This window comes from Burkholderia theae, assembly GCF_048565265.1.
GTDB classification, from domain to species: Bacteria; Pseudomonadota; Gammaproteobacteria; order Burkholderiales; family Burkholderiaceae; genus Burkholderia; species Burkholderia theae.
In genome coordinates this window covers 3,236,270-3,351,612 of record NZ_CP183462.1, presented here as the reverse complement: position 1 = coordinate 3,351,612, position 115,343 = coordinate 3,236,270, and the positions used below count along the sequence as shown (strand labels likewise).

General features: G+C 67.1%; 90 protein-coding genes and 2 pseudogenes (2 of these 92 running past the window's edge). 49 read left to right on the top strand and 43 right to left on the bottom strand.

Annotation, left to right across the window (positions count from 1 at the left end; genetic code table 11):
* From otnK to denD, 5 genes are all read left to right on the top strand, one after another.
* Window positions 1-669, top strand: partial view of a 3-oxo-tetronate kinase gene (otnK, locus tag ACN22W_RS32590; RefSeq protein WP_419688632.1) — the 3' portion only. 621 nt of this gene lie to the left of the window's left edge; only the last 669 of its 1,290 coding nucleotides appear in the window; the start codon falls outside the window, past its left edge; its stop codon occupies window positions 667-669.
* Complete coding sequence (locus tag ACN22W_RS32585) at window positions 666-1,304, top strand: aldolase (RefSeq protein ID WP_419688630.1); 639 nt, start codon at window positions 666-668, stop codon at window positions 1,302-1,304. The genes otnK and ACN22W_RS32585 overlap by 4 nt, the downstream gene beginning before the upstream one ends.
* A 112-nt stretch (window positions 1,305-1,416) precedes the next feature.
* Window positions 1,417-2,742, top strand: coding sequence for an MFS transporter (locus ACN22W_RS32580; protein ID WP_129515713.1), 1,326 nt, complete (start codon window positions 1,417-1,419; stop codon window positions 2,740-2,742).
* 75 nt (window positions 2,743-2,817) lie between these two features.
* Window positions 2,818-3,594, top strand: a complete 777-nt coding sequence (gene otnI, locus ACN22W_RS32575; RefSeq protein ID WP_419688628.1) for a 2-oxo-tetronate isomerase — start codon at window positions 2,818-2,820, stop codon at window positions 3,592-3,594.
* 28 nt (window positions 3,595-3,622) lie between these two features.
* A complete protein-coding gene (denD, locus tag ACN22W_RS32570; RefSeq protein ID WP_419688626.1) occupies window positions 3,623-4,594 on the top strand; it encodes a D-erythronate dehydrogenase in 972 nt (323 codons plus the stop codon).
* 21 nt (window positions 4,595-4,615) lie between these two features.
* Here denD and ACN22W_RS32565 read toward each other — a convergent pair whose 3' ends face one another.
* From ACN22W_RS32565 to ACN22W_RS32555, 3 genes are all read right to left on the bottom strand, one after another.
* Window positions 4,616-5,695 (bottom strand): lysylphosphatidylglycerol synthase domain-containing protein, encoded by a 1,080-nt coding sequence (locus ACN22W_RS32565; protein ID WP_419688624.1) that lies wholly within the window; start codon window positions 5,693-5,695, stop codon window positions 4,616-4,618.
* On the bottom strand, window positions 5,692-6,861 hold the full coding sequence (hpnI, locus tag ACN22W_RS32560; RefSeq protein WP_419688622.1) for a bacteriohopanetetrol glucosamine biosynthesis glycosyltransferase HpnI: 1,170 nt from the start codon (window positions 6,859-6,861) through the stop codon (window positions 5,692-5,694). The genes ACN22W_RS32565 and hpnI overlap by 4 nt, the downstream gene beginning before the upstream one ends.
* Window positions 6,862-6,922: 61 nt before the next feature.
* Window positions 6,923-7,273, bottom strand: a complete 351-nt coding sequence (locus ACN22W_RS32555) for a hypothetical protein (protein WP_129515718.1) — start codon at window positions 7,271-7,273, stop codon at window positions 6,923-6,925.
* Between the two features lie 276 nt (window positions 7,274-7,549).
* Here ACN22W_RS32555 and ACN22W_RS32550 point away from each other — a divergent pair, with 276 nt between their 5' ends.
* From ACN22W_RS32550 to ACN22W_RS32540, 3 genes are all read left to right on the top strand, one after another.
* The gene (locus ACN22W_RS32550; RefSeq protein ID WP_129515719.1) at window positions 7,550-8,209 is read left to right on the top strand and encodes a response regulator; all 660 of its coding nucleotides are present in this window, start codon (window positions 7,550-7,552) and stop codon (window positions 8,207-8,209) included.
* Window positions 8,206-9,672: an ATP-binding protein gene (locus ACN22W_RS32545; protein WP_419688620.1), complete on the top strand. Its 1,467-nt coding sequence runs from the start codon at window positions 8,206-8,208 to the stop codon at window positions 9,670-9,672. The genes ACN22W_RS32550 and ACN22W_RS32545 overlap by 4 nt, the downstream gene beginning before the upstream one ends.
* A gap of 69 nt (window positions 9,673-9,741) precedes the next feature.
* Entirely contained in the window at window positions 9,742-10,269 is a 528-nt protein-coding gene (locus ACN22W_RS32540) for a cytochrome b (RefSeq protein WP_129515721.1), read from the top strand.
* Between the two features lie 232 nt (window positions 10,270-10,501).
* On the opposite strand, the gene ACN22W_RS32535 is transcribed toward ACN22W_RS32540, so the two are convergent.
* Together ACN22W_RS32535 and ACN22W_RS32530 are read right to left on the bottom strand one after the other, a co-directional pair.
* A complete protein-coding gene (locus ACN22W_RS32535) occupies window positions 10,502-10,777 on the bottom strand; it encodes a DUF4148 domain-containing protein (protein WP_419688619.1) in 276 nt (91 codons plus the stop codon).
* 71 nt (window positions 10,778-10,848) lie between these two features.
* A complete protein-coding gene (locus ACN22W_RS32530; RefSeq protein ID WP_048242611.1) occupies window positions 10,849-11,193 on the bottom strand; it encodes a DUF4148 domain-containing protein in 345 nt (114 codons plus the stop codon).
* A gap of 216 nt (window positions 11,194-11,409) precedes the next feature.
* Here ACN22W_RS32530 and ACN22W_RS32525 point away from each other — a divergent pair, with 216 nt between their 5' ends.
* The 3 genes from ACN22W_RS32525 (at window position 11,410) to ACN22W_RS32515 (ending at window position 13,710) form a co-directional block, all read left to right on the top strand.
* Complete coding sequence (locus ACN22W_RS32525; protein ID WP_419688618.1) at window positions 11,410-12,099, top strand: aspartyl/asparaginyl beta-hydroxylase domain-containing protein; 690 nt, start codon at window positions 11,410-11,412, stop codon at window positions 12,097-12,099.
* A 117-nt stretch (window positions 12,100-12,216) separates the two neighbouring features.
* Entirely contained in the window at window positions 12,217-12,486 is a 270-nt protein-coding gene (locus ACN22W_RS32520; protein WP_419688617.1) for a MoaD/ThiS family protein, read from the top strand.
* A gap of 75 nt (window positions 12,487-12,561) precedes the next feature.
* Entirely contained in the window at window positions 12,562-13,710 is a 1,149-nt protein-coding gene (locus ACN22W_RS32515) for a WD40/YVTN/BNR-like repeat-containing protein (RefSeq protein WP_419688616.1), read from the top strand.
* Here ACN22W_RS32515 and ACN22W_RS32510 read toward each other — a convergent pair.
* Window positions 13,697-14,638, bottom strand: a complete 942-nt coding sequence (locus ACN22W_RS32510) for a LysR substrate-binding domain-containing protein (protein WP_419688614.1) — start codon at window positions 14,636-14,638, stop codon at window positions 13,697-13,699. The genes ACN22W_RS32515 and ACN22W_RS32510 overlap by 14 nt on opposite strands.
* A gap of 147 nt (window positions 14,639-14,785) precedes the next feature.
* Here ACN22W_RS32510 and ACN22W_RS32505 point away from each other — a divergent pair, with 147 nt between their 5' ends.
* Window positions 14,786-15,211 (top strand): PACE efflux transporter, encoded by a 426-nt coding sequence (locus ACN22W_RS32505; RefSeq protein ID WP_343493566.1) that lies wholly within the window; start codon window positions 14,786-14,788, stop codon window positions 15,209-15,211.
* A 121-nt stretch (window positions 15,212-15,332) separates the two neighbouring features.
* On the opposite strand, the gene ACN22W_RS32500 is transcribed toward ACN22W_RS32505, so the two are convergent.
* From ACN22W_RS32500 to ACN22W_RS32485, 4 genes and pseudogenes are all read right to left on the bottom strand, one after another.
* A complete protein-coding gene (locus ACN22W_RS32500) occupies window positions 15,333-16,280 on the bottom strand; it encodes a choline ABC transporter substrate-binding protein (protein WP_129515728.1) in 948 nt (315 codons plus the stop codon).
* Window positions 16,281-16,390: 110 nt separating this feature from the next.
* Window positions 16,391-17,389: a GlxA family transcriptional regulator gene (locus tag ACN22W_RS32495; RefSeq protein WP_048242618.1), complete on the bottom strand. Its 999-nt coding sequence runs from the start codon at window positions 17,387-17,389 to the stop codon at window positions 16,391-16,393.
* Window positions 17,390-17,780: 391 nt separating this feature from the next.
* Window positions 17,781-18,677 carry a choline ABC transporter permease subunit gene (gene choW / locus ACN22W_RS32490; protein ID WP_193099821.1) on the bottom strand — a complete coding sequence of 299 codons (897 nt, stop codon included), beginning with the start codon at window positions 18,675-18,677 and terminating at the stop codon, window positions 17,781-17,783.
* Window positions 18,670-19,958, bottom strand: a pseudogene (locus ACN22W_RS32485) (quaternary amine ABC transporter ATP-binding protein); the annotation flags it as partial. The pseudogene ACN22W_RS32485 and the gene choW, both read right to left, overlap by 8 nt.
* A gap of 534 nt (window positions 19,959-20,492) precedes the next feature.
* On the opposite strand from ACN22W_RS32485, the gene ACN22W_RS32480 reads away from it, so the two are divergent.
* The 3 genes from ACN22W_RS32480 to ACN22W_RS32470 all read left to right on the top strand — a co-directional run bounded on the left by ACN22W_RS32480 (window position 20,493) and on the right by ACN22W_RS32470 (window position 25,986).
* On the top strand, window positions 20,493-23,855 hold the full coding sequence (locus tag ACN22W_RS32480; protein WP_419688611.1) for a DUF2339 domain-containing protein: 3,363 nt from the start codon (window positions 20,493-20,495) through the stop codon (window positions 23,853-23,855).
* Window positions 23,852-25,210, top strand: coding sequence for a DUF3999 domain-containing protein (locus tag ACN22W_RS32475; RefSeq protein ID WP_419688609.1), 1,359 nt, complete (start codon window positions 23,852-23,854; stop codon window positions 25,208-25,210). Before ACN22W_RS32480 ends, ACN22W_RS32475 begins: the two co-directional genes overlap by 4 nt.
* Window positions 25,211-25,338: 128 nt before the next feature.
* Window positions 25,339-25,986: a lytic transglycosylase domain-containing protein gene (locus tag ACN22W_RS32470; RefSeq protein ID WP_419688607.1), complete on the top strand. Its 648-nt coding sequence runs from the start codon at window positions 25,339-25,341 to the stop codon at window positions 25,984-25,986.
* Between the two features lie 10 nt (window positions 25,987-25,996).
* Here ACN22W_RS32470 and ACN22W_RS32465 read toward each other — a convergent pair whose 3' ends face one another.
* The 3 genes from ACN22W_RS32465 to ACN22W_RS32455 form a co-directional block, all read right to left on the bottom strand.
* The gene (locus ACN22W_RS32465; RefSeq protein ID WP_419688605.1) at window positions 25,997-26,695 is read right to left on the bottom strand and encodes a response regulator; all 699 of its coding nucleotides are present in this window, start codon (window positions 26,693-26,695) and stop codon (window positions 25,997-25,999) included.
* 64 nt (window positions 26,696-26,759) lie between these two features.
* Window positions 26,760-28,817 carry a potassium-transporting ATPase subunit KdpB gene (gene kdpB, locus ACN22W_RS32460; RefSeq protein WP_419689863.1) on the bottom strand — a complete coding sequence of 686 codons (2,058 nt, stop codon included), beginning with the start codon at window positions 28,815-28,817 and terminating at the stop codon, window positions 26,760-26,762.
* Window positions 28,818-29,177: 360 nt separating this feature from the next.
* Entirely contained in the window at window positions 29,178-29,966 is a 789-nt protein-coding gene (locus ACN22W_RS32455; protein ID WP_343493571.1) for a GNAT family N-acetyltransferase, read from the bottom strand.
* Window positions 29,967-30,248: 282 nt separating this feature from the next.
* On the opposite strand from ACN22W_RS32455, the gene ACN22W_RS32450 reads away from it, so the two are divergent.
* Window positions 30,249-30,554, top strand: coding sequence for an NIPSNAP family protein (locus tag ACN22W_RS32450; RefSeq protein WP_193099815.1), 306 nt, complete (start codon window positions 30,249-30,251; stop codon window positions 30,552-30,554).
* A 433-nt stretch (window positions 30,555-30,987) separates the two neighbouring features.
* Window positions 30,988-32,484: a methyl-accepting chemotaxis protein gene (locus ACN22W_RS32445; RefSeq protein WP_419688602.1), complete on the top strand. Its 1,497-nt coding sequence runs from the start codon at window positions 30,988-30,990 to the stop codon at window positions 32,482-32,484.
* Window positions 32,485-32,548: 64 nt separating this feature from the next.
* Here the strand turns inward: ACN22W_RS32445 and ACN22W_RS32440 are convergent, their stop codons facing one another.
* Window positions 32,549-33,769, bottom strand: coding sequence for an ISL3 family transposase (locus tag ACN22W_RS32440; RefSeq protein ID WP_419684184.1), 1,221 nt, complete (start codon window positions 33,767-33,769; stop codon window positions 32,549-32,551).
* 347 nt (window positions 33,770-34,116) lie between these two features.
* Between ACN22W_RS32440 and ACN22W_RS32435 the strand changes: the two genes are divergently transcribed.
* From ACN22W_RS32435 to ACN22W_RS32390, 10 genes are all read left to right on the top strand, one after another.
* Window positions 34,117-34,770 carry an NADPH-dependent FMN reductase gene (locus ACN22W_RS32435; RefSeq protein WP_048251237.1) on the top strand — a complete coding sequence of 218 codons (654 nt, stop codon included), beginning with the start codon at window positions 34,117-34,119 and terminating at the stop codon, window positions 34,768-34,770.
* A 237-nt stretch (window positions 34,771-35,007) separates the two neighbouring features.
* Window positions 35,008-35,226 carry a hypothetical protein gene (locus tag ACN22W_RS32430; protein WP_048251238.1) on the top strand — a complete coding sequence of 73 codons (219 nt, stop codon included), beginning with the start codon at window positions 35,008-35,010 and terminating at the stop codon, window positions 35,224-35,226.
* Between the two features lie 95 nt (window positions 35,227-35,321).
* A complete protein-coding gene (locus tag ACN22W_RS32425) occupies window positions 35,322-36,224 on the top strand; it encodes an aminomethyltransferase (RefSeq protein ID WP_048251259.1) in 903 nt (300 codons plus the stop codon).
* A 1,031-nt stretch (window positions 36,225-37,255) separates the two neighbouring features.
* Complete coding sequence (locus tag ACN22W_RS32420) at window positions 37,256-46,117, top strand: YadA-like family protein (protein ID WP_419689862.1); 8,862 nt, start codon at window positions 37,256-37,258, stop codon at window positions 46,115-46,117.
* 124 nt (window positions 46,118-46,241) lie between these two features.
* On the top strand, window positions 46,242-46,904 hold the full coding sequence (locus ACN22W_RS32415; RefSeq protein WP_419688600.1) for an OmpA family protein: 663 nt from the start codon (window positions 46,242-46,244) through the stop codon (window positions 46,902-46,904).
* A 395-nt stretch (window positions 46,905-47,299) separates the two neighbouring features.
* Window positions 47,300-48,445 (top strand): DUF2827 domain-containing protein, encoded by a 1,146-nt coding sequence (locus tag ACN22W_RS32410; RefSeq protein WP_419688598.1) that lies wholly within the window; start codon window positions 47,300-47,302, stop codon window positions 48,443-48,445.
* A gap of 14 nt (window positions 48,446-48,459) precedes the next feature.
* Complete coding sequence (locus ACN22W_RS32405; RefSeq protein WP_193099810.1) at window positions 48,460-49,614, top strand: DUF2827 domain-containing protein; 1,155 nt, start codon at window positions 48,460-48,462, stop codon at window positions 49,612-49,614.
* Window positions 49,615-49,639: 25 nt separating this feature from the next.
* Window positions 49,640-50,107, top strand: coding sequence for a DUF4019 domain-containing protein (locus ACN22W_RS32400; protein ID WP_129515742.1), 468 nt, complete (start codon window positions 49,640-49,642; stop codon window positions 50,105-50,107).
* Window positions 50,108-50,138: 31 nt separating this feature from the next.
* Window positions 50,139-51,275 (top strand): DUF2827 family protein, encoded by a 1,137-nt coding sequence (locus ACN22W_RS32395; protein WP_419688597.1) that lies wholly within the window; start codon window positions 50,139-50,141, stop codon window positions 51,273-51,275.
* 23 nt (window positions 51,276-51,298) lie between these two features.
* Window positions 51,299-53,272, top strand: coding sequence for an FkbM family methyltransferase (locus ACN22W_RS32390; RefSeq protein ID WP_419688595.1), 1,974 nt, complete (start codon window positions 51,299-51,301; stop codon window positions 53,270-53,272).
* 81 nt (window positions 53,273-53,353) lie between these two features.
* Here the strand turns inward: ACN22W_RS32390 and ACN22W_RS32385 are convergent, their stop codons facing one another.
* Both ACN22W_RS32385 and ACN22W_RS32380 read right to left on the bottom strand, forming a co-directional pair.
* Window positions 53,354-53,770, bottom strand: a complete 417-nt coding sequence (locus ACN22W_RS32385) for a hypothetical protein (RefSeq protein ID WP_419688593.1) — start codon at window positions 53,768-53,770, stop codon at window positions 53,354-53,356.
* An 87-nt stretch (window positions 53,771-53,857) separates the two neighbouring features.
* Complete coding sequence (locus tag ACN22W_RS32380) at window positions 53,858-54,661, bottom strand: EAL domain-containing protein (protein ID WP_129515745.1); 804 nt, start codon at window positions 54,659-54,661, stop codon at window positions 53,858-53,860.
* A gap of 364 nt (window positions 54,662-55,025) precedes the next feature.
* On the opposite strand from ACN22W_RS32380, the gene ACN22W_RS32375 reads away from it, so the two are divergent.
* A complete protein-coding gene (locus ACN22W_RS32375; protein ID WP_419688591.1) occupies window positions 55,026-55,199 on the top strand; it encodes a hypothetical protein in 174 nt (57 codons plus the stop codon).
* A gap of 247 nt (window positions 55,200-55,446) precedes the next feature.
* Here the strand turns inward: ACN22W_RS32375 and ACN22W_RS32370 are convergent, their stop codons facing one another.
* Window positions 55,447-56,589 (bottom strand): DUF2827 domain-containing protein, encoded by a 1,143-nt coding sequence (locus ACN22W_RS32370; protein WP_419688590.1) that lies wholly within the window; start codon window positions 56,587-56,589, stop codon window positions 55,447-55,449.
* Window positions 56,590-56,885: 296 nt separating this feature from the next.
* Between ACN22W_RS32370 and ACN22W_RS32365 the strand changes: the two genes are divergently transcribed.
* Window positions 56,886-57,578 carry a class I SAM-dependent methyltransferase gene (locus ACN22W_RS32365; RefSeq protein ID WP_419688588.1) on the top strand — a complete coding sequence of 231 codons (693 nt, stop codon included), beginning with the start codon at window positions 56,886-56,888 and terminating at the stop codon, window positions 57,576-57,578.
* Entirely contained in the window at window positions 57,575-58,897 is a 1,323-nt protein-coding gene (locus ACN22W_RS32360) for a galactosyl transferase GMA12/MNN10 domain protein (RefSeq protein WP_419688586.1), read from the top strand. Before ACN22W_RS32365 ends, ACN22W_RS32360 begins: the two co-directional genes overlap by 4 nt.
* A gap of 76 nt (window positions 58,898-58,973) precedes the next feature.
* On the opposite strand, the gene ACN22W_RS32355 is transcribed toward ACN22W_RS32360, so the two are convergent.
* The 6 genes from ACN22W_RS32355 to ACN22W_RS32330 form a co-directional block, all read right to left on the bottom strand.
* Window positions 58,974-61,088 (bottom strand): phosphocholine-specific phospholipase C, encoded by a 2,115-nt coding sequence (locus tag ACN22W_RS32355; RefSeq protein WP_419688584.1) that lies wholly within the window; start codon window positions 61,086-61,088, stop codon window positions 58,974-58,976.
* 42 nt (window positions 61,089-61,130) lie between these two features.
* A complete protein-coding gene (locus ACN22W_RS32350; RefSeq protein WP_048246605.1) occupies window positions 61,131-61,334 on the bottom strand; it encodes a hypothetical protein in 204 nt (67 codons plus the stop codon).
* A gap of 327 nt (window positions 61,335-61,661) precedes the next feature.
* The gene (locus ACN22W_RS32345) at window positions 61,662-63,659 is read right to left on the bottom strand and encodes an acetyl/propionyl/methylcrotonyl-CoA carboxylase subunit alpha (protein WP_419688582.1); all 1,998 of its coding nucleotides are present in this window, start codon (window positions 63,657-63,659) and stop codon (window positions 61,662-61,664) included.
* Between the two features lie 39 nt (window positions 63,660-63,698).
* Window positions 63,699-64,484: an enoyl-CoA hydratase/isomerase family protein gene (locus tag ACN22W_RS32340; RefSeq protein WP_419688580.1), complete on the bottom strand. Its 786-nt coding sequence runs from the start codon at window positions 64,482-64,484 to the stop codon at window positions 63,699-63,701.
* Between the two features lie 17 nt (window positions 64,485-64,501).
* Window positions 64,502-66,109: a carboxyl transferase domain-containing protein gene (locus ACN22W_RS32335; protein ID WP_129515752.1), complete on the bottom strand. Its 1,608-nt coding sequence runs from the start codon at window positions 66,107-66,109 to the stop codon at window positions 64,502-64,504.
* Window positions 66,110-66,140: 31 nt separating this feature from the next.
* Window positions 66,141-67,322, bottom strand: coding sequence for an isovaleryl-CoA dehydrogenase (locus ACN22W_RS32330; protein ID WP_048246614.1), 1,182 nt, complete (start codon window positions 67,320-67,322; stop codon window positions 66,141-66,143).
* Between the two features lie 170 nt (window positions 67,323-67,492).
* Here ACN22W_RS32330 and ACN22W_RS32325 point away from each other — a divergent pair, with 170 nt between their 5' ends.
* Entirely contained in the window at window positions 67,493-68,239 is a 747-nt protein-coding gene (locus ACN22W_RS32325) for a TetR/AcrR family transcriptional regulator (RefSeq protein ID WP_129515753.1), read from the top strand.
* 39 nt (window positions 68,240-68,278) lie between these two features.
* Here ACN22W_RS32325 and ACN22W_RS32320 read toward each other — a convergent pair whose 3' ends face one another.
* Window positions 68,279-68,725 carry a hypothetical protein gene (locus ACN22W_RS32320; protein ID WP_419688578.1) on the bottom strand — a complete coding sequence of 149 codons (447 nt, stop codon included), beginning with the start codon at window positions 68,723-68,725 and terminating at the stop codon, window positions 68,279-68,281.
* A 414-nt stretch (window positions 68,726-69,139) separates the two neighbouring features.
* Here ACN22W_RS32320 and ACN22W_RS32315 point away from each other — a divergent pair, with 414 nt between their 5' ends.
* Window positions 69,140-71,317, top strand: coding sequence for a TonB-dependent siderophore receptor (locus ACN22W_RS32315; protein WP_419688576.1), 2,178 nt, complete (start codon window positions 69,140-69,142; stop codon window positions 71,315-71,317).
* A 45-nt stretch (window positions 71,318-71,362) separates the two neighbouring features.
* Here ACN22W_RS32315 and ACN22W_RS32310 read toward each other — a convergent pair whose 3' ends face one another.
* From ACN22W_RS32310 to ACN22W_RS32290, 5 genes are all read right to left on the bottom strand, one after another.
* Window positions 71,363-72,655: an MFS transporter gene (locus tag ACN22W_RS32310; RefSeq protein WP_419688575.1), complete on the bottom strand. Its 1,293-nt coding sequence runs from the start codon at window positions 72,653-72,655 to the stop codon at window positions 71,363-71,365.
* Window positions 72,656-72,775: 120 nt separating this feature from the next.
* Window positions 72,776-73,792, bottom strand: a complete 1,017-nt coding sequence (gene yiaK, locus ACN22W_RS32305; RefSeq protein WP_419688573.1) for a 3-dehydro-L-gulonate 2-dehydrogenase — start codon at window positions 73,790-73,792, stop codon at window positions 72,776-72,778.
* Between the two features lie 89 nt (window positions 73,793-73,881).
* On the bottom strand, window positions 73,882-74,925 hold the full coding sequence (locus ACN22W_RS32300) for a Zn-dependent oxidoreductase (protein WP_419688571.1): 1,044 nt from the start codon (window positions 74,923-74,925) through the stop codon (window positions 73,882-73,884).
* 29 nt (window positions 74,926-74,954) lie between these two features.
* Window positions 74,955-76,163 carry a D-mannonate dehydratase ManD gene (gene manD / locus ACN22W_RS32295; protein ID WP_419688569.1) on the bottom strand — a complete coding sequence of 403 codons (1,209 nt, stop codon included), beginning with the start codon at window positions 76,161-76,163 and terminating at the stop codon, window positions 74,955-74,957.
* 21 nt (window positions 76,164-76,184) lie between these two features.
* Complete coding sequence (locus tag ACN22W_RS32290) at window positions 76,185-76,913, bottom strand: GntR family transcriptional regulator (RefSeq protein WP_129515759.1); 729 nt, start codon at window positions 76,911-76,913, stop codon at window positions 76,185-76,187.
* A 158-nt stretch (window positions 76,914-77,071) separates the two neighbouring features.
* On the opposite strand from ACN22W_RS32290, the gene ACN22W_RS32285 reads away from it, so the two are divergent.
* The 5 genes and pseudogenes from ACN22W_RS32285 to ACN22W_RS32265 all read left to right on the top strand — a co-directional run bounded on the left by ACN22W_RS32285 (window position 77,072) and on the right by ACN22W_RS32265 (window position 82,124).
* On the top strand, window positions 77,072-78,538 hold the full coding sequence (locus ACN22W_RS32285) for a mannitol dehydrogenase family protein (RefSeq protein ID WP_419688567.1): 1,467 nt from the start codon (window positions 77,072-77,074) through the stop codon (window positions 78,536-78,538).
* A gap of 93 nt (window positions 78,539-78,631) precedes the next feature.
* Entirely contained in the window at window positions 78,632-79,906 is a 1,275-nt protein-coding gene (locus ACN22W_RS32280; protein ID WP_419688565.1) for an MFS transporter, read from the top strand.
* Between the two features lie 213 nt (window positions 79,907-80,119).
* Window positions 80,120-80,446, top strand: a pseudogene (locus tag ACN22W_RS32275) (molybdate ABC transporter substrate-binding protein); the annotation flags it as partial.
* 68 nt (window positions 80,447-80,514) lie between these two features.
* A complete protein-coding gene (locus ACN22W_RS32270) occupies window positions 80,515-81,201 on the top strand; it encodes a c-type cytochrome (RefSeq protein WP_419688563.1) in 687 nt (228 codons plus the stop codon).
* Window positions 81,198-82,124, top strand: coding sequence for a c-type cytochrome (locus tag ACN22W_RS32265; protein WP_419688561.1), 927 nt, complete (start codon window positions 81,198-81,200; stop codon window positions 82,122-82,124). Before ACN22W_RS32270 ends, ACN22W_RS32265 begins: the two co-directional genes overlap by 4 nt.
* Before the next feature lie 25 nt (window positions 82,125-82,149).
* On the opposite strand, the gene ACN22W_RS32260 is transcribed toward ACN22W_RS32265, so the two are convergent.
* The 3 genes from ACN22W_RS32260 to ACN22W_RS32250 all read right to left on the bottom strand — a co-directional run bounded on the left by ACN22W_RS32260 (window position 82,150) and on the right by ACN22W_RS32250 (window position 86,252).
* Window positions 82,150-84,075, bottom strand: a complete 1,926-nt coding sequence (locus ACN22W_RS32260; RefSeq protein WP_419688559.1) for an SMP-30/gluconolaconase/LRE-like region family protein — start codon at window positions 84,073-84,075, stop codon at window positions 82,150-82,152.
* Between the two features lie 469 nt (window positions 84,076-84,544).
* The gene (locus ACN22W_RS32255; protein ID WP_419688558.1) at window positions 84,545-84,976 is read right to left on the bottom strand and encodes a GFA family protein; all 432 of its coding nucleotides are present in this window, start codon (window positions 84,974-84,976) and stop codon (window positions 84,545-84,547) included.
* A gap of 82 nt (window positions 84,977-85,058) precedes the next feature.
* The gene (locus ACN22W_RS32250) at window positions 85,059-86,252 is read right to left on the bottom strand and encodes a porin (protein ID WP_129515768.1); all 1,194 of its coding nucleotides are present in this window, start codon (window positions 86,250-86,252) and stop codon (window positions 85,059-85,061) included.
* A 280-nt stretch (window positions 86,253-86,532) separates the two neighbouring features.
* Between ACN22W_RS32250 and ACN22W_RS32245 the strand changes: the two genes are divergently transcribed.
* The 4 genes from ACN22W_RS32245 to ACN22W_RS32230 all read left to right on the top strand — a co-directional run bounded on the left by ACN22W_RS32245 (window position 86,533) and on the right by ACN22W_RS32230 (window position 89,202).
* A complete protein-coding gene (locus ACN22W_RS32245; RefSeq protein ID WP_419688557.1) occupies window positions 86,533-87,165 on the top strand; it encodes a LysE family translocator in 633 nt (210 codons plus the stop codon).
* 12 nt (window positions 87,166-87,177) lie between these two features.
* The gene (locus ACN22W_RS32240; protein ID WP_419688555.1) at window positions 87,178-87,714 is read left to right on the top strand and encodes a GNAT family N-acetyltransferase; all 537 of its coding nucleotides are present in this window, start codon (window positions 87,178-87,180) and stop codon (window positions 87,712-87,714) included.
* Window positions 87,715-87,802: 88 nt separating this feature from the next.
* Window positions 87,803-88,537, top strand: a complete 735-nt coding sequence (locus tag ACN22W_RS32235) for a metallophosphoesterase family protein (protein WP_419688553.1) — start codon at window positions 87,803-87,805, stop codon at window positions 88,535-88,537.
* A 53-nt stretch (window positions 88,538-88,590) separates the two neighbouring features.
* Window positions 88,591-89,202, top strand: a complete 612-nt coding sequence (locus ACN22W_RS32230; protein WP_419688551.1) for an alpha/beta fold hydrolase — start codon at window positions 88,591-88,593, stop codon at window positions 89,200-89,202.
* 78 nt (window positions 89,203-89,280) lie between these two features.
* On the opposite strand, the gene ACN22W_RS32225 is transcribed toward ACN22W_RS32230, so the two are convergent.
* On the bottom strand, window positions 89,281-90,603 hold the full coding sequence (locus ACN22W_RS32225; protein WP_419688549.1) for an ATP-binding protein: 1,323 nt from the start codon (window positions 90,601-90,603) through the stop codon (window positions 89,281-89,283).
* Window positions 90,600-91,340 carry a response regulator gene (locus ACN22W_RS32220; protein ID WP_048246656.1) on the bottom strand — a complete coding sequence of 247 codons (741 nt, stop codon included), beginning with the start codon at window positions 91,338-91,340 and terminating at the stop codon, window positions 90,600-90,602. The genes ACN22W_RS32225 and ACN22W_RS32220 overlap by 4 nt, the downstream gene beginning before the upstream one ends.
* A 238-nt stretch (window positions 91,341-91,578) precedes the next feature.
* On the opposite strand from ACN22W_RS32220, the gene ACN22W_RS32215 reads away from it, so the two are divergent.
* The gene (locus tag ACN22W_RS32215; protein WP_419688547.1) at window positions 91,579-92,160 is read left to right on the top strand and encodes a thioredoxin family protein; all 582 of its coding nucleotides are present in this window, start codon (window positions 91,579-91,581) and stop codon (window positions 92,158-92,160) included.
* Between the two features lie 43 nt (window positions 92,161-92,203).
* On the opposite strand, the gene ACN22W_RS32210 is transcribed toward ACN22W_RS32215, so the two are convergent.
* The gene (locus ACN22W_RS32210; RefSeq protein ID WP_419688545.1) at window positions 92,204-92,848 is read right to left on the bottom strand and encodes an FMN-binding negative transcriptional regulator; all 645 of its coding nucleotides are present in this window, start codon (window positions 92,846-92,848) and stop codon (window positions 92,204-92,206) included.
* 123 nt (window positions 92,849-92,971) lie between these two features.
* Here ACN22W_RS32210 and ACN22W_RS32205 point away from each other — a divergent pair, with 123 nt between their 5' ends.
* On the top strand, window positions 92,972-94,480 hold the full coding sequence (locus ACN22W_RS32205; protein ID WP_419688544.1) for a PLP-dependent aminotransferase family protein: 1,509 nt from the start codon (window positions 92,972-92,974) through the stop codon (window positions 94,478-94,480).
* Window positions 94,481-94,604: 124 nt separating this feature from the next.
* Window positions 94,605-96,836 (top strand): penicillin-binding protein 1A, encoded by a 2,232-nt coding sequence (locus ACN22W_RS32200; RefSeq protein ID WP_419688542.1) that lies wholly within the window; start codon window positions 94,605-94,607, stop codon window positions 96,834-96,836.
* Between the two features lie 54 nt (window positions 96,837-96,890).
* Here ACN22W_RS32200 and ACN22W_RS32195 read toward each other — a convergent pair whose 3' ends face one another.
* Window positions 96,891-98,168, bottom strand: a complete 1,278-nt coding sequence (locus tag ACN22W_RS32195; protein ID WP_419688541.1) for a WG repeat-containing protein — start codon at window positions 98,166-98,168, stop codon at window positions 96,891-96,893.
* Window positions 98,169-98,453: 285 nt separating this feature from the next.
* Here ACN22W_RS32195 and ACN22W_RS32190 point away from each other — a divergent pair, with 285 nt between their 5' ends.
* Window positions 98,454-98,900: a nuclear transport factor 2 family protein gene (locus ACN22W_RS32190; protein ID WP_419688539.1), complete on the top strand. Its 447-nt coding sequence runs from the start codon at window positions 98,454-98,456 to the stop codon at window positions 98,898-98,900.
* Window positions 98,901-98,914: 14 nt separating this feature from the next.
* On the opposite strand, the gene add is transcribed toward ACN22W_RS32190, so the two are convergent.
* Complete coding sequence (gene add / locus ACN22W_RS32185; RefSeq protein ID WP_419688538.1) at window positions 98,915-100,015, bottom strand: adenosine deaminase; 1,101 nt, start codon at window positions 100,013-100,015, stop codon at window positions 98,915-98,917.
* Window positions 100,016-100,059: 44 nt separating this feature from the next.
* Complete coding sequence (locus ACN22W_RS32180) at window positions 100,060-101,409, bottom strand: NCS2 family permease (RefSeq protein WP_129515782.1); 1,350 nt, start codon at window positions 101,407-101,409, stop codon at window positions 100,060-100,062.
* A 94-nt stretch (window positions 101,410-101,503) separates the two neighbouring features.
* Between ACN22W_RS32180 and ACN22W_RS32175 the strand changes: the two genes are divergently transcribed.
* Window positions 101,504-102,415 carry a LysR family transcriptional regulator gene (locus ACN22W_RS32175; RefSeq protein ID WP_129515783.1) on the top strand — a complete coding sequence of 304 codons (912 nt, stop codon included), beginning with the start codon at window positions 101,504-101,506 and terminating at the stop codon, window positions 102,413-102,415.
* A 25-nt stretch (window positions 102,416-102,440) separates the two neighbouring features.
* Here the strand turns inward: ACN22W_RS32175 and ACN22W_RS32170 are convergent, their stop codons facing one another.
* From ACN22W_RS32170 to ACN22W_RS32155, 4 genes are all read right to left on the bottom strand, one after another.
* Window positions 102,441-103,493, bottom strand: a complete 1,053-nt coding sequence (locus tag ACN22W_RS32170) for a nucleoside hydrolase (RefSeq protein ID WP_419688536.1) — start codon at window positions 103,491-103,493, stop codon at window positions 102,441-102,443.
* A gap of 8 nt (window positions 103,494-103,501) precedes the next feature.
* Window positions 103,502-104,614: a porin gene (locus tag ACN22W_RS32165; protein ID WP_129515785.1), complete on the bottom strand. Its 1,113-nt coding sequence runs from the start codon at window positions 104,612-104,614 to the stop codon at window positions 103,502-103,504.
* A 162-nt stretch (window positions 104,615-104,776) separates the two neighbouring features.
* Window positions 104,777-106,114 carry a hypothetical protein gene (locus ACN22W_RS32160; RefSeq protein WP_419688534.1) on the bottom strand — a complete coding sequence of 446 codons (1,338 nt, stop codon included), beginning with the start codon at window positions 106,112-106,114 and terminating at the stop codon, window positions 104,777-104,779.
* Between the two features lie 397 nt (window positions 106,115-106,511).
* The gene (locus tag ACN22W_RS32155; RefSeq protein ID WP_419688532.1) at window positions 106,512-107,930 is read right to left on the bottom strand and encodes an MFS transporter; all 1,419 of its coding nucleotides are present in this window, start codon (window positions 107,928-107,930) and stop codon (window positions 106,512-106,514) included.
* Between the two features lie 470 nt (window positions 107,931-108,400).
* Here ACN22W_RS32155 and ACN22W_RS32150 point away from each other — a divergent pair, with 470 nt between their 5' ends.
* Complete coding sequence (locus ACN22W_RS32150; protein ID WP_419688531.1) at window positions 108,401-110,848, top strand: DUF3772 domain-containing protein; 2,448 nt, start codon at window positions 108,401-108,403, stop codon at window positions 110,846-110,848.
* Between the two features lie 105 nt (window positions 110,849-110,953).
* Here ACN22W_RS32150 and ACN22W_RS32145 read toward each other — a convergent pair whose 3' ends face one another.
* Window positions 110,954-112,468, bottom strand: coding sequence for an aldehyde dehydrogenase family protein (locus ACN22W_RS32145; protein ID WP_048246683.1), 1,515 nt, complete (start codon window positions 112,466-112,468; stop codon window positions 110,954-110,956).
* Window positions 112,469-113,103: 635 nt separating this feature from the next.
* Here ACN22W_RS32145 and ACN22W_RS32140 point away from each other — a divergent pair.
* Both ACN22W_RS32140 and ACN22W_RS32135 read left to right on the top strand, forming a co-directional pair.
* On the top strand, window positions 113,104-114,684 hold the full coding sequence (locus tag ACN22W_RS32140) for an amino acid permease (RefSeq protein WP_419688530.1): 1,581 nt from the start codon (window positions 113,104-113,106) through the stop codon (window positions 114,682-114,684).
* A gap of 135 nt (window positions 114,685-114,819) precedes the next feature.
* Window positions 114,820-115,343, top strand: partial view of an NAD(P)/FAD-dependent oxidoreductase gene (locus ACN22W_RS32135; RefSeq protein ID WP_419688529.1) — the start only. 745 nt of this gene lie beyond the right edge of the window; 524 of the gene's 1,269 nt are visible here — the first part of the coding sequence; its start codon is at window positions 114,820-114,822; its stop codon lies off the right edge, out of view.

Genomic DNA, 115,343 nt, shown 5'->3' with positions numbered 1-115,343 from the left:
TCGGACCGCGATCTCTACGTACTCGGCGAAGCATGCGCGGGCCTGCCGCTCGTCACCGGCGGCTCGGGCGTCGCGCTCGGCCTGTCCGCGAATTTCCGCCGCGCGGAATTGCTGCCCGAGCGCGACAACGCGGCCGCGCTGCCGCGCATCGACGGGCTATCGGCCGTGCTCGCCGGCAGCGCGTCGAAAGCGACCAACGCGCAGGTCGCCGCATGGCGCGCGACGCGGCCGAGCTTCCGTATCGATCCGCTCGCGGCATCGCGCGGCGAGCCGGTCGTCGATCAGGCGCTGGCCTTTGCGCGCTCGCACCTGCCGCAGCCCGTGCTGATCTACGCGACCGCGACGCCCGACGAAGTGAAGGCCGTGCAGCAAGCGCTCGGCGTCGAGGCGGCCGGCCATCTCGTCGAAAGCACGCTCGCGGCGATCGCACGCGGCCTGCGTGAACTCGGCGTACGCAAGTTCGTCGTCGCCGGCGGCGAAACGTCCGGCGCGGTCGTGCAGGCGCTCGACGTGAAGTCGCTGCAGATCGGCGCGCAGATCGATCCGGGCGTGCCGGCCACGCTCACCATCGACGCGCGGCCGCTCGGCCTCGCGCTGAAATCCGGCAACTTCGGCACGACGGACTTTTTCGACAAGGCGCTGCGCGCACTGGACGGAGCCGCACGATGAGCCACGAAGTGAAACTGCGCGAAGAAATCTGCGTCGTCGGCGCGAGCCTGTACGCGCGCGGCCACGCGGTCGGCAGCGCCGGCAACATCAGCGCGCGCCTGCCCGACGGCTGGCTGATCACGCCGACCGATGCGTGCCTCGGCCGGCTCGACCCGAACGACATCGCGAAGGTCGGTGTCGACGGCCAGCCCGTATCGGGCGGCAGGCCGTCGAAGACACTCGCGCTGCATCGCGGCATCTACGCGCGCAATGCCGACGCAAACGGCGTCGTCCACACGCATTCGACTCACCTCGTCGCGCTGACGCTCGCGGGCGTGTGGCGCGACACCGACGTGCTGCCGCCGATCACGCCGTACTACGTGATGAAGGTCGGCCACATTCCGCTGATCCGTTATCGCCGCCCCGGCGACCCCAACGTCGCGGCCGAAGTCGCGGCGCTCGCCGACCAGGTGCGCGGCGTGCTGCTCGACCGCCTCGGCCCGGTGATGTGGGGGCCGTCGGTGTCGCACGCGTCGTATGCGCTCGAGGAGCTCGAGGAAACGGCACGGCTGTGGCTGATGACGAACCCGAAGCCCGAACCGCTTTCCGACGCGGCGCTCGACGAATTGCGCGAGACCTTCGGCGTGCGCTGGTAACGCGTCGCATACCGATTCCCATGCCCGCCGTGTGCGCGGGCCCTTCCGTCAGCACACACAAACGATCCGGCGGCCTACGCGCCGCCGGCACACGACATCATTGGAGACGACGATGACTGCTCTCGACGCGGCCGCAAGCCGCTCGCCCGCCGCGCCCGCCCACTCGGCCGAACTCGACCGCACCTACAAGAAAGTGTTCTGGCGCATCGTGCCGTTCCTGATGCTCTGCTACGTGGTCGCGTATCTCGATCGCGTGAACGTCGGCTTCGCGAAGCTGCAGATGTCGCAGGATCTCGCGTTCAGCGAAACCGTGTTCGGACTCGGCGCGGGCATCTTCTTCCTGGGCTATTTCCTGTTCGAACTGCCGAGCAACCTGCTGATGCACCGCCTCGGCGCGCGTATCTGGATCGCGCGGATCATGATCACGTGGGGCCTGCTGTCCGCGTTGTTCGCGTTCGTGAAGACGCCGACGCAGTTCTACGTGCTGCGCTTCCTGCTCGGCCTAGCGGAAGCCGGTTTTTATCCCGGCGTGATCCTGTACCTCACGTACTGGTTCCCGTCGCATCGCCGCGCGAAGATCATCGCGGTGTTCATGTCCGCGATTCCCGTGTCGGGCATCTTCGGCAACCCGCTGTCGGGCTGGATCATGGAACGCTTCCACGGCGGCTCGGGTTTCCACGGCTGGCAATGGATGTTCATGATCGAGGCCGTGCCGGCCGTGCTCATCGGCATCGCGACGATCCTGTATCTCGACAACAGCATCCGCGGCGCAAAGTGGCTCGACGAGCGCGAGAAGCAGCTGCTCGAAGACGAAATCGCCGCGCAGCCGCAGGAACAGGGGAAGCACGGCCATTCGCTGAAGGCCGTGTTCTCGGACCCGCGCATGTGGTGGATGTCGCTGATCTACTTCGCGTTCGTCACCGGCCAGTACGGGCTCACGTTCTGGATGCCGACGCTCGTGAAATCGACCGGCATCACCGATACGCTGCAGATCGGCCTGCTGTCCGCGATTCCGTTCCTCGTCGCGATCGTCGTGATGAACCTGTTCGGCCACAGCGCGGACAAGCGCCGCGAACGCCGCTGGCATCTGATCGTGCCGGCGCTGATGGGCGCGGTCGGGTTTGCGGTCGCCGCGTCGTACTCGCACAATACGGCGGTGTCGATCGTGTTCCTGTCGCTCGCGGCGGGCGGCGTGCTGACCTGCGCACCGCTGTTCTGGTCGCTGCCGACCGCGTTCCTCGCGGGCTCCGCGGCCGCTGCAGGGATTGCCATCATCAACTCGGTCGGCAACCTCGCCGGTTTCGCGAGCCCGTACGTGATCGGCTACCTGAAGGACGTCACGCACAGCACGTCGTCCGGCATGTACGTGCTGGCGGCCATGCTCGTGATCGGCGCGATCGCCGTGTGGCTCACGCCCGCGAAACTCGTGAACCGCTGAGCCGCTGAACCACCTAGCCGCCATTCGACGCGGGGCGCCTGCCGCCCCGCCCCATTCATTCACAGGACCGCTGCCATGCCACGCTTCGCCGCCAACCTCTCGATGATGTACAACGAGCACGCGTTCCTCGAACGCTTCGCCGCTGCCGCCTACGACGGCTTCAAGGCCGTCGAGTACCTGTTCCCGTACGACTTCGCCGCCGAGGACATCCGCGCGCGCCTCGACACGCACAACCTCGAACAGGCGCTGTTCAACGCGCCGCCCGGCGACTGGGCCGCGGGCGAACGCGGCATCGCGGCGCTGCCGGGCCGCGAGGACGAGTTCCGCCGCGGCATCGACCAGGCCCTCGACTATGCGCGCGTGCTCGGCAACCGGAAGCTGCACGTGATGGCCGGCATGGTCGCGCCGGGTGCCGACCGCGCGCGCCATCGCGACACCTATCTGTCGAACCTGCGGCATGCGGCGCAGGCCGCCGCCGCGCACGGCGTCACGATCCTGATCGAACCGATCAACCAGCGCGACATGCCCGGTTATTTCCTGAGCCGCCAGGACGACGCGCAGGCGATCTGCGCGGAAGTCGGCGCGCCGAACCTGAAGGTGCAGTTCGACTGCTACCACTGCCAGATCGTCGAAGGCGATCTCGCGATGAAGCTCAAGCGCGATTTCGCGGGCATCGGCCACATCCAGATCGCGGGCGTGCCCGAGCGCCACGAGCCGGATCTCGGCGAACTCAACTACCCGTATCTGTTCGAGCTGATCGACACGCTCGGCTACGACGGCTGGATCGGCTGCGAATACCGTCCGAAGGCCGGCACATCGGCCGGCCTCGGCTGGCTCAAGCCGTACCTGTGATTCACGTATTCCCGTAAGGATGAAGAACATGAAAGTACTGATCACCGGCGGCGCCGGCTTTCTCGGCCAGCGTCTCGCGCGCAAGCTTCTCGAGCGCGGCGAACTGACCGGGCCCGACGGCCGGATCGCGAAGATCGACGAGCTGGTGCTGCTCGACGTCATCAAGGGCAGCGATTTCGGCGACGCACGCGTGACGTCGATCGTCGGCGACATCGCCGATCGCGCGGTGCTCGACAGCGCGGTCGACACGCAGACGGGTGCGATCTTCCACCTCGCGGCAATCGTCAGCGGGCAGGCCGAAGCCGATTTTGATCTCGGCATGCGGATCAACCTCGACGCATCGCGCACGCTGCTCGAAGTGTGCCGCGCGCGCGGCCACCAGCCGCGCGTCGTGTTCACGAGCTCCGTCGCGGTCTACGGCGGCACGCTGCCCGACGTCGTGCAGGACGATACCGCGCTGAACCCGCAATCGTCGTACGGCGCCGAGAAGGCGATCGCCGAACTGCTGCTGTGCGATTACGCGCGGCGCGGTTTCGTCGACGGCCGCGTGCTGCGTCTGCCGACGATCAGCGTGCGGCCCGGCCGCCCGAACGCGGCCGCGTCGTCGTTCGCGAGCGGCATCATTCGCGAGCCGCTGAACGGCGAGGAAAGCGTGTGCCCGGTGCCGGGGTCGACGCGGCTGTGGCTGCTGTCGCCGCGCGGCGCGATCGACGCGCTCGTCGCGGGCTGCGAGATCGACGGCGCGAAGCTCGGCAACAAGCGCGTGATCAACCTGCCCGGCCTGTCGGTGTCGGTCGACGAGATGATCGCGGCACTGCGCGAAGTGGCCGGCGACGACGTCGTGAAGCTGATTCGCCATGCGCCCGACGAGCGCGTCGAGAAGATCGTCGGCAGCTGGCCGGGCCGGTGGGACACGACGCGCGCGGAAGCGCTCGGCCTGAAGGGCGACACGTCGTTCGCGGACGTGATCCGCAGCCATATCGCCGACGAACAGCGCTGACTCCCGCGTCGCCGGGCCGCGTCAGCGCGGCCGGGCGGATTCCCCGATCCGCAGCGACGCGCGTTTCGTTTCGCCCGGCCGCTTCGCCGAACCGGCCGCCCACTGCCACGCCAGCAAGCCCGGCAGATAGAACAGCAGATCACGCACGCGGCGGGCGCCGGCCAGTGCGAGACAAGTCGGCGGGTCGAACCCGAGCAGCCCGCCGATCAGCACGAACCCGCCCTCCTGCACGCCCAGGCCACCCGGCATCAGGAATGCGATGCTGCTGACCAGCTGGATCAGCGCCTCGATCGCGAGCGCCTGTGCAAAGGTCGGATCGGCGCCGAGGAAATACAGCGCCAGCCAGATTTCCAGCGCATACCCGATGAACTGCAGCGTCTGCCAGATCGCGAGATAACGCACGACGATGCCGGTCTTTCTCCAGATCATCCGGATCGACTGATCGGTGCGCGCCGATTCGCCGACCAACGCCACCACCTTGCCGCTCGTGAGGCGGTTGAGTGCGCGCGTCGCGCGTTCGAACGGCCGCGCATGCTGCACCAGCGCGAACAGCAGCAGCACCGGCACCAGCGCGGCCATGCCGATGGCGAGGTTCGCGGCCACCCGCGCGGCATCGGACGACACGCGTTCGAGCACGTAGGCGATCGCGATCAGCGCGAACACCAGCTGGCTGATCAGCGTCAGTTGCATGTCGGCGACGAGGCTGGCCACGGCGGTCGCCGGGCGCACGCCCGCCTGCCGCAGCAGGCTGAACGACACGATCTCGCCGCCGATCCGTGCGACCGGCAACAGCCCGTTGATCGATTCGCGGATCCAGACGAGCTTCAGCATCGTCGCGAACGACGGGCGGCGCGGGCCGCGGATCAGCATCCGCCAGTCCCACGCATTCGCGAGCATCGGCAGGATGTGGGCCAGCGCGGCGAGCAGCAGCCCGGCACCGGCGATCTGCAAGCGGTGCAGGATCTCCAGCGGATGCTCGCGCCAGATCAGCCACACGGCGAGCGCCAGCCCGCCCAGCGCGGCCGCACGCCCTGCATGCCGCAGCCGTGCTTCGTGGCGGGCGGACTGTCGATCCGCGTCGGTGTCCGTTTCCGTCGTCATGATTCGCTCGCGGGCGACAGCAGGCCTTCCCGGTCGACGCGAAAGCGCGTGCCGCGCCACACGACATGCGACGAGAAGAAGCTCGACACGAAGACCAGGAACTGCAGCAGATCGACGAACGGCAACCAGGCCACGCCGCGCAGGCCGGCACCGGTCGCACGGCTCGTTTTCAGCATCAGCAGTGCGCGCGCGGCAAGCGCCGCGACCGTCAGCGCGCAAGCCGCGACCGTGCCGCCGGAGAACAGCAGCGCCAGCAGCGCGAGCGGCAGCGGGTGCATCAGCACCGAACCGGCATGGCCGAGCCGGTCCGCCGCGCGGATCGTGCAGCTCCAGCGCAATTCGTGTGCGTACAGCTTGGCGAAGGTCTCTTCGACACACGCATGCCCGACCACGAATGGCGGAATGACGACCTGCGCACCCGCCTGCCGCACCGCTTCGCCGAGCGCGTGATCCTCGGCCAGGTGATGGGCGAAACGCGTGAGCCCGCCGATGCGTTCGAGCGTCGCGCGCGTGAACGCAATCGTCTGGCCAAAGCAAGGACGCGCGCGCCCGAGAAAGAGCCCGGTGATCACGCCCGGCAGGAAATGGTAGTTCGTCATCGCGACGGCGACACCGGGCCAGAAGCCCGGCGATGCGATGCCGCGATACACGCTCGTCACGATGCCGACATCCGGCTGCTGTAGCGCGCCGACGACGGCGCGCAAATAATCGCGCTCGACCACCACATCGCTGTCGGCCAGACAGAGCACCGAATACTCCGCGTGTTCGAGCATGTTCACGAGATTGGCGATCTTGCGGTTCGGCCCGTACAGCCGCGCATCGGCGACGACCTTGATGTTCGCGTCCGGGTAGCGCGCCCGCAGCGCCTCGACGGCCGCGAGCGCCGCGTCGCCCGCATCGTGCACGCCGAACAGGTGCTGGACCGGCCCCGGATAATTCTGGACGAAGAAGCTTTCGAGATGGTGTACGAGATGCCATTCGTCGCCGTGCAGCGGCTTCGCGACGGTGACGCCCGGATATTCGCGCGGCTCCGCCGCCGCCCGGGAAAAGAACCTGCCGACCAGCACACTGGCCGTGACCGTGTATGCAATGCCCAGCAACACGCCCAATCCGCAGACGATCGACATTACCCCGGCCAGCGCGTGCAGCACATGCAGCAAAACCATGCTTCTCCCCAGTGGTGACCGGTACGGCCGTTATGCCCCGGACGGCCGCACACACGCGGGCTCACCCGTGCACGCTGCCGTATCGATTCCCGTTGAGCCGGATGTGAAGGACGACCAAGCGACGATACGCGCAATCAGATGACACGACTACCGTGCGGCGATCGATTCCTGTCATGCGCACGTATCCGCACGCGAGCGCGGCCCTGAACGCCGCATCGGCAAGCTTGCGGGCCGAAAGGATCGCGGTCGCGACCGCGACGACGGTCCATACGCGAAATGTCATCGTGGTGAAAAACGCTTCGGGTACGCGCAACGCGAGCAACGACACCAGCACGAAACATTGAATCAGCATGCCGGCCAGCGCGGCGATCAGCAGGTGGGCGCGCCATCGCTCGATCGTCGAAGGTGCCATCAAGAATGAACCTCCCGTGCAGGCGACCCGAATCGATCTGAAATCAAACTGAAGGGTCGCGGATTCGTGGGCCAGTGCGCGGTCCGTGACGGACGCGGCAAACCCGGATCGGGATCAGGGGGAGAAATGGTGTGGCCGATAGTAGCGGGAATGCCGGCAGCGAACCTTAAGCGTTCTTCAGAATCGCGCGATGCTCGAGACCGCTCAATTACAATCCGTTGCATGGCACGCACAGTGGGGCTCGTACAATCGCAGACACCTGTACGCGAATCGACCATGCGACTCCTCCTTGTTGAAGACGACGATCTGATCGGCAGCGGCCTCGAGATCAGCCTGAGCCAGGCCGGCTATCACGTCGACTGGCTGCGCGACGGCCACGCCGCCGCGGCCGCGCTCGCGTCGACCCGCTTCGCGCTCGTCGTGCTCGATCTCGGCCTGCCCGGGAAATCCGGCACGGAACTGCTGCGTGCGTTGCGCGACGCGGGCGACACGGTCCCCGTGCTGGTGCTGACCGCGCGCGGCACCGTCGCCGACCGCGTCCGCGGCCTCGACGATGGCGCCGACGACTATCTCGCGAAACCGTTCGAGCTGTCCGAGGTGCTGGCCCGCTGTCGCGCGCTCGTGCGACGCTCGCAGGGCCGCGCCGGCGACGAGATCGTCTGGCGCGACATCACGATCGACCTGACCACCCATACGGTGACACGCGATGCAGCACGCATCGCGCTCACGTCGCGGGAATGGGCCATCCTGGTTCAGCTCGTCAGCCACCCGGGCACGCCCCAGTCGCGCGCGCGTCTCGAGGACGGCCTGTACGGGTGGCAGGAAGGCATCGAAAGCAATGCGATCGAGGTCCATATTTCGAACCTGCGCAAAAAGCTCGGCGCGGAATTGATCCGCACCGTCCGGGGCATCGGTTACGTCGTCGACGCGCCATGATCTCGCGCTCGATACGCCGCCGCGTGTCGGCGATGGCGCTCGGCTGCGTCACCGTCGTCTGGCTCGTCGCCGTGTTCGGCGGCTTCCGGCACGCCACGCGCGAGATCGGCGAATGGGAAGACGCGCGCCTCGTCGAATATGCAGTGCTGCTCGTCGGTCTCTCGCCGGCCGACCTCGCTCGCCTCGCCCGCTTTCCGCCCGACGCACGCGTCGAACTCGCGCTCGGCGCTTCAGGATCGAGCCCCGCCAACAACGACGGCGACCGCCTGCCGCGCGACGTACTGTTCGAGGTGCGCGACGCGCAGAACCATGTCATCGCGTCGAGCCTGCCGGCCGACACCGCCGGCCTGCCCGATGCACGCGAACCGCGCGGCGCCCCCTGGACGATCGTCATCGGCGACGCGCAATGGCGCACGCACACGCTGCACGACAGCGCGTCGGGGCGCTGGATCCGCGTGATGGAAACGGTCAACACGCGCAGCGATCTGGCGACCGGCATCGCGCGCGGGATCGTCCTGCCGCTGATCGTCGCGCTCCCGGTGCTGGCGCTGCTCCTCTGGTACATGATCGGGCACAGTCTCGCGCCGTTGAAGACGCTGTCGACGCAGATCGGTGCGCGCGATGCGCGATCGCTCGAACCGCTCGACGTCGCCACCGTGCCGGACGAAGTGCGCACGCTGGTCGACGCGATCGACCGCCTGCTGGCAAGGCTGCGGCAATCGATCGTGCGCGAGCGTGCGTTCACGTCCGATGCGGCGCACGAACTCAAGACCCCGCTGGCCGCGATCAAGGTCCAGGCCCAGGTGGCGATCGCAACCGACGATCCGGCGCGCAAGCAGCTCGCGATGCAGCGCGTCGTGCAAGGCGTCGACCGCAGCGCGCGTCTCGCCGAACAGTTGCTGCTGCTCGCGCGGCTCGACGAATACGAACGCATTCCGACGCGCGCCGTCGTCGTTCGCGAACTCGTCGATGCCGCCATCGATCGCCATCTCGCGAAAGCGTCGGACAAGGCGATCGACCTCGTGGCCGGCAATGCATCCGAACGGGCGATCGATGCCGATCCGATCCTGCTCGGCATCCTGCTCGACAATCTCGTCGACAACGCCGTGAAGTACGGCCGCCCGGGCGGCCGCATCGAACTCGGCGTGCACGACGACGGCGCGCTGCAACGCATCGTCGTGCGCGACGACGGGCCGGGCGTCGCCCCCGGCGAGCACGAACGGCTCGGCGATCGCTTCTATCGCGGCAGCGGCGCGCAGTCGCCCGGCAGCGGGCTCGGGCTGTCGATCGTCAAGCGCATCGCGCAATACTTCGGCGGCACCGTGCAGTTCGAGCCGGGCATCGGCGGTCAGGGCCTGGGCGTCGTGATTGCGCTGCCGTCGGCGGACGCGGCCGGATCGCCGCCGCGCCATGCGCCGGCCGGCGAACACGGCGACCGCTCGCGTGCGATGCCGCGTGCTTAACGTTTCGTTAAGGATTCAGTCGTAGAATCCGCCGACACATACGATCCCCGCCGTTCGTCAGGAGACTTCATGCCCACGCCCGCCCGCTATGACGCAGTTGCACGCCTTCTTCACTGGCTGATCGTGGCGCTGGTCGTCGCGCAGTATGTGATCGGCTGGACGATGCCCGATGTGCATCGCGATACGCAACCGATCGGCCTGATCGCCGCGCACCTGATCGTGGGTACCGCGTTGCTCGCGGCGATGGCTTGCCGCGTGCTCTGGCGCATGACCCATCGCCCGCCCGCAAGCGACCTGGCGCCCGCGATGCGCGTGCTGTCGGGCGCGACGCATTTCGCGCTCTATGCGCTGCTGATCGCCGTGCCGCTGCTCGGCTGGATCAACGCATCGTCGCGCGCGTGGGCCGTGACGCTGTTCGGTGTCATCCCGTTGCCGGCGCTGTCGGCGGCCGGCTCCGGATTCGGTCACGCGATGGGCGACGTGCACGGCATCCTCGCGTGGGTGTTGTTCGCCGGCATCTGCCTGCACATCGCAGGCGCGCTGGCGCACCGCTTCGTGCTGCGCGATCAGGTCATGCAGCGCATGATGCCCTGGTGATCGCCTCGCCCGCGGCCCGGCGCGTCCTTGCGCGCAAGATGCGGGTTGTCCGGATTCGTCTTTATCGTTCGGCCGCGTCGAACGGCATGCGCCTCGCGCCCTGCGCCGCCACACGTCTGCGCCGAGCCACGCGGCGCTGCCCGCGGGGGCGCGACGCCGCATGCCTGCTCCGCACCCCGCCCGTCCGGCTGGAAACCGGATGCGCCGACACCACACCGGTACACATCGCCGTCTAGTTCCCGACCTGCGCCGGCGCACCGGCGCCGGCCGCCTTCGCGGCGAGTGCCGCCATCCTCGCCTGGTCCTGCGCGGCGACCTTCGCTTGCGCGGCCTGGATATCGGCCGGGTACTCGCCATCGTCTCCCTTCGACGGGTCATACCCGGCCGCTTCCAGACGCATCAGTTCCTCGCGAACCTGCGCGCGCGTCAGCGGCGCGGCCGATTGCGCGAAGGCCGACTGACCGACGATCATGCCGATCATCGTCAGTACTGCGATATATATTTTCATCATGAACTCCTTCAATGTTCCGTATCGATCAACCGTCGTGAATGCCTGACCTGCGAACGCAGGCGCTTGTATCAGCTACCGAAATAGATCGTGCAGAAGCTCGCCGGGCCGACGCATGCGGCCGGGCGCTGGCGCGGCGACATCGTTGCCGGCTTGCCCGCTTCGGATGAAACGGCCGGATCGCTGCCGACCGCCGTGCTGGACTGACGCTGCGGCATTTGTTGGGCCTGCTGCTGGAACAGCGGGCTCACGTCCGGATACGACGTGTCGGTCACGAAGCGCAGTCCGTTGTTTTCGGCGTCGATCAGTTCCTGCCTGACCTGTGCGCGCGTCAGTTCCTGTGCCGACGCTTGCGCCGCGACACCCGCGAGAGAAATCGCCGCTACCGTGGCGGCCACCAGCCAATGCTTGTTCATGGTTTGCTCCTTCAGAAGTCAACGAGACGACGTGCTACACCCGTATGACGACGGAGCGGGTTCGTTTATTCCCGCGCGGCGGGATTCAAATTGCTTGCGCCGGACATTCATCGAACTGTCATTCTTTCGTCAGCCGGCGTAATCTCACGTAACGCAGCGCCCATTACGCTTCGTGCAGACTGACGACACTTCATACGGATCGCCTTTCGATCGACCATGTCCGTCGTTTACGACTATGCAGCCGGCCTGCTGCGCACGCTGTACGACCGCCATATCGACGGCGGCTCGGTGCTCGACACGGCCGCCTTCCCCGACGCCGAGCGTTTCGTGCGCGCATGGCCGGCGATCCAGGCGGAAGCGCTCGCCGTCGCGCGCGACATGCCGCGCATTCCGCGCTTCCACGAGATCATGCGCGAGCAGTACGACATCTCGGCCAACGATGCGCGTGACTGGCGGATGTTCATCATGCAGGCGTACGGCCAGCCGTTCCCGCGCAACCTGTCGCGCTGCCCGACCGTCGCGTCGCTGGTTGCGGCGTCACCGGACGTGCTGTCCGCGTCGCTGTCGTTCCTCGCACCGGGCAAACACATTCCGCCGCATCGCGGGCCGTTTCGCGGCATCCTGCGTGGTTATCTCGTGCTGTCGATGCCGAAGCGCGCGGACGGCACGCCGGCCGCCGTGCTGAAGGTCGACGGCCGCGAATACCGGCTCGACGAAGGCCGCTTCCTGCTGTGGGACGACACGTTCATGCACGAGGTGTGGAACGACAGCGATGAAGTGCGGATCGTGCTGTTGCTCGATATCCGCCGGCGCGGGATGCCGCGCTTGCTCACGTGGCTGTCGAATGCGGTGATCGGCGTCGTACGGCTCGGGATCCGGATTCGGTGGCGGTCGATTCCGGTTTAGCGCACGACCGGCCGGCGCACCCTATCTCGCCGGGCGGCTCCGTCCCGCCTTTCGGCTCCCGCCGGATCGCCTAAACTACAGACCGTCCCCTCCGCGCGGCTCCTGCCAGCCACCGCCATGGCGCACCTTTTCTTCGCCGCCTCGATCCAGCGGCACGTCGCAACGCCCGAGCGCGACATCGACGCGCGAACGCTCGGCGAGGCGTTCGAAACCGTCTTCGGCGAACAGCCGCGGCTGCGCGGCTACATCGTCGACGACCAGGGTGCGCTGCGCAAGCACCTGTCGGTATTCATCGACGGCCACCCGATCCGCGACCGGCAACACCTGTCCGATGCGCTCGGCGACACCAGCCGGGTTTATGTCGTCCAGGCGTTGACGGGCGGATAAGAGGACTGATGCATGGACTCCGACCAGGCGCCCACGCACCAGAGCGCTAGGCCGGGCCACCAGGAGACATCCGACATGAACGATCGATTGCTCGTCGCCACCCGCAAGGGCCTGTTCATTCTGCAGCCCGACGGCAACGGCGGCTGGACGCTCGGCGAACCGCATTTCGCCGGCGAACCGGTCAGCATGACGCTCGCCGACCCGCGCGACGGAACGCTGTACGCGGCGCTCAACCTCGGCCATTTCGGTGTGAAGCTGCACCGCAGGCGCGCGGGAGCCGCCGACTGGGAAGAATGCGCCGTCCCCGTCTATCCGCCGCAGCCTGTCGACGAACCGCCCGCCGGCGCCAGCGTGAATGCCGGCACGGCCGACGCGGACGACGAGCCCTCCGGCCCGCCGCAGCCGCCGTGGACGCTTCAGCAGATCTGGTCGCTCGAAGCCGGCGGCGCCGACGAGCCGGGCGTACTGTGGGCCGGCACGATACCCGGCGGCCTGTTCCGCTCCGACGATCACGGCGACTCGTGGGTGCTCAACCGCCCGCTGTGGGACCGCCCGGAGCGCGCCGAATGGGGCGGCGGCGGGTACGACGCGCCGGGCATCCATTCGGTGATGGTCGATCCGCGCGACAGCCGGCACGTGACGATCGGCATCTCGTGCGGCGGCGTCTGGCAAACCGTCGACGGCGGCGCCACCTGGCGCGTCACCGCCGACGGCATGGAAGCCGATTACATGCCGCCCGAGCGGCGCGGCGAGCCCAACGCGCAGGATCCGCACCGCGTCGTGCAGTGCCCGGCCAACCCGGACGTACTGTGGACCCAGCATCACTGCGCGATCTTCCGTTCGACCGACGGCGCCGAGCACTGGCGGCGGATCGAAGCGCAGCCTTCGAGCTTCGGCTTCGCGGTCGCCGTGCATCCGAACGAACCGGACACGGCGTGGTTCGTGCCGGCCGTGAAGGATGCGTGCCGGATTCCGGTGAACGGCCGGTTCGTCGTCACACGCACGCGCGACGGTGGCCGCAGTTTCGAGAGCTTCTCGAACGGGTTGCCGGCCGCCCCCGCATACGACCTCGTGTATCGCCACGGGCTGGCCGTGGACGATTCCGGCACGCGTCTCGCGATGGCGTCGACGACCGGCGGGTTATGGACGTCCGGCGACGGCGGCGAAAACTGGCAGATGGTGTCGGCGCATTTGCCGCCGGTGTATTGCGTCAGGTTCGGGTGACGGTGCGGCGCTCGTCCGTCATCCGCGCCACCGCCTCACGCGTCTGCGCGATTTCCGCTTCGAGCCAATCAAGAAACCGCCTGACCTGCGGCTCGCGTTCCCGCCCGGGCCGGCACAGCGCGACGAAGCGCGCGCCGCCGAGCCGCACCGACGGCTCGACCGGCATCAGCGCGCCACGCTCGACATGCTCGGCAACCAGCACCGAGCTCAACAACGCGACGCCCTGTCCGTGCAACACGGCCTGCAACGCGTACTGCTCGTCGTCGTAATGCCGGAACACCGCGCGTTCGAGCCACGCTTCCCGGCCGGCCGCGCGGCACCACGACGCCCAGTCGATCGACATGGGCAGCGGCGTATCCCACACGGTCTCGATCAAATCGAGCCGCTCGTCCGTGCGATGCGCGTCGAAACCGGCGGCCGCATACGCGCCGAAATACTCATCGAGCAGCGCGATCTCGTGCAGGCCCGGGAACGTGCGCGACGTCGCGCGAATCGCGAGATCGATGCGCGCATCGCGTTCGAGATCGACGAGCGCATTGCCGGTCTCGACCTTGATGTTCAATTCCGGATCGACGCGGCGGAACCGGCCGAGCCGCGGAATCAGCCACATCGCGGCGAACGCAGGGGTGGTCGTCAGCACGAGCGTACGCTCGCCGGCCACCTCGGGCCGCACCGCGTCCAGCCCTCGGCTCAGCTCGAGCAGTGCATCGTGACTCGTGCGAAACAGCCGCTCGCCCGCGTCCGTGAGCCGCACGCCGCTCGCGCCGCGCTCGAACAGCAGCACGCCGAGCCGGCTTTCGAGCGACTTGATCTGGTGCGACACGGCGGCCGGCGTCACGGACAGTTCGTCCGCGGCGGCCTTGAACGTGCCGAGCCGCGCCGACGACTCGAATACACGCAATGCGGTCAGGGGAATTTTCGAGAACACGGGGCCTCGCGGGCCGGATGCGGCCGGGTTGAATTCGATTCAATCGGGGTGAGATTAGGTGAATTGAGGCGGGTGTGCAACGCGGGTAGCCTTGCGGGACGTCGCGGCACGGTGCCGCGGCGGTTGCCGAAGAACCGGAGAAACAACGTGCAAGGCCTACCGCGCAGGATCACGCAGGCGGTGCTCTACGAAGCGATCGCCATCTCCTGCATCTCGCCCGTGATCGCGGCGATCTTCAAGCAGGACCTCGTGTATTCGGGCGCGCTGTCGGCGACGATGTCGGCGATCGCGCTGCTGTGGAACATGATCTTCAACGCGCTGTTCGAGCGCTGGGAAGCGTCGCGCCGGCAGCCGGCGCGCACGCTCGGGCGGCGGATCCTGCACGCCACCGGTTTCGAAGGCGGGCTGATCTTCATGCTCGTGCCCGTCGTGGCGTGGTGGCTCGACATCTCGTGGTTCGACGCGTTCGTCGTCGATATCGGGCTGTTCGCGTTCTTCTTCTGCTACGCGTTCGTATTCCAGTGGGCGTTCGATCGCGTGTTCGACGTGCCGGCGGCGACGAAGGGATCGTGACGGTTGTATCCGCACGCAATCGCGCAAAAACGACGCGGCCCGCCCGCACGATGCGGGAGGGCCGCGTTACGTCAAACCAGCGCGCCGCCCGTTTCAGTCGGCACGCCGGTCAGGTCGACGCTCAATGCACGCCGAGATACGCCTTCACCGCCGGCAGACCCGGCTTGCCGTCGAGGGTCGTCACGCCCGCGAGCCATTTGTCGAGCGCCTGCGGGTTCGCCTTCAGGTACTCGGCCGCCGCCTTGTTCGGGTCTTCCTTGTTCATGATCGGCACCATCACGTGGTTTTCGATCGTCGTCGTGAACTGCAGGTTCGACACGAACTTCGCGACGTTCGGGCAGCGTGCCGCGTAGTCGGGCGGCGTCGCCGTCAGCACCTTCGCTTCGCCGTAGTTCGGACCGAACACGTCGTCGCCGCCGCTCAGGTAATCGATCTTCATCTGCACGTTCATCGGATGCGGTTCCCAGCCGAGGAACACGATCCACTGCTTGTCGCGGATCGCGCGGTTCACCTCGACCAGCATCCCGGCCTCGCTCGACTCGACCATCTTGAACTTGCCGAGGCCGAACTGATTGCCGTCGATCATCTTCTTGATCAGCAGGTTGCCGTCGTTGCCCGGCTCGATCCCGTAGATCTTGCCGTTGAGTTTGTCGGCGAACTTCTGGATGTCCGCGAACGACTTCAGGCCACCCTGGTACACGTAGTCGGGCACCGCGAGCGTGTATTTCGCGCCGGTCAGGTTCGGCGTCGACAGCACCTTGATCGTGCCGGCCTTCGTGAACGGCTGGATGATCGGGTCCATCGTCGGCGACCAGTAGCCGAGGAACACGTCGATCTGCTTGCTCTTGATCCCGGCGAACGTGATCGGCACCGATGCGATCGTCTTCGTCGGCGCATAGCCGAGGCCCTGCAGCATCGTCGATGCCAGGCCCGTGGTCGCCGCGATGTCGGACCAGCCGACATCCGCGAAGCGCACGTTCTTGCATACGGGCGGATCAGCCGCATAAACGGCCGACATCGGCGCGGATACCCCAATCCCGCACACCGCTGCGATCAATAGGCGCTTCATCTGTCTTCTCCTCAAAGTGATGTCGTTTGCTTGAATGCGGGATCGTTTATTGAAACCGCGCGCCGCGATCCCGGCGACGTCGCGGACCGAATGATTCATGGCGGCGCCGGTCAGCGCCCCGGCAACCTGCGCTCGTAGCTCGGCGCATGGCCGAACTGCGCGCGGTAGGCCTTGCTGAAATGACACGGCGAATGAAAACCGCAGACCGTCGTCACGCGTGCGATCGACGCATCGGTCGTGCGCAGCAGGTCGCGCGCGCGCTTCAGGCGCATCGTCAGGTAATAGTGGGTCGGCGACACGTTCAGGTACACCTTGAACATCCGCTGCAGGTGCCGCTGCGACAGCCGCACGAGCCGCGCGAGTTCCTCCAGCGACAGCGGCTCCTCGATGTTCGCCTCCATCAGCCGCACGACCTCGATCAGCTCCGCACGCGAGAAGCCGACGCGCGCATCGACCGGAATCGGCTGCGTGTCGGTCGAACTGCGGATGCGCTCCAGGATGAACTGCTCCGACACCTGCGCGGCAAGCTGCTGGCCGAACCGCATGCCGACGAGGTTCAGCATCAGGTCGAGCGGCGCGGTGCCACCCGTGCAGGTCAGCCGGTCGCGGTCGACGACGAACAGCTCGTCGGCGAAACCGACCTGCGGAAACTCCGAATGCAGCGCGGACAGGTTCTCCCAGTGCACGGTGCAGCGATAACCGTCGAGCAGCCCGCTCGACATCAGCGCGTACGCGCCCGTGCAGATGCCGCCCAGCGGCAGCCCGCGTTCGGCGAGCGCCGCGAGCGTGTCGCGCGCGCCCTCGTCGACCACGTCGCGGATGCGGATGCCGCCGCACACGATCATCACGTCGGGCAGGTTCGTGTAGTCGAGCGCCTGCGTGGGCCGCACCGCGATGCCGTTGCTGGCATGCGCCGGTGCGCCGTCGAGCGAGTAGATCGACCACCGGTAATGGTCGGCGCGCCCGACGTAGTTCGCCATCCGAAGCACCTCGACGGCGCTCGAGAACGCGATCATCGAGAAGTTCGGCAGCGTCAGGAAGCCGAAATGGGCGAGCGACGAAACCGGTGAAACGCAGGCGGCGGGCGCGACAGCGACGGCGGACGTCACATCGGTCTCCCAGGGTCTGTTTCCAGATGGAACGCGCATGCGTTGCCACGAGAACGGCCGCTCGCGAGGCGCGCGACGCCGCGAATACTGACGTATTCGCAAGGAGCGCAACGCGGCGAGCGGCCGTTCTCGTGGCAACCCCAAATTAAAAAATTCATGTCACGGGAATGCCCGAAATCGCCCGCATGGCGGCGTCGCTCGTCGCTTGTTTGGCTCGGCCAAACGGCGCTCCTCACTTCTTGCCCTGCGAGCGATTTCGGGCATTCGCATGTGCGTTCCATCTGGAAACAGACCCTCGACAGGTTGCAGGGAGCCAGCCCCGCGGCCAAAGCCGCGGAAGCCGTTATCGATTCAGGGTACGCGGCCGGCGCGTATGCCGGCCGTCAGTCGTTCAGGCCTGGGCGTGCGCGGGCTTCACGCGAAACAGCTGCTTGAGGCCCGAGAACAGCGGCGCTTTCACGGTGCCCGGCGCGCGGCCGAAGCTTTCGGTGATGCGGTCGAGAATGATCGCGAGCAGCACGACCGACAGACCGCTTTCGAAACCGAGGCCGATGTCGAGGCGCTGGATACTCGCAAGCACGTCGTTGCCGAGACCGCCCGCGCCGACCATCGACGCGATGATCACCATCGACAGCGCCATCATGATCGTCTGGTTCACGCCCTGCATGATCGACGGCAGCGCGTTCGGGAACTGCACCTTGTACAGCAACTGCCACGGCGTGCAGCCGAATGCCTGGCCGGCTTCGACGATCTCGCGGTTCACGTGGCGGATGCCGAGGCTCGTCAGGCGCACGGCAGGCGGCATCGCGAAGATCACCGTCGACAGGATCCCCGGCACGCGGCCGAGACCGAACAGCATCGCGGCCGGAATCAGGTAGACGAATGCGGGCATCGTCTGCATCAGGTCGAGGATCGGACGCACGGTCGCGGCGACCCACTTGCTCTTCGCGGCCCAGATGCCGAGCGGGATGCCGAGCACGAGGCTGATGATCGTCGACGACAGCGTGAGGCCGAGCGTGATGATCGTCTGGTCCCAGAAGCCCGTCGCGAAGATCAGCAGCAGCGACGCGGTGGTGAACAGCGCGAAGCGCCAGCCCACCCGCCACAGCCCGACGCCGATGAAGATCGCCATCATCATCCACATCGGGATCGCCTGCAGGCTGTGCTCGACGAATGCCGCGAGCCCCTCGATCGCTTGACCGATCGCGTCGAACGTCTTCGCGTCGTGGTCGAGCAGGTAATGAACGGACTGGTCGACCCAGGTACCGAGCGGAATCATTTCAGACATGGGAACCTCGCGAACGCGTGATGGCCTTCAGGATGAGCGCACGATCGACCGAGCCGCAGTAGCAGCCGTCATCGTCGACGACCGGCAGTGCATTCGGGCTCGCGACCACGCGCGCGACGACATGTTCGAGCGACGCGTCGCGCCGGATGCTCTCGATCGGCCGCACGGACGGCGTGGCCTCACCGATCGCGTCGCGCGTGACGAAGCCGCGGATCTTGCGCTCGGCGTCGAGCACGAACGCGTATTCGGCGCTGCCGTTCAGCGTCGCCGCGACGTTCGCGGCATCGCACTTCGACACGATCGGCACGGCACCCGTCTGCATCAGGTCGCCGGCCGTGAGGTAGCGGCTCGTATCGATGCCGTCGAAGAACGCGCGCACGTAGTCGTCGGCCGGGTTCGCGATGATGTCCTGCGGCGTACCGACCTGCACGAGCCGGCCGCCTTCCATGATCGCGATGCGGTTGCCGATGCGCAGCGCTTCCTCGAGATCGTGCGACACGAACATGATCGTGCGGCGCTGTTCCTTCTGCAGCTGCAACAGCACATCCTGCATTTCGCGGCGCTTCAGCGGATCGAGTGCGGAAAACGCCTCGTCCATGATCATCAGCGACGGGTTCACGGCCAGCGCGCGGGCGAGGCCGACGCGCTGCTGCATCCCGCCCGACAGCTCGGACGGCAGCTTCTGCGAAAACGGTGCGAGACCGACCTGCTCGAGCACCTCCATCGCGCGCCGTTCGCGTTCCTTCTTGCCGACGCCCGCGACCTCGAGGCCGAACGCGGCATTCGACACCACGGTGCGATGCGGCATCAGCGCGAACGACTGGAACACCATGCTCATGTCCTTGCGGCGCAGCGCGGTCAGCGCCGAGCGGCGCGCCGACGCGACGTCGAGCCCGTCGATCATCACCTTGCCGGCGCTCGGATCGACCAGCCGGTTCACGAGGCGGATCAGCGTGGACTTGCCGGAGCCCGACAGGCCCATCAGCACGAAAATTTCGCCTTCCTGCACATCGAAGGAGACGTTGTGCACACCGACGACCTGACCGGTGCGCTTGAGCACCTCGTCCTTCGTCGAGCCGGCGGCGAGCATGTCGAGCGCCTGCTGCGGGTTGCTTCCAAACACCTTGCACAGACCTTCGACTACGACCTTGGGGGCATCCATCGAAACCTTCTCCTCGTGTAGCGGGGACTCGAGCGAGTCATAGCGTGCCTACATAGTTGCCAGAAAAAACCCCGACCTGCCGACGAATTACGACAAACGCTTGCGCAAATACGACACGCCTCCCAGCCCCGCCCGGCGGGGCGCGGCACGCAGCGGCACCCGATTGCGGCGGCGCAATACGCGCACGGCCAACAACGACGGGCATCACGCGCCGGACTTGTGCGCAGCAGCGCGGCGCGCATCGCATGATGTTTTGCGCCAATTCGCGTCGGGCGCAGGTCGCTTTGCGACAATTTCACGTCCGATCCGCCGGTGTCGCGACTGTCGTCCGATCAATGCGCGCCGACCGGCCGTCTGCCGGTGCCTGTCGGCCGCCCGCAAAAAGCATGACCGTACAAAAAAAGCCGCGCCGAACGATCGTCATGCACGGAAATCAGCCACGTATCGCACCCTGTCCGCAACCCTGAAAATCCCGCATGGCCGCTGTGATACATTGCCGGCAAACACGCCGCTCGCGACGCTGCGCGGGTCTGTCGCACGACGGTCCGCCTGCGGCGCGCGCATGCCGGTTCGCCTGCCGGCCGTGCTGAAACCGCCTCGATCCGGTGCGATCCGCGATCGAAGGACGATAACGATAGTGAGGGAGCAAGGCGTTGAACTGGGCATTCGCCGTAATCGGTTTCATCGTGGGCGGCATCGCCGCATTGATCGGGGATTTCTCGGGCGCGAGCGGCTCGCTGCTCGGTGCCGCCGTCGGGTTCTGTATCGGCCACGCGCTGCAGCAACACAAGCTCAAGAACAAGCGCGCCGCATCCGCGATGCCCGCGACGCCGCAACAGCCGCCCGTACCGCTCGCCGATCGCGTCGCGCGCCTCGAGGCGACCGTCGAAACGCTCACGCGCGAACTCGATTCGCTGCGCGGCCAACTGGCCGGCACGAAGGCCGGTGCGGAGACGACCGGCATCGCGGTGCAAACGCCTTCGTCCAGCGCGGCCGGCACCGCATCCGCGCCCGTACCGCCACCCGCCTTCGCAACGCCACCGACACCGACACCGCCCGCGCAACCCGCAGTCGCACGCGCGGGCATGCCGGCATCCACATCGGTGCCGGTGCCTGCTGCAGCGCCCGCCGCCGTTCCGGCTGCGACCCACACAGCAGCGAACGCACCCGCAACTCCCGCCCGCCCCACCCCGCCCGCACCGCGCGAACCCGGCATCGCCGAGCGCGCGTTCGGCGCCGCGCGCGACTGGCTGCTCGGCGGCAACACGGTCGTGCGGGTCGGCATCATCGTGCTGTTCTTCGGCATCGCGTTCCTGCTCAAGTACGCGGCCGACAACAGCATGCTGCCGATCGAATTCCGCCTCGCGGGCACGGTGCTCGCCGCGGCCGCGCTGCTCGCGATCGGCTGGCGCGTGCGTGCGCGCCGCGCGGCGTACGGCCTCGTGCTGCAGGGCGGCGGCGTCGGCATCCTGTACCTGACGATCTTCGCCGCGACCAAGCTTTACGCGCTGCTGCCCGTCGGCGCCGCGTTTCCGCTGATGGTCGCGGTCTGCGCATTGAGCGCGTTCCTCGCGGTGCGGCAGAACGCGCTGCCGCTCGCGTTCATGGGCAGCGCGGGCGGCTTTCTCGCGCCGGTGCTGCTGTCGACCGGCCAGGGCAACCACGTCGCGCTGTTCAGCTACTACGCGCTGCTGAACGCGGGCATCTTCGCGATCGCGTGGTTCAAGGCCTGGCGTCCGCTGAACCTGCTCGGCTTCGTGTTCACGTTCACGATCGGCTCGGCGTGGGGCGTGACGGCCTATCGCCCCGCGCTGTTCGCGAGCACCGAGCCGTTCCTGATCCTGTTCTTCCTGATGTATGTCGGCATCGCGCTGCTGTATGCGGTGAAACGCGAGCTGGCGCTGCGGCATTACGTGGACGGCACGCTCGTGTTCGGCACGCCGATCGTCGCGACCGCGCTGCAGGCGTCGCTCGTGAAGGACATGCCGTTCGGGCTCGCGTGGAGCGCCGTCGCGCTGTCGGCGTTCTATGTCGTGGTCGCCGCGTCGCTCGCACGGCGCCGCGACCGCCTCGCGCTGTTGTTCGAAGCGATGCTCGCGCTCGCGGTGATCTTCGCGACGCTGGCGGTGCCGCTCGCGTTCTCGGGCCCGACGACCAGCGCCGCATGGGCGATCGAAGGCGCGGCCGTCGTCTGGCTCGGCGTGCGCCAGAAACGCCTGCTGCCGTTCTGCTTCGGCCTGCTGATGCAGGTCGCCGCGGCCGGCGCGTTCTTCACGAGCCTGCTCGGGCCCACCGACGTCAACGCACTGCCGGTGCTCAACAGCCCGTATATCGCGATGCTGCTGATCGCGCTCGCCGGCCTGTTCACCGGCTGGTGGCTGCACGGGCGCGGCGAAGCGCGAGCGTGGCACGCATGGATGCCCGAGATCGGCGCCGCGGCCGCGGCGTGGGGGCTGCTGTGGTGGGTCAGCGGCGGGCTGCACGAGATCCTCGTCTACGCGAGCCGTCACGTCGACCTGCATGCCGATCGTTTCGTCGTCGATACGACCGCGCTGTTCGCGGCCGGCACCGCGTGGCTCGCATACGTCGCGCGCCGCCGGCTGACATGGCCGCTCGCCGAATGGCCGGCGCTCGCGCTGACGCCGGTGCTGGCGCTGCTCGCGTTGCGCGCGTTCGATGCGCATGAAGCGCCGCTGTCGGGAATGGGCGCGTTCGCGTGGCCCGTCGCCGTCGGCGCGGGCCTTGCGCTGCTGTGGCGCCAGTCGCGCGGCGCGGCCAGAACCGATACCGCGACGGGCATCGTGCAATCCATCGCCGCCGGCGTGATCGCGCCGCTGCATACGCTGATGTTCTGGACCTTGTGCGTACTGCTGTCGCTCGAAGGTTTCTGGCGCCTGCGCGCATTCGTGCCCGAAGGCGCGTGGAGCTGGAGCGCGTGGGCCTACGGCTTCGGCGCGCTGCTCCTGCTGGTATCGGGCCCCGGCTCGCGGCTGCGCTGGCCCGTCGCGGCGTTCCCTCGCGCGTACCAGGTGTGGGGCGCGGCGCCACTCGCCGCGCTGCTGTGGCTGTGGAGCATCGCGAGCATCATCAGCGACGGCGACGCTTCGCCGCTCTTCTGGCTGCCGCTGCTCAATCCGCTCGACATCGCGCAATTCCTCGTGTTCGTTGCATTCGCCGCATGGCTGCGCCGCCTGAAAACGCTCGGCATCGCGTGGCATCCGCGCGTCGTCGACTATGCGGCGATCGCGACCGTGTTCCTGTGGTTCAACGCGCTGATGCTGCGCACGCTGCATCACCGTTTCCACCTGGCCTACGACATCGACACCGTGCTGTCGTCGTTCGGCATCCAGCAGGTATTCATGGTCGGCTGGAGCGTGTTCGCGTTCGCCGGGATGTGGCTGACGCGCCGCGACGGCATCGCCCGCGTCTGCGCGCTCGCGTCGCTGCCGCTGATCGTCGTGATGTGGGTGTGGACCTTCTACGCGAACTTCACGCAGGACGGCGGAAGCTGGGCGCGCGTGCCGCTCTTCAACCCGCTCGATCTCGTGCTCGTGGTGGTCTATGCGCTCGCCGCATCGTGGTTCGTGCGGGCGCGCAAGCTCGGCTGGTCGTTCGACACCTATCGCGTCGAACTGCTGAGCGCGGCCGGCGCGACCGTGTTCCTGTGGCTCAACGCGATCCTGCTGCGCACGCTGCATCACTGGGCCGGCGTGCCGTACGAATTCGGCGCGATGGCGGAATCGACGCTCGTGCAGGCTTCGGTATCCGTGTACTGGACGGTCTGCGCGCTCGCGACGACGATCTGGGCCACGCGCCGCGGGCTGCGTCCGCTGTGGTTCGTCGGCGCCGCGCTGCTCGCGCTCACGGTCGTCAAGCTGTTCCTGTTCGACCTGTCGCACGTGACCGGCATCGAACGCATCGTGTCGTTCATCGGCATCGGCGTGCTGCTGCTGTTGATCGGCTATTTCTCGCCGCTGCCGCCGAAGGCCGCGGCTCAACGGGACGACCGGCAATGAAGCGACTCGCCGCCCTGCTCGCACTGAGCCTGCTCGCGTCGTTCGCCGCGGCCGACGGTGCACCGGACGCCCAACCCGGCGCGCAGCGCTACTCGCTCGACCTCGACGGCAGCGCCGCGTACTACCAGCTCACCGTGCCGCAGCCCGTGTATGCGGCCAGCCGGCGCGACGATCTCGGCGACGTGCGCATCTTCAACGGCGCGGACGAGCCGGTGCCGTATTCGCTCGACGCGCCGGCTGCGGCCACGCCCGCCGTGCCACCGTCGCGCGCACCGGTGCACTGGTTCCCGCTGCCGCCGGTGCGCGCCAACAACGGCAACGCATCGCTCGGGGTGACGGTCGGCCCGGACGGCTCGCTGCGCGCGGCCGTCGCCACGCCGCCGCCCGCACGGCGCGGCGCGGATCTCGTCGACCTGTCACGTGCGGACGGCAGCCTCGACGCGCTGCTCGTGCACGTGGGCGACGACAGCTACCAGGGGCGCGTCGCCGTCGACGCGAGCGACGACCTGCGCAGCTGGCGGTCGCTCGGCAGCACGCAGTTGCTGAAGGTCGGCCACGGCGACGACATGCTGGTGCAGGAACGCATCGCACTCGAAGGCGCGACGCCGCGCTACCTGCGGCTGGACTGGCTCGACGGCGCGCCCGCGATCGCGTCGATCGACGTCGAGACGCATCCGCGCGACGCACGCGGAACCGACACCGCGTCCGTACCGCGCCAATGGCGCGACGCCGCACGCGTCCGGGTCGGCAGCGCGCCCGGCGAGTATCTGTTCGACACCGACGGCGCGTATCCGGTCGATCGCGTGCGGATCGACCTGCCGCAACCGAACACCGTCGCGCGCGCGACGCTGCAGAGCCGCGCCGACGCGCAGGCACCGTGGCGCGACGTCGCGAGCGCCGTGCTGTTCCGGCTGCAGGGCAAGGGCGGCGAGCAGCGCAACGCGCCGCTCGAGTTCGCGGCGGACACGGATCGCGCGTGGCGAATCGTCGTCGATATGCGCAACGGCGGGTTCGGCGGCGGCCAGCCGGCCGTTGCGATCGGCTGGCATCCGGCCGCGCTGACCTTCGTCGCGCGCGGCGCGCCGCCGTTCACGCTCGGCGTCGGCGACGCGTCGCTCGAGTCGTCGGCCGTGAGCCGCGACGCACTGCTGGTCGGCATGGCGCCCGAAGTGCGGCCCGCACGCGTGGGCGCGGTGCTGCCGGTCGCGGCGGTCGCGCCAGCGCCCGCCGTCGATACGGACGCGACACGCCGGTACGTGCTGTGGGGCGCGCTGGTCGTCGCGGTCGGCGTGCTCGGCACGATTGCATGGCGCCTCGCGAAAGGCGGCGGCGAGCCGCGCGACCGCGACGAGTGATGCCACGCGGGCACGTCGTTCGTCCGTCGGCCGTCTTTACGCGCCGTTTATCCGGCGCACTCGTTTCTTTCGACGGCCGCAACGCATAACTGCGTACAGTCGTTGCATCGGAACCACGATGCGACGACATGCAGGAAACCTATTCATCGCATGACCAGCCGGCGCCGCGTACACGCCCGGCGCTACCGCTCAAGCGGCTTCTGCTGCTCCTCCCGATCGCGCTGTCGCTGTCGGCCGCGCTTCCCGCGCAGGCCGACGACACCTCGGCGGCACCGGTCCCCGCCGCGAGCACGCCCGATACGTCGCTTCCCCCGACCCTCGACACGATCGTCACAACGCTGCGCAACCGCTTTCACATCGCGTATGCCGAAGCGCGCACGATCGCCCGCGCGGTGCAGACCGAATCGGATCGCTACGGACTCGCGCCGGCGCTGCTGCTCGCGATCATCGCGGTCGAATCGGGCTTCGATCGCCATGCGGTCAGCGTCGCCGGCGCGCGCGGGCTGATGCAGGTACTGCCCACCGCCCATCGCGACCTCGTCGCGCATGTCAGGGACCTGTCCGATCCGGCAACCAACGTGCGGATCGGCGCAGCCATCTTCCGCGGCTATCTCGACGATGCGGACGGCGACGTCGAAACCGCGCTCGTGCGCTACAACGGCGGCACGAAGCGTTATGCACAGCGCGTCGCGTTGCGCGTGCAACAATTCGATGCGCAGCTGCACCGTTCGACCGGCGCGGCGGCCGACGAACTGCGGACGGCTGCGAACCCCTGAGCGTACCGCGCTACGCGGCTCCCGCGAGCCGATAGCCGACGCCCATCTCCGTCACGATGTACTCGGGCCGCCGCGGATCGCACTCCAGCTTGCGCCGCAGGTGGCCGACATACACGCGCAGGTCATGCGCATCCTTGCCGTGCGCCGCGCCCCACACCTCGCTCAGCAGGCGGTCGTGCGTGAGCTGCCGCCCCGCATGATGCGCGAGTACGGCCAGCAACCGGTATTCGATCGGACTCAGATGCACGCGCGCCCCGCCGCGCAGCACCTGGCGCTCGCCGAGATCGACGGTCACGTCGCCGAAGCGCACGCGCATCGCATCGATGCGGCCGCCGCTCGCCTGCCGCCGCAGGTGCGCCCGAATCCGCGCGATCAGCTCGGCGGTGCCGAACGGCTTGGTCAGGTAGTCGTCCGCGCCCGCGTCGAGCGCGGCGACCTTGTCGCTTTCCGCGTTCAGCGCCGACAGCACGATCAGCGGCGCGGCCGAGCACGCGCGCAGCGCATGGATCAGTTCGGTGCCGCCGAGATCGGGCAGGTTCGTGTCCGCGACGATCAGGTCCGGACGGAGTGCGGTGACGGCCGCCACACCCGCCGCGCCGGTCCCGGCCTCGCAGACGTGCATGTGCTCGGCCTTCAGCGCGACACGGACGAAATGCCGGATGAACCTGTCTTCGTCGACGATCACGATGACGACGGTCGGTTCGCTCATGCGGCAGCGCCTCCGTCCGGAGTGTCATGCGGACTGTCGCGTCCGGCGCCGTGCACGTCCACGTTCAAGCCCATCCGCATGCAACCAGCACCATGTCGATCAGCTTGATGAACGGGAACGGCAACAGCACGCCGCCGAGGCCGTAGACCAGCAGGTTCCTGCGCAGCAGCGGCGCGGCGCCGAGCGGACGATAGCGCACGCCCTTCAGCGCGAGCGGAATCAACGCGACGATGATCAGCGCATTGAAGATCACCGCCGACAGGATCGCCGACGCCGGCGACGCAAGGTGCATCACGTCGAGCACGCGCAGTTGCGGGTAGGTCGTCGCGAACGCGGCCGGGATGATCGCGAAGTACTTCGCGATGTCGTTCGCGATCGAGAACGTCGTCAGCGAGCCGCGCGTCATCAGCATCTGCTTGCCGATCTCGACGATCTCGATCAGCTTCGTCGGGTTCGAGTCGAGGTCGACCATGTTGCCCGCTTCCTTCGCGGCCTGCGTGCCCGTGTTCATCGCCACCGCGACGTCGGCCTGCGCGAGCGCCGGTGCGTCGTTGGTACCGTCGCCCGTCATCGCGACCAGGCGGCCGGCCGCCTGGTGTTCGCGGATCGTCGCGAGCTTGGTTTCCGGCGTCGCTTCCGCGAGGAAATCGTCGACGCCCGCTTCCGCCGCGATCGCCGCCGCCGTCAGCCGGTTGTCGCCCGTCACCATCACGGTCTTGATACCCATCTTGCGCAGTTCCGCGAAGCGCTCCTTGATGCCGCCCTTCACGATGTCCTTCAGCTCGATCACGCCGAGCACGCGCGCGACGCCGTCGCGGCGCTCCGCGACCGCCAGCGGCGTGCTGCCGCGACGCGCGATGTCGGTCACGACCGCTTCGATCTCGCGCGTGACGCGGCCGCCATGGGACTCGACGTAGTGCACGATCGCGTCGGCCGCGCCCTTGCGGATCTCACGGCCGGGCAGATCGACACCGCTCATCCGCGTCTGCGCGCTGAACGACAGAAAGACGGCATGCAGCGCCTGCATGTCGCGCTCGCGCAAATTGAAGCGCTGCTTCGCGAGCACGACGATGCTGCGACCTTCCGGCGTTTCATCGGCGAGCGACGACAGTTGCGCGGCGTCGGCCAGCGCTTCCTCGGTCACGAACGGCGCGGGCACGAACGCCGATGCCTGGCGGTTGCCGAGCGTGATCGTGCCGGTCTTGTCGAGCAGCAGCACGTCGACGTCGCCGGCCGCCTCCACCGCGCGGCCCGACGTCGCGATCACGTTCGCCTGCATCATCCGGCTCATCCCGGCCACACCGATCGCGGACAACAAACCGCCGATCGTCGTCGGAATCAGGCACACGAGCAGCGCGACGAGCGCTGTGATCGTCACCACGTGGCCGGCCTTCATCGCTTCGACCGCAAACGTCGAGAACGGCAGCAGCGTCGCGGTTGCGAGCAGCATCACGATCGTCAGCGCGACGAGCAGGATCGTCAGCGCGATTTCGTTCGGTGTCTTCTTGCGCTTCGCGCCTTCGACCATCGCGATCATCCGGTCGAGGAACGCCTCGCCCGGATTGACGGCGACCCGCACGACGATCCAGTCGGACAACACGCGCGTGCCGCCCGTCACCGACGAGAAGTCGCCGCCCGATTCGCGGATCACCGGCGCGGATTCGCCGGTGATCGCCGATTCGTCGACGGACGCGACGCCTTCGATCACGTCGCCGTCAGCCGGAATCGTGTCGCCGGCTTCGATGAGCACGACGTCGCCCTTGCGCAGGTCGGTCGACGCCATCACCTCGACGGCGGCCTGCGCATGCGGCGCCGCGAGTTTTTTCGCGACCACATTGTGTTTCGCGCTGCGCAGCGACGCGGCCTGCGCCTTCGAGCGCCCTTCGGCGAGCGCTTCGGCGAAGTTCGCGAACAGCACGGTAAACCACAGCCACAGCGCGATCGCGACGATGAAACCGGCGGGCGCCTCGGCCTGGCCAAACAGTGCTGCGATCCACAGAAGCGTGATGAGGATGCTGCCGACGTACACGCAGAACATCACCGGGTTGCGGAACTGCGTGTGCGGCGTGAGTTTCCTGAACGAGTCCACGATCGCCGGGCGCACGAGCGCCGGATCGAACATCGAACGCACGGCCGTGCGCGCATGGCCGGGATGCTCCGGGCGCTGGCCGGTCACGGGTGCGAGAGACATGGCGGTTTTCCTTTTGCCGGCGCAGCGGCGCGGCGGCACCCGGCATCGGTCAGGCGAGCCGGCTGCCTTCACGCTTTCGCGCGTGCGGCTTCCGTTTCCACGCAACCATCTTATGAAGGTTCGCGTGAAGATCGCGGCAAAGGATCGCGTCGGAGCATAAAAAGCGCGTAAACGTCGGTTTCGCCGCGGCGCGGCGGGGGTGTCTCATGGGCCGTACACGAGCGGAAGCGCCACACTCCGCTCACGCGACGTTACGCGGTCAAAGCAGGAAAGCGAGCCCGGGCGCGGCGCTCAGCCGAACGTGTGGCGCCCATGCTGGCGCGGCCGCCACGGAGACGAACGGCAGCTCGCGGCGCCGGCTGCACGGCGCGCGGCCAATCCGGCGCCACGGCGCACACGCAGGTCGCGCCGCGCCACCGCGGCAATGCGCGACGGCAATGCAAACGCAAGACGCCGCACGGCCGCCATGCGCGCAGCCAGCCGCGACGCCGGCGACATCCGGCGCACGACGTGCGCGACAGGCCGCTTGCAAAGGATCGCGCTGTCGTAGCGCTTGCCGGCGAAGCGCATCACGTCGACGACGTCGAAACCCTGCGCACCGTAGAACGCCAGCAGATGCGAAGCGGGATGCGGCGTATCCAGCGCGAGCAGCGTATAGCCGCGCAACGCGGCCCACTGCTCGGCGAACGACAGCAGCAGCGCGCCGATCCCGCGGCTCTGGCAATCGGGATCGACAGCCACCTGGCGCACGCTCGCGACGCCTTCCCGGCGGTACAGCGAGCAGGCCGAAGACGGATCGGTGCCATACAGCGTGGCCGTGCCGATCACGCGCCCGCCGCACACGGCGACATAACACTCGCCCGCTTCCGCGCGGCGGCGCGTGACGTCTTCGTCCTGATCGACGCACGTGCAGTTGAGCCCCATCGCGCCGAGCCGTGCGAACGCACGATGCAGCATCGGCGTGAGTTGCGCATAGCTGTCGACTGCCGGATCGAAACGCCGTACGACCACCCGGTCGGCGCACACGGAAGGCGGCGCAGCGGGGAGACGTTCGGCCATCGCGTTCCAGGGTATCGACATCGCAGTGCTCCGTGATTGGGATGCTCGAAGTCTATGAGCGCGCCGACCGCCCTCGCAAGAAAAAATGTCGTAAAAGTTTGGGGGAATGCGTGCGGGAGAAACGGTGGCGACGGTGCATACGGCCGCTCCGCATACATCGTTGTGGACGCACGAAAGAGCGCCAATCGTTGTTCGCGCAAGCAATGAATCCCGCGAGTGCATCGAGGCCGGATCCGCTCGCCGTTGACACATGCGGCGACGCCATCCAGACTCGCTGCTCCTCCACCCGCACCGAGAGCGCTCATGGTCACCTGCTTCCTTCGCTACGTCGTCGATCCGTACAAGCTCGACCAGTTCGAAACCTACGGCAAGATGTGGATTCCGCTCGTCGAGCAATTCGGCGGCACGCATCACGGCTACTTCCTGCCATCCGAAGGTGCGAGCAATATCGCGCTCGCGATGTTCTCGTTCCCGAGCCTCGCCGAGTACGAGCGCTATCGCGAACGCTCGAAGGACGATCCGGCCTGCCAGGCCGCGTTCCGCTACGCGGAGGAAACGCGCTGCATCGTCAGCTACGAGCGCAGCTTCTTCCGGCCGGTGTTCGAGTAACGGCCCGGGCATCGCGCCCCTGCTCCCCACCGGAACAGAATAAAAGTACATCGCGGATTTTCGTGGGAACGCGACGCTGACCGTCGACGTTCGGCAAGTTGCGGTCACCTGCGCGTCCCTGCGGATTCAACCCGTCGCTGCCACACGTTGCGTCATCGACGGACACGGACGTTCACCATCACGATGGCGGCGTTGCACGCCGAACGTCGTTTTCATTCGTCACCATACGTCACGTCAACACCGCATCTCCCGATTCCCTCTGAGGAAATGGAGGGCACCCCCAAAGCGAATTAGCCTGACAAATCCCCACGCGTTAACGCTGAATATCGGTAGTAGACCGGACTCTAGTAACCAATGACGCGCACCGTTAACCGATTCATGTACAGAGTCGGTTTCTCTGCCAAAAATCCTTGGAGTCTCGCTACGACCTGCTATGACCATCAAGTTAAAACTTCAGATTTTGATGCTCGTCACGCTGATGGCCATCGGGGGCGGTATCGCTGTGACGTCGTTCGGATTCGGTTCCGTGAGCGATGCGGAGGCGGCCTCGCATCGCCGGGAGACGCAGGTGCGCGGCATAACGGAAATCAAGGCAAGCGCGCTTTCCACGGTCGAGCTTGACCCGGCGTCGGACGATACCAAGAAGATCTTTTCCGAAGCAGAACGAAACATCGGCAAATGGGCCGAGATCGTTGGCCCGCTGTTCGATTCCCAGGATCAACAAGCAAGGCTCAAGACGCTGCGCGCCCAATGGAATGCGTACGACCAGAAATCACGACAGCTGATCGAACTGGCCGCCCATGATCCCAAGGCGGCCAACGATCAGGTCGGTTCGCTCTACCACAACGACTTTCAGCCGCTCAGTGCGTCGATCGAGGCGACCATCACGGAAGTCGGAAATCGTGGCCAGCAAGCCGCGGAACTTGCCAACCGCGTCAGCACGAATGCGGTCAGGACGGTCATGACCGTATTGGTCGTTGCGATGGCGATTGTCGTCGGATGGATTCTCCTGCTGTCCCGTTCGATCCAGCGCGCGCTGGGCGGCATCCAGGGGACGTTGCAGCAAGCGAGTGAATCACTCGACCTGACAAGGCGTGCGTCCGTTCAGGGTAAAGACGAAATCAGCCAGACGGCTGCTGCCTTCAATCACCTGATGGGCCGGATCGCCGAGGTCATGGGCGCGGTGCGGGACTCCGCGGAATCGGTGAGCACGGCTTCGAAGCAGATTGCCGCAGGCAATGTCGACCTGTCGAGCCGCACCGAAGAGCAGGCCGCTTCGCTTCAGGAGACGGCTGCGAGCATGGAGGAGTTGACCGGCACGGTGCGACAGAACACGGAGAATGCCCGGCAGGCCAATGGGCTGGCGCAGTCATCCGCGACCATCGCGGTCAGGGGAGGCGACGCGGTGGGCGAGATGGTCGCGACCATGGGAGAAATCAACGCCAGCTCGGCGAAGATCGTCGACATCATCGGCGTGATCGACGGGATCGCTTTTCAGACCAATATTCTCGCGCTCAATGCCGCGGTGGAGGCCGCCCGCGCAGGCGAACATGGCCGGGGTTTCGCGGTGGTCGCCACCGAGGTGCGCACGCTCGCGCAACGCTCCGCGGCAGCGGCCAAGGAAATCAAGACGCTGATCGAAAATTCGGTGCGCAAGGTCGAAACAGGCACAAGGCTGGTCGATCAGGCGGGCAACACGATGGAGGAGGTGGTGACCAGCATCAAGCGGGTGACGGACATCATGGGAGAAATTGCCGCGGCCTCCGACGAGCAAAGCAAGGGAATCGATCAGGTTGGGCAGGCAGTCACGCAGATGGACGAAGTCACCCAGCAGAATGCGGCGCTGGTGGAACAGGCTGCCGCAGCAGCGCAGTCGCTGGACGATCAAGCGAGGAAGCTGCACACGGCGGTCAACGTTTTCAAGCTCTAGGCTCGGCATGTTGCGTGCGCCAACACGCGCAACACGGCTTTCCCGCGATGAACAAAAAAAAGGTTCATCGCGGAATTCCGGGGAACGCGGCGCGGATCTTGAGGAAGAAGTATTCCTCGTCGCGGTACCCGTAAGCCCTGCGCTTGATGACCTTGATAGTGTTGTTGATGCCTTCAACAACGCTGGTATTGAGCGGATGGCGGCAGCGAGTCACGATTCCATGCCAATACCCCTGCAAGCGCTGGGCGAACTTTTGCAGGGCGGCAATCCCGCTTTGCTGGGCCTGTTCGAACCATTGCCCCCAGGCTTTTTCCGCCCAGGCTGGCTTTCGGTAGAACCAGAGCCGCTTGAGTTCGTCGCGCAGCACATAGACGCATAGCAGCGATTGATTGGCGGCCAGCAGTTCCTTCAGGTGTACCGCCTGTTCTGGTTTCAAGTTATGGCGGTTGCGCAGCAACAGCCAGCGGCTGGACTTCAGAACCTTCCGCGCTGGTTTGTCATCTCGCAGTTGGTTGGCCTGATCCACCCGAACTCGGTCGATCACTTCGCGCCCGTACTTGGCCACGACGTGGTACAGATCGAAGACGATTTCCGCCTGCGGGCACTGTTCCTTGATCTCCAGCTCGTAGGCCGTGGTCATGTCGATCGCAACTGCTTCGATACGCTCGGCCACGCCTTCAGGGAGTTGTTCGAAGAAGGCTCGCGCCGTTTCGCGCGAACGTCCTGGCCCGACCCAGAGCACCTGCCGGCCGATCGGATCAACCACCACCGTGGCGTAGCGATGGCCTTTGTGCAGCGCGAACTCGTCCATCGCCAGATAGCGGATCGTCGACCAGTCCGGCTCGGCCACGCGTGCTCGCAGGCGCATCTTGTCGATCGATTTGACCGTGTGCCAGCCCAGATCGTAGAAGCCCGCCACCGCTTGTACGCTGGCCGCTTGCAGCAACTTCTCGCAAGCCTTGGCGAACCGCTCCGTCACTCGCTGGTAGCGGCCCAGCCACGCCAGCTTCTCCAGTCGCGGGCCGCCGCAGTGTTCGCACCAGACCCGGCGACGGGGAACGTGCAGCACCACCCGATATTCGAACAGCGGCAGATCGCGCACTCGACGAACCACCGTCTCATGGATTTGCTGGCAGCGTGCACCGCATTGCTCGCAGTACATGACCTTGCTGACCGGCCTCAGATATAGCGACAGCGTGCGCTCTTCTCCTTGCGGCCATTCCACCCGTTCCAACCGATAGCCGGTCCAGCAGCCCAGCGCCTGAAGTGCCTTTCGATCGAGCAATTGCTTCCTCCGACATCCTTAAAATCATGTGTCAGATTATGCAATCGCTCGAAAACGCTCCACGGTTTCCTGCGATGAACCAAAAAAAAGCCCCGCCAGCATCCGCCCGGCGGGGCCAACCCATGTCAGTAGAGACATCATGGAGGAGACGGGCCCATCTTATCGAGCGCGGCGTACCGTCCCAACCAAGCATTTCTGCTATCGATCTGCGCGGCCACGCACACGATTGCCCCCGCTGCGCGGCATATCGATAGAACGAAAAGTCGTTTTCAGAGTGGCAACGGGGTCGTTACCATCTGGTTTTAAGCCTGTGCTTAGCCGGGCAAGCCATCCCCGAGGAGCGCCCCTTGACTGCATTCGATCAACACCGCCGCCCGTTCGTCGTCGGCATCGGCGGTACCACCCGGGCCGCGTCGTCCACCGAACGCGCACTGTCGTTCGCGCTGCGCGGCGCGCAAGCCGCCGGCGCACGCACGCGCCTCTTCGACGGCCCGTTCCTGCATACGCTGCCGCACTACGCCCCCGAACACAAAACGCTGACCGACGCGCAACGCGAACTGATCGACGCCGTGCGCCAGGCCGACGCGATCATCATCGCAACGCCCGGCTATCACGGCGGCGTCTCCGGTCTCGTGAAGAACGCACTCGACACGCTCGAGGAACTGCGCGCGGACGATCGCCCCTATCTCGACGGCCGCGCGGTCGGCCTGATCGTTACCGCCTACGGTTGGCAGGCAGCCGGCACGGTGCTGACGTCGCTGCGTTCGATCGTTCATGCGCTGCGCGGCTGGCCGACGCCGTTCGGCGCGACCGTGAACACGCTCGAAACACGTTTCGAAAGCGCCGACAGTTGCTCGGATCCGAAGGTCACCGCGCAACTCGAGACGGTCGGTGCGCAAGCGGCGGAGTTCGCGCTCGCGTTCGCATCGCATCGCGCGGCCACGCATGCGGCTTCGGTCGACGCGCTCGCACCCGTGCTGAAGATCGCCAACCACCCGTAATCCCCCCGCATTCCGCCGCCCGCGCCCGGTTGACCCGATTCGCCGCGCGCGGGCGGCGCGTCTTCGGCCGCGCGGCGACGTGCCGTGCGCGCCGACGCTTCGCCGCCGTGGTCCTTTCCCTGCATACCGCCCCGATAACGATTCAGCCTGCCGCGTGATTTGCATTGCCCGAAAGATTGGTTCACGCGGCCGGCGGGTTTTCGTACGCTGAAAGTCCGAACTTTCTCCGCACACGCCATGAACCGTACGATCCGCTACAAGGGCTATGAAGTCGCCCCCGCTGCCGCCCGGTTGCCGAACGGGCTGTTCGCCGCCAACCTGACGATCGAGCGGGCGGGCGGCGGGCCGTCGCCGCGCTCCGTGTCGTTCGACGCCATCGATTTCTTCTTCGAAGAGGAACACGCGCTCGCCTACGCGTCCCGTTGGGGCCGTCTCTGGGTCGACACGCACGTGTGACGCGCGCCTGGCCGGCGTGCGCATGGCCGCTCGAAAATACGCGTTTACGGAAGCTATGCAAGAATCTTTCAGCCCGTAATCGCATAACAACAGCCATGACTGACACGCTGCAGAAAGAGCACGCAGCCGCAGATCACGCAATGCGCAACTGGACCTTCGAGAGGCAAGGTCCGGTCAGGATCGGTTCCGATGCGCACAAGCAGATGTTCTGCCGCATGCTGCTCGACACACACAACCCGTACAAGCCGGCCGTGATCGATTGGCCGGCGCTCAAGCCCGACGAACTCAAGCGCCTTACGTCGCTGCCGATCTGGGACATCGCGGTGCAAACCGAAGGCCGCGCATCGATCCGCGTGGCGACGTACGCGGAGTCGATCGACGATGCGCTGCTGCGCCGCGCACTCGAAATGGACGGCGGCGAGGAAGCGCGCCACAAGGTCGTGCTGTCGAAGCTCGTCGAGGCGTACGGTATCCGGCTCGCGCCCGAGCCGCCCTACCCGGCACCGACCGACCCCGAGTGGTCGTGGATGATCACCGGCTTCAGCGAATGCATCGACAGCTTCTTCGCGTTCGGCCTGTTCCGATCCGCGCAGCGCTCCGGCTATTTCCCGCCCGAACTCGTCGACACCTTCGAGCCCGTGATCCAGGAAGAAGGCCGCCACATCCTGTTCTTCGCGAACTGGTACGCGTGGTACTGGCGCACGATGCCGTGGTGGCGCCGGCCGTGGTTCTTCGCGCGCGTCGCGGCCGTGTGGGTGCACCTGATCCGCGACCGCATCGGCATCGCGCGCGGCATCGATGCCGACGGCGCCGCGCGTGACGCGAACTTCCCGGCGACCGGCACCGCCGACATCGGCGACGCGCTGAACCCGCGCGAGCTGATCGAACTGTGTCTCGTCGAGAACGACCGGCGGATGGCCGGTTACGACAAGCGCCTGCTGCGCCCGATGTTCGTGCCGCGCCTGGCGCGCTTCGCGCTGCGGTTTCTCAAGAAGTAAGGCCGGGCGCGCTGCCGCGGGATGCGCGAGCCGGTGCGGGCCGCACGCTCGCCGGTTCCGTTCTCGCGGTTGCGCGCTCCGGCGCCCGTCGATGCGCTGCGGGACCCTGCCGAACTCGATCCACCCGCCGTTTGTGGCGCGCCCGATACATTTACACCTGCCCTTTTTTCTCCGGCGCCGCCGTGCGCGCACGCCGCGCATCGGGCAAATTGCCGCACCCATGATCTGACAATTCGGGCGCGTCGCCACGACGCCGACCCGCGTCTTTAACAACCTGTCGCCACCCGGCGAGCGACCGTCGCGCGGCCCCCTCCCGAGGCGGTTCGGCACGCCCCCGAATCCCGCCCGGATACCAACATCATCGATATCGTCAATAGGACAAATTCGAAATTTGAATGGTGACGGCCCGGCGCATCGTCCTGTAGCACTTTTTTACAAATTCGACGGACCGGCCGGCCCGGAACGCCCGTCACACGGGCGGTCACGGCGAACCCGATGCGCAAATCAGCACAGCCCGATATCCGTCGATTCAAATTAAATTGATTTATAGATAACCAAATAAAATAAGAACAAAACCATCTTTAAATACCGCCTTAAAAAATTAACAAGATATTCAGCATATTATAGACCGGTGCCTCCGTGAATATTACAACTTAGAAAGAATGATCAGCCCCGCAAACGTTTGCTATTTCATTTGTCTTACTTTTCAGCCTTTTCCGTGTGTAGGCCACCGCACAAAACACACGCAAGCAGTTGATTTTTATACGAAATATCGCATCCACCCCGAAAAATTCAAACCCTACACGTCACATTCTTACATCTTTCAAATTCGTTCGTCATCGATACATCAAAACACGATGCATTAACCATCTTTTAACTTTCCAAACCCTTCATTTATCACTTTTTATCAATCTCTAAAATCGACCTCCAATAAACTCCGCCCATCAATTTTGAGATTCGCGCGAGCGCACGGAATATTCCTCTAACGAAAGAGACCGGTGTGTGGCGTGCATATTTGGAGGTAGCAGGACATGAACCGCACATACCGCTCGATCTGGAACGAAGCTCTTGGCGCCTGGGTCGCGGCATCGGAACACGATTCGGCACGGGGCAAGCCGAACAAGTCGGCCGTCGTGAAGGCCGTTGCAACCGCCGTCCTCGTAGCGGGGGCGACCGTCGGTAATGTTGCGCATGCGCAGTACAGCGCGGGGGGCTTCTCGACGGGTACCTCCGGCGCCGTCGCGGCAACCGGTGGCCAGGCAATCGCAATCGGCGGCGGCGCCGGCAGCACGACGACCGCCAGCGGTTCGACGTCCATTGCGATCGGTGCGAACGCAACGGCATCGGGCAACTATTCCCAGGCTTTCGGCCAGGCCACGACGGCGACCGGCGCAAGCGCGATCGGCATCGGCTCCGGCGCGAAGGCGCTGAACACGGGTGCGACCGCGGTCGGCAACGACACTACTGCATCGGGCTCCAGCGCGATCGCGATCGGTGGCGGCAACAGTTCGGGCACAGGTGGCGCGATAGCCTCGGGTAGCAACTCGATTGCACTGGGCCGGTTCTCGAATGCGTCCGCGAGCGGCGCAACCGCGCTGGGCTCTACCGCATCGGCCGGCGGCACCGATTCGGTCGCGATCGGCACCAACACCACCGCGCTCAATACCTCCGTTGCAGTCGGTCGCGGGTCCACGGCCACGGGCACGAACGGCTCGGTCGCAATCGGCAATTCCGCGACGTCGACGGGCACCGGTTCAATCGCAATGGGCAACGTCGGCAGCTTTTCGGCGACCACTGTAGCCAGCGGCTCGGACGCGGTTGCACTCGGCAACGGCTCGACGGCCAGCGGCAATTCCGGGTCCGTGGCCGTGGGTTCCGCCGCCACGGCGTCGAACAGCTATGCGACCGCCTTCGGTTCAAACTCGACCGCATCGGGTTCGGGTTCGGTCGCATTCGCACAAAATGCCAATGCGTCGGCCACGAACGCCGTCGCGATCGGCGTCGCGTCGAGCGCCAATGTCGCGAACTCGGTCGCCCTCGGCTACAACTCCCAAACGACAAGCGCGCTGTCGGGGACGACCGGCGGCACCACGGTGGTCAGCAGCACGACCATCGGCGGTCAGACGTTCGGCAGCTATGCCGGCTCCGGCGCGGCAGGCGGCGTAGTCAGCGTCGGCCAGCCGAACTTCGAACGCCGCATCCAGAACGTCGCGGCGGGCCTCGTCAGCGCAACCAGCACCGACGCGATCAACGGCAGCCAGCTCTACGCCGTGGCAAGCACGACGACGTCGAGCATCACGAGCCTGTCGACTTCGACGTCGACGGGGTTGTCGTCGGCGAACAGCTCGATCGGTTCGCTGTCCACGTCGACTTCGACGGGGCTCTCGTCGGCCAATAGCTCGATTGGCTCGCTGTCGACGTCTACGTCGACCGGCCTGTCGTCGGCTAATAGCTCGATCGGCTCGCTGTCGACCTCGACCTCGACCGGCCTCTCGTCGGCTAATAGCTCGATCGGCTCGCTGTCGACCTCGACTTCGACCGGCATCAGCTCGCTGTCCACGGGCCTCAGCTCGGCCAATAGCTCGGTCCGCTCGCTGTCCACGTCGACTTCGACGGGTCTGTCGTCGGCGAGCAGCTCGATCACGTCGCTGTCCACCTCGACCTCGACCGGCTTGTCGTCGGCTAACAGCTCGATCACGTCGCTGTCGACGTCGACCTCGACCGGCCTGTCGTCGGCTAACAGCTCGATCACGTCGTTGTCGACTTCGACGTCGACGGGTCTGTCGTCGGCTAACAGCTCCATCACTTCGCTGTCCACCTCGACCTCGACTGGCTTGTCGTCGGCTAACAGCTCGATCACGTCGCTGTCCACCTCGACCTCGACCGGCTTGTCGTCGGCTAACAGCTCGATCACGTCGCTGTCCACCTCGACCTCGACTGGCCTGTCGTCGGCTAACAGCTCGATCACCTCGCTGTCGACGTCGACCTCGACCGGCCTGTCGTCGGCTAACAGCTCGATCACGTCGCTGTCCACCTCGACCTCGACTGGCTTGTCGTCGGCTAACAGCTCGATCACGTCGCTGTCCACCTCGACCTCGACCGGCTTGTCGTCGGCGAACAGCTCGATCACGTCGCTGTCCACGTCGACCTCGACCGGCCTTTCGTCGGCGAACAGCTCGATCACGTCGTTGTCGACTTCGACGTCGACGGGTCTGTCGTCGGCTAACAGCTCCATCACTTCGCTGTCCACCTCGACCTCGACCGGCATCAGTTCGCTGTCCACCGGCCTGAGCTCGACCAACAGCTCGGTAACTTCGCTGTCGACCTCCACGTCGACCGGCCTGTCGTCTGCGAACAGCTCAATCACGTCGTTGTCGACCTCGACCTCGACGGGTCTGTCGTCGGCCAACAGCTCGATCACTTCGCTGTCGACCTCGACCTCGACCGGCCTGTCGTCGGCTAACAGCGCCATCACCTCGCTGTCCACGTCGACCTCGACCGGGATCAGCTCGCTGTCCACCGGCCTGAGCTCGACCAACAGCTCGGTGACTTCGCTGTCGACTTCCACGTCGACGGGCCTGTCGTCGGCCAACAGTTCGATCACCTCGCTGTCCACGTCGACCTCGACGGGCCTTTCGTCGGCTAACAGCTCGATCACGTCGTTGTCGACCTCCACGTCGACCGGCTTGTCGTCGGCCAATAGCTCGATCACCTCGCTGTCGACTTCCACGTCGACCGGCCTGTCCTCGGCCAATAGCTCGATCACCTCGCTGTCGACTTCCACGTCGACCGGCCTGTCCTCGGCCAACAGCTCCATCACGTCGCTGTCGACTTCCACGTCGACCGGCTTGTCGTCGGCCAATAGCTCGATCACCTCGCTGTCCACGTCGACCTCGACCGGCATCAGCTCGCTGTCCACCGGCCTCAGCTCGACAAACAGCTCGGTGACTTCGCTGTCGACTTCCACGTCGACGGGTCTGTCGTCGGCTAACAGCTCGATCACCTCGCTGTCGACCTCCTCGTCGACGGGCCTCTCGTCGGCCAATAGCTCGATCACTTCGCTCTCGACTTCCACGTCGACGGGTCTGTCGTCGGCCAACAGCTCGATCACGTCGCTGTCCACGTCGACCTCGACCGGCATCAACTCGCTGTCCACCGGCATCAGCTCGACAAACAGCTCGGTCCTGTCGCTGTCGACCTCGACGTCGACGGGTCTCTCGACGGCCACGAGCTCGATCGGTTCGCTGTCGACCGGCCTGAGCACGGTCACGGTCAAGACGGACAACCTCGGCAACAGCACGGCATCGGCACTCGGTGGCGGCTCCACGTACGACCCGACGACCGGGACGGTCTCCGCGCCGGCATACACGACTTACAACGCGAACGGCACGACGTCGACCGCCAACAGCGTCGGCTCGGCGATCAACAACATCAACAGCCAGGGCATCAAGTACTTCCACGCGAACTCGACCGGCCCCGACAGCACCGCGACCGGCACCGACGCAGTCGCCATCGGCAGCGGCGCCGTCGCCGGCACCAACAATTCGGTCGCGCTCGGCGCCAACTCGCAGACCGCCGCGGCCAATCCCACGAGCAGCGCGACCGTCAGCGGCGTCACGTTCGGTGGATTCGCAGGCACCGCGCCGGTCGGCACCGTTAGCGTCGGCAGCGCGGGCAACGAGCGACAAATCACCAACGTCGCCGCCGGCCAGGTGACGCAGACCAGTACCGACGCGATCAACGGCAGCCAGCTTTATTCGGTTGCCCAACAGGTTGGTACCGCGACCAGCGCCATTTCGTCGTTGTCGACTTCCACGTCGACCGGCTTGTCGTCGGCTAACAGCTCGATCACGTCGCTGTCCACCTCGACCTCGACGGGTCTCTCGTCGGCTAACAGCTCGATCACCTCGCTGTCGACTTCGACCTCGACGGGCCTGTCGTCGGCCAATAGCTCGATCACTTCGCTGTCGACCTCGACCTCGACGGGTCTGTCGTCGGCTAACAGCTCGATCACTTCGCTGTCGACCTCGACCTCGACGGGTCTCTCGTCGGCTAACAGCTCGATCACTTCGCTGTCGACCTCGACCTCGACGGGTCTCTCGTCGGCTAACAGCTCGATCACGTCGCTGTCGACCTCCACGTCGACGGGTCTGTCGTCGGCCAACAGCTCGATCACCTCGCTGTCCACGTCGACCTCGACGGGCCTGTCGTCGGCTAACAGCTCGATCACTTCGCTGTCGACCTCGACCTCGACGGGCCTGTCGTCGGCCAATAGCTCGATCACTTCGCTGTCGACCTCGACCTCGACGGGTCTCTCGTCGGCCAACAGCTCGATCACCTCGCTGTCGACCTCGACCTCGACGGGCCTGTCGTCGGCTAACAGCTCGATCACTTCGCTGTCGACCTCGACCTCGACGGGTCTCTCGTCGGCTAACAGCTCGATCACGTCGCTGTCGACCTCCACGTCGACGGGTCTCTCGTCGGCTAACAGCTCGATCACGTCGCTGTCGACCTCGACTTCGACAGGCCTGTCTTCGGCGAACAGCTCGATCACGTCGCTGTCCACGTCGACCTCGACCGGCATCAGCTCGCTGTCCACGGGCCTCAGCTCGACCGACAGTTCGGTGGCATCGCTCTCGACGTCCACGTCGACGGGCTTGTCGTCGGCCAACAGCTCCATCACTTCGCTGTCGACCTCGACCTCGACCGGCATCAACTCGCTGTCCACCGGCCTCAGCTCGACCGACAGCTCGGTGACTTCGCTGTCGACTTCCACGTCGACCGGCCTGTCGTCGGCCAATAGCTCGATCACGTCCCTGTCCACTTCGACCTCGACCGGTATCAGCTCACTGTCCACCGGCCTCAGCTCGACCGACAGTTCGGTGACCTCGCTGTCGACGTCCACGTCGACGGGCTTGTCGTCGGCAAACAGCTCGATCACCTCCCTGTCGACCTCCACGTCGACCGGTCTGTCGTCGGCTAACAGCTCGATCACGTCCCTGTCCACCTCGACCTCGACCGGTATCAGCTCGCTGTCCACGGGCCTCAGCTCGACCGACAGCTCGGTGACCTCGCTGTCGACTTCCACGTCGACCGGCCTGTCGTCGGCTAACAGCTCGATCACCTCGCTCTCGACCTCGACCTCGACGGGTCTGTCGTCGGCAAATAGCTCGATCACGTCGCTGTCGACCTCCACGTCGACCGGCCTCTCGTCGGCCAACAGCTCGATCACGTCGCTGTCCACTTCGACCTCGACCGGCCTGTCGTCGGCCAACAGTTCGATCACTTCGCTGTCCACCTCGACCTCGACTGGCATCAACTCGCTGTCCACGGGCCTCAGCTCGACCGACAGTTCGGTAGCATCGCTCTCGACGTCGACGTCGACGGGCTTGTCGTCGGCGAACAGCTCGATCACATCGCTGTCGACCTCCACGTCGACCGGCCTGTCGTCGGCTAACAGCTCGATCACCTCGCTGTCCACCTCGACCTCGACCGGCCTGTCGTCGGCCAACAGTTCGATCACTTCGCTGTCCACCTCGACCTCGACCGGTATCAGCTCGCTGTCCACGGGCCTCAGCTCGACCGACAGCTCGGTGGCATCGCTGTCGACTTCGACGTCGACTGGCCTCTCGTCCGCTAACAGCTCCATCACGTCGCTGTCCACGTCGACCTCGACCGGTATCAACTCGTTGTCCACGGGCCTCAGCTCGACCGACAGTTCGGTGGCATCGCTCTCGACTTCGACGTCGACGGGTCTGTCGTCCGCGAATAGCTCGATCACGTCGCTGTCCACTTCGACCTCGACCGGTATCAGCTCGCTGTCCACCGGCCTCAGCTCGACCGACAGCTCGGTGGCATCGCTGTCGACCTCGACGTCGACGGGTCTGTCGTCAGCCAACAGCTCGATCACGTCGCTCTCGACCTCGACCTCGACGGGCCTGTCGTCCGCGAATAGCTCGATCACCTCGCTGTCGACGTCGACCTCGACCGGCATCAGCTCGCTGTCCACCGGCCTCAGCTCGACCGACAGCTCGGTGGCATCGCTGTCGACCTCGACGTCGACGGGTCTGTCGTCCGCGAACAGCTCCATCACCTCGCTGTCGACTTCGACCTCGACGGGTCTGTCGTCTGCGAATAGCTCGATCACCTCGCTGTCCACGTCGACCTCGACCGGTATCAGCTCGCTGTCCACCGGCCTCAGCTCGACCGACAGCTCGGTGGCATCGCTGTCGACCTCCACGTCGACGGGTCTGTCGTCCGCGAACAGCTCCATCACCTCGCTGTCGACTTCGACCTCGACGGGTCTGTCGTCTGCGAATAGCTCGATCACCTCGCTGTCCACGTCGACCTCGACCGGTATCAGCTCGCTGTCCACTGGCCTCAGCTCGACCGACAGTTCGGTGGCATCGCTCTCGACCTCCACGTCGACGGGTCTGTCGTCCGCGAACAGCTCCATCACCTCGCTGTCGACTTCGACCTCGACGGGTCTGTCGTCGGCCAACAGCTCGATCACGTCGCTCTCGACCTCGACCTCGACGGGCCTGTCGTCCGCGAATAGCTCGATCACCTCGCTGTCGACTTCCACGTCGACCGGCCTGTCCTCGGCTAACAGCTCGATCACCTCGCTGTCGACCTCGACCTCGACTGGCCTGTCATCGGCGAACAGCTCGATCACGTCGTTGTCGACCTCGACCTCGACCGGCCTGTCGTCGGCAAATAGCTCGATCACCTCGCTGTCGACGTCGACCTCGACCGGCCTGTCCTCGGCTAACAGCTCGATCACGTCGCTGTCGACTTCGACCTCGACCGGCCTCTCGTCGGCCAACAGCTCGATCACGTCGCTGTCCACTTCGACCTCGACCGGCCTCTCGTCGGCCAACAGCTCTATCACGTCGCTGTCCACTTCGACCTCGACCGGCATCAGCTCGCTGTCCACCGGCCTGAGCAGCACGAACAGCTCGGTGACCTCGCTGTCGAGTTCCACGTCGACCGGCCTGTCTTCGGCGAACAGCTCCATCAGCTCGCTGTCGACCTCGACCTCGACCGGCCTGTCCTCAGCCAACAGCTCGATCACGTCGCTGTCGACTTCGACCTCGACCGGCATCAGCTCGTTGTCCACCGGCCTGAGCAGCACGGACAGCACGATCCTGTCGCTGTCCACGTCGACGTCGACCGGCATCGGCTCGCTGTCCACCGGCCTGAGCACGACGAACAGCTCGGTGACGTCGCTGTCGACCTCGACCTCGACCGCGATCAACGCCGCGAAGACGCACTACTACAGCGTCAACGACAACGGCACGCAGCAAGCCAACTACGACAACACTGGCGCAACGGGCACCAACGCCCTCGCGGCCGGCGTGAACGCCAGCGCGGCGGGCGCAAGCAGCGTGGCAGTCGGCGACGGCTCGAACGCACAGTCGGCAGGCGCGGTCGCCATCGGCCAGAACGCATCGGCGACGGGCGGCAAGGCCGTGTCGATCGGCTCCGGCAACACCGCGACCGGCGACGGCGCGGTCGCGATCGGCGACCCGAGCATCGCGACGGGCACCGGCGCAGTGGCGATGGGCGCGAACGACACGGCGACCGGCAACGGCGCAGTGGCGCTCGGCAACGCGAACACGGCAAACGGCGCCAGCGCGCTCGCCCTCGGCAGCTCGAACCAGGCCACCGCGGACAACACGATCGCGCTGGGCAACCAGTCCACGGCCAGCGCCACCGGCGCACAGGCCTACGGCTCGGCTGCCAAGGCCACGGCCGCCGACGCGCTCGCCTTCGGCACGAACGCGCAAGCGAACGTCGCCAATTCGATCGCGCTCGGCGCGAACTCGGTGACGAGCGCCGCGAACCCGACGTCGAGCACCACGATCGGCGGTGTCACGTACTTCTTCGCGGGCAACTCGCCGGTCGGCGTGGTAAGCGTCGGCGCACCGGGCCAGGAACGCCAGATCACGAACGTCGCCGCCGGCCGGATCTCGGCCACCAGCACGGACGCGATCAACGGCAGCCAGCTCAATGCGACGAACAACGCGGTCAACGCGCTGTCGACGTCCACCGCGTCGAACGTCGCGTCGCTGTCGACCGGCATCGGCTCGCTGTCGACCGGCCTGAGCACGACGAACAGCAACGTGGCCTCGCTGTCCACGTCGACCTCGACCGCGATCAACTCGCTGTCGACGGGCCTGAGCACGACGAACAGCAACGTCAACTCGCTGTCGACGTCGACCTCGACGGGCATCGGTTCGCTGTCCACCGGCCTGAGCACGACGAACAGCAACGTGGCCTCGCTGTCGAGCGGCGTGTCGAACATCAACAACACGCTGAACCAGTTGTCGACGTCGATCAACAACAACAACATCCGTTCGGCCAACAACAACGGAGTCGCGGCCGACATGAACGGCAAGGGCACCGACGTCCCGACCGTCACCGCCGGCTCGAACTCGGTGGCGATCGGCGCGAATTCGACGGACGGCGGCCGCCAGAACGTGGTGTCGGTCGGCAACGACACGCAGCAGCGCCAGATCGTGAACGTCGCGCCGGGTACGCAAGGCACCGACGCGGTGAACGTGAACCAGCTGACGCAGGTGCAGACGACGCTGTCGACGGCGCTGTCGGGCCAACAGGCGCAGATCAACTCGCTGGGTTCGCAACTGCAGCAGACCGACCAGATGGCGAAGCAAGGTATCGCGGCCGTCGGTGCGATGGCCTCGATCCCGCAGCTCGATCGCGACGCCAACTTCGGCATGGGGGTCGGTACGTCGACCTTCCTCGGCCAGAAGGCGATGGCGGTCAACATGCAGGCCCGCATCACGGAGAACCTGAAAGCGTCGATCAACGGCGGTTTCAGCGGCGGTCAGAAGGTGATCGGCGCCGGCATGCTGTATCAGTGGAAGTAACGCGTCGCGCCGCCAGGCCGTCCGGCTCGCCAGCCGGACGGCCCGCGGCGGCCCCGACAGCAGGACGAGCCCGCCGCGCCACCCGCGGCGGACCTCGGTCAACCCAAGCTTTAAGGACGTAATCGTGAACAAACTCGCTCTTGCACTCGCGCTTTCCGCCATGGCCCTCGCCGCGTGCTCGACCGCATCCGGCCCGACCTTCAGCGCCTCCGAACTGCAGCCGCGCGACGGCGTGCGCACGTTCCAGGTGGACTGCCACGGCCTGCTGTCCGGCCCGCAGACCTGCATGAAAGCCGCCCGCAAGATCTGCGGCGACCAGCCGGTGCGCACCGTCGACTCGGCCCGCGCGCTGCGCGACGGCTCCGACCCGGCATCGCTGGTATTCCAGTGCGGCGCCGCGCCGGCGGAGCCGGCCTCGGCCGCGGAGCCGACGGCTACCACCGTCGAACACGTGAACCTGTCGGGCGACGCGCTGTTCGCCACCGACCACGCGACGCTCGCGCCGACCGCGCGCGAATCGCTCGACCGGCTGCTGAGCGAGCACGCGGACCACACGTACTCGAAAGTGACGATCACCGGCTTCACGGATTCGGTGGGCAGCGACGACTACAACCTCGCGCTGTCGCAGCGCCGCGCCGAAGCCGTCGCCGCCTATCTGAAGGCGCACGGGCTGAAGGCCGACTCGATGACGGTCACGGGCCGCGGCAAGGCCGATCCGGTCGCGTCCAACGCGACGGCCGAAGGTCGCGCCAGCAACCGCCGCGTCGAAATCACGCTGCAACACTGAACAAGCGGCCGCCGCACATGGCGGCCCGCTCCGGCAGGCCGCCAGCGCCGCGCCAAACACCCGCCGGGCACCCCGCGCGCCGCCTCGCCGGCGCCCCGCTCCGGTTGGGCCGGCGACTATGTCAAAGTTCGTCACATCCCGCCACAAACCGGCGATTTCCGTGCCACAATCGCCGACAGACAGTCGCCGGGGCAGCCTGCCCGCATCGCGCGCCGTGCCAGGCGTGCCCGACGACACGCCGGAATCCGGCTGCCGCCCCCGCGATCCACGTCGCACGATTCGCCGGCCGCGACGCACCGGCGCGAATGCAACCATGACAATCCACGGCGCGCCGCTTCCGGTCCACGCGTTCGACGCCGCGCCCGGACGCACGACGCCGCAGAGGAAACCAACCGGTGACGGACATCAATGAAGCCGCTTCGGGCGGCACCCGCAAGCAACGGCCGGCCGTCGGCATCTCGCTGTTTGCGCGGGACGGCCAGGCGATCTGGGAAAACGGTATTCACCAGAACATCGCGTTCCTCGCGATGATGCTCAAGCGCTCGGATCGCGTCGGCCCGGTCTATTTCCTGAACGGCGGCGACGCCAACGCGCTGCCGGCCGGCCTCGAACTCGACGGCCTCGACATCCCGCTCGTGAAACCCGCCGACGTCACGCACGAACTCGATGTCGTGATCGAAATGGGCGCGCAGCTGCCGGTCGAATGGCTCAGGCACATGAAGGCGCTCGGCAAGAAAATCGCCGCGTTCTTCTGCGGGCACGTGTACGCCGGCCTGTGCGAAACCCCGATCTTCGAAAAGCCGTCCGGGCACATCTTCAACGGCGCGCCGTTCGACGAAGTGTGGCTGCTGCCGCAATACGACAAGACCGCGGCGCCGATGCTGCAGACGATCCTGCGCGCGCCGGTGCACCTGATGCCGCACATCTGGTCGCCGTACTTCCTCGATCGCCGCATCGCCGCGCTCGCCAGCGAAGGCGCGACGTTCGGCTACCAGCCCGGCAGCCGCCCGTGGCGCCTGGCGATGCTCGAACCGAACATCTCGGTCGTCAAGTCCTGCCACTACCCGATGCTGGCGTGCGACGAGTTCTACCGCGCGCGGCCGGACGCGGTTCAGCACATGTTCGTCGTCAATTCGATGCACATGAAGGAGCATCCGACCTTCGTGCACTTCGCGAACAGCCTCGATCTCGTGCGCCAGCACAAGGCGACCTTCGAACCGCGCATCGACCTGCCGAGCTTCATGGCGCGCCACGCGGATGCGGTCGTGTCGCACCACTGGGAAAACGGGCAGAACTATCTGTATTACGACGTGCTGCACGGCGGTTATCCGCTGATCCACAACTCGACGCTGCTCGGCGACGCCGGTTATTACTACCCGGACTTCGACGCCGCCGCGGGCGGCCGCGCGCTGCTCGATGCGTGGCTGCATCACGACGAACGCCTCGACGACTATCGTGCGAAGGCCGGCCGGCTGCTGCAGTCGGTCTCGATCGACAACCCCGCGAACCTCGACGCGTTCGTCTCGCGTCTGGTCGCCTGAACCGGAGAATACGCATGTCGGACTCCAATGCCCGTCAAGCGCCCGGCGACGGCAAACGTCTCGTCGTCGGCGTGTCGCTGTTCGTGCGCGGCGCCGGCCAGTCGCTGTGGGAAAACGGCATCTTCCAGAACTGCCTGCTGCTGATCCTGCTGCTGCGCCAGTCGCCGCTCGTCGCGGAAGCCGTGATGGTGAACGGCGGCGAACAGGTCGCCGATCCGCAGATGATGCTCGGCGAATGGGACGTGCCGCTGCTGACGATGGACGAAGCGCTGCAGCGCTGCGACGTCCTGATCGAAATGAGCGCGCAGTTCGGCGCCGACTACCTGCGCGCGTTCCACGAGCGCGGCGGCAAGGTCGTCACGATGCGGGTCGGCAACGACTACGTGATCGACATCGAACGCGCAATGTTCAACAAGCCGTCGGGCTTCCTGTTCTCGGGCGCGCCGTACGACGCGGTGTGGACGATTCCCGAGTTCGAGCGCTCGTGCCTGCACTATTACCAGACCGGCCTGCGCGCGCCCGTCACGATCGTCCCGCACATCTGGCATCCGATGCTGTTCGACAAGGCGCGCGCGACGCTCGGCGGCGGTTTGTCGTACGGTTATCAGCCGGGCAAGCCGCGCTGGCGCGTGACGATGTTCGAGCCGAACATCTGCATGGTGAAGACGAGCATCATCCCGATGCTCGTCACGGAAGAGGCGTACCGCGCCGATCCGCGGTTCCTGGAGTTCGTGCGCGTGTGCAACACGATCCACATCAAGGAGCACGCCACCTTCGTCCACTTCGCGAAGAGCCTCGACATCGTGAACCACGGGATCACGACGTTCGAAAGCCGTTATGCGGTGTACGAGTTCATGGCCGCGTACGGCGATGCGGTGGTGTCGCACACGTGGGAAAACGCGCAGAACTACCTGTATTACGAGCTGCTGTACGGCGACTATCCGCTGATCCACAATTCGCCGTTCCTCGGCAAGGCCGGGTATTTCTATCCGGACTTCGACTGCCAGGCCGGCGGCCGTGCACTGCTGCAGGCATTCGCCGAGCACGACGCGAACCTCGAAGCCTACCGCGAGCAGTCGAAGCACGTGCTGTCGTCGGTCAGCATCTACAACCCCGCGAACGTCGCCGCTTACTCGGACGCGATCGCCGCCCTCTATCGCGACGCGTGACGCGCCGCCCTCTCCGGACCCCGACATGAACGCACGCCCGCCCCTCTCCCGCGCCAAATGGCTGATCGGCTGCGCCGTCGCTTCGATTGCGATCGGCGCACACGCACAATCCGCCGGCGAATCGGCCGACACGCTGCTGCGCGACTCGAACGCGGTGTTCAAGCTGCTCGACGCCGGCCAGTACGGTGCAGTGTGGAGCGATGCCGCCGCGTTCGTGAAGGCGCGCATCAAGCAGGATCAGTTCGCGGCCGACATGCAGCGTGCGCGCCAGTCCTTCGGCGCGGTCGACCATCGCGGCTGGGCGCAGATCACGCGCATCCGCTACTCGAATTCGTCGACGACGCCGGACGGCCTCTACGCGAACGTCGACTACGCGACGACGCTCACGAGCGGCGCGACCGTGTTCGAGAAGCTGAGCTTTCGTCTCGACGACGACGGCCGCTGGCACCTGACGGGCTACGTGCCGCGCCAGTCGCAAGGCGCCGTGCAGTAAGCGAAGAACCGCCCGCCTCACCGGAGCCGATATGAAACTCAATGTCGCGATAACGATGAACGTGCAGCGCGACGCGACGCAGTCGATCTGGTACAACGGCGCGAACCAGCACTGCGTGTACCTGTACATGCTGCTGAAGCAGTCGCCGCTGATCGGCGAGGTCTGGCTCGCGCACGACGACGGCATCACCGACTACCCGCAGGCGCTGATGATGGACGCGTTCGGCGACGCGCTGCGGCCGCTGTCGGCCGTCGTCCACCAGACCGACCTGCTGATCGAGATGAACGCGTTCGTCGATCCGTCGCACACGGAGGTCGTGCGCCGGCGCGGCGGCAAGTGCGTGTCGTACCGCTTCGGCAACGACTACGTGATCGCGGTCGAGACGATCAACTTCGAGAAGAACGACTGGCGGCCGAACCCGCACCGCGTGCAGTTCGACGAGATCTGGACCAACCCGCAGCACATGCACACGTGCGCAGCCTATTTCCAGGCCGTCTATCGCGCGCCGGTGATCGAACTGCCGCACATCTGGTCGCCGTATTTCATCGAACGCAGCCTCGCGGCCGACCCCGAACTGAAGGCGCGCTTCGGTTATCGCAACCACGGCCCCGCGAAGCGCATCGCGTTCTTCGAACCGAACCTGAACGTCGTGAAGAGCTCGATCGTGCCGATGCTCGCCGCGAACGCGTGCTACGTCGAACACCCGGAGCTGGTCGAGCACGTGTACATGACCAACACGTTCGACAAGAAGGAAAACGTCGCCTTCAAGCATCTCGCGCTCGGGCTCGAGATGGTGCGCGACGGCAAGGCGACGGCCGACGTGCGCGCGCCGTTCGTCGCATGGGCTGCGCATCACACCGACATCGTCGTGTCGCATCACTGGGAAAACGGCCTCAACTACCTGCTGTACGACGCGCTGTACGGCAACTACCCGCTGGTGCACAACTCGCCGTTCCTGCGCGACGTCGGTTACTACTACCCGGACTTCGAGATCTTCGACGCGGCGCGCGCGATCGCGACCGCCGCGCAGACGCACGACGCGCGGCTCGACGACTACGCGGCAGCCGCCCGCCGCTGCCTGCACCAGGTCGACACGCTCGCCGAACACAACGTCCGCGCCTATTCCGCGCAGATCCAGCGCCTGTTTGCCGGCCGCGCGCCCGGCTGACCTCTTTCGCCTGCCCCTCGCCCATGAATCAGACCGTCCGCAACTTCGTCGTGATCGATTCGATCCACGGCCCGTTCGTCATCAACCGTCACTGCGCGCTCCAGGCGGAGGCGCTGATCAAGACCGGCCGGCCGCATATCCAGGGCGAGCTCGACGTGATGATGCCGGTGATCGACCAGTTGCCCGACGGCGCGATCGCCGTGGACGGCGGCGCCAATGCGGGGCTCGTGTGCGTGCCGATCGCGCATCGGCTGCGCGAGCGCGGCGGCCGTGTCTATGCGTTCGAGCCGCAGCGCACACTGTTCCAGGCGCTCGGCGGCACCGTCGCGCTCAACCAGCTCGACAACCTCCATCTGCTGAACATGGGGCTCGCGAGCGCCAACGGCACGATGAAGGTGCCCGAAGTCGACTACGGACAGGACGCCGACTTCGGTCAGGTCTCGCTCGTCGACGCACACGCGGCGGGCGGCACGCCGACGCCGGTCGTCAGGCTCGATTCGCTCGGCCTGCCGCGGCTCGACTTCCTGAAGCTCGACATCGAAGGGATGGAGATCGACGCGCTGCACGGCGCGCGCCAGCTGATCGAAACGCATCTGCCGTGGTGCTGGATCGAATACTGGAAGGTCGGCGAAGCGCCGATCATCGCGACGTTCGCCGGTCTCGACTACACGTTCTACCGGATCGACGGGCTGAACATGCTCTGCGTGCCGAACCCGCGCTGGGACCGGCAACGCCTGATCATCACGGGTGAACCGCTCGCCGTCGCCGCGGCGGCCGAAAGCGGCGCGGACAGCCCGGCTGCCGCCGACACCGATACCGACACGCCCGAGACGAACTGGAACCGTGCGCTCGACCACGAATCGCGCTGCGAGTGGGGGCGCGCGATCGACCGCTGGCAACGCGCGCGCGGCCGCGGGCTCGACGACGATGCGATCGCGCTGCAGCTTGCGTCGTGCTACGGCTTCGCCGGCGCGCCCGAGGCCGGGCTCGCGGCACTCGAGCGCTTCGGCGATCCGGCCGCGCTGCCCGACGCGACGCGCGGCCGGATCGAACTGGCGCGCGCGGGGCTGCTGCTGCGCGCCGGCCGGCGCGACGAGGCCGCACGCGCCACCGTCGCCAGCGAAAACGTCCTGACGGCCGCGCAGTTCGGGCTGCCGACGGAACGGCTCTATCAGGGCCAGTCGCTGCAAGGCAAGCGGCTGCTCGTGCTCAGCTACGGCGGTGTCGGCGATCAGCTCCAGTACGCGCGTTACCTGCATGCGCTCGACTCGCTCGGTTGCGAGAGCGTGACCGTCGTCGTTCCCGACGCGCTGACGGGCCTGCTGCGCCATACGTTCCCGCGCATCGAGTTCGTCGGCGCGCATGGCGCGTGGGTCGACGCGTCGCAGATCGCGCACGACTACTGGTGCTCGTTCCTGATGCTCGCCGCGCAGTTCGGCTACGCACCGGCGCCGGAAGGCGTGCCGGCCGCGTACCTGTCGTGCCCGCCTGCGCACGCGGCCGCATGGCGCGAGCGTGTGTCGCGCGACGGCCACTCGGCCGACACGCGCCGCATCGGGCTCAACTGGCGCGGGCGCGACGACAGCGACGCGCGCTTCCATCGCGCGGCCAGCCTGCGTGACTTCGCGCCGCTGACCCGGATGCAGGGTCACGCCGCGTACTGCATCAACCGCGACCTGTCCGCGCAATCCGAGCAATCGGACCTGCCGGTGACGTTCCCGCATCAGGCAATCGGCGATTTCAGCGATCTCGCGGCACTGACGCTCGCGATGGACGCCGTGGTGACCACCTGCACCGCGCACATCCACCTCGCCGGCGCGCTCGGCGTGCCGGCCGTGCTGCTGCTGAGCCCGAAGGCCGACGCGCGGTGGGAAACCGGCTCGCGCACCGCGCTCTATCCGGGCATCCGGATCGTGCGCGCCGCGCACGTCGGCAAATGGGACGACGCGATCGACCGCGCGCTGGCGCTGGTGCTCGGCGGTTTCGGGAAGGATTGATCGATTGGCTAAGCGTCCGAGCTGCTGCGCCCGAACGACGTCGACACCGGCCGCACGCCGGCCGGCACGCGCATTCGCGCGCTACACCAGCACCCGATCGCCGCATTGTGCGGCGAACACGCGGCCATGCCGCCGCCCCGTGTGCGCGAGCACCGCGAAGCAACGGGCCGCCGGCCGGCTGGCGCCGGCGGATTGCTTGAAGAGGTTGTCGGATACGCCGCGCGCGATCGCCGAATCGTCGCCGCACGCGCCCGCGATGACGCCGGCGTAATAGTGCCGCGCCGCCAGCTCGCGGCCGCCGGCGTCGAGCGGCCTCATCCGCTGAATGCGACGCGCGACGGCCTTCAGGCCGTCGAGATAGGGCGCGACATCGATCGGCACGTCGGTCGATTCGGCGCCCAGTTGCCACAGCATGTCGGCCAGCTCGGCGAGCGCGACCAGGTCGCGCGCATCTGCCGCCTGCGTGCCCGTTCCGACTCCGGCCTTCGTCTCCGCCATGCCTACGCCCCTTTTGTCATGCGTCCCGGCCCCGCGCCGGCCCCGCCTTGCGCATATCAGCGCGCCGCACCGCCTGTTCGCGCGCCGTCACGCGGCGGCCGGCGACCGCCATGAAAAGCGGATGCCCTGCGCCCACGCGACGCCGGCATCCACGACGATCTGCCGGTCGATCTCGGTCTCCACGCCTTCGACGACGACGTGCCGCGCACCTTCTTGCGCGAACGCGATCAGCCGGCGGAACTGGTAGCGCCCGATCGAGTTGCGCTTGATCATCGACAGGATCGACCTGTCGAGCTTCACGATGTCGGGATTGCCGACCACCAGATTGTTCAATGCACTGAAGCCGACGCCGAAATCGTCGATCGCGATGCGGCATCCGGCCTGCCGGAAGCGGTTCACGAACGACCGGCCCGCGACGGGATTCAGCGGCCCCGTCTCCGTGATCTCGATCACCAGCCGCGCGGCGACCGACGGCTCACGCTCGAGCCGCTTGAAAATGGCCAGCCACGCGTCGTCGACGACCGCGCTCGCCGCCGCGACGTTGCAACCGTAGACGGCGGCCGGATCGGCGCGCAGCCCGTCGATCGTCCTGCCGACCACGAGCCGGTCGAACCAGCGCATCAGCCCGAGCGACTCGAGACGCGGCAGGAAGGCGAGCGGCGGCAGCACATCGCGCTCGCCCCACCGCAATCGCGCCAGGCATTCCCGGTACAGCACGCCACCCGACAGATCGGCCCGGCACACGGGCTCGTGCGCGAACCCGAGCCGGCTTTCCACGAAACTGCGTACCGACGCGAGGTCGGGGTGATCGTCGGGTGCGCCGAACACGAGATCGATTTCGTCACGATTCGCTTCCCGATTCGCCTCCAGGCGAGCTTCGACCGCATTCATCCGGCGCTCCGGCAAATGGCGAGCCCAGACCACGGCTCGACCTCAAGAAACATGCGGAGCAAGCCGATCCTGACGTGCTCCGCCGCCTACCCGGCCCATCCTGTTATGTCGATCTTTTCCGGGGGCGTACTGTTCGCTTCGGCGCGCCGTCAAATTCGATATTTTCAACAATACTCAGTATCTGGGAATACACCATGCGCACCCGATGCCGACAGTGCGACAGGTTACACAACATCAATTGCAGAACTCCGAATCGAAACCGTTTCTCTTTTTCGCCTAAACAGCTTTGTCCGAATCGATTTTTCCGCGATTTACTGGTCTCGCAAATCTGAAATTCGCCAATTAATATGACGAATAACGATTCGTGAAGCATCGCCCTCTATTCATGCCCGGGCTTGCCGCACCAGCCTTCTACACGGGCGACAATCCACCGGAAACCCGCCGCCGCGCCTCATTCGATCACCGCAGCATTCAATTTTCTCGTTTCAAACGATATTGTGAATTTTCAAAGCAGAATCAAACCGCGTTGAATCAATAATAGCGCGCTTAATTATATGATGATTAAAGATTGAAACATCTTTAACAATCTTCCGGACTTGTTAACCTATAAACTTATTTCCGACGGACTTCCCTCGGAGCCGTCAATTTCGTGCCTTCGAAAACCGTCGAACCGACCTGGTTCGGCGGTTTCTTTTTTTAACGGCACTATTTCGTCAGACATTAGGGTAGGACAACCCCGATGGCGGCCGGCGGCGCAACGAATGTGCGCCGCGGAAAAGCGGGCGTTATGCGGCCGTTGCGCCGACCAGGTTCGCGAGCAGCGCGTCGTACTCGGCGACGAGCGCGGGATTCGCCGACGTGTAGCGGCCGAGGATCTCGCGCTGGCGCCGCGTGTACCCTTCCCAATCTTCGTCGTGCGTGTGCAGCGCGCGCAGCAGCGCATCGGCACCCTGCTGCACGTCGTTGTCCGGGTAGTAGTAGCCGAGATCGGGCGCGAGGCTCGCGTTGTGCACGAGCGGGTAGCCCTGCCAGCACACGTCGAAATAGAAATAGTTGAGCGGGTTCGACCACTGATGCGACACGACGATGTCGGTCAGGTCGGCCAGGAACAGCGGCGTGTCGAAGCGCCCGACGAAGCTCGCCTTGCCCGCACGCACGATGTCCAGGTAGTTCATCAGCATCACGAACTCGGGGCTGTCGTGCGCGAGGCGATCGGCGTTCGTCACGTGCGTGAAGCAGATCGCATCGGGGTCGCGGCGATACGCTTCGTCGATGATCAGCATCGGATACACGCAGAACTTCACGACGTTGTGATTCGGCTCCATCACCGTCAGTCGCTTGCCGGGCTCGCTGCGCGGCCGGTATTCGCCGTGCTCGGGCAGCGACTGCGCACGCGCGCTCAGGAACATCGGATCCCACACGAACGGCACGACGCGCCCCGGGCAGCGGCGCAGCGACTGCAGGAACGGCAGCGACGACGGCGCGATCTGCGGAATCGCCCACACCTCGTCGTAGCCGCGGTTGATGAAGAGCGCGTCCCACATCCGGCGGCCGAACAGCATCGACTCCATCGCATTGATGTACTCGACGCCGCAGCAGTAGCTGACGATCTTCGCGCCGCGCGCTTTCAGGTAGGCCGTCTGCTCGCCGTCGATCTGCCCGCCAAGCTCGATCACCACGTCGAGCGCATCCTTCATGTCGGCGAACGCGCGCGTGTCGTACACGCCGCGATCCCACGGCAGCGCATCGGTGAGCGGCACGTCGGTGGTGTTGACCAGCGTCACGCGGTAGCCGCGCGGCGACGCCATCAGCAGCTTCGCGAGAAACAGCGCGTTCTGCTTGATGCCGTTGATCCACAGGCTTTCGTCGGGGGCACGCAATCCGATCGTGATACCGATGCGCAGGCCGTTCAGGGCAGGAGACGTCATCGTCGGCGGGATGGAAGGTTGGAAGGGGTGGAATGGACGCAGTGTAGCGCGCGAGGCGCCGCCCGCGTCAAGCGGCGGCGCACGCCGGCGGCAACCCGGCATTTTAGCGGAGCGCCGGCCCGCACACTGTCATGGATGGTTAGTGCCCGGCGCGCGGCGCGGGCGGGCCGCACAAATGCGCAAGGCCGTTATACGATACTCGGGCCGCCCGCCGCGCCGCCAGGTCGCGGCTTGTTTTTGGCATTCGAACGGACAACCCACGACCTCGCCGCAACACGATTGAAAAAGGCTGACAAATGGAACACGACGCCGCGCAAGTCTTCCAGAAAATCCATGACGAAAAGGGGTGGCACTCTCAGGAGAGCGTGTCCGGGTGGGGTTCGGAGCTGAAGAACACCGCGCAGATCATTCGCGAGCTGCCCGGGTTGCTGCGCCGGTTCGGGGTCCGTTCGATGCTCGATGCGCCGTGCGGCGATTTCAACTGGATGCGTCATGTCGACCTCGACGGCATCGACTACATCGGTGCGGATATCGTGCAGAACCTCGTCACCGCAAACCAGGCGACCTGGACTGCGCCGAACCGTCGTTTCGTGCATCTCGACCTGCTGAAGGATCCGCTGCCGGACGCCGACCTGATCCTGTGCCGCGACTGTCTGTTCCACTTTTCCCACGCCGACGTGTTTCGCGCATTCGAGCGCTTCGCGGCCACCAACGCGCGCTACCTGCTGACCACGACCTTCATCTACCGCAGCTATCCGCGCAACGCGAGCATCGCGACCGGCCAGTGGACGCCGATCAACCTCGAAATGGCGCCGTTCGATCTCGATCCGCCGCTGACGCTGATCGTTGAAGGCAGCAACGAATGCATCATCTACGGCGGCGATCTCGGCACGGTGCCCATGTCCGATCGCTGCCTCGGGCTCTGGAGCATGGAGAGCGTTCGCGAGCGCCTGCGGCGCCCGCTTCCCGACCTTCCGGGTGCACGATGATCGTCCTCAGCCATTTCAGTCACGACGCGCCCGCGAGCCTCGAGAATCACCGCCGCTACGCGCAGGCGCACGGCTATCGTCACGAGATCGTCGACGCGTCCGCGATGCCGCAGGCGCTGCCGCTGCGGCCGTTGTATCGCTACGAATCGCTGCTCCACGTGCTGCGCGGCGCGCAGCCCGACGAACTCGTGCTGCTGCTCAGCGAAGACGCGGCGATCGTCGAACCCGTCGCGCTGGATCGCCTGATGCCCGGGCGCGACATGCTGCTCGTCGACGCCTTCGCGCACCCGCTGCCTCAAGTCGACGTGCAGGTCTGGCGCAACACGGCGGCCGTGCGAGCGATCGTGATGCGGCTCGTGCAGCGGTGCAAGCTCGGCAGCGAGCCGCGACTCACGTCGGAGGCCGCGCTGTTCGCGGATCTCGACACGCATCACTACATGACGCTGATCGACGGCCTGTGCCCGGTGATGCCGACCGGCCCCAACCTCGATCCGATGTGGAGCCGCGTACCGACGTTCGCGATCAGCATCGACGACACGCCGCACGATCCCGAACGCAAAGGCGCGACGCCGCGCTTTCGGGACGCGCTGGTTGCGTACATCAACCGATGCCGCGCCACCGGCCAGCCGATGTTCTCGTTCGATCACGACGCAGGCAGCGAGCCGGCCGACTCCGCCGAGCGCAGCACCTACAATCCCGGCCGCTCGATTGCCGTGATGACGCTATACACGCCGAACATCGGCAACTACGCGCGCATCGCGGAACGGAATTTCCGGCGCTACTGCGACACACACGGCTACACGCTCTACGTGCATCGCGACATTCCCGGCGAGATCGGGCTGAACGCGACCGGCAACTGGTTCAAGCCGTGGCTGCTGCACGGTTATCTGCAGCACCATGACTGGGTGGTGTGGCTCGACGCCGACGTGCTGATCGCGGATCAGCAGAAAGCGCTGGAACCGCTGCTCGTAGGGCGCGACTGGCTGCTCGCGCACGACATCGGCCAGTGGGCGTTCAACTCGGGCGTGATGGCGTTTCGGCGCACCGAGCGCAACGATCTGATGCTGCGCGACATGATGGCGACGATCACCGCGCTGCAGGACAGGTCGAGCGTCTATGCGAGCGATGGCGACCAGCTGCACTTCATTCGCGCGATGGAGCGCGACGGGCAACTGGAAGGCGAAGGCGTGGCCGATCTCGTCAGCTTCAACACGCCCTGGCTGTTCCGCCGCGCGGACAGCTACATCGTGCACTACTACGGAATGTGGTCCGACATGCGCGCACTGATGATGGCGCACGACGACGGTCTGCTGCGCTGAAGCCACCGATCCGGAATCAAAACCGCGAGCGACTGCGCCGGCTGGATGCCTGCCAGCCGGCGCGCGTCGCTTGCCGTCAGACCGGCGTGGTGGTCGGCGCGACGGCGGCCGGGTCGGTCAAGCTGGCCTTGCCGGTTTCGACGTGCCCCGCGATGCGGCGTGTCCAGCCCGTATTCCCCGCGACCGCGAACTGCAGGTCGTACCAGTGGCTGCTGCACGACAGATCCCAGTGCGCTTCGATGCGCTGCCCCGGCGGAATCGTCAGCGTGCGCGCCGGCCCGCCGTACGCGACATCGGTCGCCGTGACCGTCAGTGCGCTGGCGCCCGCATTGGCGAGCGTCACGTAGACGTCGCCGTTGGCGGCGTCGTAGCACGGCGTGATTTCAGGCTTCGCACCGGCATCCGCGGCGGCGGACCCCGCGAAGCGCCGGAAATAGCCGTTCGGGCCCCACACACTCACCAGGTAGTTGCCGTTCGCGTCGAGCGCCCACGTATCGGTCAGTTGCTTGCCCGCTTCGACCGTGTAGCGGCGCGGCATTGCGGTGGGGTCACCCGTATAGACCCAGAAGTGCGCACCTTGCGTGCCGGTGTTCGCAAACGTCAGCGCGTAACCTTGCGCGCCGAGCTGGCCGGTGACGTGCAATTCGTACGGCAGCGCACGCGCCGGCCGCGTGCCGGGTTCCTGCGCCGTCACGACCTGCTGCGCGGTGCTGGCCGGCGCGGTCTGCGACGATGCGCGCGAACATTGCAGGTCCGCCTGCGCGACATACGCCTGCGTACTCGGCAGGGTCGGCACCGTGGCATCCGATTTCGAGAAATCGAGCGCCGACGTCAGGTCGCCGCAGATCGCACGGCGCCACGGCGAGATGTTGGTTTCCATCACGCCGAAGCGCTTCTCGATGAATTGCAGCACCGACGTGTGATCGAAGACCTGCGAGCACACGAAGCCACCCTTCGACCACGGCGAGACGACGAACATCGGCACGCGCGGGCCGAGGCCGTATGGCAGGTTGTCGGCCGTGTACGTGCCCGTCTGCGTCGACGTCACGACGTTGTGCCGCTCGAGCGACACGTCCACGGTGCTCATGCCGGAGCCCGGCAGCGTCGGTGCCGACGGCGGCACGACGTGATCGAAGAAGCCGTCGTTCTCGTCGTACATGATCAGCAGGACGGTCTTGCTCCACACGTCCGGATTCGACGTCAGCGCATCGAGAATGTTCGACAGGTAATACGCGCCGTAGAGCGGCGTGAACTTCGGATGTTCCGAATACGCGGCGGGCGGCAGCAGCCACGAGACCTGCGGCAGCGCGTTCGCCTGCACGTCGGCTTTCAGCTGCGTGATCGAGCGCGTGCTCATCCCGCGCGTCTGCAGCGACGAACCGGCCGGCGCATTCACGAAGTTGTTAAAGCACGCCAGCATGTTCGTGCCGTAGTTGCCGGTGAAGTTGTCGAACCCGGTGCCCTGCTGGTAGATCTGCCACGAGATGCCCGCTTTCTCGAGGCGCTCCGGATAAGTCGTCCAGCTGAAGGGCGGCAACTGGATCTTGTCGAACTGGTTGTCGATGTAGTCGGTGTTGTCGAGCAGCGGGCCGCCGCCCGTGCCGAGCGGATCGACCATGCCCGTCATCAGGTACATGCGGTTCGGGTGCGTGTTGCCCGGAATCGAGCAGAAGTAGTTGTCGCACACGGTGAACGCATCCGCGAGCGCGTAATGGAACGGGATGTCGTCGCGGACGTGGTAGCCCATCGTCATGTTCGACTTCTGCACCGCCCATTGGTCCGCGCGGCCGTTGTCGATCGCGCCGTGCGTCGTTGCCCACGTATGCGGCAGGCCGCCGATGCACTGCGCGTTGACGCCCGGGACGGTCGTGTCGTAGCGGAACGGCGCGATCACGCTCGTCTTGTCTTCCTGTCGCGGCTGGAACCACACCGGCTTGCCGTTCGGCAGCGTGACCGGGAAACGGTCGTTGTAGCCGCGCACGCCGCTCAGGTGACCGAGGTAGTGGTCGAACGAGCGGTTCTCCTGCATGAACACGACGATGTGCTGCACATCCTGGATCGTGCCCGTCACGGAATTCGGCTCGATCGCAAGCGCCTTGCGGATCGATTCGGGAAGCAGTGCGGTGGCGGCGGTCGCGCCGGCGAGGCCGGCGGAGAACTTCAGAAAATCGCGTCGCGAATGGGTGGCCATGCTGGTTGCTCTTGATTGGATTTCTGGTGGGAACGGCCGGTATCAGGAAGCGGGCGAGGATGCAGGCGCGGTGAAACCCGGCGGGCAGTGCATCTGCGCCGTGGCGACGGCGGCGCCGCCGCACGCGGCCTTCTGCTGTGCGACGGGCGCGGGGTCGGTGGTCAGGTCGTCGCCGCAGGCGCTGAGGAGTGCGATCAGCGTGAGCGAGCCAACGACCGCGAAGGGCCGGAGGGCCGACTTTCGCATAACGTATCTCCGTGGATGTGATGACGTGACACGAACGCGGACCCGCGCCGGTCATATCGTCGCCGAGATGCTAATTACCACGTGTTACACAACGGTGTCGCGTGCAGGCAGAGGTCGACGTGCTCGCGAACGGAGACACGTGAGGGTGTGGCGGGATACGTCGTGTGTGGCGCGTAATGCAATCGAAAGATTCGCACTGCTCACGCGTGCCGTGACGATCGATGCGGTGCCGCGCTATAGCGACAACGCGCATGCGGTGAATCGCGAAGCGGTTCGCGCGAGCCGGCAACCGCAGCCGCCGGCCCGCGCACAACGAGAAAGCCCTACTCAGCCTTCCGCCATCATCAGCAGCTGCGCGCCATCCGCGACCTGGTCGCCGACACCGTACAGCACTTCGGCAACGACGCCCGCGCTCGGCGCGCCGATCGTGTGCTCCATCTTCATCGCTTCCATCACGATCAGCGGCGTGCCGGCTTCGACTTTCTGGCCGGGCTCGACCAGCACCGCGATCACCTTGCCGGGCATCGGCGCGGTGAGCCGTCCGCCGCCCTGCTCGACGTCGCCCGCATGCGCGATCAGGTTGCGCCATTCGAACGTCTCGGCCGCGCCCTGCGTGAACACATGGAACGTGTCGCCGTCCGCAACCACGCGGCCGCTGCTGCGCACGCCGCCGAGCGTCACGTCGAAATCGAGCGACGTGGCGCCGCGCGTCCACACGAACGGCTGCGCGGCTTCGCCGCCGGCCGCGATGCGTGCACCGGCGCCGTCGTCTTCATACACGACCGTCAGGTCCGCTTCGCGATCGGCCGCATGCCATTCGAGCGTGCGGCGATAACCACCGTTCAGCCGCCAGTCCGGCAGCGCGCCCCACGGCGATGCGCGATGCGCGACCGCCCCGCGCTCGCGTGCAAGGAGCGCCGCGCAGGCCAGCGCGAGCATCGCGCGCGGCGGCTGTTGCGGTGCGAACAACGCGTCGTGGTTGCGCTCGATCAGGCCCGTGTCGAGGTCGGCCGTCGCGAACGGCTCGCACGCGACGATCCGCTGCAGGAACGCGGCGTTCGTATGCAGGCCCACCACCTCGCATGCGCGCAGCGCACGCAGCATCAGGCCCAGCGCTTCCGCGCGGTCGGCGCCGTGGACGATCAGCTTCGCGATCATCGGATCGTAGAACGGCGTGATCGCATCGCCTTCGCGCACGCCGCTGTCGACCCGCACCGATGCGCCGATGGCAAACTCGACGCCGGCCGGCAGCCGCAGGTGCTTCAGCGTGCCGGTGGACGGCAGGAAGCCGCGCCCGGGGTTCTCCGCGTAAAGGCGCGCCTCGAGCGCGTGGCCCTGCACGCGCAGCTCGTCCTGCTTCAGTGGCAACGGCTCGCCGGACGCGACGCGCAGCTGCCATTCGACGAGGTCGAGCCCCGTGACCATCTCGGTGACCGGATGCTCGACCTGCAGGCGCGTGTTCATTTCCATGAAGTAGAACGCGTCGCCCGTCATGATGAATTCGACGGTGCCCGCGCCGACATAAGCGACCGCGCGCGCGGCCGCGACGGCCGCCTCGCCCATCGCGCGGCGCAGGTCGTCGGGCAGGCCCGGTGCCGGCGCTTCCTCGAGCACCTTCTGGTGACGGCGCTGCACCGAGCAGTCGCGATCGAACAGGTACACGGTATTGCCGTGCGTGTCGCCGAACACCTGCACCTCGACGTGGCGCGGACGCGTCAGGTATTTCTCGATCAGCACGCGGTCGTTGCCGAAGCTGCTCGCCGCTTCGCGCTGGCACGACGCGAGCGCCGCAGGGAAATCGTCGGAGCGCTCGACCACGCGCATCCCCTTGCCGCCGCCGCCCGCGCTCGCCTTCAGCAGCACCGGGTAACCGATCTCATCCGCTTCGCGATGCAGGTAGGTCGCGTCCTGGTCGTCGCCGTGATAACCGGGCACGAGCGGCACGGCCGCTGCGTGCATCAGCGCCTTCGCGGCGGCCTTCGACCCCATCGCCGCGATCGCGTCGACCGGCGGCCCGATGAACGCGATGCCGGCCGCTTCGCACGCATGCGCGAAATCCTCGTTCTCCGACAGGAAGCCGTAGCCGGGGTGGATCGCCTGCGCACCGGTCGCGCGCGCGGCTTCGATGATGCGCTCGATGCGCAGATAGCTGTCCGCGGCGGCCGAGCCGCCGATGTGCACGGCTTCGTCGCACGCGGCCACGTGTTTCGCGTTCGCGTCCGCGTCGGAATAGACGGCGACGCTCGCGATCCCGAGACGTTTGCACGTCGCGGCGACGCGGCACGCGATTTCGCCGCGGTTGGCGATCAGAATCTTGTCGAACATGGCTTCGGTGTCGTCCGGAAAGTGTGGGTCACGAGGGCGTCATTCACGCCACGACGGCGTGCGCTTTTCGAGGAAGGACGCGATCCCTTCGCGCGCTTCCGCGCCGGCGCGGGTCCGCGCGATCCAGTCGGCGGTCTGCTCGATCAGCGTCGCGTCGAGCGCGCGGCCGGCCACGTCGGTGACGAGCTGCTTGCATGCGCGCACCGCGTCGGGGCCGTTCGCGACCAGCGCCGCGGCCAGCTTCGCGACCGTTTCGTCGAGCGCATCGGCCGGCACCGCATCGTGAATGAAGCCGAGCGACGCCGCGCGCGCGCTGTCGAACACCTCGGCCGTCGTGAAGTAGCGGCGCGCCGCGCGCTCGCCCATCGCGCGCACGACGTACGGCGCGATCGTCGCGGGAATCAGCCCGAGCCGCGCTTCCGAAAGACAGAACTTCACGCCGTCGGCGGCGATCGCGATATCGGCCGCCGCGACGAGGCCTACGCCGCCCGCATACGCGTCGCCATGCACGCGTGCGATCACCGGCTTGCCGCAGCGATGGATCGCCTCGAGCATCCGCGCGAGCTTGCGCGCGTCGGCGCGGTTCTCGTCGTCCGAGTAACCGGCCATCTTCTTCATCCAGTTCAGGTCCGCGCCCGCGCAGAACGCGGTGCCTTCCGCCGCGAGCACGATCGTGCGCACGCCGGCGTGCGCATCGAGCCATTCGAACGCGGTGGTCAGCTCGGCGATCGTCGTCTCGTTGAACGCGTTGCGCACGTCGGGACGCGCGAGCGTGACGGTCGCCACGCGATTCGCTTCGACTACCTTGATGGTTTCGTATCGCATCGTCCGCTCCTTGCTCGTTACATCCGGAACACGCCGAAGCGCGTGTCGTCGATCGGCGCGTTCATCGACGCGGCCAGGCCGAGCCCGAGCACGTCGCGCGTCTGCGCGGGGTCGATCACGCCGTCATCCCACAGCCGCGCGCTCGCGTAATACGGATGGCCCTGGCGCTCGTACTGGTCGCGGATCGGCTGCTTGAATGCTTCCTCTTCATCGGTCGACCACGAACCGCCCTTCGCCTCGATGCCGTCGCGGCGCACGGTCGCGAGCACCGACGCGGCCTGCTCGCCGCCCATCACCGAGATGCGGGCGTTCGGCCACATCCACAGAAAACGCGGCCCGAATGCGCGGCCGCACATCCCGTAGTTGCCGGCGCCGAACGAGCCGCCGATGATCACGGTGAACTTCGGCACCTTCGCGTTCGACACGGCCGTCACCATCTTCGCGCCATGCCGCGCGATGCCTTCGTTCTCGTACTTGCGCCCGACCATGAAGCCCGTGATGTTCTGCAGGAACACGAGCGGGATCTTGCGCTGGCAGCACAGCTCGATGAAATGCGCGCCCTTCACGGCCGATTCGGAAAACAGGATGCCGTTGTTCGCGACGATCCCGACCGGGTGGCCCCAGATGTGCGCGAAGCCCGTGACGAGCGTCGTGCCGTAGCGCGCCTTGAATTCGTCGAACTCGGAATCGTCGACGATGCGCGCAATCACCTCGCGCACGTCGAACGGCTTGCGCGTATCGACGGGAATCACGCCGTACAGGCTCTTCGCGTCGTAGCGCGGCAGCTTCGGCTCGCGCAACGCCACCGGCGACGCGATCTTCGGCGCGAGGTGATCGACGATGTTGCGCGCGATCGACAGCGCATGCGCGTCGTTCTGCGCGAGGTGGTCGGCCACGCCCGACAGGCGCGTGTGCACGTCGCCGCCGCCGAGATCCTCGGCGCTCACTTCCTCGCCGGTCGCGGCCTTCACGAGCGGCGGCCCGCCGAGGAAAATCGTGCCCTGGTCCTTCACGATGATCGACTCGTCGCTCATCGCGGGCACATACGCGCCGCCCGCCGTGCACGAGCCCATCACGACGGCGATCTGCGCGATCCCCGCCGCCGACATCGTCGCCTGGTTGAAGAAGATGCGGCCGAAGTGGTCGCGATCGGGGAACACGTCGTCCTGGTTCGGCAGGTTCGCGCCGCCCGAATCGACGAGGTACACGCACGGCAGCCGGTTTTCCGCGGCGATTTCCTGCGCGCGCACGTGCTTCTTCACGGTGACCGGGTAGTAGGTGCCGCCCTTGACCGTCGCGTCGTTGCACACGATCACGCACTCGCGGCCCGCGATCCGGCCGATCCCGGTGATGACGCCCGCGCCCGGCGCGTCGTCGTTGTACATGCCGTTCGCCGCGAGCTGCGACAGCTCGAGGAACGGCGCACCCGGATCGAGCAGTTGCGCGATGCGGTCGCGCGGCAGCAGCTTGCCGCGCGACAGGTGCTTGTCGCGCGCGGCCTGGCCGCCGCCCTGCGCGAGCTGTTCGATCTTCGCGCGCAGGTCGGCGACGACCGCCTCGAGCGCCGCGGCGTTCGCGCGGAAATCTTCCGAACGCGGGTTCAGTTTGGATTCGATGATCGGCATCGACGGGGCTCCGTTCGCGTGACGTGGGGCGTTACATCGTTTCCGCGAACAGCTCGCGGCCGATCAGCATCCGGCGGATCTCGCTCGTGCCGGCGCCGATCTCGTACAGCTTCGCATCGCGCCACAGGCGGCCGACCGGGTATTCGTTGATGTAGCCGTTGCCGCCGAGGATCTGGATCGCCTCGCCGGCCATCCACGTCGCCTTCTCCGCCGTATAGAGGATCACGCCCGCGCAGTCCTTGCGCACCTGGCGAATGTGGTCGCTGCCCGCCGAGTCGAGATGGCGACCGACCGCGTACAGGTACGCGCGGCACGCCTGGAACGTGGTGTACATGTCGGCGACCTTGCCCTGGATCAGCTGGAATTCGCCGATCGACTGGCCGAACTGCTTGCGGTCGTGGATATACGGCACGACCGCGTCGAGGCACGCGGCCATGATGCCCGTCGGGCCGCCCGACAGCACCGCGCGCTCGTAGTCGAGGCCGCTCATCAGCACCTTCACGCCGCCGTTGAGCTGGCCGAGGATGTTCTCTTCCGGCACTTCGACGTCCTGGAACACGAGCTCGCCCGTGTGCGAACCACGCATGCCGAGCTTGTCGAGCTTCTGCGCGACCGAGAAGCCCTTCATCCCCTTCTCGACGATGAACGCGGTGATGCCGCGCGAATTCGCTTCGATATCCGTCTTCGCGTAGACGACGAGCGTGTCGCAATCGGGGCCGTTGGTGATCCACATCTTCGTGCCGTTCAGCACGTAACGATCGCCGCGCTTGTCGGCGCGCAGCTTCATGCTGACGACGTCGGAACCGGCGTTCGGCTCGCTCATCGCGAGCGCGCCGATGTGTTCGCCCGACACGAGCTTCGGCAGGTATTTCTGCTTCTGGGCCTCGGTGCCGTTGCGGTGGATCTGGTTCACGCACAGGTTCGAGTGCGCGCCGTACGACAGGCCGATCGACGCCGATGCGCGCGAGATCTCCTCCATCGCGACCATGTGTGCCGTGTAGCCCATGTTCGCGCCGCCGTATTCCTCGGCCACCGTCATGCCGAGCACGCCGATATCGCCGAACTTCTTCCACAGATCCATCGGAAACTGGTCGGTGCGGTCGACCTCCGCCGCGCGCGGCGTGATTTCCTTCGCCGCGAACGTCGCGACGGCATCGCGCAGCATCTCGATGTCTTCACCGAGCATGAATTGCACGCCGGGCAGGTTGATCATGTCTCCTCCGTCTCCAGAAAGTGTGTTGCACTCACCGATTTCTGAGTTTCGCTCAAATCGAATGAATGCGCCGATTCATTGACTAATACAGCGGAAATTTTGCACAGTTTCGCGCCTCGTCGGGTTCGGCGTCAATAGTTTTTTGAGTGACACTCAGATATCATGCGGAGATGACAGCCGCTACCGCCGACACCATGACCGACACCGTCAAAGCCGACCGCGCCGACGCGCCGCGCGCGCCCGCCGGACGCAAATCCCAGCAGCGCGTGCAGGACATTCTGCGCGCCGGCCGTGAAGTGTTCGCCGAAAAGGGTTACGAGCATGCGACGGCCGCCGAGATCGCGCAGCGCGTGGGCGTGTCGGAGGCAACCGTGTTCAGCTACTTCCGCGGCAAGCGCGAGCTGTGCGCACGCGTCATCGCGGATTGGTACGACGAAATCATCGCGGCGTTCGAGCACGGGATGCCGCAGGAGGCGTCGGTGCAGCAGCAGTTCGCGTTCATCGTGCGCACCCACCTGCGGCTGATGCTCGTGAACGGCACGGGGCTGTGCGCGCTGGTGCTGTCGGAAGGCCGCGCGAAGCAGCATGCGCTGAGCGACGAGCTAACCGCGCTGCAGCGCCGCTACACGGCGCCGCTGATGGACGTGCTCGCGCGCGGCCAGGCGGCCGGGCAGGTTCGCGCGGACCTGCCGCTGAGCCTGCTGCGCTCGATGGTGTTCGGGCCGATCGAGCACGTGCTGTGGGACGCGATCCTCGGGCACCGCAAGCTCGATACGGAAACGACGGCCACGCAGCTGATCGACATGCTGTGGGCCGCCGTGCAGCCGCCCGCGCCGGAGCAGGCGGCGCTCGTGCGCTTCAGGAACGAAGTGGCGGAAGCCGTGCGGCGGCTGGAAGGCGAAAGCGCCCGCACGTGACGCGCGGCGGCAGGTTGCCGCGCCGCCGCGGCACGCCGGTCAGTTGGCGAGGCGGCAGTGGGCCAGCTTCAGCCCCGGCAACACCGGCGCATCGATATAACCTTCGTTCACGCAGCTGAACCGGAAACTCGAAGACGCCGTGAACGGCTTGATCTCGCCGCCGGGAAATTTCGGTTTCAGCGCATCCTGGTCGGCCACGTCGAAATGCGTGTCGAACTGTTCGCCGTCGGACGTCAGCGCGCCGAAATACGTGCCGCCCGGGTCGCTGCCCATCCGGATCACGGCGCCGACGAACGCCAGCCGCTTGCCGTCGTATTTCGTTTTCGCGGCGGCCATGTCCTGCGTATAGGCCTCGATCACGGCGCCGTAATGCGCGTCGATCGCGGGCTCGCCGTCCGTCGCCGCAAAAGCGGTCTGGTGAACGCCCGCCAGCATGGCGCACGCCGCGAGCGCGGCCGCCGCGAACGGCGCGGAATTCTTTTTCATTGGGTGGTCTCCCGTCTAGCTCGGTGGTTGAAGTGACTGACGTCGGCGCTGCGCCGGCTGCCCGGCACAACGCCCGATGGATGCGCTGCCGCTTTTAATCGTTCGAATGGCGGAACACGGCTGCGATCACTTCACCACCCGCATGGTCGAATGCGGTGCGCAGCGTCGCGCTGAACGCGACGTGACAAGAAAATGACATGTGCGGCCCCCGGCTCTCTCGTTGAATTTCACTGCGTCTGATTTTGGCCGCTACGGTAGCAGACGGCCGACGGCCCGGCAACCAAGACCCATGCGCTGCCGATCGCCTCATTACAATTGCAAATGATTCTCATTACATATATCATGCGCATCCTGGTTGCGGCGACACGCTGCGGCCCGCGACCCGATCCTTAGTACTCCGTCCTGCATCGATTCATGCCATCCCGTCGAACGCCCCGCCGCGCCCGGACCCTTCGTCCGTGGCGCACGAGCCTGCCTGCCCTGATCACCCTGTGCGTCGCGAGCGGCACGCATGCCGCCACCGCCGAGCGCGCGGACACCGCACCCGCCGCATCGACCGCCACCACACCCGCCGAACACGAACTCCCGGCCATCAGCGTCAACGCATCGGCGGCCGTCGATCCGACGATCGGCTATCAGCCGCGCACCACCAGCATCGCGGGCGGCGACGACCGTTCGCTCAAGGAGATTCCGCAATCGGTCGCGGTGGTCAGCAGCGCCGTGATGCAGGACCAGCAGGCGCGCTCGCTCGACGACGTGCTCGGCAACATCAGCGGCGTCACGCAGACCAACACGCTCGGCGGCACGCGCGACGCGTTCACCAAGCGCGGCTTCGGGTCGAACAACGACGGCTCGGTGCTCGTCGACGGCGTGCGCACGCCGGTGCTGCACAGCTATCTCGCGACGATCGACCGCGTCGAAGTGCTGAAGGGCCCGGCATCGCTGCTGTACGGGATGCAGGACCCGGGCGGCGTGATCAACCTCGTCACGCGCAAGCCGGAAGACACGTTCGGCGGCTCGATCTCGGCATCGCGCACGAGCCACGGCGGCAGCAGCGCGCTGTTCGACCTCACCGGCCCGCTCGGCAAGCCCGGCCAGGTCGCGGGCGGCACGCTCGCATTCCGGCTGACCGGCGAATACGACACGAGCCGCTACTGGCGCAGCTTCGGCCGCCAGCGCGACGCGCTGATCGCGCCCGCGCTGGCGTGGCACGACGCGAACACGTCGATCGACGTCAGCTACCAGTACGTCGACTACACGACGCCGTTCGATCGCGGCACCGTGCTCGTGAACGGCCAGCTCGACGATGCGCTGCGCTACCGCCGCTACGAGGAAGCGTGGTCGCAAAGCAGCGGCATCCAGGAAACGCTGCGCGCACGCATCGAGCACCGCTTCTCCGACGCGTGGCGCATGCGTGCAACCTACGGCTGGGGCCGCGACCGCTACGACCAGTACATCACCCGCGCCACCGCGTTCAACAGCAAGACGGGCGCAATGACGCGCTCGTCCGATGCGAACCTCGGACGCAACGATTCCGACCAGATCGCCACACTGGGCCTGCTCGGCAACGTGACGCTCGCCGGGATGAACCACGCGCTCTACGTCGGCGGCGAATACGAGCGGCAGCGCAGCTTCCGCGGCGACACGATCCGCGGCAAGGCGACGACGGGCTTCAATCTCTACGATCCCGTGTACGGCCTGCTCGCGCCGGGCGGCACGCCGAACCGGAAACAAAGCGATTCGCGTTCGGTGGTGCATGCGTATTCGATGATCGTGCAGGACTCGGTGAAGCTCACCGACCGGCTGACCGCCGTGGGCGGGCTGCGCTGGGAAAACTGGCAGCAGGAATCGGGGATGGGCCGGCCGTTCGTGTTCGCCGACCGCTCGCGCGGCAATGTCTGGCTGCCGCAGTTCGGGCTCGCGTATGCGCTCACGCCGGCGCTGACCGCGTATGCGAACGTGAGCCGCTCGTTCAAGCCGAACGTCGCAACGAACGTCACCGCGCCGCTCGCGCCGGAATATGGCCGCGTGCTCGAAGCCGGATTGAAATTCAGCCTGAAGCCCGCGATCACGGGCACGTTCGCGGTGTACCAGATCGACAAGCGCAACGTCGCGGTCACGGTGGGCGACATCACGTCGACGATCGGCACCGCGCGCTCTCGCGGGATCGAGCTCGACGTCGCGGGGCAGATCACGCGCCACCTGAGCGTGATCGGCAGCTACGCATACACGAACGCGAACGATCGCGACAGCAACACGCCGCTCGTCAACGTCGCGAGCCATACGGGCAGCCTGTTCGCGGTGTACGACACGGCGATCGCGAACCTGCCCGGCCGCTGGCGCTTCGGCGGCGGCGCACGCCTCGTCGGCGCACGCCCCGGCGATACCGCGAACAGCTTCACGCTGCCCGGTTACGTGACGGTCGACGCGTTCGCAGCCTACGAAACAACGATCGGCAAGTTCCCGACACGCATCCAGCTCAACGTGAAGAACCTGCTCGACAAGACCTACTACCCGTCGAGCAACAACAACCTGATCGTCGCGGTCGGCGAACCGCGGCTCGTCACGCTGACGACGACGGTGTCGTTCTGACGGCCGGGGCAGCCGGGGCGGCCGGAAACCGGGCCCGGCGCGACGTCATTCCGCCGTCGGCGGACAGACCCGGTAGAACACGACGCTGCACAGCAACAGGAAGCCTGCCAGGATCGCCATGCCGGTCCGGATGCCCGCGTAACCGATGATCATCGCACCGAGGATCCCCGACAGGCTCCCGCACGCGTTGATCAGCGCGAGGCCGGCCGCCGCGGCCGCACCGGACAGCACGCGTCCCGGCAGCGTCCAGTAGATCGGCATCAGCGACAGGATGCCCGACGTCGCGACGGTCAGCATGATCAGCGCGAGCCAGAAGCTGTCGTGCGCCACCGTCGCGACGAACAGGCCGACGGCAGCCAGCGCGACCGGCACCACGCCGTGCCGGCGCAGCCGCCCGGACTTCTCCGCGACCTTCGCGTTCACGTACATGCAGATCGCCGCGACGCCGAACGGGATGGCCGTGAACAGTCCGACATCCAGGCTGTTCGCGACGCCCGCGTCATGAAACAGCGTCGGCATCCAGAACGTCAGCCCGTAGAAAGCGGTGTTGAAGAGGATCATCACGACGATCAACGCATAGATCTTCGGTGTCCGGAACGCATCCGCGACGCGATGCGACTTGGACGCCGCCTCCTTCGCGACATTCGCCTCGATGATCTGCTTCTCGCGCGGCGTCAGCCAATCGACGTCGGCCGGCCGGTTGCGCAGCAGCGCCAGGATTACGACGCCCAGCACCGCGGACGGCAGCCCTTCGAGCAGGAACAGCCACTGCCATCCCTTGATGCCGGCCACGCCGTTCATCGTCTCCAGGATCGCGCCGGACAGCGGCGCACCGAACACGACGGCAATCGGCAACGCCATCAGGAACAGCGAATACATGCCGCTCTGGCGCCGGGCGGGCAGCCACGTGTTCGTGTAATACATCACGCCCGGCACGAAACCGGCCTCGCAGACGCCAAGCAGGAAGCGCAGCGAATAAAACGCGGCCTCGTTTTTCGAGAAGATCATCAGGGTCGACACGATCCCCCACGTGATCATGATCCGCGCAATCCATGCGCGTGCGCCGACCCGCCGGAGGATCAGGTTGCTCGGAATCTCGAACAGCATGTAGCCCCAGAAGAACACGCTCGCGCCGAGCGCGAAGGACGCATTCGTCAGGCCGAAATCGGCCGCCATCTGCAGTTTGGCAAAACCGATGTTCACGCGGTCCAGATAGGACATGATGAAGCCGAGGAAAAACAGCGGGACGATCCTCAGTACCACCTTCCGGTACAACGCGTCTTCGTGCAGTGTTTCGGTGCTTGCGCCGAGCGCGAGCGTGACGTCCGCCTTCATCATCAGTTCTCCCGATGAAAACAAGAGCTTCGGCGGCGATGGATTCGATCCTACGCCGGTTCGTTTCGCAATCCCGTTGCGGGCCGCGCTGCCTGCCGGCGCCGCGTCACGAATGCGCTGACCTCACCGCTCCGCCAGCGCGAGCACGTCGGCCCAGATGCCGTCGTCGACGGCGACGCCCTGCTGCCGCTGTTCGATGCGGGTCCGCAGCGCGCTTTGGCCGGGATACAGCACCTCGCGGCTGTCTTCCGCGAGTTCCGACGTATTCACGTAATCGGCCACGCCGTCGGCGACCTCGTTCGTGAACGCTTCGCCGCCCAGCTTGCGCGGGTCGATCAGGATGAAGACCTGCGAGCAGCCGGTGCAACTGCCCTGCTGCACGGCATCGATCCCGTTCGTCGCCAGCCCCTCCGACAGCACGGCGGCCAGCACGTCGAGCATGATCGCGAATCCCGAGCCCTTCCAGTAACCCATCGGCAGGATCCGCATCGACGCCTCGATCGGGCCGGGCTCCGACGTCAGCTTCCCTTCGCTGTCGAAACCGGCGGGAAACGGCATGTTTTTACCCTTGAGGCGGGTCGCCTGCAGTTTTCCGTACGAGTACTGCGACATCGCCATGTCGAGCACGATAGGGCCTTTGTCCCGCGGCACCGCCATCACGAACGGGTTGTTGCCGACGCGCGGTTTCCTGGCGCCCCAGCCCGGCATGCAGGATTCGGTATTGGTCCAGCAGATCGCGATGTAGCCGCGATCGGCCGCGTGCCAGCCATACGTGCCGCCGCGCATCCAGTGCGTCGTGTTGCGCAGCGCGACGATGCCGACGCCGTGCTCAGCCGCGATCGCCATTGCGCGCTCGGTCGCGGACAACGCATTGAGAATGCCGGGGCCGCGGTTGCCGTCCAGGATCTCGATCGCGCCGAAGCGCTTGACCGGCGTGGGGACGCCTTGCAGGTTCACCCAGCCCTTGCGGACGTAGTCGACGAAGCGCGCGACGCGATTGATGCCGTGGGAGTTGACGCCGTCGCAGGTCGCCTCGGCATGCACCCGTGCGCAGACGCCGGCGTCGGGCTCGTTCATGCCCGCATTCAGGAGCGCGAGATAAATGGCGCCCTGCAACTCCTCGAACGGAATTCGGATCATCTTGCCTGTCTCCTGAAGTTCTTGTGATGCGGTTCGATCCGGCACCGGATGCCGCCGCTCCGGCTCGCGGCGCGAGCCGGTATCGCTCGTTAATCGCCCGTGAAGTCGCCCGCGAAATCGAGCAGGATCTTGCAGCTCTCGGCAGGCCGCTGCTCGGCCATCTCGAACGCCTGCGCGACATCGCGGAAGCCGACCTTGTGCGTAACGATATGCTCGGGCTGGATCAGGCCGCGGCCGATCCAGTCGATGACCTGCGGGAACATCGCGCAGTTCAGCCGCGACGCGGCGAGCGTGAGTTCCTTCTTCGTCAGTTCCGCCTGCACGATCGCCGACGGTTCCGACGAGAAACCGAGCACGCCGATCCGGCCCGCCGGCGCCGCGAGCCGCACGGCCTCTTCCAGAATCAACGGATGGCAGACCGCGTCGAAGATCAGCGTCGGGCCGCCATCGACGCCGCGCTTCTCGAGCGCGTCGGGAAGCGACTCGACGCTCGTGTTGATGATCTCGTCCTCCGCCGCGCCGCACTTGCGCGCGAGCTGCAGGCGCGCATCGAGCCGGTCGGTGATGAACGCGCGGATGCCGTACACGCGCTTGAGCACCTGCAGGATCGTCAGCCCCACCGTGCCCGCACCGTAGATCAGCGCGACGTCGCCCGGCAGCACGCCGGTGCGCGACGTCGCATTCGCGGCGACCGCGAACGGCTCGACGATCGCCGCGCAGGTGTCGGCGATCTCCGCCGGGATCCGGTACGCGTTGCCGGCCGGCACGCAGGTGTACTCGCTGAAGCCGCCGTCGCGATGCACGCCGAGCACGGTCAGGTGCCGGCACACGTTGCGCCGGCCGATCGTGCACGCATGGCAATGCCCGCAGCTGATCACGGGATCGACCGCGACGGTCTCGCCGAGCCGCGCCGCGTCGACGCCCGCGCCGACCGACTCGATCGTCCCGACGAATTCGTGGCCGATGATGCGCGGATACGATACGAACGGATTCTTGCCGTGAAAGATGTGCAGGTCCGAGCCGCAGATGCCCGCATAGCGGACCTTCACGCGCACTTCGCCGGCGGCGGGCACGGGCAGCGGCACGTCGCGCACGCTCATGCTGTTCGGACGATCGACAACGACGCTCAACATTTCGGTTCTCTCCTTCGGATCTTCGCCGCTCACCAGTTCCACATCGACCCGTCGCGCAACCGGGCGACCGGCAGGTACGCACGCTCGTACGGATACTTCGCGGCCAGCGTCTCGTCGATGTCGACGCCGAGGCCCGGCACGTCGTCCATCACGAGATAACCGTCCTCGAAGCGGTAGCTGTGCGGAAACACTTCGTCGGTCAGCGGGCTGTGCGGCATCAGTTCCTGGATGCCGAAGTTCGGCGCCCACAACCCGAAGTTGACCGCCGCCGCCATGCAGACCGGCGACAGGTCCGTCGCACCATGAAAGCCCGTACGCACCTGGTACATCGCCGCGTAGTCGGCAATGCGCCGCACGTGCGTGATCCCGCCGGCGTGCACGATCGTCGCGCGGATATAGTCGATCAGCTGATCGCGGATCAGGTCCTTGCAATCCCAGATCGAGTTGAACACCTCGCCGACCGCGAGCGGCGTCGTCGTGTGCTGGCGGATCAGGCGGAATGCATCCTGGTTCTCGGCGGGCGTCGCGTCTTCCAGCCAGAAGAGACGATGCGGCTCGAGATCGCGGCCTAGCCGCGCGGCCTCGATCGGCGTGAGCCGGTGATGCGCGTCGTGCAGCAGGTGCGGCGTTTCGCCGACCGCGTCGCGCACCTTGCGGAACAGTTCCGGCGTATGGCGCAGGTAGAGCGCGGTATCCCACGGCTCCTCGGGCGGCAAACCTTTTTCGGCGGGTTCGTATGCGCCCGCGGTCTTGCCGACGCCGTACACCTTGTCGAGCCCCGGCACGCCCGACTGCACGCGGATCGCAAGAAAGCCTTCCTCGATGTGCGCGCGCACCGCGTCGACCGCTTCTTCATGATCGCGCCCGTTCGCGTGGCCGTACACCATCAGGCCGTCGCGGCTCTTGCCGCCGAGCAGCTGGTAGACCGGCATGCCCGCGAGCTTGCCCTTGATGTCCCACAGCGCCATGTCGATCGCGGCGATCGCCGTCATCGTCACGGGCCCGCGCCGCCAGTACGCGCCGCGATACAGGTATTGCCAGATGTCCTCGATGTTGCGCGGGTCGCGGCCGACGAGACACGGGAACACGTGATCTTCCAGATATGCGCGCACCGCGAGCTCGCGCCCGTTGAGCGTCGCGTCGCCGAGACCGTAGACGCCTTCGTCGGTCACGATCTTCACCGTCACGAAGTTCCGGCCCGGACACGTGACGATGGTCTGCAAGCGTTCGATTTTCACTGCGCTCCTCCAGCGGGCGATTCAGTCGACAAAGTAATGGGGCGCGCGGTTGCGCACGCCCGGCAGATGCGAGCCGATCCGGTCGACGTGCGTCGCGACCGATGCGCCGAGCAGCGCCATGTTGCGCGACGCGATGTGCGTGAGGATCTGCTCGTGTTCCTGCAACGCGAGACGAGCGTGGCCCTCGACGTCGTCGAGCAGCAGCCAGCGCACGCGATCGTACTGACGCTTGATTGGCTGCAGCATTTCCCACACGTGCGGCCGTCCGGCGAACTCGAACATGCGCGCGTGCATCTTCTCGTCGAGCGCGAAAAACACATCGACATCGCCAACGTCGACCGCGTCGCGCTGCGCGTCGATGAGCCGCGCGAGCTCGGTCAGTTGGGCGGGCGCAATCTTCTGCGCGAGTTCGACGTGGTTCGCGCATTCGAGCGTGCTGCGCGCGAAGCGCCCTTCCTCGAGGAGCGATACCGAGATCGGTGCGACGAACGTGCCGACCTTCCGGTGGATCTGCACGAGCCGCTCGTCGGCCAGTTGCGCAAACGCTTCGCGCACGGGCGTGCGGCTGACCTTGATCGTGGTCGAGATCACGGCTTCGGATAACGCGGTGTGCGGCGGCAGCGCGCCCCGGACGATCGCGTTGCGCAGCAGCGCGTGTACCTGCTCCGTATAGGACCGGCTCTCGTCCAGCGAGAACGCCTGCAACGCCGTGACGACGACGCCTTCCTCAAATGCTGCGGTTTCGTTCATGTTTGCCGATGCTTCCGACTTGATATCGATAACTACCATGGTACACAACACAATGAAATTGATCGAACTGGCGTTTACACCAATAACTTCCAGCAAAAACCCGCAATAACCTTCGTCCATCCAACTATCTACCATGGTACATCCTGTTGCCGACCGTCATGCCACCTGCCCCCGATTTCCTGCGCACCGCGCCGCCCGGCACGCGCCGCCCCAGCTATGACCGGCACGCAGTCCGCACGGGCATCGTCCATCTCGGCCTCGGCGCGTTCCACCGCGCGCATCAGGCGACACACACCGAGACCGTGCTCGAGCAGGGCGACCTGCGCTGGGGGATCGTCGGCGTCGAGCTGCGGCGGCGCCATACCGTCGACCTGCTCGCCGCGCAGGACCACCTGTACACGGTGACCGAACGCGACGGCGGCGGCGCGCGCGCCCGGATCGTCGGCGCCGTGCACGGCGCGCTGTTCGCGCCGGAAGCGCTGCCCGCGCTGCTCGCGCTGATCGCCGATCCCGGTGTGTCGATCGTCAGCCTGACCGTGACCGAGAAAGGCTATTGCCGCCTGCCGGGCGGCGGTCTCGATACCGACGATCCCGCCCTCCGCGCCGACCTCGCCGCTCCGGACACGCCGCGTACCGCGCTCGGCGTGATCGCCGCCGGCCTCCGGCAGCGGCCTGCCAGCGCGCCGCTCACCGTCGTCTGCTGCGACAACATGACGTCCAACGGCGACACGCTGCGCGCGCTGCTGCTCGACTACGCGGAACGCATCGACGACGGCGCGCTTGCACGACGCATCCGCGACGACGTCGCCTTTCCGAACAGCATGGTCGACCGGATCGTGCCGGCTGCCACGCCCGAGTCGCTCGACTGGGCACAAGCGCACCTCGGCGCGCGCGACGCGGCCGCGATCGTCTGCGAACCGTTCTCGCAATGGGTGATCGAGGATCGCTTCGCAGGCCCGCGTCCGCGCTGGGAAGACGCCGGCGCGCGCATCGTCGCCGACGTGCGGCCGTACGAAACGATGAAGCTGCGGCTGCTGAACGGCTCGCATTCGGCGATCGCGTATGCGGGGCAACTGCGCGGCCGCGCGACCGTGTCGGACGCGATGGCCGATCCGGCGATCGCGGCGTTCGTCGACGGCGTGATGACGCACGACCTGCTCGCGACCGTCGATGTGCCGTCCGGCTTCGACGCGCACGACTACTGCGCGACGCTCGTGCGGCGCTTCCGGAATCCGACGCTCGCGCACCGCACCGAACAGATCGCGATGGATGGCACGCAGAAAGTGCCGCTGCGCTGGCTGCCCGCGCTCGCCGACAGCGCGGCGGCGGGCGTCGAGCGCCCGTATCTGGAGCGTGCGCTTGCGCTCTGGCTGTACTACCTGAGCGCCGCGCGCGACGCCGACGGCCGGCCGCTGACGATCAGCGATCCGGGCGCGGCCGCGCTCGCCGCGACGCTTGGCGCTGCCGGCGACGCGAACGGCGCGGTGCGCGCGGCGCTCGCCAGTGCAGCGCTCGCCGGCCCGGCCGCGTGGCCCGACGCGCTGGTCGCGCGCGTCGGCGCGCATCTGTCGACGCTGCGTGCGCACGGCACCGATGCGCTGCTCGCGCCGCTGCACGTGCGCTGACCGACCGCTCGACCGGTTCGCACCGAGACGCGCGAACCGCATGACGCCATCACAAGACATGACGGCCGGCCCACCGGCACGAAGGAGACGAACATGAAGCAAAAGACCCAGGCGTGGTTCACGGTATTCCTGCTGTTTCTCGTGTACGGCATCAACTATCTCGACCGCGTCGCGCTGTCGATCGTCGCGCCGATCGTGCAGACCGATCTCGGCATCGACGCCGCGCAGATGGGCCTCGTGTTCAGCACGTTCTTCATCGGTTATGCGCTGTTCAATTTCATCGGCGGCCTCGCGTCCGACCGGCTCGGGCCGAAGCTCGTGTACGTGCTGTCGGTCGGGCTCTGGTCGATCTTCTGCGGGATGACCGCGCTGACCGTCGGCTTCGTGAGCCTGCTGATCGTGCGACTGCTGTTCGGCATGGCCGAAGGCCCGCTGTGCTCGGCCGCGAACAAGATGGTCAACAACTGGCTGCCGCGCGACGCCGCCGCGACCGCGATGGGCCTGCTCAGCGCGGGCTCGCCGCTCGGCGGCGCGATCGCCGGGCCGATCGTCGGCCTGCTGGCCGCGCAGTTCGGCTGGCGGCCGGCGTTCTGGATCGTCTGCGCGATCGGGCTCGCGTGGGTCGCGCTGTGGATGGTGTCGACGTCGGATCGTCCCGCCGCGCCGGTGAACGACGCACCGCTCGTGCCTGCCGCCGCCAGCGCGGGCGACGGCGACGCATCGGCGCCCGCGCTCACGCTGTCGCACTACGTGCGCCAGCCGCGCATCCTCGCCACGGCGGCCGCGTTCTTCAGCTACAACTACGTGCTGTTCTTCTTCCTGAGCTGGTTCCCGAGCTATCTCGTGCGCGCGCATCACCTCAACATCAAGGAGATGAGCGTCGCCACCGTCGTGCCCTGGCTCGTCGGCACGGTCGGCCTCGCATGCGGCGGCGCCATCTCGGACGCGCTCTACCGGCTCACCGGCAACCTGCTGCTGTCGCGCCGGATCGTGCTCGTCACCTGCCTGCTCGGCGCGGGCGCCTGCGTCGCGATCGCGGGCACCGTGCAGTCGACGCAAGGCGCGGTCGCGCTGATGTCCGTGTCGCTGTTCTTCCTGTACGTCACCGGCGCGATCTACTGGGCGATCGTGCAGGATGTCGTGCACCCGTCGCGCGTCGGCGGCGTGAGCGGTTTCCTGCATTGCATGGGCAGCCTGTCGGGCGTGATCGGGCCGGCCGTGACCGGCCTCATCGTCGAACGCAGCGGCTCGTTCGCGGCCGCGTTCGTGCTGGCCGGCGCGATCGCGCTGACGGGCGCCGTGCTCGCAGGCGTGTTCGTGCGCAACAGCCGGCCGTCGGAAGTCTTGCGCGAACGCGCGGCGCACTGACGCCGCGCGCCCCTTCGCCACGCGACGCCGCGCTCGCGGCGTCGCCCGCCGTCCCGCCAATCATCAGACCCCCGAATATCTCCCATCCGATATCGCGATTTCCGGTATCGATCGCGCGCCCCTAGACTGGCTACGCAGTCGCGACGCCGCGCCGCCGCACGGCGACGCGACACGCCCCCACAATAACGATTCCGGGAGATAAGCCATGTCGGACACATCCACCACCGCGAAACCGCGCTGTTCCTGATGCAGGGGCGCGCGGACGCCGGCGTGCTGTGGCAATCCGAGGCGGCGTTCCAGGAACAGGGCGGGCATCCGCTGATGCACATCGACATTCCGGCCGCGCAGAATACGACGGCGATCTACGCGGGGGCGATGGTGAAGGACGCGCCGCATCCGGAAGCCGCGCGCGCATGGCTCGCGTTCATCCGGTCGCCGGAAGCATTCCGGATTTTCCAGCGCTACGGCTTCGGCCGATACGATGCGGCGACACCGGCGCAGCACCTCGCGCCGGCGGAGGACGGGCCCGCCGCAGGCTGACGGCCCGGGCCGAGCGCGCGGCTGCATGACAGCAAGCACGCACGCGAACGACAACAAGGAGGGGACACGTGAACGACAAGATCGACACACGGCGATGCCGGTTCGCGCCGCTGCTGCTTGCCGCGGCGACGCTGCTGGCCGGCCACGCGCGCGCGGACGACGCGACGCTCGGCAAGACGCTCGCGACACATGGCTCGGCGACGGGCGTCGCCGCCTGCATCGGCTGCCACGGCAGCCAGGGCGAAGGCAACGCGGCGGCCGGTTTCCCGCGCCTCGCGGGCACGAATGCCGCGTATCTGTCCGCGCAGCTCGCCGCGTTCGCGGACGGCAGCCGCCAGAACCCGGTCATGCAGCCGCTCTCGAAACTGCTGTCGCCGCACGAGCGCGACGCGGTATCCGCGTACTTCGCGAGCCTGCCCGCGCCGGCCGGCGTCGTCCCCCCCGACGACACGTCGATCGATCCGGCCAACACCGGCGCGTGGCTCGCGACGCGCGGGCGCTGGTCGCAGAGCCTGCCTGCGTGCGCGCAATGCCACGGCCCCGCCGGCCTCGGTGTGGGCACCGCATTTCCGCCGCTCGCGGGCCAGCCGGCCGCGTATATCGCCGGCCAGTTGAACGGCTGGAAACACGGCACGCGCCCGCCCGGGCCGATGGCGCTGATGCCGATGATCGCCGGCAAGCTGTCCGACGCCGACATCGACGCGGTGGCCGCCTACTATGCGCGCGGCGGCGCCGCACAAGGAGACAAGCGATGATCGACCGCACGACGCTGATCCGCCGCGCCCGCGCGACGCTGCTCGGCGCGGCCTGGATGCCCGCGCTCGCGTTCGCGGCGGCGCCGGACGCATCGGCCGCCGCCTCCGCACCGGTGGCAACCCCATCGGCAGCCAGGCCGTTCGCGCCGCCCGCCGAATCCGCGATCCCCGCCGACGGCTTCGGCAAGACCGTGAAGCTCGGCGAGCAGATCTTCCTGCACACGCCCGAATTCGCGGGCAAGTACGTCGGCAACAAGCTGACCTGCGCGAGCTGCCACCTCGACGCGGGCCGCCGGCCCGATTCGAGCCCGATGTGGGCCGCGTACCTGCTGTATCCGGCCTACCGCAGCAAGAACGGCCACGTGAATACGTTCGCCGAGCGCCTGCAGGGCTGCTTTCAGTACAGCATGAACGGCAAGGCGCCGCCGGCCGGCGATCCGATCCTCGTCGCGCTCGAAACGTACTCGTACTGGCTCGCGAAGGGCGCGCCGGTCGGCACGAAGCTGCCGGGGCAGGGTTTCCCGAAACTGCCGCCGCCCGCGCAGAAGGCCGACTACGCGCGCGGCGCCGCCGTCTACACGCAGCACTGCGCGCTGTGCCACGGCGCGGACGGCCAGGGCCAGTCGAGCGGCGGCAAGCCGGCGTTCCCGGCGCTGTGGGGCGCGCGCTCGTTCAACTGGGGCGCGGGGATGGGCGACATCCGCAATGCGGCCGGCTTCATCAAGGCCAACATGCCGCTCGGGCTCGGCGGCACGCTGACCGATCAGGAGGCATGGGACGTCGCGACCTTCATGGACAGCCACGAACGTCCGCAGGACCCGCGCTTCACCGGCTCCGTGCAGGACACGCGCGCGAAGTTCCACGATTCGCCCGACTCGATGTACGGGCTCAGCGTGAACGGCCGCGTGCTCGGCGCGCCCTGACGTTCGACCCGCGCGGCCGGCGCGGTCACGGATGCCAGCGATACACGACGATGCTCGACCCGTTGTAGTTGTCCTTCGTGATCACGTACTCGCCGGTCGAGCGCAGGTAGGCACGGACGCCGTACATCGAGTCGACGTCGTTGCCGACGTCCATCGCCGACGTGTTCGAATTCGTCAGCGTGGTGACGAGCGCGCCGCTGTTCAGGTCGAACACGTCGATGTTCGGCACCGTGTGCACGTAGCCGACGAACAGGTAGTGGCCGGCCGCCGCGATCGACTTCGGATTCGCGCTCGTCAGGTTGATCACCGGATTCGGCGCACTCGTGTTGCCGTTCTTCCAGCCGTGATAGACCTCGATGTGCCCGTTCATCGCGGTCCAGTCCCAATTGCCCGCGAGGCCCTGCGCGAGGATCATCGTGTCGCTGTCCGCCTGGTAGATGATGCGCGTGACCGGCGCCACGGTGCTCGGCACCGGCGTCGTCGTCGGCTTGCCCCATGACGGCTTGCCGGTCGCGTCGAAGCCCGTCATCGGGAAGCGGGAAAGCACGTTCGACCCGTTCAGCCCGGCCCACACATCGCCGTTTCCGTCGATGTCGAAACCGGCCGTCACCTGGAGCGTCGTATTGAACGGCTTGCCGGGCAGCGAGCCGGCCGGAATCGCGATATAGCCGCTCGCCGTGTTGAAGTAATAGAAGTTGAAGTTGCCCGGGTTCTGCCCGGACGCGACGAGGATCCGGTTGCCGCCGACCGTCACGAGCTGGCCGAAATGCTGGCCGCGCTGATAGTCGTTCATGTCGAGGCGCGGGTCCTTCGGATAGGTGAACGGGTCGACCGTGTTCGCGACGAACGTGCCGCCCGCCCCTCCCGTGTACACGTTGTTGCCGCTGTAGAAGAATGCGCCGTCCGTCGCCGGATCGGGCGCGGCGATGCCCTCGAAGTTCAGCGCCTGCAGCTTCCATTGCAGCGCGCCCGTCGGGCTGTACGAATGGAGATCGGTGCTGCCGTTGCGGCCGAGATCCCAGCCGCCGCCCCATGCATTGTTCAGCACGTACAGGTTGCCGGCCGAATCCTTGCCGAGCGCCGCGACGCGCGTGAAGCGCTTGTCGCCGACCTGCCCCTTGATGCCCGTCGTCGTGTCGAGATAGCCGCCCTGCACGCCGAACGTGCCGACCTGCATCGGCAGGCCAAGCAGCCCGCTGTAGACCTTGATGTTCATGTCGGGCCCTTCGTCGCCCACCATCAACTGGCCCATCGACGCATCGAAATACAGCGACGCGGGCCGTGCGCCGGCCGCCATCTGGATCGTGTTCATCGCGGTGCCGGTCGCGCTGAACTGCGCGACGACGCCGGCGCTCTTGCGCGCGACCCACAGGTTGCCGGCCGCGTCGAGCGCCAGCGCGCCCGGCCCCGACACGCCGATGTCGCGCTGCCAGACGCCGTCCGTCGTGTAGACGCGCACGCGGTTGCCGTAGAAGTCGCTCACGTACAGCAGGTTGCCGGCCGTCGCGAGCCCCGTGATCACGTCCGCGTACTGGATGCCCGTCCACGTGCTGGCCGGGATGCGCAGGTCGCGCAGGTTCGTGCCGCGGTTGTAGCGGCCCACCGAGCCGCTGCCGAACGTGCGGTTGTAGCCGAGCGCGACGAACAGCGACGTCGAATTGCCGGTGATCGCGCCGCCCTGGAATTCGTCGTGGATGCCGATCGTGCCGATCGGCTGGCCGTTCTGGTACATCGCGACGCCGCCCGCGTTCTCGTCCCAGCGCGACGCGGTGTAGATCACGCCCTCGGGCGCGACCCACATCGAGCGTGCGCCGTTGCCCACGTGCGCGGCCAGCGTGCCGAACGTGTTCGCGAGCCAGTCGGTCGAATATTGCACCTGCGCGTGACTCGCGGGCGCCAGCATCGCCATGCACATTCCCAGCAACGCCGCGCGAATTTGTTTCATTGACATGAATAATGCTCCCAGACGATTGTTTGTCGACACTGTAAATCGCCGCGCATGAAATATTGGTGATTCCGGCAAAAGCGCATTCGCCGTTACCCCGAATTATTCACCCCGCGCTTTATTGCCGTCCGGCGCTTTTTCGTCAACGAAGGTCAAACTCGCCAACCGCGCCGCAACGGCCCGCCGGCAGCGCGATTCCGGCGCTTTTCCCCGGCATTTTCTTCCGGGTCGCCCAATGCAAATGCGTCATTTTTTCTGATATGCCGAATTGCCTTTCAATTCCCCGGAAATCGTTTCAATGATTACAAATCGAAATTGAAATGAAAGAGAAAAAATATTATCCGGCGCGATCGTCTTTTCACGAGCTTGCGCATCGGGTATGTCGCGCGGGCGGCGACGGGAAGCGAGGAAGGGAGAGGAGGAATGCGGCAGAGAAAGCCGCGCGCCGGCCGTGCCGGCACGCGGTCGCGATCGTTCAGTTCGCGTTGTCGAGCGTCGGGCCGTCCCAGCCGTCGAGGTATTTCGGCAGCGTGTCGACGACGTCGAGCACGCGGTGCCGGTAGAACAGATGCATCGTCGGCTGCAGGTCGCCGGGCAGTTGCCCGCCGTGCGCACGCGCGGTCAGGCTGTTCGGCACCACGCGCATGCCGAGCCGGTTCGTCCCGAACACGATCTCGCCGCACGACGCGCACCACGTGCGCGACATCGACTTCGCCGGATGCGCGAACGTCGCGCCGGCGCCGTCGACGGCAACCTGCTCCGGCGGCCACGCGGTCGCGGACAACATCGGCGTGCCGTAGAAATCGCGGCAGGTCGCGCAATGGCAGTTCGCACGCGCCGCCGGCTCGCCGCGCAGCGTAACGGTGATCGCACCGCACAGGCAGCTCGCGGATTGCGTTCGGGTCATGTCGCCTCCTCGAAACAGGGAGGCGACAGTATAGGAGCATGCCTGCACCGTTGCGACCGCAACGACCGCTGCGTCGGCAGCGTCAGAACTTCTGGCGCAGCCCGAGGCTGACGATCGCCTGCGAGCGCGAGTCGGACGAGTGACCGTTCGCCTTGTCGGACACCGACGCGGTCGCAGCCACCGGCCGGCCGAGCGCGTCGAGCGTCATGCCCGATGCATGCTGGTACGCGCCGAGCAGGTAGACGCTGGTGCGCTTCGACAGGTCGTAGACGGCGCCGAGCGTGACGTTGTGGTACTGCGCGCGGTCGTCGACGCCATCGACATCGCTGCCGCGCGTGTAGCTGTAGCCCGCGAACAGTTGGGTCTGCGGCCGCACGTTCCAGCGCGTGAACACACCCGCGACGTTGAACGTCGCGTGGCCCGTGAACAGCGATTGACCGCCGCTGCGGTACTGCACGTTGCTGTAGTTCACACCGACGACGGCCGGGCCGAAGTCGTAAGTCGCACCGGTCGCGATGACCTGCTGCGATTGCGCGCTCGCATAACCCTCGTTGATCGACGAGTTGAACAGCCCGTCGTCGGTGCTCTGCCACTTGCCGGCCGTCGGGTCGGTCGCGCCCGTCTTGCTGTTGTCCGAGCGCTCGTAGCCGACGCCGACCCGCAGCGGGCCCGCCGCGTACGCCGCGCCGACGCTCCACGTATTGCGCTGCTTCATGCTGCCCGGCTGGCCGCCGAAGCCGTACAGCGCGCCGAACGTGAAGCCCGAGTAATTGGCGCTCGTGTACTTGATCGCGCTGTCCACACGCGCGGTCTGGTCGAGATCGTCGATGTCGCCCGGGTGCGCGCCGAACCCGCCGATGAACGACGACGGGCCGACCGGGCTCACGAAGTCGTCGAGCGACGTGTACTGGCGGCCGAGCGTGACCGAGCCGTAGCGGTCGCTGCCGATGCCGACGAACGCCTGGCGGCCGAACTGGCGGCCGCCCTGCCCCGACGTGCCGTTCGTGATGTCGAAGCCGTTCTCGAGGACGAACAGCGCGCGCATCCCGCCGCCGAGATCCTCGGAACCCTTGATGCCCCAGCGGCTGCCGGACAGGTTGCCGGTCGTGAGCCCGACGCTCGAATGCCCGGTGTACGCGCCTGCCGAGCCGACCCGTTCGTTGCTGCGATAGGTCACGCCCGCATCGACGATGCCGTACAGCGTGACGGAGCTTTGCGCGGATGCGATACCCGCGAGCGAGAGCAGCAGCGGCGCTGCGATCAGTTGCTTGTTCATGGTTGTCGTGTCTCCGGGCGGTGAACCCGTTGTTCTGGCTGACTGTTGCGAGTAGCGCGCGGGCGGCGAGATCCGCCGGCCGTGCGAGGCCGGCGGGCATGCCCGCTGCGGCCGCCATCGTAATTGGAACCGGTTCCGTTCGAAACCGGAATAATGAAAACAGTTTCTTGCCAAAATCGAGATAGTCGAAAACGCGACCGCGCGCCCGGCTGTCGCGCCTGTACAGCGCGGGCCGGCGCACCCGATAATCGAACGCACGCCTACCGTCGGGAGTTCCTTCATGCATGAAACGACCCTGCTGATCTTCGCCGCCGTCGCATTCGTCGGCATCGCGACACCCGGCCCGACCGTGCTGCTCGCGCTGACCAACGGCTCGCGCTACGGCGTGCGCCGCGCGAGCTACGGTTTCGCGGGCGCGATGCTGTCCGACTTCGTGCTGATCATGGCGGTCGCGCTCGGCCTCGGCGCGCTGCTGATGGCGTCGGCGTTCTGGTTCTCGGTGGTGAAGTGGCTCGGCGCCGCGTACCTCGCGTATGTCGGTATCCGGCTGCTGACGTCGAAGGGTTCGCTCGACGTCGCCGCCGCGCACGGCGGCGCGGCGCCCGAGCGCAACGCGTCGATCTTCGCGAAGAGCTTCCTGACCGCGGTGACGAACCCGAAGGGCTATCTGTTCTTTTCCGCGTTCCTGCCGCAGTTCCTCGATCCGTCCACGCCGCTCGCGCCGCAATACGTCGCGCTCGCGGTCACGTTCGCGCTGCTCGACGGCGTCGTGATGTTCGGCTACGCGCTGCTCGGCGCACGCGCGGTGCGGCTGCTCAAGCGCGCCGGCGCGCTGTGGCTCGAACGCACGTGCGGCGCGATGCTGCTCGCGCTCGCGGGTTCGCTGGCGTTGTATCGGCGTCATGCCGCGTAGCGGTCGGTTCCGATGAGAATCGCCGCACCGCCCCACGCCGGCTTTCCCGGCCTGTCGCTCCGCCAGCTCGAACGCGCCGATCTCGACGCGTGGTACGCGTACCTGTCGAACCCCGACGTCGTCCGCCACACGAGCTGGAACCTGCGCTCGCGCGACGATCTGCTGCCGCTGTTCGACAGCATCGAATCGGCCGGCCCGGATTCGATCCGGCGTCTCGCGATCGTCGACACAGCATCGGGCGTGCTCGCCGGCACGATCGGGCTGCATACCGTGTCCAGCGCGAACCGCTCGGCGGAGATCGCGTACGATCTCGCGCCATCACACTGGGGGCGCGGAATCGCGAGCGCGCTGTGCGCGGCCGTCACCGCGTGGGCATTCGCCGATGGCGGCTTCGTGCGCATCCAGGGTGTCGTGCTGACCAGCAACGCCGGCTCCGCGCGTGTGCTGCAGAAGTGCGGATTCCGCTACGAAGGGTTGTTGCGCGCGTACCGGATGGTGCGCGGCACGCCGGGCGATTTCGCGATGTACGCGCGCCTCGCGACCGACTGACGCGCAACACGCGGCATCGCCGCCCGCGCCATTGGACGGCCCGCGCCGAATTGGCGACAATCGCCGTTCCCCTCATCGACGCTCCGCCATGAAAATCGCCGCGCTATCCGACATCCACGGCAATCTCGCCGCGCTCGACGCGGTGCTCGACGACGTCCGCCGCCGTGGCGCCGACGTGATCGTCAATCTCGGCGACATCGTGTCGGGCGCGCTCCATCCGGCCGAGACGGCCGACCGCCTGATCGCGCTCGACCTGCCGACCATCAAGGGCAATCACGAACGGCAACTGCTCGGCGGCGATCGCGAGTCGATGCGACTGTCGGATCGCTGGGCGCACGACACGCTGCGCGCCGATCATCTCGAATGGATCGCCGCGCTGCCCGAACGCGTGACGCTCGGCGACGACGTGCTGATGGTGCACGGCACGCCGGCCAGCGATCTCGTCTACTTCCTCGAAACGGTCACGCCCGACGGCTGCCGCGCGGCAACGCCCGATGAAATCGCGCAGCGCGCGGGCGACGAGCCGGCATCGCTGATCCTGTGCGGCCACACGCATGTGCCGCGCACGGCGAAGCTCGACGACGGCCGGCTGATCGTCAACCCGGGCAGTGTCGGGCTGCAGGCGTACACGGACGACCTGCCGCATCCGCACCGCATCGAGACGGGCTCGCCGCATGCACGCTACGCGATGGTGTCGCGCACGGCGGCCGGCTGGAACGTCGAATTCCACGCGGTCGAATACGACTGGCATACGGCCGCCGCCACCGCGGCATCGCGCGGGCGCGACGACTGGACCGTCGCGCTGCGCACCGGCCGGTGCTGACGCACCCGCGCCGCCCCGTCATCCCGCTTCATCGATCGGAAAACCGACTCGCCATGCCCGTTCCGTCGCAACTGCTCTTCCTGCCCGGCGCATCGGGCAGCACCGCCTTCTGGCAGCCGATGGCCAGCCTGCTGACGCATCCGGCCGAGCGGCGGATCGTCGCTTATCCGGGCTTCGGTGACACGCCGCGCGATCCGGCCGTCGACGATTTCGACAGCCTCGTCGGTCATGTGCTCGAGACGATCGACCGGCCGACGGCCGTGATCGCGCAATCGATGGGCGGCGTTATCGCGATGCGCGCGGCGCTCGACAAGCCGGACCTCGTCACGCACCTGGTGCTGACGGTCACGTCCGGCGGCCTCGACATGGAAGGGCTCGGCGCGCAGGACTGGCGCACCGGTTTTGCCGAAGCGAACCCGCAATTGCCCGACTGGTTCATGACGTTTCGCGCAGACCTGTCGCAGGACATCGGCCGCATCGCGCAGCCGACGCTGCTGCTGTGGGGTGACGACGATCCGATCAGCCCCGTCGCGGCCGGCCGGCGCCTGCTCGAACGGATGCCCGATGCGCAGTTGCATGTCGTGCCGGGCGGCCGGCACGATCTCGCGGCCGTGCATGCGCAGGCGCTCGCACCGCTCGTCGATGCGCATCTGCAGCGCGTGTGACGGAACGCGCTGCGGCTTCAGCTTCGGCTTCGGCCGAGGTATGAACATGAAACCGCGACGCACACGCGCCGCGTCGCGTCACGCTGCATTCCTGAGCGTCAGCCTGGCCTCCAGCCCGCCGCCATCCGGCCGGTTGGCCAACGTGAGCGTGCCGCCCATCGCGAGCGCGAGTTGCCGCGCGATGGCAAGACCGAGCCCCGTGCCGCCCGTCTCGCGATTGCGCGACGTCTCCACGCGCCGGAACGGTTCGAACACCGCGTCGAGCTGATCGTCCGGAATGCCGGGCCCGCGATCGAGCACGGCGATGACCGCGCCGCCGTCCGGCGCGGTCTGCACGTCGATCTCGGCCGCGCCCGCGAACTTCAGCGCGTTGTCGACGAGGTTGCCGACGATGCGGCGCAGCGCCTTCGGACGCGTGACCAGCGCGAGCGGCGCGCGGCTGTGCAGCGCGACGTCCTGCCCCGCATCCGTGTAGTCGCACACGATGCTGTCGAGCAGCGCATCGAGATCGATGCGGCGCGCGGCCTCCTCGGTGCCGTGCAGCGTGCGCGCGTACGCGACGCCCTCCTTCACCAGGTGCTCCATCTCGATCAGGTCCTGGCGCATCTTCGCGCCCTGCGCGTCGTCGTCCATCACGTCGACACGCAACCGCATCCGCGTGATCGGCGTCTGCAGGTCGTGCGAGATCGACGCGAGGATCTGCATGCGTTCGGCCATGTACTGCGCGATGCGGTCCTGCATCGCGTTGAACGCCCGGGCGGCGCGCGCGACCTCGGACGGCCCGCCCTCGTTCAGGCGCTCGCCCTTCAGGTCGGGGCCGAGCGCGTCGGCGGCCTGCGCGAGCTGCTTGAGCGGGCGTGTCGCGAGCCGCACCGCGAGCCAACAGCACGCGGCCAGTACCGCGAGCTGCAGCACGAGCACGACCGGCAGCCAGCCCGACAGCGGCACCGTCGACATCGGATGGATGTCGATCGTCAGCGGCGACCCGTCGGTCAGGCGCAAATGCACCTGCAGATGCTCGCGGTCGCCGGGAATCGCGTTCGCGGTCAGCGGATAGTCGCCGCCGATGCCGTCGGAAATCGACCGCTCGACACGCGCCGACAGCCGTGCTTCCGGCGGCGTGCCGGTCTCGCCGGGGCCGAGGATGAACGCATAGCTGCGCCGCCCGAGGCGCGGCAGCCACGCGGCCCGCTCGGCGGGCGACAGGTGATCGAGCAGCGCGACCGAGCTCGCGACCTCGCGCTCGATGTAGCCCATCATCAGATTGGTGGTCGCCTGGTCGCGCTCGGTCATGGTGAGCCAGAACGACAGCGTCTGCGCGAGCGCGAGGCCCACGCACAGGATCAGCGCGAGCCGCGCGAACAGCGAGCGCGGCCAGTGCCACGGCGTGCGCGCGCTCATGGCGTACCGTCGACGGCGGTCACGGCCGACGAGAACACATAACCCTCGTTGCGCAGCGTCTTGATGTAGCGTGGCTCGCGCGCGCCGTCGCGCAGGCGCTGGCGCAGCCGGCTCACGAGCAGGTCGATCGAGCGGTCGAACGGATCGGACTGCCGCCCCTGCGTGAGGTTGAGCAGCTGGTCGCGCGTCAGCACGCGCTGCGGATGGTCGAGGAACACGCGCAGCAGCCGGTATTCGGCACCGCTCAGCGCAACCAGCGTGCCTTCGGTATCGAGCAGGTGGCGCCCCGTCGTGTCGAGCCGCCATTCGCCGAACGCGAGCATCTCGGCCGTCTCCGTCACCTGCATGCCGGGCGGCAGCATGCGCGCGCGGCGCAGCACCGAGCGAATTCGCGCGAGCAGCTCGCGCACCGCGAACGGCTTGGCGAGGTAGTCGTCGGCGCCCATCTCGAGGCCGATGATGCGGTCGGTTTCCTCGCCGCGCGCGGTCAGCATCAGCACCGGCACCGTGCGGAACTTGCCCGCGCGCAGGTCGCGGCACAGCGTGAGGCCGTCCTCGCCCGGCAGCATCAGGTCGAGCACGATCAGGTCGGGTGCGCCGTCGTCCAGCACGTTACGCATCTCGCGGCCGTTCGCGGCCAGCGACACGCGCATGCCGTTCTTCTCCAGGTAGTCCGCGATCAGTTCGCGGATCGCGCGATCGTCGTCGACGATCAGCACGTGGTCGATCTTGTCCATGAGTCGGTATCGGGTATCGGTGTCGTGGTGTTCGGGCTGGCGATGTCTGCTTTTATACCGCACGGCGGGCACGCGTTTGTATCCCAATGTATCGCGCCGCCGTGACGACACACAACATTGCACACGCGTGGCATGCCGGACACATCGCAGATACGTCGGCGCAGCTTAATGGGGCCTGTCGAACGAAACCCGTCCGGCCGCCGCGCCCGAGCGGCGGCCTCCCGATCAGGAGAACGCCATGCTGCCCCGACTCAAGACTGCCGCCCTCGTCATCGCCCTCGCCGCCACGGCCGGGCTCGCCGCCTTCGCGGGCACCCGCAACGACGCGGGCCCGCAGGCGTCGATGCCCGGTACGTCGGCGCCCGACTTCACGGGCATCGACCGCTGGCACAACAGCGCGCCGCTGACGCTCGGCCAGTTGCACGGCAAGGTCGTGCTCGTCGATTTCTGGACGTACTCGTGCATCAACTGCATTCATACGATTCCGTACGTGAAAGACTGGTACCGGAAGTATCGTGACCAGGGGCTCGTCGTGGTCGGCGTGCATACGCCCGAATATCCGTTCGAGCGCGACGCGGGCAACGTCGCCGATGCGATCAAGCGCTTCGGCATCCAGTATCCGGTCGCGCAGGACAACCGCTACGACACGTGGCGCGCGTACGGCAACCAGTACTGGCCCGCGCTGTACCTGATCGATGCAAACGGCAAGGTCGTCTATACGCGTTACGGCGAAGGCGAATACGACAAGACGGAGGCGGCGATTCGCGGGGCGCTCGCGCAGGCCGGAGAAGGGATGAAGGGCACGACGCGCACGCAGTAGCCTGCCGGGAGCGCGGGCCCTCGCCCGCGCATGTCTTGCCTGCTCAGCCGCGCTTCGCGTCGGCCGCCGCCAGCATCGCTTCCCCGATCGCGAGGTTGCCGTCCGCGACCAGCGCGTCGCCGGCGCCGCGGATATCGGCCTCGGCCTTGTTCTGCCCGAGCTTGCGCTTGCCGACGAACCGCGTGATCTCGATCTGCAGCCCGACGATCGCCTGCAGCATCGTGTCGAGATAGTCCTGCGGCGCGTCGCCCATCTTCCACGGCACCGGCTGCGATGCCTCGTGCGTGCGCGTCAGCCGCGCGACCACGCCGCGCACGAACTTCTCGTCGTCGCGCACCGTGATGCGGCCGTGCGCATGCACGACCACGTAGTTCCAGGTCGGCACCTGCCGGTGCGCCACGTGCTTGCTCGGATACCAGTTCGGCGAGATGTACGCGTCGCCGGCGCGGAAGATCACGAGCACCTCGTCGCCGTTCGCGACGTCCTGCCAGACCGGATTCGCGCGCGCGACGTGCGCATGCAGCTCGCCGAGCCCGCCGCCGTTAACGTCGGGCAGCAGCTCGAACGGAATGTGGTTCGCGTCGAGCCCGTTCTTCCCGTGCGTGATCAGGCTGCCGAACGGGTGCTGCACGATCAGCTCGCGCAGCGCGTCGGGGTTGGGCTCGTTGAAATCGGCGGGGACGTACATGTCGGCTCCACGGTCGTGCAGGGTTGGAAATGGAACAGGCGCGGGCCCGTCATCCGCCGATTGTGACCCCAAACTGGTTTATGCTGTAGAGCCGGTTTGGAACAATTTCAGCAGACCAGAATCATGGCAAGAACGGCCCGGATCGTCGAAATCCCGTCGCTCGGCGCGCTCGATCGCGCGGCCGGCGACCTGAGCCGCCAGCTCGCGCAGGCGCTGCGCGAAGCCGTGCGCCGCGGCGACGTCCGTCCGGGCGACACGCTGCCGTCCACGCGGCTGCTGGCGGCGGCGCTGCAGGTCGCGCGCGGCACCGTCGTCGACGCGTATGCGCAGCTCATCGCCGAAGGCTTTCTCGAATCGCGCGGCGGCGCGGGCACGCGGATCGCGAACGCGCTCGCCGAACCGCCGCCCGTCAACGACCCTGAAGCACCTGCCCAGCGCGGCCGCCCGGTGCCCGCCGGGCTACCCGAACCGGCTGCCACCTTCGCGCGGATCGCCCGCGAATTCCTTCCGTTGCCGGCGATGCCGTTCGCGATCTCGGTGCCGGTCGGCCTCACCGCGCCCGACGACATCTGGCGCCGGCTCGGCAACCGTCTGCGCGCGCGCGGCGCCGGCGCGCCGTCCGGCTATGCCGATCCGCAGGGCGCGCTGCCGCTGCGCGAGGCGATCGCCGACTACGTGCGCCGGTCGCGCTCGGTGCGCTGCCATGCCGGCCAGGTCGTGATCACGAGCGGCACGCAGCAGGGGCTGCATCTCGCGAGCCAGGTGCTGCTCGGCGCGAACGATCAGGCGTGGGTCGAGAATCCGGCCTATCGCGGCATCACCGCGCTGCTCGAAAGCACCGGGCGGCGCGACGCGATGGTGCGCGTGCCGGTCGATGCCGACGGCATCGACGTCGACGCCGGCATCCGCCTCGCGCCGCATGCGCGTGCCGCGTTCGTCACGCCGTCGCACCAGTACCCGCTCGGCATGCCGCTCAGCATGGCGCGGCGCAACGCGCTGCTCGCGTGGGCGCGCACGCATCGTGCGTGGGTGGTCGAGGACGACTACGACAGCGAGCTGCGCTACGAGGGCTATCCGTTCCCGTCGCTGCAGGGTCTCGACCCCGACCGCGTGATCTATCTCGGCACCTTCAGCAAGATCCTGTTTCCGTCGCTGCGGCTCGGCTACGTGATCGTGCCCGACGATCTCGTGCCCGCGTTCTGCGGCGCCCGCGTGCTGATGGATCGCCATGCGCCGACCGCCGACCAGCACGTGCTGGCCGCGTTCATCGCGGAAGGTCATCTCGACCGCCACATTCGCCGCGTGCGCGGCGTGTACGCAGAGCAGCGCGCATTGCTGATCGACACGCTCGGCGCGCGGCTGCCGCGCGAACGCGCGTGGGTGCAGCCGGGCGACCAGGGCATGCACGTCGTGCTGTGGCTCGCCGAAGGGATCGACGATCTCGACGTGGTCGCACGCGCGGCGCAGGCCGGCGTCGCGGTGCGCGCGGTGTCGCCGATGTTCGCGCCGGGCACGGCGCGCCCGGGGCTCGTGCTCGGCTTCGGCGGGTTCGGGCGCGCGCAGATGGAGGCGGCCGCGCAGCGGCTCGCGGACGTGGTTTCGTCGGAAGAATCGCGGCCGCATACGCGGTAAAAGGTTGTCCGCGGGCAACAAACGTAATCGTCTGTAAATCCTGCAAGCAAACGGCCGTTTCGGCCACCGGCACACGTGCGCCGTTTGCTAGGATCGCGCCTCTTCCGTCCACGCTCCTGCCGCCGTGAATCGCTTCGTGCCGTATCTTCGAGACGCGTGGGCCCGCTGCCGCGCCCGCGTCGTGCCGCTCGCCGCCGCCTGCCGCACGCGCGCCCGCGCACTGTGTGCCGGCGCGCTGCAGCGCCTGCGTCATCCGACGCGGCGCGGCGTGGCGCTGGCGCTCGCCGCGATTCCCGTACTGGGCCTGCTGGTCCTGCTCGCGTTCGTGCCGTTCACGCCGAGCATCGGCGACATCCGCAAGGCGCGCATCGACCGCCCCGCGCGCGTGCTGTCGGCCGACGGCGAACTGATCGCCGAGTTCCGGCCGGTCAACCGCGAATGGGTGCCGCTCAAGCAGATCTCGCGGCACATGGTCGACGCGCTGATCGCAACCGAGGACCACCGCTTCTACGCACACCACGGCATCGACTGGCGCCGCACGATCGCAGCCGGGCTGCATACGTTCTCGGGCGACCGCCAGGGCGGCTCGACGATCACGCAGCAGCTCGCGCGCAACCTGTACCCGGACGAAGTCGGCCGTTCGCTGACGCTCACGCGCAAGGTGAAGGAGCTGATCACCGCGTTCAAGATCGAATCGGTATACAGCAAGGACGAGATCCTCGAAACCTACCTGAACACCGTGCCGTTCCTGTACAACGCGTACGGCGTCGAAATGGCCGCGCGCACCTACTTCGGCAAATCGGCGGACCAACTCGACACCGTCGAAAGCGCGACGCTCGTCGGGATGCTGAAGGGCAACAGCTACTACAACCCGGTGCTGAATCCGGAACGCGCGGTACAGCGGCGCAACATCGTGCTCGGCCGGATGGCGCAGATGGGCATGCTGTCGCCGCAGCAGCTCGCGCAATTGCAGCGCCGGCCGCTGCGCGTCGACTTCGAACCGCAGACCGCGCAGCCCGGCCTTGCTCCGCACTTCGCGGTGCAGCTGCGCAAGTGGCTGATCGCGTGGGCCGACCGCAACAACTACGACCTTTACTCGGACGGCCTCGTCGTGCGCACGACGCTCGATGCGCGGCTGCAGGACATGGCGACGCAGGCGCTGACGCAGCAGACCGACCGGCTGCAGGCGATTGCCGACAGCGCGTGGCGCGGCCCGTCCGGCTGCGGGCTGCGCAACGACCTGTTCCGCGGCTTCATCCGCCAGACGCCCGACTATCGCCAGGCCCGCGACGCGGGGCTCGCCGATGTGGCGGCGCTGAAGCAGCTCGGCGCGAACCGCGCGTTCGTGCGCGCGCTGTGTGAGCGCAAGACGCAGGTGCAGGCCGGCTTCGTCGCGATCGATCCGCGCAACGGTGCGATCAGGGCGTGGGTCGGCAGTCCCGATTTCGGCAGCGAGCCGTTCGATCACGTCGCGCAGGCGCGGCGCCAGCCGGGCTCGACGTTCAAGCCGTTCGTCTATGGCGCCGCGTTCGCGGACGGCATGCGACCCGCCGATACGTTCATCGACCGCCCCGTCGCGATTCCCATCGACGGCCGCGCGGTCTGGCGCCCGACCGATGCGGAGCCGCCGACGGGCGAACCGATGACGCTGCGCGACGCGCTCGCGCTGTCGCGCAACCGCATCACCGCGCAGGTGATGCAGCACGAAGGCGCCGCGAAGGTCGTGCAGCTCGCGCGCGCGATGGGCGTGCGCGACAGCCCGCTCGACGCGGTGCCGTCGCTCGCGCTCGGCACGAGCCCCGTCACGCTGAAGGAGATGGTGTCCGCGTACGGCACGATCGCGAACCGCGGCGTGTACGTCGCACCGCAGATGATCACCCGCATCGAGGATCGCGACGGCAAGGTGCTCGCCGCCTTCGCCAGCGCGCCGCCCGAACGCGCGCTGCCGGCGCCTGCCGCGCAGACGCTCGTCGACGTGATGCGCGATGTCGTCGATTACGGCACCGGCGCCGACATCCGCTCGCGCTACGGAATCCGCGTCGACGTCGCCGGCAAGACGGGCACGACGCAGGACAACGCGGACGGCTGGTTCATCCTGATGCATCCGCAACTGGTGGCCGGCGCATGGGTCGGCTTCGACGACGGCAGCGTGACGCTGCGCAGCGACTACTGGGGGGCGGGCGCGCACAGCGCGCTACCGATCGTCGGCGGTTTCTACGACGCGGCGCTGCGTTCGCGCGCGATCGATCCGCGTGCGCAATTCTCGCCCGACTTCCGGCCGCGCAGCGCGCCGGCGCCGGCGCCGAGGCGGCGCCCGCATCCCGGCCTGTTCGACTGGTTGAGGTTCTTCCGCTAAGCGTGCCGCCGGCGTGCTCGCCGGCCGCACGTTTTACCGAAGCGTCGTCGCCGCTCAACGCGGCGCGACGACGACCCGCCCCGTCACATCGACGAGACCGACCTTCCCGTCACGTTGCGCGAGAAACGCGTCGCGCTCCGGCGACCAGTCGAGCGACGTCCATTCCGGCCACGCGCGCCACTGCCCGTCGCGGCCGAGCAGGCCCCAGTGCTCGCCCTCGCATACGGCCACGGCCTCGCCCCGCACGAACTCCTGTGCGTCGTCGAAACGCGGCGCGATGATCCACGCGCCGTTCGTGTCGACGAAGCCCCAGCGGCCGCCCACGCTCGCGGACGCCAGCCCGTCGACGAATTCGCCGAAATCGTCGAGCGACGGTTCGAGCACCCACGCGCCGTCCGTGCGCACGAGCCCGAAGCGCTCGCCGACGCGCACGCAGGCGATGTCGTCCGTGAAATCCCACACCGCGTCGAACGCCGGTTCGCGCACGATCCGCGCGCCGGCATCGTCGGCAAGCAGCAAGCCGACCCGCCCGTCGCGCGCAACCCAGAACAACCGGTCATCGCGCGCGCCGCTGGCCCACAGGCTCGTCCATTCGGGCGGCACGATCACCTCCCACGCGTCGTCGTTTTCGCGCCGAACGCCCCACAGGCCGTTGCGCCCGCGAAAGCTGAACGTGTCGAAGCCGAGCCAGTTGCCGTGCCGCTCGCCGGCGTCGAACATCGCGGCGAACGTCACGCCGCGCGGCGGGTCCTGGCGAGCGAAGTAGTGATGCGACATGCAGCCGAAACCGAAACCCCACGCCCAGTCGCGCCAGTCGGCCGGCGTGTCGATCTCGAGCGCATCCCGCACGCCGCGCACGTCGCGGAAGTCCATGCAGTTCGCGACACGCCACCACAGGCGCGTGCAGGTCTCACGCTCCTGATCGATGTAGGCGTCCGGATCGCTGTCGTCGAGCCACGACAGCTCGTCGAGATTCGCGGAAAACCGCGGCGCGCCATGCGCATCGCCGAGCGCGTCGATCGACTCGCCGAGATGGCGCACGAGCGCATCGAACTGGCGCGCGAGCGCCGGATCGTCATCGGGCAGCGGATGCGCGACGACGAACGACGCGAGTCGGCCGATGCGCGCCTGCGCCGCGCGCGCGTCGCTGGCGAGATTCGGCGTGCCCGCGTCGCCGAATACACGCTGATCGGCAATCGCGTCGCCCGCGCCGCCGTCGGCGAGCAACACGCGCCACAGCAGCGGGAAGTGGTTCTTGGTCTCCGCGACCTCGATCGTCCACGCGTCGTCTCCGTCGCCGGCGTGGAGATAGAGCCATGCTCGATTGCCCATCGGAAGGATCGCCCTTGTCGTTGTGTTGCCGTGTCGTGTCGATTCGATTTGTCTTCTGGATGTCCGGCGCGACAGCGCACGGCGGGAAGCGACACGACCGGTCGCCACCGGACGCCAATATAGCGAACGTGGGCGGCGCGTGCCAGCGGGCACGGGCGTATGCGACGTGCAGGGAAACGGAAAGATAGTGAAATCGCGCCGTGCCGAACTAGTCCACCCGGACGAAGCCGGCCCGCCACGCGCCGCGCACCATCGTCGTCATCGCCCAACGATGACGGAACCCGCATGACCCACAGCGCAGTCGACATCGCGAACCTGCTGTACCGCTACGCGGAGCGGCTCGACGCCGGCGACCTGCCGGGCGTCGCCGAGCTGTTCCGGCACGCGCGCATCAAGACGCAGGAAGGCGCGCCGACGATCGGCGCGGATGAACTGCTCGCGCTGTTCGACGCGAGCGTGAAACGCTACCCGTGCGGCACGCCGCGCACGAAGCATGTCGTCACCAATCCGATCATCGAGATCGATGAAGCCGTGCATCGCGCGACGGCACGTTCGTACTACACGGTGCTGCAGGCCGTCGACGGGCTCGCGCTGCAGCCGATCGCCGCGGGCCGCTATCACGACGCGTTCGAACGCGTCGACGGCGTGTGGCGCTTTGCGTTCCGCGACTACACGCTGTTCGATTTCGCGGGCGACCTGAGCCATCACTTGAACGTTCCGGCGCCCGGCTGACGACGAAAACGCGTTCAGCCCGCGGCGAGCGTGCCGGCCAGCACATCGAACTCCGGCGCCCACGCGGCGCGCCACGCGGCCTTCGTCGTGTCGTCCACCCATGCTCCGTCGATCCCGTTCAGCATGAACTGCTTCAGCTCGGCGACCGTGAAGCCGAAATGGCTGAACATCAACTCCCACGCTTCGCTCGGATTGACCTTGTGCAGCGTCGGATCGTCGGTGTTCGGATGAATCTTCAGCCCGAGGCCCGGCATCTTCCGCATCGGGTGCAGCTCGGCCCATTGCTCCGGCGGCAACGTGCGCAGATAGTACGAATTCGTCGGCACGACGGTGAAGACGATCCCGCGTTCCGCATAGCGTGCACACAGCTCGGGGTTGTCGACGATCGTATAACCGTGATCGACGCGATCGACCTGCAGCAGGTCGAGGGCCGTCTCGACGTTGCGCCACGGCATCCCGAACTCGCCCGCATGCGCGGTCGTGCGGAAGCCGGCCGCCCGCGCATCGCGGTAAGCCTTCCAGAACAGTTCCGGCGGCCGGTCGTTCTCGCGATAGTCGATCCCGAGCCCCGCCACTTCGTCCGCGCGATGCGCCTTCATCCATTCGACGATCGCGACCGCCTCGTCGGGATCCTGTTCGCGGTCGATGCTCGGGATCAGGCGCGCACCGATCCCGAAGTCGCGCGCCGCGTCGCGAATTGCCGTCACGATCGCGGCCTGCGCATCCGCATACGTGATGCCCGATACGCGCACCGTGCCGGTCGGATTCCAGAAGAATTCCGCATGCCGTACGTTGTGCGCGGCCGCGTCCTCCAGATACTCGTATGCGATCCGCCGCAGGTCGTCGGGCTGCGTGAGCAGATACTTGTCGAGTGCACGCAGCACGTGCAGCACGCCGACCGGCTTCTCGCCGCGCGCATAGAACGCGTCGATTTCCGCGCGCTCGATCGGCGCGCCGCTGCGTTCCGCGAGCGCGACGAACGTGTCGTGCCGCACCGCGCCGAGCAGGTGGCAATGCAGCTCGACCTTCGGCAGCGCGTGGAAAAATGCCCGGTGGGCCGGCGTGATGTCGATGCCCGTGCGCGCGGCCGGGACGTTACCTGGTGTTCCCTTCATGTCTGTCTCTTTGGGTAGTGCAGTTGCGTCGCGAAAGCCGTCTCTCAGTGCGGCTTCACGACGGTCCAGAAGTAATAGCCGAGCGGAATCGCGAGCACGACGAGCCCCCACGACACGTCGCGCCAGCGGCCGGCCAGCAGCTTGACGAGCACGTAGCACAGCAGCCCGCCCGCAATGCCGGTGCCGAAGCTGTTCGACATCAGCGTGAGCAGCACCATCGACATCACGGGCAGCGCATCGGTGAAATCGTCGAAATGCGTATGACGGATCGTCGCGAACATCGACAGCCCGATCAGGATCAGTGCCGGCGCGGTGGCCTCCTTCGGGATCGCGAGCGCGACCGGCACGAACAGCAGCATCGCGGCGAACAGCACGGCCGCCGCCAGCGACGACAGCCCGCTGCGGCCGCCGGCCTCGACGCCCGCCGCCGATTCGATCAGCGCGGTCAGCGCGGGAATGCCGAGCACGGGCCCGAGCGTCGCAGCCAGCGAATCGACGAGGAACGGCCGGTTGATGTTCGGCAGGTTCCCCTGTTCGTCGAGCAGGTTCGCCTTCGCGCCGACCGCGAGCGCGGTGCCGAGCGTCGAGAAGAATTCCGCCGCGAAGAATGCGAACAGGTACGGCGCGGCCGCCAGGCTCAACGCGCTGCGCAGGTCGAGCTTGAACGCGATCGGCGCGATGCTGTGCGGCAGCGACACGAACGACGCGGGCAGGTGCGTGACGCCGAGCGGCACGCCGGCCGCGGCCGCGACGAGAATCGCGATCAGGATCGCGCCAGGCACCTTGCGCGCCTGCAGCACGATCGCGACCGCCAGGCCGATCAGCGCGACGAGCGCGCCCGGCCGCGAGAAGTCGCCGAGCGCGAACGCGTTGGTCTTCGCGTTCGCGACGACCATCCCCGCGTTGCGCAGCCCGAGCATCGTGACGAACAGGCCGATCGACGCGCCGAGCCCGAGCTTGATCTGCACCGGAATCAGCCGCACCACGACGCCGCGCGCACCGAGGATCGTCAGCAGGAAGAACAGCACGCCCGACACGCACGCGATGCCGAGGCCCGTCTGCCAGCCGACGTGTTCCGTCGTCGCGAGCGTCACGCCGATGATCACCGAACCGCCGATGCCGGGGCCGACGAGGAACGGCAGGTTCGCATAGAGCCCCATCAGCGTCGTGAACAGCACGAACACGATGATCGTCGCGGTCGTCGCCGCGCCGCGCTCCATGCCGCCCGTCGCGAGCAGCGACGGGATCACGACGAGCAGGTACGCGGCCGCGAGAAACGACGTGACGCCCGCGATCGTCTCGGTGCGCACGCTCGTGCCGCGCGCGGCGAGCGCGAAGCGGCGTTCGAGCCAGTTGGCCGGCGCTCGCGCCGGCATCGTGTCAGTCGCTGACATGGTGGTTCTCCTGTGATTCCGAATATTGTCCTGTGTCGGTTCGCGCAGCGCGGTCTTATACTGCCGCGTACCGCTTCCCGACCGTTATTGCCCGATGTCGTCAGACCGCTCGTCGCTGCTGCCCGCGCTCACGCTGCGGCAGGTCCAGCACTTCGTCGTGCTCGCCCATGCACGCAGCTTCACGCAGGCCGCGCAGGCGCTGTCGCTCACGCAGCCCGCGCTCACCGCGTCGATCCGCCAGATCGAGTTCCTGCTCGGCGGGCGCCTGTTCGCGCGTTCCGCGCACCGGCTCACGCTGACGTCCGCGGGCGAAGCCGTGCTGCCGCTCGCCGAACGGCTGCTCAACCAGGCGCGCGGCACGTTCGACGACATGACGCGGCTCATCGGCGAACGCATCCAGACCGTGCGGATCGCGTTCATCCCGTCGGTCGCGGGCCGCCTCTTGCCCGCGCTCAACGCGCTGCGCGGCGCACACCCGACGCTGCGCTTCACGCTTACCGACCTGCCGAACAGCGCGCTCGTCGAAGCCGTGCGCGACAGCGTCGCGGATCTCGGCATCGGCGTGCGCGAACCGGACAGCGACGACGGCACGCTGCGCTACCGGCAGCTCTTCGAGGACGAGATCGTGATCGTCGTGCGGCACGACGATCCGCTCGCCCGCGCGAAGAGCGTCACGTGGGCGAAGCTCGTCGATCGCGAACTGGCCGTGTTCGTGCGCGGCAGCGTCAGCGAATCGCTGCATCGCACCGGTGGCGCCGAGAAGCTGCGCCTGAACGTCACGTACCGGATGGAATACACCGAGCCGCTCTACGCGCTCGCACGAAACGGCCTCGCGACCGCCGTGCTGCCGAGCCTCTATACGATGCATCTGCACGATCCCGAACTCGTCGCGCTACGCGTCGACAAACCGCGCGTCACGCGCGCGATCTCGCTGATTTCCCTCGCCGGCGACGATCGCGGCCCGCACGTGCGCGCGTGCCGCGAGTGGATCGCGAAGCACATCTGATTCCGTTCGCCGCGCGACGTCGCGCTCAGGGCAGCTTCGCGACGCGCTCGACGAGCGTCGCGTAGAAGCGGTCCGCGTCGACCTCGTTGATCCACGTCGCATTCGCCGCGCGACCGCTGCGGCCGTTCCAGTCGACGATCGTCTCGCCGAGCGTCCACTGCCCGCTCGTCTCGACCACCACGTTCACCTTGCGTCCGCCGAACATCGTCGGATCGACGAGATAACCGACCGCGGTCGGGTCGTACATCGGCCCGTCGTCGACGCCGCGCCGCTTCTTGTTGTACGCCAGCTCGGCCGTCATGATGTCCGCGACGATCGCGCCGCAGCGGTTGCCGAGCGCGCGGAACGGTGCGACGCGCGCGGGCGTGATCGGCGCCTTCACCGCGACGTCGCGCGGCAGCACGACGATCGGCACGCCGCTGCCGAACACCACGTCGGCCGCCTGCGGATCGACGTAGATGTTGAACTCGGCGGCCGGCGTGATGTTGCCGCGCTCGAAGAATGCGCCACCCATCAGCACGATCTCGCGCAGCGCGCCGCGAATCTGCGGCGCTTCGATCAGCGCGGTCGCGATGTTCGTCAGCGGGCCGAGTGCGCACAGCGTCACGCTGTTCGGCGCGGCATGGCTCAGCGTATCGACGAGGTACGACACCGCGTGATCGGTCGCCAGCGGCGCGCGCGGCTCGTGCAGTTCGACGCCTTCGAGCCCGGTCTTGCCGTGCACGTTCGCCGCCGTCACGAGTTCGCGCGCGAGCGGGCGCGGGCAGCCCGCATAGACCGGCAGCGTCTTCGTGCGGCCGGCCCAGTCGCGGATGATCCGCGCATTGCGTTCAGTCAGGTCGAGCGGCACGTTGCCCGCGACGGCGGTCAGCGCGCGGACGTCGAGCCGGTCCTGCGCGCCGAGTGCGAACAGGATCGCGATGGCGTCGTCCTGCCCCGGGTCGGTATCGATGATCACCGTGCGGCGCGCGGTGTCGCCGCCGGCCGCGAACGCGCCCGTTTCGGGCAGCAGTGCGGTGCCGGCCAGCGCGGCGGACAGTTTCAGGAAGGTGCGGCGGGATGCGATCGGGTGGGTCATGGTCGAACTCAGAAAACGTGCCGGACGCCGAGCGTCGCCATCATCTGGCGCGTGCTGGTCGAGCGCGCGTACGCGAAGATCTGCGCATGGTCCGCGTCGCCGGCCGCCTGCTGCGCGATCACCGTCAGCGCGACGTCGGTGCGTTTCGACAGGAAGTAATCGGCCTGCAGGTTCACCTGGTGCCATTTCGGACGCTTGTCGATCACGTCGTACTTGCCGTTCGTGAACGCATACGCGGCGCCGAGAAAGAGCTGCGGCGTCATCGTGTAGACGACGTTCACGCCGAGGTTCTGCAGGTGCAGGTGCGAATTGTCGAGGTAATCGTAGCGTACGTCGGTAAACATCGCCGCGAACTGCGCGCGGCCGATCGTGTAGAAGCCGCCGGTGCCCGCAATCCGCTGCCGGCTCGCGTACGCCGCCGGTGACATCGCGCTCTTGCTGAAGATCAGCAGCGGCGACGCATAGTCGTTCGCGATCGCGCCGTCCTGGTTCGTGCCGCTGTACGGATGGTTGTACTGCGCATAGACCGCGCTCCAGCGCAGCGGGCCCTGCTCGTAGCCGAGCCCGAAGCTGTACGCGCTGTTGTTCGCGAAGCCCGTCGCGTTGCTGAAGCCGTACAGCGCGGTGAACTTCAGGCCGTAATAGACGGGGCTCACGTACTTCACCGAGTTCTGCACGCGGATGTCGTTGTAGCCGTTGTCGTTGTCGCCGATGTTCACGCCGTTGCTCGCGATGATCACGGGCCCGATGTAGTCGTGGATCGCGTCGTACTGGCGGCCGAACGTCAGCGAGCCGTAGGTGCGGTCGGCGAGGCCGACGTAGGCCATGCGCCCGAATTCGCGGCCGTTCTGCGCGGCCGTGCCCGTCATCACGTTGAAGCCGTTCTCGAGCTGGAAGATCGCGGACAGCCCCTGCCCGAGATCCTCCTTGCCCTTCAGCCCCCAGCGCGGGTTCTGGTTCGTGCCGGACAGCGCCTGCCAGGCGTTCTTGCCGCCCTGGTTGGTCGCGAACCCGACGCCGGCCGAGATGAGCCCGTACAGCGTGATGCTGCTTTGCGCACAGGCATGGGTCGCGAAGGCGCCGAGCATCGCGAGCGGGGCGAGCTTGTAGAGAGTTTTCATGCGGGTCGTGTGATCGGTGGTGGTCCAGGCGCGGCAGGGTTCCGCGAAACTGGACTCGACTATACGAACCCGGCTCGGATAATAAAAGTTTGCTTTTCTTATGTATCAATAAAACGGATTTATTCTCATCCTTGCGCCTCCCGCCCCCCGGCGGACCGGCCGTCAGTCCGCCGTATCGCCGCCCCTCGGCAGCTTCGACCACGCCTTGCGTCCCGGCATCGGCGACCAGGCCGGGCGGGTCTTGCGTGCGCTGTCGATCACGACCAGGTAACGACCCGCGATCGGCGTGATGTCGCGATCGCGACGCAGCACCCACAGCGACTTGCCGGCTTCGACGCGCGCCTGGTAGTCGTCGTCGAGCAGCCCGTGCCGGTCGAAGAACGTGTTCAGCGACGCAGGAATCCGCACGCACCCCTTCGAGTGCCGGATGCCGAGCAGCGATTCGAGGCGGTCGGGGTCGGTCGCATGCATCTGGAAGCGCATCGGCGACACGCCGCCCTTGCCCCAGCCACGTTCGCCGTCTTCCCAGCCGAAGTCGTAGATGCGCATGTCGCGGAGGCCGTAGCCGCGAATGCCGTTCTCGTTCGTCGTGCCTTCCGCGCGGAAATCCATGTTGTCGGGCGAGTGATGGAACACCCCGAGCGGCGTCAGGAAATGGTCGTACTTGCCCGGCAGCCCGGTGCCGACCGGCGATGCGCCGATCATCAGCCACGCATTGGCCGGCGTCGCGCGGAAGTAGATGAAAAGCGCCTGCACGTTCGGCGAACGGTCGACCATCGCGACGTATTCGCCGGCCAGGTCGCCGAGGTCCGCGTCGGCGAGCGCCTTCTGGAGCCGTGCGCCGTACGCGCGCTGCTCGCTCATGGGCACGTTCAGGCGCCGCGTGACTTCCTGCGTGAAGCGCTTGCGCATGTCGATCGCGCGTGCTGTCGCGTTTTTCGCTTCCTCGGCCGACAGCGGCGGATGCCGGCGTGGCGGGGTTGGCGCGGGTGCCTCGGCCTCGCCGGCCGGTACGGCGGACGCGGCCGACGCAGGCTCTGCGGCGGATGCGGCAGAAGCCGCCGACTCAGGCGCTGCGGTGGACGCGGCAGAAGCCACCGACGCGCCCGATGCCGCGCTAGCAGGCCCCGCATGATGCGCATGCGATGCCGCGGGCGCGGGCTGCGCGGCCGATGCGGCCGACGATGCATGCGCGGGTGACGCCGGATGCACACGGGAAGCTGCATGCGTGGACGGCGCGACTACTGAGGATGACGTAGCAGCGGACGACGGTACGTCGGACGCGGCAAGGGCAGGCCGCCCAGCGAGAACGGAGATTGGCAGTGCGACAGCGAGCCAAACATACATGGCGACTGCGCGGGTCAGGCAACGCGGCTTCGCAAATTGCCGCGTCAGATTGGAAAGCATCATACGTTCGAAGCCATCGGCCGATCCGGCCGTCGCATGTTGCTGTTGCGAACGGCGCATCTTCCGCGCGAGCCATCGACACGTCCGGCGCATCGCGTGCGCCCGGCGCCGACGCCTCTTCGCGGCGGAGCCGTTCGCTGATGCAACGCGTGCGGTCCAATGGCGGCTAATGAGTCGTCAGGCCTTTCATTTTACGCGTCCGGGCAATAATCTGCAGCGGTGAAAGCCGTGGCTTTCCGGTGGATTTGCGCTTCGTCACGCTTTGTTTCAACTCGTTGCCGCTCGCTTTGTCGTTGCGTGGCAACCTTGTTTGTTGGGCGCTTCTGGCGTGTGACGGGATGCGAGCCGTGGACTTGTATGTTTCATGACGAAGCGATGTTCTCACCGAATCGATTCGCATCCCAAATCATTTTCGATGCAGTTTTTGCTCCATGCAATCGCATCGCACGCGTGCCGCACGAACCCTGCGACACGCGTGTACAGCCATCGACTACCTGGAGATGGTTTCGAGCGCGATGCCCTTCGTGCGCGGCCCCATGAGCCCGATCGCGGCCATCACGATCGCCATCGCGCCTGCGATGAACGCGAACACGCCGAAGGTGCCGAAGCCCTTCAGCACGGCCGCGATCGCGAACGACGAGAAGATCGCCGAGAAGCGGCTCCACGAATAGACGAAGCCGACGGCCCGTGCGCGGATCGACGTCGGGAACAGTTCGGCCTGATACGCGTGGAAGCTGTACGACATGATGTTGCTCGCGAGCGTGAGGCCGATGCCGAGCACGATCAGGAATGCGCCCACCGTCGTCTGGCTGAACAACAGCCCGCAGACGACGATCGCCGCCGCCATCGCGACGATCACCGACTTGCGCTCGAAGCGGTCGGCGATCAAGAGGCCGATCAGCGGGCCGATCGGCGCCGCGAGCGCGATCACGCTCGAATACATCAGGCTCGACGTGATCGTGATGCCTTGCTTGATCAGCAGCGTCGGCACCCAGTTCGCGAAGCCGTAGAAGCCGACCGTCTGGAACACGTTGAAGATCGTCATCATGATCGTGCGGCTGCGATACGGCGGCACCCACATGTCGCGGAAGCTGCCGCGCGGCGGCACGGGCTCGGCCGGTGCGGGCGGCGGCAGCGGCCGCCCGTATTCGGCTTCGACCTTCGCCTCGAGCGCGCGCATGATGCGATCGGCTTCGTCGACCCGGCCCTGCTGCGCGAGCCAGCGCGGGCTTTCCGGCAGTTCGCGGCGAATCCACCATACGAAGAGTGCGCCGTGCGCGCCGATCAGCACGACCCAGCGCCAGCCGTCGAGACCGAACGGCGCGTGCGGCACGAGCAGGTAAGCCAGGAACGCGACCACCGGCACCGCGACGAACCCGACTGCCTGCTCGCACGCGAATGCGCGGCCGCGGATCTGCTTCGGCACGAGTTCGGAGATGTACGTGCCGATCGTCACCATCTCGACGCCGAGGCCGAGCCCGACGACGAAGCGCCAGAAGTTCAGCCCGGCCGCGGTGTCCTGGAACGCCATCACGACGTTGGCGGCCGTGTACCACAGCAGCGACCACGTGAAGATCGCGCGGCGGCCGAAGCGATCGGCGAGAAAGCCGCATGCAATCGTGCCGATGAACAGCCCGGAGAACAGCGCGGCGATGAAGCTCGCGACGCCCGTGGTGCCGAACAGGCCGTGCGTCGTCGCCGACAGGATGCCGCTTTTCACGAGGCCGGGCGCGACGTAGCCGCTGTAGAGCAGGTCGTAAAGTTCGAAGAAGAAGCCGAGGCTCAGCAGGATGACGAGCTTCCAGACGGTGCGGGTGGGTGGCAGACGGTCGAGGCGGGCCGAGATGGAGCCGGGGTCGACGGATGGGGATTGGGCAGGTGCCTGCGGAAGGCTGTCCGTTGAGGCCATCTTGGGCGCGTCTCCTGGTCGTGTCGTGTTGTGTGTTGTTGTCCGGCGACCGTTGAGCCGCCGTCGGGCGAATCGCTGCATTGTACCGGCACGCCCGTCCGGCACACGTGCGCGCCGGCCCCGGTATAAGGAACACGGCGACGGGCCGGCCACATTCCGGGTGCCGAACCGATTCGGACACCCCATTTTCGCGCCGGACAATGTGTAAATTGCGTAACGGTCTATCGGGTGCGGAAAGCGTGTCACAACAACGATCCCGGGCCGCACGCCTTGAGCTCGGGCAGTGTCGGCCAGACAGTACGGGCCTGACGCGCCGTTTCGTGCGAACTCGTGCCGCCGAATTCGCCACGAGCGAGAGGCGCAATCGGTACAACCACGCCTTCCACACCCCGGTAACATGCTACCGGGCCAACTACCGGCTTCCGGGCGCCTTTCGGCAACCGGCACTGTCGGCAAATCGTAAGAATTCCATGTCCATACAACGACTATCCACGTACGCCCGCCGGATCGTGATGATCGCGCTGCTGCAGTTCACGGCGATCGCGACCGCGTCGGCGTTTCCGGCGGCCGCTTCCGCCCCGGGCGCGAGCGGCACCGACGCGTCCGTGCCGGCCATCTCGCTGAACGACGCCGTCGCGCAGCTCAAGCAGATGCAGGCCGAACAGGACCGCATCAAGCAGCAGACCTCGACCGCGTCCAACAGCAAGGAGCTGGATGCGCTCGCCGATGCGACACAGGAGCTGAGCACCGATGTCGCGAAGCTGCAGAGCGATCTCGCTCCGCAGCGCGCGCAGATCCAGGCGCAACTCGACGTGCTCGGCCCGGCGCCTGCCGAGGGCGCCGCACCGGAAACGCCGGCCGTCGCGAAGCAGCGGGCGACGCTGAACGCGCGCAAGACGCAGATCGATGCGGCACTGAAGCAGGCCGCCGACCAGAAGACCAACCTCGCGAACCTGAACGAACAGTTCGCGAAGCTGCATCGCGGCCTGCTGAAGAACCAGCTCGCGTTCCGTTCGGGCGGTATCTTCAGCGCGCAGTTCTGGCTGCCGCTGTTCCAGCGTTCGCCGGATGACATCCAGCGGCTCGAAGATTTCAACGACGAACTGCGCGACATGCTGCGCTCGTCGTGGGTGCCCGGACAACGGGCGATCACCACGCTGCTGCTGATCGCCGCGTTCGCGATGTGGCTCGGCGGCCGCCGGCTCATCGAGCGCGGGCTCGCGTGGATCTGCCTGAACCGCCTGCCGCCCACCCGCTTGCGCCGCAGCGCGCTGGCGCTGTCGACCGCGCTGTCGACATTCCTGGCAACCGCCTTCGCGGTTCAGATCCTCTACCTCGCCGTCGCGCGCCACTACGAGCTCACGCCGCCGCTGACCGATCTGTGGGACCAGTTCGCGAAGCTTGCCGCGACCTGCGCACTGATCGCGGGGCTCGGCCGCGCGCTGCTCTGCACGAAGCATCCGTCGTGGCGCCTGCCGGCGCTCGCCGATCCCGTCGCACTCGCGATGAAGCCGTTTCCCAGCATCCTGGCCGCGCTGCTGCTGATGTCCGGCACGCTCGAATCGATCAACCGGATCGTCGACACCAGCCTGTCGGTCACGCTGTTCGGCCGCGGCATCGTCTCGCTCGTCGTCGCGCTGACGGTCGGCGCGTCGCTGCTGCGCTCGAACCGCGCGCGCAGCGTGCTCGCGGCGGCCGGCGAGGCACCCGAGGAGCGTTCGACGCTTGCCGGGCTGATCCATGCCGGCGTCACACTGGCGATCGTCGTGTCGCTGATCGCACTCCTGATCGGCTACATCACGGTCGCGCGCTTCATCACCTACGAGCTCGTGTGGTTCGAGATCGTGCTGTGCGCGACCTACATCCTGATCCAGTTGACGCGGGACGCGAGCGAAAGCCTGTTCTCCGCGACCCTGTCGACGGGCCAGCAGATCAAGCACCTGTTCGCACTCGAAGACCGGCACCTCGACCAGGCCCGCACGGTCCTGTCCGGATTCGGCACGAGCCTGCTGATGCTGATCGCGGCCATCGCGCTACTGACGGGCGGCTTCGGCACGACGCCGGGCGACCTGCTCGACAGCGCGGTCGCGATGATCGGCAGCCAGCGGCTGCAGAGCCTGAACATCATGCCGGACCGGATCCTGAACGCCGTGATCGGGTTCGCGATCGGCTTCTACCTGCTGCGCTCGCTGCGCCGCTGGCTCGACGGCGAGTTCATGCCCGCGCTCGGCATGGATACGGGGATGCGCGTGTCGCTGATCACGCTGTTCACCAACGTCGGCTACGTGCTGCTCGTGCTGATGACGCTCGGGCTGCTCGGCGTCAGGTGGAACAACCTCGCGTGGATCGTCAGTGCGTTGTCGGTCGGTATCGGCTTCGGCCTGCAGGAGATCGTGAAGAATTTCGTGTCGGGGCTGATCCTGCTGACCGAGCGTCCGGTGAAGGTGGGCGACATGATCAGCATCGCGGGTGTCGAAGGCGACATCCGCCGCATCAACGTGCGCGCGACCGAGATCCAGCTCAGCGACCGCTCGACCGTGATCGTGCCGAATTCGCAACTGATCTCGCAGAACCTGCGCAACGTGACGATGGGCAACAGCACGCAGGGCGTCGCAACGCTGGTGCTGACGTTCCCGCTGAACACCGATCCCGAGCAGGTGCGCGACCTGCTGCTCGACGCGTATCGCGCGCATCAGGCGATTCTCGAGAAACCGGCACCGTCGGTGACGTTCAGCCAGCTCACGCCGGACGGGATCACGCTGAGCGTGACGGGTTACGTGGCGAGCCCGCGGATCGCGAGTTCGACGAAGAGCGACCTGCTGTTCGAGATTCTGAAGCAGCTGCGCGCGGCGAAAATCACGCTGTCGAGCCCGCAGATGCTGGTCGTGCAGAACATGCCGGCGGTGGGAGACGCGTAACGCCGCGCCCGATCGCAGCCGCGTATACAAACGAAGGGCCGGTTGCCGCGACGCGGTAACCGGCCCTTCTCGCTCTCACGTGGCGCCTGGATCGGGCGCCTCGCATCAGAAGTCGAACTTCACGCCCTGCGCCAGCGGCAGCTGCCGGCTGTAGTTGATCGTATTCGTCGCGCGACGCATATAAGCCTTCCACGCATCCGAACCCGACTCGCGGCCGCCGCCCGTTTCCTTCTCGCCGCCGAACGCGCCGCCGATCTCCGCGCCGCTCGTGCCGATGTTCACGTTGACGATCCCGCAGTCGCTGCCCGCTGCCGACATGAATTGCTCGGCCTCGCGCATGTCGTTCGTGAAGATCGCCGACGACAAGCCTTGCGGCACCGCGTTGTGCACGTCGATCGCGTCTTCGAAGTTGTCGTAGACCATCACGTACAGGATCGGTGCGAACGTCTCGCGCTCGACCACCGCCGATTGCTTCGGCATCCGCACGATCGCCGGACGCACGTAGTACGCATCCGCGTGACCACCGACGTCGACGCGCTCGCCGCCCTTCACTTCGCCGCCCTGCTCGCGCGCATCGGCCAGCGCCTTCTGCATCGCGTCGAACGACGCACGATCGACCAGCGGGCCGACGAGCGTACCTTCCTCAAGCGGGCTGCCGACCTTCACCGACGTGTAGGCCTTCTCGATGCGCGGCAGCAGCTGATCGACGATGCTGCGATGGACGATCAGGCGGCGCAGCGTCGTGCAGCGCTGGCCGGCCGTGCCGACCGCCGCGAACGTCACGGCGCGCACGACGAGGTCGAGATCGGCGCTCGGCGCGACGATCATCCCGTTGTTGCCGCCGAGTTCGAGGATGCCGCGCGCGAGACGCTGGCTCAGCACCTTCGCGACTTCCGTGCCCATCCGCACGCTACCCGTCGCGCTGATGACCGGCACCTTCTTCGACGACGTCAGCACCTCGCCGACATCGCGCATGCCGAGCACCAGCTGGCTCAGCCCTTCCGGCGCGACGCCCGGATGCGTCTTGTCGAACTCGCGCAGCGCCTTGCCGAGCAGCACGTGGCATGCAATCGCGGTGAGCGGCGTCTTTTCCGACGGCTTCCACACGACCGGATCGCCGCACACGAACGCGAGCGCCGCATTCCATGCCCACACCGCGACCGGGAAGTTGAACGCCGAAATCACGCCGCACACGCCGATCGGGTGCCAGGTTTCCATCATCCGGTGGCCCGGGCGCTCGGACGCGATCGTGAGGCCGTAAAGCTGGCGCGACAGGCCAACCGCGAAATCGCAGATGTCGATCATTTCCTGCACTTCACCGAGGCCTTCGGACGTGATCTTGCCGGCCTCGAGCGTGACGAGGTGGCCGAGCGCGGCCTTGTGCTCGCGCAGCACGTTGCCGAACACGCGCACGAGTTCGCCGCGCACCGGCGCCGGCACCGTGCGCCACTTGAGGAATGCGTCGTGCGCGGCGTCGATCTTGCGCTCGGCGTCGGCGGGCGTGTCGACGGCCAGCGTCGCGAGCGTCGCGCCGTCGAGCGGCGAACGCGCGGTCAGCGCATTGCCTTTCCACTGGGCGAGATCGATATCGAGCGCGGCAAGAATGTCGTTGAATTGCATCACTTCCTCTTCAGGGACAGATTGATCGGTGCGGCGGCAGCGCCGCCCGCGTGATTCGATTGGAGCGCGTTCGCGCGCCCTGTGCAAGCGGATGCGCAGCTCGACGGGCCCGGTGCGCCGCACGGCGCATCGCGCCGCGCCGCCGCCGGAAGCCCGGCCGGACGGCGCGCCCCCGCCTCGCAAGGCACGATCCATGAAACACATTGTCGATGGCCACAAGTCAGGCCGCTATTGATATTAACTCACGACTTCATTCCCAAAACGCAACACCTCGGCAGGACAAATCCATGCGTTTCCAAGCTGATTCAGGACGCGTCCAAAGCCGGCAGCCGGGCCGCCCGGGGCGTCGCGTCGCGACGCAAGTTGATGACAAAGTTGCATCACCCTGTTCGGAAATATCGTTTGCGGCCCGTGCATCGGGCACACACAATCGGTGCGACGTCGAGGTGCAACGCACCCGGCGCGCCGACGGCCGCCATCAGGCAGCCGGACGACAGACGAAGGCGACACGCGTGGCAGCCCGGTTCACCCGGACCGTTCCCGCGAAGCACCACCGCTGCCCCGGCCGGCAGCAGGCACCGCGTCGCGCTTCGTCACCGAAAAAACAATCCCGGAGACAGCGCCCAGCGCCCGCCATGCATTCAGATGCCCGCCCCGATTCGTCCCGTCCGTCCGGCTCGCCGCCCGCGAAGCCATCCCTCCACCGTAGCCTGCAGGCCCGCCATCTGCGGATGATCGCGATCGGCGGCTCGATCGGCACGGGCCTGTTCGTCGCGTCCGGCGCATCGATCTCGCAGGCCGGCCCCGGCGGCGCGATGCTCGCGTACATGGTGATCGGCCTGATGGTCTATTTCCTGATGACGAGCCTCGGCGAAATGGCCGCGTTCATGCCCGTGTCGGGCTCGTTCGCGACCTACGGCGCGAAGTTCGTCGACGAAGGCTTCGGTTTCGCGCTCGGCTGGAACTACTGGTACAGCTGGGCCGTGACGCTGGCGGTGGAACTGGTCGCCGGGCAGCTCGTGATGAACTACTGGTTCCCGCATGTGCCGGGCGTCTGGTGGAGCGCGCTGTTCCTCACGCTGATCTTCGCGCTCAACGCACTGTCGGTGCGCGGCTTCGGCGAAGCCGAATACTGGTTCGCGCTGATCAAGGTGCTGACGGTGCTCGCGTTCGTCGGCGTCGGCCTGCTGATGATCTTCGGGATCATGCAGGGCGGCCCGAGCGCGGGCTGGGGCAACTTCACGCTCGGCGATGCGCCGTTCGTCGGCGGCTGGGCGACGATGCTCGGCGTCGCGATGATCGCGGGCTTCTCGTTCCAGGGCACCGAGATGATCGGCGTCGCGGCCGGCGAGTCGGAGAACCCGCGCACGACGATCCCGCGCGCGGTGAGCCAGATCTTCTGGCGCATCCTGCTGTTCTACGTGTTCGCGATCTTCGTGATCGGCGTGCTGATTCCCTATACCGACCCGAGCCTGCTGAAGAGCGACGTGACCGACATCGGCGTGAGCCCGTTCACGCTCGTGTTCCGCCACGCGGGCCTCGCGTTCGCGGCCGGCGTGATGAACGCGGTGATCCTGACCGCCGTGCTGTCGGCCGGCAACTCGGGCATGTACGCGTCCACGCGGATGCTCTTCAACCTCGCGGTCGAAGGCCGTGCGCCGAAGGTGTTCGCGAAGCTGTCGCCGGGCGGCGTGCCGCGCAATGCGCTGTATGCGACGACCGCCGTCGGCGCGCTATGTTTCCTCACGTCGCTGTACGGCGACAAGACGGTCTACCTGTGGCTGCTGAACACGTCGGGCATGGCGGGCTTCATCACGTGGCTCGGCATCGCGGTCAGCCACTACCGGTTCCGCAAGGGTTTCCTCAAGCAGGGCTACCGGCTCGACCAGTTGCCGTACCGGTCGAAGTGGTTCCCGTTCGGCCCGCTGTTCGCCTTCGCGCTGTGCGCGATCGTCGCGCTCGGCCAGGACTACCAGGCGTTCCTCACCGACAGGATCGACTGGGTCGGCGTTGCCGCAACCTACATCGGCCTGCCGTTCTTCCTCGCGATCTGGCTCGGCTACGCGATCGTGCGCAAATGCCGCCTCGTGCGCTACGAGGACATGGAGATCGCGCCGTGGATCGAACGCAACGCGACGCCCGAAGCAGCACCGCAGGCCGAAACCGGCTACGCGGGCTACGTCGCCAGCCCGGCCAACCCGACGCCGGGCACCTGACGGCACGCACCGCGCCGGCCGCCGCCCGAACACGGCAGCCGGCGCCCTGACAACCCCCATTCGACGCGGCGCGCGCGTTCAGGCAAGATCGACGCGCGCCGTCCGTTTTTACGCCGTTACGAATCCTCGAATCGCATGCAGAACTTCTACGAAGCCACCGTTACCCGCCAGCCCTACCCGCAACTGACCGGCACGATCGACACGCAGGTCTGCATCGTCGGCGGCGGCCTCGCCGGCCTGTGCACCGCGCTCGGCCTCGTCGAGCGCGGCGTGCACGACGTCGTCGTGCTCGACAGCGAACGGGTCGGCTTCGGCGCATCGGGCCGCAACGGCGGTTTCGTGTTCGGCGGCTACAGCCTCGACAACGCCGACCTGCTGCGCACGCTCGGCCGCGACGAGGGGCGCAGGCTGTACCGGCTCACCGTCGATGCGGTCGAGCTGATCCGCGCACGGATCGCGCGCTACGGAATCGACTGCGACCTCGTCGACCAGGGCGTGATGCTGGCGAACTGGTTCGACGATCCGTCGCGGCTCGACAGCGTGCGCACGCTGATGAAAAACGAACTCGACGTCGACTGGGAACCCGTGTCGACGGACGCGCTGCGCCAACAGCTGAAGACGCAGCGCTATTACGGCGGCCTGTTCGAGCCGAACGCCTT

Bases quoted from the DNA above. Each gene is read 5' to 3' on its own strand.
- ACN22W_RS32585 (WP_419688630.1), top strand. From the start codon at position 666: ATGAGCCACGAAGTGAAACTGCGCGAAGAAATCTGCGTCGTCGGCGCG.
- ACN22W_RS32580 (WP_129515713.1), top strand. From the start codon at position 1,417: ATGACTGCTCTCGACGCGGCCGCAAGCCGCTCGCCCGCCGCGCCCGCC.
- otnI (WP_419688628.1), top strand. From the start codon at position 2,818: ATGCCACGCTTCGCCGCCAACCTCTCGATGATGTACAACGAGCACGCG.
- denD (WP_419688626.1), top strand. From the start codon at position 3,623: ATGAAAGTACTGATCACCGGCGGCGCCGGCTTTCTCGGCCAGCGTCTC.
- ACN22W_RS32565 (WP_419688624.1), bottom strand. From the start codon at position 5,695: ATGACGACGGAAACGGACACCGACGCGGATCGACAGTCCGCCCGCCAC.
- hpnI (WP_419688622.1), bottom strand. From the start codon at position 6,861: ATGGTTTTGCTGCATGTGCTGCACGCGCTGGCCGGGGTAATGTCGATC.
- ACN22W_RS32555 (WP_129515718.1), bottom strand. From the start codon at position 7,273: ATGGCACCTTCGACGATCGAGCGATGGCGCGCCCACCTGCTGATCGCC.
- ACN22W_RS32550 (WP_129515719.1), top strand. From the start codon at position 7,550: ATGCGACTCCTCCTTGTTGAAGACGACGATCTGATCGGCAGCGGCCTC.
- ACN22W_RS32545 (WP_419688620.1), top strand. From the start codon at position 8,206: ATGATCTCGCGCTCGATACGCCGCCGCGTGTCGGCGATGGCGCTCGGC.
- ACN22W_RS32540 (WP_129515721.1), top strand. From the start codon at position 9,742: ATGCCCACGCCCGCCCGCTATGACGCAGTTGCACGCCTTCTTCACTGG.
- ACN22W_RS32535 (WP_419688619.1), bottom strand. From the start codon at position 10,777: ATGAAAATATATATCGCAGTACTGACGATGATCGGCATGATCGTCGGT.
- ACN22W_RS32530 (WP_048242611.1), bottom strand. From the start codon at position 11,193: ATGAACAAGCATTGGCTGGTGGCCGCCACGGTAGCGGCGATTTCTCTC.
- ACN22W_RS32525 (WP_419688618.1), top strand. From the start codon at position 11,410: ATGTCCGTCGTTTACGACTATGCAGCCGGCCTGCTGCGCACGCTGTAC.
- ACN22W_RS32520 (WP_419688617.1), top strand. From the start codon at position 12,217: ATGGCGCACCTTTTCTTCGCCGCCTCGATCCAGCGGCACGTCGCAACG.
- ACN22W_RS32515 (WP_419688616.1), top strand. From the start codon at position 12,562: ATGAACGATCGATTGCTCGTCGCCACCCGCAAGGGCCTGTTCATTCTG.
- ACN22W_RS32500 (WP_129515728.1), bottom strand. From the start codon at position 16,280: ATGAAGCGCCTATTGATCGCAGCGGTGTGCGGGATTGGGGTATCCGCG.
- choW (WP_193099821.1), bottom strand. From the start codon at position 18,677: ATGTCTGAAATGATTCCGCTCGGTACCTGGGTCGACCAGTCCGTTCAT.
- ACN22W_RS32475 (WP_419688609.1), top strand. From the start codon at position 23,852: ATGAAGCGACTCGCCGCCCTGCTCGCACTGAGCCTGCTCGCGTCGTTC.
- ACN22W_RS32470 (WP_419688607.1), top strand. From the start codon at position 25,339: ATGCAGGAAACCTATTCATCGCATGACCAGCCGGCGCCGCGTACACGC.
- ACN22W_RS32465 (WP_419688605.1), bottom strand. From the start codon at position 26,695: ATGAGCGAACCGACCGTCGTCATCGTGATCGTCGACGAAGACAGGTTC.
- kdpB (WP_419689863.1), bottom strand. From the start codon at position 28,817: ATGTTCGATCCGGCGCTCGTGCGCCCGGCGATCGTGGACTCGTTCAGG.
- ACN22W_RS32455 (WP_343493571.1), bottom strand. From the start codon at position 29,966: ATGTCGATACCCTGGAACGCGATGGCCGAACGTCTCCCCGCTGCGCCG.
- ACN22W_RS32450 (WP_193099815.1), top strand. From the start codon at position 30,249: ATGGTCACCTGCTTCCTTCGCTACGTCGTCGATCCGTACAAGCTCGAC.
- ACN22W_RS32445 (WP_419688602.1), top strand. From the start codon at position 30,988: ATGACCATCAAGTTAAAACTTCAGATTTTGATGCTCGTCACGCTGATG.
- ACN22W_RS32430 (WP_048251238.1), top strand. From the start codon at position 35,008: ATGAACCGTACGATCCGCTACAAGGGCTATGAAGTCGCCCCCGCTGCC.
- ACN22W_RS32425 (WP_048251259.1), top strand. From the start codon at position 35,322: ATGACTGACACGCTGCAGAAAGAGCACGCAGCCGCAGATCACGCAATG.
- ACN22W_RS32420 (WP_419689862.1), top strand. From the start codon at position 37,256: ATGAACCGCACATACCGCTCGATCTGGAACGAAGCTCTTGGCGCCTGG.
- ACN22W_RS32405 (WP_193099810.1), top strand. From the start codon at position 48,460: ATGTCGGACTCCAATGCCCGTCAAGCGCCCGGCGACGGCAAACGTCTC.
- ACN22W_RS32400 (WP_129515742.1), top strand. From the start codon at position 49,640: ATGAACGCACGCCCGCCCCTCTCCCGCGCCAAATGGCTGATCGGCTGC.
- ACN22W_RS32395 (WP_419688597.1), top strand. From the start codon at position 50,139: ATGAAACTCAATGTCGCGATAACGATGAACGTGCAGCGCGACGCGACG.
- ACN22W_RS32390 (WP_419688595.1), top strand. From the start codon at position 51,299: ATGAATCAGACCGTCCGCAACTTCGTCGTGATCGATTCGATCCACGGC.
- ACN22W_RS32385 (WP_419688593.1), bottom strand. From the start codon at position 53,770: ATGGCGGAGACGAAGGCCGGAGTCGGAACGGGCACGCAGGCGGCAGAT.
- ACN22W_RS32380 (WP_129515745.1), bottom strand. From the start codon at position 54,661: ATGAATGCGGTCGAAGCTCGCCTGGAGGCGAATCGGGAAGCGAATCGT.
- ACN22W_RS32370 (WP_419688590.1), bottom strand. From the start codon at position 56,589: ATGACGTCTCCTGCCCTGAACGGCCTGCGCATCGGTATCACGATCGGA.
- ACN22W_RS32365 (WP_419688588.1), top strand. From the start codon at position 56,886: ATGGAACACGACGCCGCGCAAGTCTTCCAGAAAATCCATGACGAAAAG.
- ACN22W_RS32360 (WP_419688586.1), top strand. From the start codon at position 57,575: ATGATCGTCCTCAGCCATTTCAGTCACGACGCGCCCGCGAGCCTCGAG.
- ACN22W_RS32355 (WP_419688584.1), bottom strand. From the start codon at position 61,088: ATGGCCACCCATTCGCGACGCGATTTTCTGAAGTTCTCCGCCGGCCTC.
- ACN22W_RS32350 (WP_048246605.1), bottom strand. From the start codon at position 61,334: ATGCGAAAGTCGGCCCTCCGGCCCTTCGCGGTCGTTGGCTCGCTCACG.
- ACN22W_RS32345 (WP_419688582.1), bottom strand. From the start codon at position 63,659: ATGTTCGACAAGATTCTGATCGCCAACCGCGGCGAAATCGCGTGCCGC.
- ACN22W_RS32340 (WP_419688580.1), bottom strand. From the start codon at position 64,484: ATGCGATACGAAACCATCAAGGTAGTCGAAGCGAATCGCGTGGCGACC.
- ACN22W_RS32335 (WP_129515752.1), bottom strand. From the start codon at position 66,109: ATGCCGATCATCGAATCCAAACTGAACCCGCGTTCGGAAGATTTCCGC.
- ACN22W_RS32330 (WP_048246614.1), bottom strand. From the start codon at position 67,322: ATGATCAACCTGCCCGGCGTGCAATTCATGCTCGGTGAAGACATCGAG.
- ACN22W_RS32325 (WP_129515753.1), top strand. From the start codon at position 67,493: ATGACAGCCGCTACCGCCGACACCATGACCGACACCGTCAAAGCCGAC.
- ACN22W_RS32320 (WP_419688578.1), bottom strand. From the start codon at position 68,725: ATGAAAAAGAATTCCGCGCCGTTCGCGGCGGCCGCGCTCGCGGCGTGC.
- ACN22W_RS32315 (WP_419688576.1), top strand. From the start codon at position 69,140: ATGCCATCCCGTCGAACGCCCCGCCGCGCCCGGACCCTTCGTCCGTGG.
- ACN22W_RS32310 (WP_419688575.1), bottom strand. From the start codon at position 72,655: ATGATGAAGGCGGACGTCACGCTCGCGCTCGGCGCAAGCACCGAAACA.
- yiaK (WP_419688573.1), bottom strand. From the start codon at position 73,792: ATGATCCGAATTCCGTTCGAGGAGTTGCAGGGCGCCATTTATCTCGCG.
- ACN22W_RS32300 (WP_419688571.1), bottom strand. From the start codon at position 74,925: ATGTTGAGCGTCGTTGTCGATCGTCCGAACAGCATGAGCGTGCGCGAC.
- ACN22W_RS32290 (WP_129515759.1), bottom strand. From the start codon at position 76,913: ATGAACGAAACCGCAGCATTTGAGGAAGGCGTCGTCGTCACGGCGTTG.
- ACN22W_RS32285 (WP_419688567.1), top strand. From the start codon at position 77,072: ATGCCACCTGCCCCCGATTTCCTGCGCACCGCGCCGCCCGGCACGCGC.
- ACN22W_RS32280 (WP_419688565.1), top strand. From the start codon at position 78,632: ATGAAGCAAAAGACCCAGGCGTGGTTCACGGTATTCCTGCTGTTTCTC.
- ACN22W_RS32265 (WP_419688561.1), top strand. From the start codon at position 81,198: ATGATCGACCGCACGACGCTGATCCGCCGCGCCCGCGCGACGCTGCTC.
- ACN22W_RS32260 (WP_419688559.1), bottom strand. From the start codon at position 84,075: ATGTCAATGAAACAAATTCGCGCGGCGTTGCTGGGAATGTGCATGGCG.
- ACN22W_RS32255 (WP_419688558.1), bottom strand. From the start codon at position 84,976: ATGACCCGAACGCAATCCGCGAGCTGCCTGTGCGGTGCGATCACCGTT.
- ACN22W_RS32250 (WP_129515768.1), bottom strand. From the start codon at position 86,252: ATGAACAAGCAACTGATCGCAGCGCCGCTGCTGCTCTCGCTCGCGGGT.
- ACN22W_RS32245 (WP_419688557.1), top strand. From the start codon at position 86,533: ATGCATGAAACGACCCTGCTGATCTTCGCCGCCGTCGCATTCGTCGGC.
- ACN22W_RS32240 (WP_419688555.1), top strand. From the start codon at position 87,178: ATGAGAATCGCCGCACCGCCCCACGCCGGCTTTCCCGGCCTGTCGCTC.
- ACN22W_RS32235 (WP_419688553.1), top strand. From the start codon at position 87,803: ATGAAAATCGCCGCGCTATCCGACATCCACGGCAATCTCGCCGCGCTC.
- ACN22W_RS32230 (WP_419688551.1), top strand. From the start codon at position 88,591: ATGCCCGTTCCGTCGCAACTGCTCTTCCTGCCCGGCGCATCGGGCAGC.
- ACN22W_RS32225 (WP_419688549.1), bottom strand. From the start codon at position 90,603: ATGAGCGCGCGCACGCCGTGGCACTGGCCGCGCTCGCTGTTCGCGCGG.
- ACN22W_RS32220 (WP_048246656.1), bottom strand. From the start codon at position 91,340: ATGGACAAGATCGACCACGTGCTGATCGTCGACGACGATCGCGCGATC.
- ACN22W_RS32215 (WP_419688547.1), top strand. From the start codon at position 91,579: ATGCTGCCCCGACTCAAGACTGCCGCCCTCGTCATCGCCCTCGCCGCC.
- ACN22W_RS32210 (WP_419688545.1), bottom strand. From the start codon at position 92,848: ATGTACGTCCCCGCCGATTTCAACGAGCCCAACCCCGACGCGCTGCGC.
- ACN22W_RS32205 (WP_419688544.1), top strand. From the start codon at position 92,972: ATGGCAAGAACGGCCCGGATCGTCGAAATCCCGTCGCTCGGCGCGCTC.
- ACN22W_RS32195 (WP_419688541.1), bottom strand. From the start codon at position 98,168: ATGGGCAATCGAGCATGGCTCTATCTCCACGCCGGCGACGGAGACGAC.
- ACN22W_RS32190 (WP_419688539.1), top strand. From the start codon at position 98,454: ATGACCCACAGCGCAGTCGACATCGCGAACCTGCTGTACCGCTACGCG.
- add (WP_419688538.1), bottom strand. From the start codon at position 100,015: ATGAAGGGAACACCAGGTAACGTCCCGGCCGCGCGCACGGGCATCGAC.
- ACN22W_RS32180 (WP_129515782.1), bottom strand. From the start codon at position 101,409: ATGTCAGCGACTGACACGATGCCGGCGCGAGCGCCGGCCAACTGGCTC.
- ACN22W_RS32175 (WP_129515783.1), top strand. From the start codon at position 101,504: ATGTCGTCAGACCGCTCGTCGCTGCTGCCCGCGCTCACGCTGCGGCAG.
- ACN22W_RS32170 (WP_419688536.1), bottom strand. From the start codon at position 103,493: ATGACCCACCCGATCGCATCCCGCCGCACCTTCCTGAAACTGTCCGCC.
- ACN22W_RS32165 (WP_129515785.1), bottom strand. From the start codon at position 104,614: ATGAAAACTCTCTACAAGCTCGCCCCGCTCGCGATGCTCGGCGCCTTC.
- ACN22W_RS32160 (WP_419688534.1), bottom strand. From the start codon at position 106,114: ATGCGCCGGACGTGTCGATGGCTCGCGCGGAAGATGCGCCGTTCGCAA.
- ACN22W_RS32155 (WP_419688532.1), bottom strand. From the start codon at position 107,930: ATGGCCTCAACGGACAGCCTTCCGCAGGCACCTGCCCAATCCCCATCC.
- ACN22W_RS32150 (WP_419688531.1), top strand. From the start codon at position 108,401: ATGTCCATACAACGACTATCCACGTACGCCCGCCGGATCGTGATGATC.
- ACN22W_RS32145 (WP_048246683.1), bottom strand. From the start codon at position 112,468: ATGCAATTCAACGACATTCTTGCCGCGCTCGATATCGATCTCGCCCAG.
- ACN22W_RS32140 (WP_419688530.1), top strand. From the start codon at position 113,104: ATGCATTCAGATGCCCGCCCCGATTCGTCCCGTCCGTCCGGCTCGCCG.